Source organism: Acinetobacter sp. DMC2 (assembly GCF_056314305.1).
In genome coordinates this window covers 151,355-266,697 of record NZ_JBQUYP010000004.1, presented here as the reverse complement: position 1 = coordinate 266,697, position 115,343 = coordinate 151,355, and the positions used below count along the sequence as shown (strand labels likewise).

At 40.2% G+C, this 115,343-nt stretch carries 96 protein-coding genes, 4 tRNA genes and 1 riboswitch (1 of these 101 cut by a window edge); of the genes, 54 read left to right on the top strand and 46 right to left on the bottom strand.

What is annotated here, in order from left to right; all coding sequences use genetic code 11:
- The 4 genes from ACT53H_RS10330 to ACT53H_RS10315 all read left to right on the top strand — a co-directional run.
- Nucleotides 1-1,848: the 3' portion of an ATP-binding cassette domain-containing protein gene (locus ACT53H_RS10330; protein ID WP_476009190.1), read on the top strand. It extends 63 nt beyond the left edge of the window; 1,848 of the gene's 1,911 nt are visible here — the last part of the coding sequence; its start codon lies off the left edge, out of view; its stop codon occupies nucleotides 1,846-1,848.
- A 221-nt stretch (nucleotides 1,849-2,069) separates the two neighbouring features.
- Nucleotides 2,070-2,702 carry a LysE family translocator gene (locus ACT53H_RS10325; protein WP_174758232.1) on the top strand — a complete coding sequence of 211 codons (633 nt, stop codon included), beginning with the start codon at nucleotides 2,070-2,072 and terminating at the stop codon, nucleotides 2,700-2,702.
- Nucleotides 2,703-2,818: 116 nt separating this feature from the next.
- Nucleotides 2,819-3,754 (top strand): LpxL/LpxP family acyltransferase, encoded by a 936-nt coding sequence (locus tag ACT53H_RS10320; protein ID WP_013199017.1) that lies wholly within the window; start codon nucleotides 2,819-2,821, stop codon nucleotides 3,752-3,754.
- 264 nt (nucleotides 3,755-4,018) lie between these two features.
- Nucleotides 4,019-5,119, top strand: coding sequence for a glycosyltransferase family 4 protein (locus ACT53H_RS10315; RefSeq protein ID WP_174740032.1), 1,101 nt, complete (start codon nucleotides 4,019-4,021; stop codon nucleotides 5,117-5,119).
- A gap of 57 nt (nucleotides 5,120-5,176) precedes the next feature.
- Here the strand turns inward: ACT53H_RS10315 and gltP are convergent, their stop codons facing one another.
- Complete coding sequence (gene gltP / locus ACT53H_RS10310) at nucleotides 5,177-6,463, bottom strand: glutamate/aspartate:proton symporter GltP (RefSeq protein ID WP_004794835.1); 1,287 nt, start codon at nucleotides 6,461-6,463, stop codon at nucleotides 5,177-5,179.
- A 698-nt stretch (nucleotides 6,464-7,161) separates the two neighbouring features.
- Entirely contained in the window at nucleotides 7,162-8,271 is a 1,110-nt protein-coding gene (locus ACT53H_RS10305; protein WP_174742362.1) for an endonuclease/exonuclease/phosphatase family protein, read from the bottom strand.
- Nucleotides 8,272-8,457: 186 nt separating this feature from the next.
- Between ACT53H_RS10305 and asd the strand changes: the two genes are divergently transcribed.
- The 5 genes from asd to truA all read left to right on the top strand — a co-directional run bounded on the left by asd (nucleotide 8,458) and on the right by truA (nucleotide 14,265).
- Complete coding sequence (asd, locus tag ACT53H_RS10300) at nucleotides 8,458-9,576, top strand: aspartate-semialdehyde dehydrogenase (protein ID WP_004794839.1); 1,119 nt, start codon at nucleotides 8,458-8,460, stop codon at nucleotides 9,574-9,576.
- A 148-nt stretch (nucleotides 9,577-9,724) separates the two neighbouring features.
- Entirely contained in the window at nucleotides 9,725-11,074 is a 1,350-nt protein-coding gene (locus tag ACT53H_RS10295; protein WP_174740741.1) for a type IV pilus assembly protein FimV, read from the top strand.
- Between the two features lie 59 nt (nucleotides 11,075-11,133).
- Nucleotides 11,134-12,426 (top strand): hypothetical protein, encoded by a 1,293-nt coding sequence (locus ACT53H_RS10290; protein ID WP_217487362.1) that lies wholly within the window; start codon nucleotides 11,134-11,136, stop codon nucleotides 12,424-12,426.
- Nucleotides 12,427-12,481: 55 nt separating this feature from the next.
- Nucleotides 12,482-13,453, top strand: a complete 972-nt coding sequence (locus ACT53H_RS10285; RefSeq protein ID WP_004794846.1) for an asparaginase — start codon at nucleotides 12,482-12,484, stop codon at nucleotides 13,451-13,453.
- A gap of 14 nt (nucleotides 13,454-13,467) precedes the next feature.
- A complete protein-coding gene (gene truA, locus ACT53H_RS10280) occupies nucleotides 13,468-14,265 on the top strand; it encodes a tRNA pseudouridine(38-40) synthase TruA (protein ID WP_004794850.1) in 798 nt (265 codons plus the stop codon).
- Nucleotides 14,266-14,557: 292 nt separating this feature from the next.
- Here the strand turns inward: truA and ACT53H_RS10275 are convergent, their stop codons facing one another.
- Nucleotides 14,558-15,568 carry an AraC family transcriptional regulator gene (locus ACT53H_RS10275; RefSeq protein ID WP_174728988.1) on the bottom strand — a complete coding sequence of 337 codons (1,011 nt, stop codon included), beginning with the start codon at nucleotides 15,566-15,568 and terminating at the stop codon, nucleotides 14,558-14,560.
- Nucleotides 15,569-15,831: 263 nt separating this feature from the next.
- Here ACT53H_RS10275 and infA point away from each other — a divergent pair, with 263 nt between their 5' ends.
- A complete protein-coding gene (gene infA / locus ACT53H_RS10270) occupies nucleotides 15,832-16,053 on the top strand; it encodes a translation initiation factor IF-1 (RefSeq protein WP_001284370.1) in 222 nt (73 codons plus the stop codon).
- Between the two features lie 51 nt (nucleotides 16,054-16,104).
- Here the strand turns inward: infA and ACT53H_RS10265 are convergent, their stop codons facing one another.
- Entirely contained in the window at nucleotides 16,105-16,476 is a 372-nt protein-coding gene (locus ACT53H_RS10265) for a lysozyme inhibitor LprI family protein (protein WP_004794852.1), read from the bottom strand.
- A 175-nt stretch (nucleotides 16,477-16,651) separates the two neighbouring features.
- Between ACT53H_RS10265 and ACT53H_RS10260 the strand changes: the two genes are divergently transcribed.
- Nucleotides 16,652-17,059: a hypothetical protein gene (locus ACT53H_RS10260; RefSeq protein WP_004794854.1), complete on the top strand. Its 408-nt coding sequence runs from the start codon at nucleotides 16,652-16,654 to the stop codon at nucleotides 17,057-17,059.
- 52 nt (nucleotides 17,060-17,111) lie between these two features.
- Here ACT53H_RS10260 and leuB read toward each other — a convergent pair whose 3' ends face one another.
- The 4 genes from leuB to leuC all read right to left on the bottom strand — a co-directional run bounded on the left by leuB (nucleotide 17,112) and on the right by leuC (nucleotide 21,010).
- Entirely contained in the window at nucleotides 17,112-18,191 is a 1,080-nt protein-coding gene (gene leuB, locus ACT53H_RS10255) for a 3-isopropylmalate dehydrogenase (RefSeq protein ID WP_174759676.1), read from the bottom strand.
- A 37-nt stretch (nucleotides 18,192-18,228) separates the two neighbouring features.
- Nucleotides 18,229-18,813, bottom strand: a complete 585-nt coding sequence (locus tag ACT53H_RS10250) for a hypothetical protein (protein ID WP_004794858.1) — start codon at nucleotides 18,811-18,813, stop codon at nucleotides 18,229-18,231.
- Nucleotides 18,814-18,925: 112 nt separating this feature from the next.
- Nucleotides 18,926-19,573: a 3-isopropylmalate dehydratase small subunit gene (leuD, locus tag ACT53H_RS10245; protein WP_476009189.1), complete on the bottom strand. Its 648-nt coding sequence runs from the start codon at nucleotides 19,571-19,573 to the stop codon at nucleotides 18,926-18,928.
- Nucleotides 19,574-19,591: 18 nt separating this feature from the next.
- Nucleotides 19,592-21,010 (bottom strand): 3-isopropylmalate dehydratase large subunit, encoded by a 1,419-nt coding sequence (gene leuC / locus ACT53H_RS10240; protein WP_004794861.1) that lies wholly within the window; start codon nucleotides 21,008-21,010, stop codon nucleotides 19,592-19,594.
- A gap of 236 nt (nucleotides 21,011-21,246) precedes the next feature.
- Here leuC and ACT53H_RS10235 point away from each other — a divergent pair, with 236 nt between their 5' ends.
- On the top strand, nucleotides 21,247-21,501 hold the full coding sequence (locus ACT53H_RS10235) for a DUF2061 domain-containing protein (protein WP_171500743.1): 255 nt from the start codon (nucleotides 21,247-21,249) through the stop codon (nucleotides 21,499-21,501).
- A gap of 115 nt (nucleotides 21,502-21,616) precedes the next feature.
- Entirely contained in the window at nucleotides 21,617-22,477 is an 861-nt protein-coding gene (locus ACT53H_RS10230) for a LysR family transcriptional regulator (protein WP_005302044.1), read from the top strand.
- A gap of 4 nt (nucleotides 22,478-22,481) precedes the next feature.
- On the opposite strand, the gene ACT53H_RS10225 is transcribed toward ACT53H_RS10230, so the two are convergent.
- Nucleotides 22,482-23,132, bottom strand: coding sequence for an HAD family hydrolase (locus ACT53H_RS10225; protein WP_476009188.1), 651 nt, complete (start codon nucleotides 23,130-23,132; stop codon nucleotides 22,482-22,484).
- Nucleotides 23,133-23,314: 182 nt separating this feature from the next.
- Here ACT53H_RS10225 and ACT53H_RS10220 point away from each other — a divergent pair, with 182 nt between their 5' ends.
- The 3 genes from ACT53H_RS10220 (at nucleotide 23,315) to katG (ending at nucleotide 28,853) form a co-directional block, all read left to right on the top strand.
- Entirely contained in the window at nucleotides 23,315-23,800 is a 486-nt protein-coding gene (locus ACT53H_RS10220) for an RNA pyrophosphohydrolase (protein WP_004794866.1), read from the top strand.
- Between the two features lie 85 nt (nucleotides 23,801-23,885).
- Nucleotides 23,886-26,180: a phosphoenolpyruvate--protein phosphotransferase gene (ptsP, locus tag ACT53H_RS10215; protein WP_107880677.1), complete on the top strand. Its 2,295-nt coding sequence runs from the start codon at nucleotides 23,886-23,888 to the stop codon at nucleotides 26,178-26,180.
- 516 nt (nucleotides 26,181-26,696) lie between these two features.
- Complete coding sequence (katG, locus tag ACT53H_RS10210; protein ID WP_476009187.1) at nucleotides 26,697-28,853, top strand: catalase/peroxidase HPI; 2,157 nt, start codon at nucleotides 26,697-26,699, stop codon at nucleotides 28,851-28,853.
- Nucleotides 28,854-28,924: 71 nt separating this feature from the next.
- On the opposite strand, the gene ACT53H_RS10205 is transcribed toward katG, so the two are convergent.
- Entirely contained in the window at nucleotides 28,925-29,977 is a 1,053-nt protein-coding gene (locus ACT53H_RS10205) for an MBL fold metallo-hydrolase (RefSeq protein ID WP_005302032.1), read from the bottom strand.
- A 656-nt stretch (nucleotides 29,978-30,633) separates the two neighbouring features.
- Between ACT53H_RS10205 and hcaR the strand changes: the two genes are divergently transcribed.
- A complete protein-coding gene (gene hcaR / locus ACT53H_RS10200) occupies nucleotides 30,634-31,539 on the top strand; it encodes a DNA-binding transcriptional regulator HcaR (protein WP_004794873.1) in 906 nt (301 codons plus the stop codon).
- A 265-nt stretch (nucleotides 31,540-31,804) separates the two neighbouring features.
- Nucleotides 31,805-32,482 (top strand): DUF1345 domain-containing protein, encoded by a 678-nt coding sequence (locus tag ACT53H_RS10195; RefSeq protein ID WP_004794875.1) that lies wholly within the window; start codon nucleotides 31,805-31,807, stop codon nucleotides 32,480-32,482.
- Between the two features lie 57 nt (nucleotides 32,483-32,539).
- Here the strand turns inward: ACT53H_RS10195 and ACT53H_RS10190 are convergent, their stop codons facing one another.
- The 4 genes from ACT53H_RS10190 to ACT53H_RS10175 form a co-directional block, all read right to left on the bottom strand.
- Entirely contained in the window at nucleotides 32,540-33,145 is a 606-nt protein-coding gene (locus ACT53H_RS10190) for a glutathione S-transferase family protein (protein ID WP_174758343.1), read from the bottom strand.
- A gap of 49 nt (nucleotides 33,146-33,194) precedes the next feature.
- A complete protein-coding gene (locus ACT53H_RS10185; RefSeq protein ID WP_174738713.1) occupies nucleotides 33,195-33,887 on the bottom strand; it encodes a helix-turn-helix transcriptional regulator in 693 nt (230 codons plus the stop codon).
- A gap of 70 nt (nucleotides 33,888-33,957) precedes the next feature.
- Entirely contained in the window at nucleotides 33,958-34,632 is a 675-nt protein-coding gene (locus ACT53H_RS10180) for an HAD-IA family hydrolase (RefSeq protein WP_151964043.1), read from the bottom strand.
- Nucleotides 34,629-35,561: an RluA family pseudouridine synthase gene (locus ACT53H_RS10175; protein ID WP_004794885.1), complete on the bottom strand. Its 933-nt coding sequence runs from the start codon at nucleotides 35,559-35,561 to the stop codon at nucleotides 34,629-34,631. Before ACT53H_RS10175 ends, ACT53H_RS10180 begins: the two co-directional genes overlap by 4 nt.
- 721 nt (nucleotides 35,562-36,282) lie before the next feature.
- Between ACT53H_RS10175 and ACT53H_RS10170 the strand changes: the two genes are divergently transcribed.
- From ACT53H_RS10170 to ACT53H_RS10155, 4 genes are all read left to right on the top strand, one after another.
- A complete protein-coding gene (locus ACT53H_RS10170) occupies nucleotides 36,283-39,624 on the top strand; it encodes an Rne/Rng family ribonuclease (RefSeq protein ID WP_476009186.1) in 3,342 nt (1,113 codons plus the stop codon).
- A gap of 191 nt (nucleotides 39,625-39,815) precedes the next feature.
- Nucleotides 39,816-41,657, top strand: coding sequence for a long-chain-acyl-CoA synthetase (locus tag ACT53H_RS10165; protein WP_476009185.1), 1,842 nt, complete (start codon nucleotides 39,816-39,818; stop codon nucleotides 41,655-41,657).
- 120 nt (nucleotides 41,658-41,777) lie between these two features.
- Nucleotides 41,778-41,853 (top strand) — tRNA-Lys (locus ACT53H_RS10160).
- Between the two features lie 22 nt (nucleotides 41,854-41,875).
- Nucleotides 41,876-41,951, top strand: a tRNA-Lys gene (locus tag ACT53H_RS10155).
- A gap of 63 nt (nucleotides 41,952-42,014) precedes the next feature.
- On the opposite strand, the gene ACT53H_RS10150 is transcribed toward ACT53H_RS10155, so the two are convergent.
- The gene (locus ACT53H_RS10150; protein ID WP_476009184.1) at nucleotides 42,015-42,911 is read right to left on the bottom strand and encodes a LysR family transcriptional regulator; all 897 of its coding nucleotides are present in this window, start codon (nucleotides 42,909-42,911) and stop codon (nucleotides 42,015-42,017) included.
- A 112-nt stretch (nucleotides 42,912-43,023) separates the two neighbouring features.
- On the opposite strand from ACT53H_RS10150, the gene ACT53H_RS10145 reads away from it, so the two are divergent.
- Nucleotides 43,024-43,779 carry an SDR family oxidoreductase gene (locus ACT53H_RS10145; RefSeq protein ID WP_312820908.1) on the top strand — a complete coding sequence of 252 codons (756 nt, stop codon included), beginning with the start codon at nucleotides 43,024-43,026 and terminating at the stop codon, nucleotides 43,777-43,779.
- Between the two features lie 45 nt (nucleotides 43,780-43,824).
- On the opposite strand, the gene hemW is transcribed toward ACT53H_RS10145, so the two are convergent.
- Nucleotides 43,825-44,979 carry a radical SAM family heme chaperone HemW gene (hemW, locus tag ACT53H_RS10140; protein ID WP_476009183.1) on the bottom strand — a complete coding sequence of 385 codons (1,155 nt, stop codon included), beginning with the start codon at nucleotides 44,977-44,979 and terminating at the stop codon, nucleotides 43,825-43,827.
- A gap of 116 nt (nucleotides 44,980-45,095) precedes the next feature.
- Between hemW and ACT53H_RS10135 the strand changes: the two genes are divergently transcribed.
- Nucleotides 45,096-45,557 carry a DMT family transporter gene (locus ACT53H_RS10135; protein ID WP_005301993.1) on the top strand — a complete coding sequence of 154 codons (462 nt, stop codon included), beginning with the start codon at nucleotides 45,096-45,098 and terminating at the stop codon, nucleotides 45,555-45,557.
- Nucleotides 45,558-45,589: 32 nt separating this feature from the next.
- Nucleotides 45,590-46,936, top strand: coding sequence for a multidrug efflux MATE transporter AbeM (gene abeM / locus ACT53H_RS10130; protein WP_476009182.1), 1,347 nt, complete (start codon nucleotides 45,590-45,592; stop codon nucleotides 46,934-46,936).
- 34 nt (nucleotides 46,937-46,970) lie between these two features.
- Here the strand turns inward: abeM and ACT53H_RS10125 are convergent, their stop codons facing one another.
- Both ACT53H_RS10125 and ACT53H_RS10120 read right to left on the bottom strand, forming a co-directional pair.
- Nucleotides 46,971-48,221, bottom strand: a complete 1,251-nt coding sequence (locus ACT53H_RS10125; protein WP_476009181.1) for an acyl-CoA dehydrogenase family protein — start codon at nucleotides 48,219-48,221, stop codon at nucleotides 46,971-46,973.
- A 32-nt stretch (nucleotides 48,222-48,253) separates the two neighbouring features.
- Nucleotides 48,254-49,501, bottom strand: a complete 1,248-nt coding sequence (locus ACT53H_RS10120; RefSeq protein WP_476009180.1) for an SfnB family sulfur acquisition oxidoreductase — start codon at nucleotides 49,499-49,501, stop codon at nucleotides 48,254-48,256.
- Between the two features lie 256 nt (nucleotides 49,502-49,757).
- On the opposite strand from ACT53H_RS10120, the gene ACT53H_RS10115 reads away from it, so the two are divergent.
- The 3 genes from ACT53H_RS10115 (at nucleotide 49,758) to ACT53H_RS10105 (ending at nucleotide 51,999) form a co-directional block, all read left to right on the top strand.
- Complete coding sequence (locus tag ACT53H_RS10115; RefSeq protein ID WP_476009179.1) at nucleotides 49,758-51,056, top strand: ABC1 kinase family protein; 1,299 nt, start codon at nucleotides 49,758-49,760, stop codon at nucleotides 51,054-51,056.
- A gap of 101 nt (nucleotides 51,057-51,157) precedes the next feature.
- The gene (locus ACT53H_RS10110; protein ID WP_005301976.1) at nucleotides 51,158-51,412 is read left to right on the top strand and encodes a type B 50S ribosomal protein L31; all 255 of its coding nucleotides are present in this window, start codon (nucleotides 51,158-51,160) and stop codon (nucleotides 51,410-51,412) included.
- Nucleotides 51,413-51,663: 251 nt separating this feature from the next.
- Nucleotides 51,664-51,999 carry a HopJ type III effector protein gene (locus ACT53H_RS10105; RefSeq protein ID WP_476009178.1) on the top strand — a complete coding sequence of 112 codons (336 nt, stop codon included), beginning with the start codon at nucleotides 51,664-51,666 and terminating at the stop codon, nucleotides 51,997-51,999.
- A gap of 464 nt (nucleotides 52,000-52,463) precedes the next feature.
- Here the strand turns inward: ACT53H_RS10105 and crcB are convergent, their stop codons facing one another.
- The 4 genes from crcB to ACT53H_RS10085 form a co-directional block, all read right to left on the bottom strand.
- Nucleotides 52,464-52,844 carry a fluoride efflux transporter CrcB gene (crcB, locus tag ACT53H_RS10100; RefSeq protein WP_440202977.1) on the bottom strand — a complete coding sequence of 127 codons (381 nt, stop codon included), beginning with the start codon at nucleotides 52,842-52,844 and terminating at the stop codon, nucleotides 52,464-52,466.
- 126 nt (nucleotides 52,845-52,970) lie between these two features.
- A riboswitch (Fluoride riboswitch) is annotated at nucleotides 52,971-53,037 on the bottom strand.
- A gap of 45 nt (nucleotides 53,038-53,082) precedes the next feature.
- On the bottom strand, nucleotides 53,083-53,493 hold the full coding sequence (locus ACT53H_RS10095; protein ID WP_476009177.1) for a GFA family protein: 411 nt from the start codon (nucleotides 53,491-53,493) through the stop codon (nucleotides 53,083-53,085).
- A 77-nt stretch (nucleotides 53,494-53,570) separates the two neighbouring features.
- On the bottom strand, nucleotides 53,571-54,776 hold the full coding sequence (locus ACT53H_RS10090) for a TIGR03862 family flavoprotein (RefSeq protein WP_476009176.1): 1,206 nt from the start codon (nucleotides 54,774-54,776) through the stop codon (nucleotides 53,571-53,573).
- Entirely contained in the window at nucleotides 54,766-55,404 is a 639-nt protein-coding gene (locus tag ACT53H_RS10085; RefSeq protein ID WP_476009175.1) for a class I SAM-dependent methyltransferase, read from the bottom strand. The genes ACT53H_RS10090 and ACT53H_RS10085 overlap by 11 nt, the downstream gene beginning before the upstream one ends.
- An 87-nt stretch (nucleotides 55,405-55,491) precedes the next feature.
- Between ACT53H_RS10085 and ACT53H_RS10080 the strand changes: the two genes are divergently transcribed.
- Nucleotides 55,492-55,686, top strand: a complete 195-nt coding sequence (locus ACT53H_RS10080; protein ID WP_107880660.1) for a DNA gyrase inhibitor YacG — start codon at nucleotides 55,492-55,494, stop codon at nucleotides 55,684-55,686.
- Here ACT53H_RS10080 and ACT53H_RS10075 read toward each other — a convergent pair.
- The 5 genes from ACT53H_RS10075 to ACT53H_RS10055 form a co-directional block, all read right to left on the bottom strand.
- Entirely contained in the window at nucleotides 55,683-56,327 is a 645-nt protein-coding gene (locus ACT53H_RS10075; RefSeq protein WP_004794923.1) for an MBL fold metallo-hydrolase, read from the bottom strand. The genes ACT53H_RS10080 and ACT53H_RS10075 overlap by 4 nt on opposite strands.
- Before the next feature lie 23 nt (nucleotides 56,328-56,350).
- On the bottom strand, nucleotides 56,351-57,367 hold the full coding sequence (hemH, locus tag ACT53H_RS10070) for a ferrochelatase (RefSeq protein ID WP_151747384.1): 1,017 nt from the start codon (nucleotides 57,365-57,367) through the stop codon (nucleotides 56,351-56,353).
- Between the two features lie 73 nt (nucleotides 57,368-57,440).
- The gene (locus ACT53H_RS10065) at nucleotides 57,441-58,445 is read right to left on the bottom strand and encodes a DUF4062 domain-containing protein (RefSeq protein WP_107880658.1); all 1,005 of its coding nucleotides are present in this window, start codon (nucleotides 58,443-58,445) and stop codon (nucleotides 57,441-57,443) included.
- Between the two features lie 118 nt (nucleotides 58,446-58,563).
- Nucleotides 58,564-59,430, bottom strand: a complete 867-nt coding sequence (gene murI / locus ACT53H_RS10060) for a glutamate racemase (RefSeq protein ID WP_191900547.1) — start codon at nucleotides 59,428-59,430, stop codon at nucleotides 58,564-58,566.
- A gap of 46 nt (nucleotides 59,431-59,476) precedes the next feature.
- Nucleotides 59,477-60,088, bottom strand: a complete 612-nt coding sequence (locus tag ACT53H_RS10055; RefSeq protein WP_004794931.1) for a DUF1285 domain-containing protein — start codon at nucleotides 60,086-60,088, stop codon at nucleotides 59,477-59,479.
- Nucleotides 60,089-60,274: 186 nt separating this feature from the next.
- Between ACT53H_RS10055 and ACT53H_RS10050 the strand changes: the two genes are divergently transcribed.
- The gene (locus ACT53H_RS10050; RefSeq protein ID WP_238612058.1) at nucleotides 60,275-61,987 is read left to right on the top strand and encodes an electron transfer flavoprotein-ubiquinone oxidoreductase; all 1,713 of its coding nucleotides are present in this window, start codon (nucleotides 60,275-60,277) and stop codon (nucleotides 61,985-61,987) included.
- 43 nt (nucleotides 61,988-62,030) lie between these two features.
- Here ACT53H_RS10050 and ACT53H_RS10045 read toward each other — a convergent pair whose 3' ends face one another.
- Together ACT53H_RS10045 and tusA are read right to left on the bottom strand one after the other, a co-directional pair.
- Entirely contained in the window at nucleotides 62,031-62,411 is a 381-nt protein-coding gene (locus ACT53H_RS10045) for a hypothetical protein (RefSeq protein ID WP_312820921.1), read from the bottom strand.
- A gap of 132 nt (nucleotides 62,412-62,543) precedes the next feature.
- A complete protein-coding gene (gene tusA, locus ACT53H_RS10040; RefSeq protein WP_002053527.1) occupies nucleotides 62,544-62,801 on the bottom strand; it encodes a sulfurtransferase TusA in 258 nt (85 codons plus the stop codon).
- Nucleotides 62,802-62,986: 185 nt separating this feature from the next.
- Here tusA and ACT53H_RS10035 point away from each other — a divergent pair, with 185 nt between their 5' ends.
- The gene (locus ACT53H_RS10035; protein ID WP_009393056.1) at nucleotides 62,987-63,826 is read left to right on the top strand and encodes an HlyC/CorC family transporter; all 840 of its coding nucleotides are present in this window, start codon (nucleotides 62,987-62,989) and stop codon (nucleotides 63,824-63,826) included.
- Entirely contained in the window at nucleotides 63,823-65,382 is a 1,560-nt protein-coding gene (lnt, locus tag ACT53H_RS10030; protein ID WP_353156480.1) for an apolipoprotein N-acyltransferase, read from the top strand. Before ACT53H_RS10035 ends, lnt begins: the two co-directional genes overlap by 4 nt.
- 1 nt (nucleotide 65,383) lies before the next feature.
- On the opposite strand, the gene ACT53H_RS10025 is transcribed toward lnt, so the two are convergent.
- From ACT53H_RS10025 to gspF, 4 genes are all read right to left on the bottom strand, one after another.
- Complete coding sequence (locus tag ACT53H_RS10025) at nucleotides 65,384-65,722, bottom strand: tRNA-binding protein (protein WP_174732444.1); 339 nt, start codon at nucleotides 65,720-65,722, stop codon at nucleotides 65,384-65,386.
- Between the two features lie 145 nt (nucleotides 65,723-65,867).
- Complete coding sequence (locus ACT53H_RS10020) at nucleotides 65,868-66,212, bottom strand: hypothetical protein (RefSeq protein WP_238612054.1); 345 nt, start codon at nucleotides 66,210-66,212, stop codon at nucleotides 65,868-65,870.
- A 269-nt stretch (nucleotides 66,213-66,481) separates the two neighbouring features.
- A complete protein-coding gene (gspG, locus tag ACT53H_RS10015; RefSeq protein WP_476009174.1) occupies nucleotides 66,482-67,066 on the bottom strand; it encodes a type II secretion system major pseudopilin GspG in 585 nt (194 codons plus the stop codon).
- A 23-nt stretch (nucleotides 67,067-67,089) separates the two neighbouring features.
- On the bottom strand, nucleotides 67,090-68,295 hold the full coding sequence (gspF, locus tag ACT53H_RS10010) for a type II secretion system inner membrane protein GspF (protein WP_005301929.1): 1,206 nt from the start codon (nucleotides 68,293-68,295) through the stop codon (nucleotides 67,090-67,092).
- Nucleotides 68,296-68,443: 148 nt separating this feature from the next.
- On the opposite strand from gspF, the gene ACT53H_RS10005 reads away from it, so the two are divergent.
- The 6 genes from ACT53H_RS10005 (at nucleotide 68,444) to ACT53H_RS09980 (ending at nucleotide 75,825) form a co-directional block, all read left to right on the top strand.
- A complete protein-coding gene (locus ACT53H_RS10005; protein WP_476009173.1) occupies nucleotides 68,444-70,672 on the top strand; it encodes a primosomal protein N' in 2,229 nt (742 codons plus the stop codon).
- A 76-nt stretch (nucleotides 70,673-70,748) separates the two neighbouring features.
- Nucleotides 70,749-72,593 carry a monovalent cation:proton antiporter-2 (CPA2) family protein gene (locus ACT53H_RS10000; protein WP_262771555.1) on the top strand — a complete coding sequence of 615 codons (1,845 nt, stop codon included), beginning with the start codon at nucleotides 70,749-70,751 and terminating at the stop codon, nucleotides 72,591-72,593.
- Between the two features lie 162 nt (nucleotides 72,594-72,755).
- Nucleotides 72,756-73,631: an Hsp33 family molecular chaperone HslO gene (gene hslO, locus ACT53H_RS09995; protein WP_005301920.1), complete on the top strand. Its 876-nt coding sequence runs from the start codon at nucleotides 72,756-72,758 to the stop codon at nucleotides 73,629-73,631.
- Nucleotides 73,632-73,769: 138 nt separating this feature from the next.
- On the top strand, nucleotides 73,770-74,381 hold the full coding sequence (locus tag ACT53H_RS09990) for a LysE family translocator (protein WP_004794957.1): 612 nt from the start codon (nucleotides 73,770-73,772) through the stop codon (nucleotides 74,379-74,381).
- Nucleotides 74,382-74,527: 146 nt separating this feature from the next.
- Nucleotides 74,528-75,484: a DnaJ C-terminal domain-containing protein gene (locus ACT53H_RS09985; RefSeq protein WP_174740764.1), complete on the top strand. Its 957-nt coding sequence runs from the start codon at nucleotides 74,528-74,530 to the stop codon at nucleotides 75,482-75,484.
- A gap of 11 nt (nucleotides 75,485-75,495) precedes the next feature.
- A complete protein-coding gene (locus ACT53H_RS09980) occupies nucleotides 75,496-75,825 on the top strand; it encodes a chaperone modulator CbpM (protein ID WP_016139411.1) in 330 nt (109 codons plus the stop codon).
- A 229-nt stretch (nucleotides 75,826-76,054) separates the two neighbouring features.
- Here ACT53H_RS09980 and ACT53H_RS09975 read toward each other — a convergent pair whose 3' ends face one another.
- From ACT53H_RS09975 to rpsO, 3 genes are all read right to left on the bottom strand, one after another.
- Nucleotides 76,055-77,266, bottom strand: coding sequence for a magnesium transporter CorA family protein (locus ACT53H_RS09975; RefSeq protein WP_353156497.1), 1,212 nt, complete (start codon nucleotides 77,264-77,266; stop codon nucleotides 76,055-76,057).
- Nucleotides 77,267-77,351: 85 nt separating this feature from the next.
- Nucleotides 77,352-79,439 carry a polyribonucleotide nucleotidyltransferase gene (gene pnp / locus ACT53H_RS09970; protein ID WP_171056879.1) on the bottom strand — a complete coding sequence of 696 codons (2,088 nt, stop codon included), beginning with the start codon at nucleotides 79,437-79,439 and terminating at the stop codon, nucleotides 77,352-77,354.
- A gap of 258 nt (nucleotides 79,440-79,697) precedes the next feature.
- On the bottom strand, nucleotides 79,698-79,967 hold the full coding sequence (gene rpsO, locus ACT53H_RS09965; RefSeq protein WP_002114951.1) for a 30S ribosomal protein S15: 270 nt from the start codon (nucleotides 79,965-79,967) through the stop codon (nucleotides 79,698-79,700).
- Nucleotides 79,968-80,177: 210 nt separating this feature from the next.
- On the opposite strand from rpsO, the gene ACT53H_RS09960 reads away from it, so the two are divergent.
- Nucleotides 80,178-81,476 carry a serine hydrolase domain-containing protein gene (locus ACT53H_RS09960; RefSeq protein ID WP_476009172.1) on the top strand — a complete coding sequence of 433 codons (1,299 nt, stop codon included), beginning with the start codon at nucleotides 80,178-80,180 and terminating at the stop codon, nucleotides 81,474-81,476.
- Nucleotides 81,477-82,176: 700 nt separating this feature from the next.
- Here ACT53H_RS09960 and recD read toward each other — a convergent pair.
- The 3 genes from recD to ACT53H_RS09945 all read right to left on the bottom strand — a co-directional run bounded on the left by recD (nucleotide 82,177) and on the right by ACT53H_RS09945 (nucleotide 91,374).
- The gene (gene recD / locus ACT53H_RS09955; protein ID WP_476009171.1) at nucleotides 82,177-83,928 is read right to left on the bottom strand and encodes an exodeoxyribonuclease V subunit alpha; all 1,752 of its coding nucleotides are present in this window, start codon (nucleotides 83,926-83,928) and stop codon (nucleotides 82,177-82,179) included.
- Nucleotides 83,929-84,036: 108 nt separating this feature from the next.
- Nucleotides 84,037-87,735: a UvrD-helicase domain-containing protein gene (locus tag ACT53H_RS09950; RefSeq protein ID WP_174738701.1), complete on the bottom strand. Its 3,699-nt coding sequence runs from the start codon at nucleotides 87,733-87,735 to the stop codon at nucleotides 84,037-84,039.
- A gap of 3 nt (nucleotides 87,736-87,738) precedes the next feature.
- Complete coding sequence (locus ACT53H_RS09945) at nucleotides 87,739-91,374, bottom strand: exodeoxyribonuclease V subunit gamma (RefSeq protein ID WP_476009170.1); 3,636 nt, start codon at nucleotides 91,372-91,374, stop codon at nucleotides 87,739-87,741.
- Nucleotides 91,375-91,542: 168 nt separating this feature from the next.
- Between ACT53H_RS09945 and ACT53H_RS09940 the strand changes: the two genes are divergently transcribed.
- Nucleotides 91,543-92,049 (top strand): hypothetical protein, encoded by a 507-nt coding sequence (locus ACT53H_RS09940; protein ID WP_034596465.1) that lies wholly within the window; start codon nucleotides 91,543-91,545, stop codon nucleotides 92,047-92,049.
- 22 nt (nucleotides 92,050-92,071) lie between these two features.
- On the opposite strand, the gene pap is transcribed toward ACT53H_RS09940, so the two are convergent.
- On the bottom strand, nucleotides 92,072-93,490 hold the full coding sequence (gene pap, locus ACT53H_RS09935) for a polyphosphate:AMP phosphotransferase (protein WP_174727019.1): 1,419 nt from the start codon (nucleotides 93,488-93,490) through the stop codon (nucleotides 92,072-92,074).
- 209 nt (nucleotides 93,491-93,699) lie between these two features.
- Between pap and ACT53H_RS09930 the strand changes: the two genes are divergently transcribed.
- From ACT53H_RS09930 to ACT53H_RS09865, 14 genes are all read left to right on the top strand, one after another.
- On the top strand, nucleotides 93,700-94,407 hold the full coding sequence (locus ACT53H_RS09930; protein ID WP_174738703.1) for a DUF8198 family protein: 708 nt from the start codon (nucleotides 93,700-93,702) through the stop codon (nucleotides 94,405-94,407).
- 147 nt (nucleotides 94,408-94,554) lie between these two features.
- Nucleotides 94,555-95,502 carry a bifunctional demethylmenaquinone methyltransferase/2-methoxy-6-polyprenyl-1,4-benzoquinol methylase UbiE gene (gene ubiE / locus ACT53H_RS09925; RefSeq protein WP_135925484.1) on the top strand — a complete coding sequence of 316 codons (948 nt, stop codon included), beginning with the start codon at nucleotides 94,555-94,557 and terminating at the stop codon, nucleotides 95,500-95,502.
- Nucleotides 95,503-95,513: 11 nt separating this feature from the next.
- Nucleotides 95,514-96,182: a ubiquinone biosynthesis accessory factor UbiJ gene (locus ACT53H_RS09920; protein WP_151988898.1), complete on the top strand. Its 669-nt coding sequence runs from the start codon at nucleotides 95,514-95,516 to the stop codon at nucleotides 96,180-96,182.
- 12 nt (nucleotides 96,183-96,194) lie between these two features.
- Nucleotides 96,195-97,814: an ABC1 kinase family protein gene (locus tag ACT53H_RS09915; protein ID WP_004794982.1), complete on the top strand. Its 1,620-nt coding sequence runs from the start codon at nucleotides 96,195-96,197 to the stop codon at nucleotides 97,812-97,814.
- Between the two features lie 124 nt (nucleotides 97,815-97,938).
- The gene (locus ACT53H_RS09910; RefSeq protein ID WP_174738704.1) at nucleotides 97,939-99,252 is read left to right on the top strand and encodes an FAD-dependent oxidoreductase; all 1,314 of its coding nucleotides are present in this window, start codon (nucleotides 97,939-97,941) and stop codon (nucleotides 99,250-99,252) included.
- 154 nt (nucleotides 99,253-99,406) lie between these two features.
- Nucleotides 99,407-100,180 carry a bifunctional phosphoribosyl-AMP cyclohydrolase/phosphoribosyl-ATP diphosphatase HisIE gene (gene hisIE, locus ACT53H_RS09905; protein ID WP_174738705.1) on the top strand — a complete coding sequence of 258 codons (774 nt, stop codon included), beginning with the start codon at nucleotides 99,407-99,409 and terminating at the stop codon, nucleotides 100,178-100,180.
- 9 nt (nucleotides 100,181-100,189) lie between these two features.
- Entirely contained in the window at nucleotides 100,190-101,692 is a 1,503-nt protein-coding gene (locus ACT53H_RS09900; RefSeq protein ID WP_004794991.1) for a UvrD-helicase domain-containing protein, read from the top strand.
- A 23-nt stretch (nucleotides 101,693-101,715) separates the two neighbouring features.
- A complete protein-coding gene (locus ACT53H_RS09895) occupies nucleotides 101,716-103,107 on the top strand; it encodes an AAA family ATPase (RefSeq protein WP_174738706.1) in 1,392 nt (463 codons plus the stop codon).
- 317 nt (nucleotides 103,108-103,424) lie between these two features.
- Nucleotides 103,425-106,277, top strand: coding sequence for a monovalent cation/H+ antiporter subunit A (locus ACT53H_RS09890; RefSeq protein ID WP_476009169.1), 2,853 nt, complete (start codon nucleotides 103,425-103,427; stop codon nucleotides 106,275-106,277).
- A complete protein-coding gene (locus ACT53H_RS09885; protein WP_003654595.1) occupies nucleotides 106,274-106,642 on the top strand; it encodes a Na+/H+ antiporter subunit C in 369 nt (122 codons plus the stop codon). The genes ACT53H_RS09890 and ACT53H_RS09885 overlap by 4 nt, the downstream gene beginning before the upstream one ends.
- On the top strand, nucleotides 106,642-108,453 hold the full coding sequence (locus ACT53H_RS09880) for a monovalent cation/H+ antiporter subunit D (protein WP_238612043.1): 1,812 nt from the start codon (nucleotides 106,642-106,644) through the stop codon (nucleotides 108,451-108,453). The genes ACT53H_RS09885 and ACT53H_RS09880 overlap by 1 nt, the downstream gene beginning before the upstream one ends.
- Before the next feature lie 2 nt (nucleotides 108,454-108,455).
- Complete coding sequence (locus ACT53H_RS09875) at nucleotides 108,456-108,983, top strand: Na+/H+ antiporter subunit E (protein ID WP_004794999.1); 528 nt, start codon at nucleotides 108,456-108,458, stop codon at nucleotides 108,981-108,983.
- Nucleotides 108,980-109,255 (top strand): monovalent cation/H+ antiporter subunit F, encoded by a 276-nt coding sequence (locus ACT53H_RS09870; protein WP_004795001.1) that lies wholly within the window; start codon nucleotides 108,980-108,982, stop codon nucleotides 109,253-109,255. Before ACT53H_RS09875 ends, ACT53H_RS09870 begins: the two co-directional genes overlap by 4 nt.
- Nucleotides 109,256-109,267: 12 nt before the next feature.
- On the top strand, nucleotides 109,268-109,672 hold the full coding sequence (locus ACT53H_RS09865) for a Na+/H+ antiporter subunit G (RefSeq protein WP_004795003.1): 405 nt from the start codon (nucleotides 109,268-109,270) through the stop codon (nucleotides 109,670-109,672).
- A gap of 54 nt (nucleotides 109,673-109,726) precedes the next feature.
- Here the strand turns inward: ACT53H_RS09865 and ACT53H_RS09860 are convergent, their stop codons facing one another.
- The 6 genes from ACT53H_RS09860 to ACT53H_RS09835 all read right to left on the bottom strand — a co-directional run bounded on the left by ACT53H_RS09860 (nucleotide 109,727) and on the right by ACT53H_RS09835 (nucleotide 115,343).
- A complete protein-coding gene (locus tag ACT53H_RS09860; RefSeq protein ID WP_004795004.1) occupies nucleotides 109,727-110,128 on the bottom strand; it encodes a ribosome-binding factor A in 402 nt (133 codons plus the stop codon).
- Nucleotides 110,128-112,827 carry a translation initiation factor IF-2 gene (gene infB / locus ACT53H_RS09855; RefSeq protein ID WP_004795007.1) on the bottom strand — a complete coding sequence of 900 codons (2,700 nt, stop codon included), beginning with the start codon at nucleotides 112,825-112,827 and terminating at the stop codon, nucleotides 110,128-110,130. Before infB ends, ACT53H_RS09860 begins: the two co-directional genes overlap by 1 nt.
- A 10-nt stretch (nucleotides 112,828-112,837) precedes the next feature.
- Nucleotides 112,838-114,322 carry a transcription termination factor NusA gene (nusA, locus tag ACT53H_RS09850; RefSeq protein WP_003654584.1) on the bottom strand — a complete coding sequence of 495 codons (1,485 nt, stop codon included), beginning with the start codon at nucleotides 114,320-114,322 and terminating at the stop codon, nucleotides 112,838-112,840.
- 36 nt (nucleotides 114,323-114,358) lie between these two features.
- Nucleotides 114,359-114,886, bottom strand: a complete 528-nt coding sequence (gene rimP / locus ACT53H_RS09845; RefSeq protein WP_004795010.1) for a ribosome maturation factor RimP — start codon at nucleotides 114,884-114,886, stop codon at nucleotides 114,359-114,361.
- 215 nt (nucleotides 114,887-115,101) lie between these two features.
- Nucleotides 115,102-115,178: transfer RNA gene (locus tag ACT53H_RS09840), tRNA-Met, on the bottom strand.
- Nucleotides 115,179-115,266: 88 nt separating this feature from the next.
- A tRNA-Met gene (locus tag ACT53H_RS09835) sits at nucleotides 115,267-115,343 on the bottom strand.

Here is a 115,343-nt window from a genome sequence, read left to right as displayed (position 1 = left end):
GCGAACTTTAATCTAGAACGTGGCGAACGAGTCTGTTTAATTGGGCGTAATGGTGAAGGTAAGTCTACTTTACTTAAACTGATCGAGGGAAGCCTATTACCAGATTCTGGTGAAGTTTCCATTCAAAATGGTCTAACTGTTTCAATGTTAGCCCAAGACGTTCCAATGGACTCTGGCAAAGTAGCGGACATTGTGGCAGATGGTGCAGGAGAAGCTTCTGAAGTACTCAGAGCTTATCATGAAGCGACCGACGCTTGCATGTTAGGAGATATGGAAGCCTGTGATCGCATGGGTAACCTTCAGCATAAGCTAGACCAACTAGATGGTTGGGCATTAGAAAATAAGGTAAATGCTCTTTTAAGTAAAATGGGGCTTGATCCAAATGCAGACTTAGCGGACCTGTCAGGTGGACGTAAACGCCGTGTTTTATTGGCTCGAGCTCTTTTGACACAACCAGATGTATTACTTCTAGACGAACCAACGAACCATTTAGATGTTGAAAGTATTGAATGGTTAGAAAAGTTTTTACTGGATCAAAATAATTTAACGCTTCTATTTATTTCGCATGACCGTTCTTTTGTAGATAGTATTGCAACTCGAATTGTGGAACTCGATCGCGGTATTTTACGCGGTTACGAGGGTAATTATTCTCGCTATTTAGAGCTAAAAGCTCAGCAAATGGAAGCAGAAGAAAAACAGAATGCTTTATTTGATAAAAAGTTAGCTGAAGAAGAGGCTTGGATTCGCCAAGGTATTAAAGCACGTCGTACGCGTAATGAAGGCCGTGTTCGCGCCTTGAAAGCTTTACGTGAAGAATCAAAAGCACGCCGCTCACAACAAGGCAAAGTGAGTATGGCAACTCAAGACGCAAATCGTTCAGGTAAATTAGTATTTGATATTGAACATTTAAGCGTTGCTTACGACGATAATTTACTGATCAAAGATTTCTCTACCCTTGTTATGCGTGGCGATCGTATTGGTTTGGTAGGTGATAACGGCGTTGGTAAAACGACGTTGATTAAAGCCATTTTAGGTGAAATCGAACATGGCGGTTCAGTTAAAACAGGTACGCAGTTAGAAGTTGCCTATTTTGACCAATTACGTAATGCCTTAGACCTTGAAAAAACAGTCATGGCAAACGTTTCAGAAGGCTCTGACTTTGTTGATGTGAATGGCAACCGTCGCCATATTTACAGCTACCTTCAAGACTTCTTATTTTCACCTGAACGTGCTCGTACTCCGGTAAAAGCACTTTCTGGTGGTGAACGAAATCGAATCTTACTCGCTAAACTGCTACTTAAACCATCGAATTTAATTGTAATGGATGAGCCAACCAATGACTTGGATATGGTGACTCTTGAGCTTCTAGAAGAAATGCTGTCTGATTACAAAGGCACATTGCTACTCATTAGCCATGACCGTGCATTTATGGATAACGTAGTAACATCTACGTGGGTATTTGATGGTAAAGGCAATATTGCAGAGTACATCGGTGGCTACCAAGACTATTTGCAGCAACGTCCAGATGACAAAGTAGTCGATCAGAAATCTGATGTTAAAAAAGCTCAGGCAAAAGCTGAAGCGGAAAAAGCTGCTGCCCAAAGTACCATTAAAAAGGTCAAACTGAGTTATAAAGATCAGCGTGAACTTGAACAATTACCCGCTGAAATTGAAAACTTAGAAAAGGAACAAGCAGAACTTTCTGACAAACTTGCAGATGGTTCATGGTTTGTTAAAGATGCAGATGCTGCGACCCAAGCAAGCCAACGCCTAGCAGAAATTGAAGAATTACTGCTTGAAAAATTGGAACGTTGGGACGTGCTTGAACAAATGAGCAAAGGAAACTAATTAGTTTTACTTTCCTAAAAAGAACTTTAAAAAGAGCCTTCTTAAATTAAGCAGGCTCTTTTTTATATTGTGAATATAAGCTTTTAAAAACTTAAAGCTTATAAATCACATTCCTATAATGGATTATATCTTCGCTATTTTTAGTATTTTTAAATAGCCTTGGGCTTGAATATAAGAATTATGTTATATCTAACAGCATAATAATATTGGAGTGTTTTAGCATGCTGGAGCTTTCTCAAATTTTGGCATTTGGACTAATTTGTTTAGCGATGGTCCTCACTCCTGGTCCGAATATGATTTACCTTATTTCCCGTTCAATTTGCCAAGGGAAAACCGCTGGATTTATTTCTTTAGGTGGTGTAGCGGTAGGCTTTATCTTTTATATGCTTTGCGCTTCTTTCGGGATTACAGCATTAATTGTAGCCGTTCCTTACGCTTACGACACTATTCGTATTGCTGGTGCAATTTATTTACTCTGGCTTGCATGGAAAGCCCTACGTCCAAATGCCGCTCCGATTTTTAATGTAAAAGATTTATCAGTAGATTCCCCTGCTAAACTCTTTTTAATGGGTTTCGCGACCAATCTGCTTAATCCTAAAATTGCGATTATGTATTTATCTTTACTGCCACAGTTTATTCACCCCCAACAAGGCAGTATTTTGTGGCAATCAATTCAACTCGGTACGATTCAAATTTTTGTCAGCGTTTCAGTAAATGCGCTTATTGTACTTTCTGCGGGTAGCATTGCTCTTTTTCTACAACAAAAACCTCTTTGGGCAAATGTACAACGTTGGCTGATGGGAACTGTACTGGCAGGACTCGCTGTTAAAATTCTTTTAGAAAATCGCCGATAACTTAAGCTTCTTATTTCCTCTCTTCTTAACACTCAATTGAACAGTGTATTACGACGATAAATTCAGTTCGTGATACACTTTTGCCTGTTTTAACTTTTTGAACTCTTTATATCGTTATGAGCCAAAAGCAGCCTTATACGCCCGGTGAATTTCAATGGTCCTTTTTATTGCCTAAATATTGGGGTGTTTGGATTGCTATTGTCTTTTTAATGCTTTTGGCTATTTTACCTTGGGCCATACAATGGCGTCTGGCACATGGCGTAGCTCATCTGGCTTGGAAATATCTAAAATCACGCCGTAAAACCACTATTCGTAATTTAGAAGTCTGCTTTCCTGAATGGTCTGCCGATAAGGTTCAACAACAAGCTCAACAAGTTTTCGTCGATATGATGCTTGGGGTATTTGAAACCTTAAATGCATGGTACAGCCCACGCTGGTTTAAAAACCGAGTCACGATTGAAGGTTTAGAGCACATTACTAATGCCCAAGCTCAAGGCAAAGGTGTTTTATTACTGGGAACTCATAGTACGCTTCTTGATGCAGGTGGTTATGTGTGTGCTCAATATTTTGAACCAGATGTTGTCTATCGACCTCAAAATAACCCATTGCTCGATATGCTCATTTATCGTTGCCGTGGCACGATTTATAAAGCACAAATCGACCATGATGATATGCGTGGTTTAATTCGTCACCTTAAAGATGGCGATGCAATTTGGTATAGCCCCGACCAAGACTTTGGACTTAAACAAGGTGTTATGGCACCGTTTTTCGGCGTACCTGCTGCCACAGTAACTGCACACCGCCGCTTATTAAAAATCTCAAAAGCAGTCGCCGTGCCTTTATACTTCTATCGCCATGGGGATATTAAGAACCCGAAATATCATGTTCTGATTGAACCTGCGGTTGACAATATGCCAAGTGAAGACGAAGTCGATGATGCAACACGTGTGAATAAGATTATTGAAAATCAGCTTCGTATCGCACCAACTCAATATATGTGGTTCCACCGCCGCTTTAAAACACGTCCTGAGGGATATGAGGAAATTTATTAAGATAAGACTTTAATAATTTTAGATTAGTAATAGGCACAGCCTCGATTTATAGTGATATTCAAATAATTTCGAATAGGCAGACCTTACTTTTTAGGGATAAAAAGTAAGCAAAAATCCTTTGTTCCGCTGATGTTACATCCTTGTAACACAGCGCAACAGCGACATCCATGTCGCTATCACGATAGTAAACTCTGGATAATGATTTAGTTTGAGATGATGTATCTGTGGATGATCCATCTTTATGTACGTATAAGGCAAAAAACAATGAAAGTGATGCAACTTCTCCCTGAACTTAATAGCGGTGGCGTAGAACGCGGCACACTCGAAATTGCACGTGCACTTATTGCCCAAGGCCATCAGTCTTTAGTTGTATCTAACGGCGGGCGTTTGGTCTCACAGCTCGAAGCTGAAGGTTCTACTCATTTAACACTGCCAATTCATAAAAAGTCACTGTCAAGCTTGTGGCAAATCCGCCCATTACGTCAGCTGATTGAACAACATCAACCCGATATTGTTCATGTACGTTCACGTGTACCTGCTTGGCTGACTCATTTTGCTTTAAGAAAAATACCTGCGAATAAACGCCCTCACCTCATTAGCACAGTGCATGGCTTTTATTCAGTCAATCGTTATAGTGCGATTATGACGCAAGCTGAAAAAGTTATAGCGGTTTCTGACAGCGTGGTTAAATACATCACTGACCATTATCAAAACTGCCCTCCCCAAGATATTGTTCGGATTTATCGAGGAATTGACCCAACCGCGTTTCCACACAATTATCAGCCATCAGCACAATGGTTTAATCAAGTTTTTAATGACTTTCCTGAACTCGAAAATAAGTTTTTACTTTGCTTACCTGGCCGTATTACACGTTTAAAAGGTCATGAAAGCTTAATTGAATTGATGCAAAAACTAGGTGAACAATATCCTCAGCTACATGCTGTGGTTGTGGGTGGTGCCGATGCAAAAAAACAAGCTTATTTAAGTGAGTTGCAAAACAGCATTCAAAGCAAAGGACTCGCAGATAAAATTACCTTCGTAGGACATCGCTCAGATATTCGTGAATGGCTCGCTTTTAGCGATATTGTGCTCTCTCTATCCAATCAAGCAGAAACATTTGGTAGAACAGCATTAGAAGCGCTTTCAGTCGGTACGCCAGTCATTGGCTGGAACCGTGGAGGCGTAGCCGAAATTTTATCGAATGTATATAGACAAGGTCTTGTTGAAGTAGGAAATGAAAAGGCTTTACTGGAAACAGTTAGACAGCATATTGAACAGCCTCAAATCGTTGCCCCTGTTACCATGTTTAGCTTGAAAGACATGTGTGATCAGACACTGGCTCTATATGAATCTGTACTGAAATAACTCCATAAAAAACCCGCGATCAACGCGGGTTTTTATTACAACAATAAAAATTCAGCTTTATTTAAGCGATGCTTCATAAGCTGCTGCTTTTTCATAGTCGTATTGTTTTTCCCATTTACTAATCACAAGTACTGCAAGTGCATTACCTACAACGTTCAACGCGGTACGTGCCATATCCATGATACGGTCAACACCAGCAATAAATGCCAAGCCTTCTACAGGTATACCAACACTACCTAATGTTGCTAATAGCACAACAAACGATACGCCAGGAACACCCGCAATACCTTTAGAAGTAATCATTAAAGTTACAACTAAAATGACCTGTTGGCTAATTGACATTTCAATACCGTAAAGCTGCGCAATAAAGATTGCCGCGATACTCTGGTAAAGCGTAGAACCATCAAGGTTAAATGAATAACCAGTTGGGATTACAAAACTAGAAATTGCTTTAGGCGCGCCATAAGCTTCCATCTTTTGCATAATACGCGGTAAAACTGTTTCAGAGCTTGCAGTTGAATATGCCAAAATTAATTCGTCTTTCAAAATCTTAAACAAAGTAAAGATGTTGATGCTGAACATTTTTGCAGTTAAACCAAGTACCACCAAAGCAAAGAATAAGATCGCGCCATATACCAACACAACTAACTTGCCTAAAGGAATAAGCGAAGCGAAACCGAAGTTTGCGACAGTTACTGCAATCAAACCAAATACACCCACTGGCGCATATTTCATGATGATGTGTGTTACACGGAACATTGTTTCCGATACAGCATGAAATACGTTTAATAATGGATCTTTAGTTGTTGCTGGTAATGAAGACAAACCAATACCAAATAACACAGCAAAGAAAATCACAGGTAACATTTCGCCATGCGCCATCGAACTAATAATGTTCGTTGGGATAAGCGATAATATTGTCTGCATGATGCCATGAGACTGTGACTGAACTTCTTCAGTTGTATGCTTATATTGAGAGATATCAGTTTGAACCAGTTGAGACATATCAATGCCTGAACCTGGATGGAAGATATTCGCTGCAACTAAACCCACCAAAATAGCAATAGTGGTAATAATTTCAAAATAGAGAATGGTTTTAAAACCAAGTCGACCTAAACTTTTCGTACTGCCAACACCTGCAATACCTAAAATTAAGGTAGAGAAAACGATTGGAATAACAATCATTTTAATCAGGCTAATGAAGATCTTACCAAGTGGCGTAAGAACATTAGTTACAATACTGTCTTTGATTTCAGGCTGATTATGTAAAACAGCCCCGACAACTATCCCTAGGATTAAAGCAATTAAAATTTGCCAAGCAAGGCTAAATTTAAAATTCTTCATAAGACAATCCTTATGCACCGCAAAGTATCAAATATGAGAGGGAGAAGACCACTAACTAAGAGTGAAACCTCAATATGTACAGTAATTTCCAAACAGAAATTTAAATGCACAAACAAATCACAACTCGCCGATCTGACGAGATAAACAACAATGCCTGTTGACGATCCAACATGTCAACGATCGGCACATTCTATTGAGATTTGTTAATTAAACAAGTCCAATTTATATCTAAATAGATTAACGCTCATATTTGCTCATCAATAACCTATAAAAACAAAAACTTAATGAAAAAAAAATTTGTATCTCTTTTCACTAAAAATTGCTCAAATATAGATGAGAACGTATGGGCGCTTAGCTATAATTAGATAGGTTTTAAAATTAAAACTAGCTTAAAAATATTTCTTTTTTACGATAAATTAAATAAGGTATGTATAAAATATTAACCCGAGTTCTGCGTCCTGCAAAACTCGGGTAAATGAGGTTGTGCTTTCAGGTTAATCGTTATTTTTATCGTTTCCGTTCCAACATCTAATCCGTGATGCTATTTCCATATCAGCTTTGTGTATCCTTACGTGGGATCGTCCATTCCCGTTTCCGTGTGCCGATGAATGTAGAATAAGGTTTTTATCATCCCCTGCCTATTCGCCCTAGACTCAAATCTTTGTACGATATTGCTTACATCAATTTTTATATTCTTTTTATTTATAAGGCTGTGCAATTTTATCAGTCACCATTTTCTCTTCTTTTTCAGCCTTGGCAATCCCTTCTTGTATGGCGCTTTGAGCCTCTTCTTCATCAGTTTGAGTTTGTTCTAATTCCTCTTGAATATGTTCAAATATTCGGCCAGTCTGCAAAACAACATATACAGGAAAATGATCAGATCCAATATGTGGTAAACGCTGCATTTTGACTAAACCAAAATCGGTACTATGAAAAATATGATCTAAAGACCAACGCAGCAATGGGTAATCTGCATGAAACGTATTAATGAAATGTCGTCCAACTCGTGGGTCAAGTAGCCCACTAATCCGCTGGAACAATCGCGTAGTACGTGACCACGCTACATCGTTTAAATCGCCCATCACAATACAGCTTTCATCTAAGTCTTTAATCTGGTCGCCAACAATTAAAAGCTCTGCATCACGTAAAGTCGAATCTTTCGCCTCAGTTGGACTCGGTGGCTTCGGATGCAAACAATAGAGTTGAACTGGCATGCCAGATGGTAAAGTCACAGTAGTATGAATAGAGGGAATTTCATCACTTAAAATAAATTTAACCTCAGTATTCGATAGAGGTAATCGACTATATAAATGCATGCCGTATAAATTATCTAAAGGCACGGGAACACGATAAGGATAATCTTCTTCAATTTCTTTTAAAGCATTTTCCCAAGTCTTATCACTTTCCAATGTAAGTAACAAATCTGGTTTTAATGTCCTGATCTGTTCAAGCAATAAATGATATTTATCATTTGGAGTTAGAACATTCGATACAATTAAGGAAATTTGCTTTTGCTGATCTAACTGGGATGATTTGACCTGTTTAACCTGCTTTTTCCAGAGCAAGGTATAAGGCAAAACCATTTTTAGTTGGTAGGCGATGGCCGCCATAAGCACAGCAAGCACTATTTCACGCCCTAGAGTCCATTCAGTCGGCCAAAACAGCATACCAACAAAGGCTAATAGACCAACAAATAGAATCTGCAAACGAGGAAAATCGGCGCCACGAAACCACCACTCATCACGAGGAATAAGTGACCAGAAACTTAACCAAATCACCAGACCAGCTAAAACTTCGATATAAATCATTGAATTTTCTCTTTTAAGATGATTTGGTTTTTAATATTTTGTCATCTTTATCAATTTTGTATGTAACATAAACAAGATATTCTACTCAATAAACATGGTGTTTTGTTTCTGTAACGCTTGCAGTTGTGGACACTTTTGATACACTCAACTCCCCCTATTAATTTTAACGCACCGAGGCAAAATGACATGAAAGTAGGTCTGGTCGGTTGGCGCGGGATGGTCGGTTCCGTCCTTATGCAACGTATGGTTGAAGAGAATGATTTTGCTCATATTGAGCCATTTTATTTCTCTACCAGTAATGCAGGTGGTGAAGCTCCTTCATTTGGTGGTAAGACTGCCCCAGCACTTATGGAAGCTACAGACATTAATAGTCTGAAGCAAATGGATGTCATTATTACCTGTCAAGGTGGTGACTATACGTCTGAAGTTTTCCCACAGTTAAAAGCGACTGGTTGGGATGGCTACTGGATTGATGCAGCCTCTACTTTACGTATGTCAGATGATGCGATCATCGTTCTTGACCCAGTAAACCTTAACGTTATTAAAGACGGCTTGGTTAACGGCACCAAAACTTTCGTAGGTGGTAACTGTACAGTATCTCTTATGTTGATGGGTGTAGGTTCACTTTTCCAAAACAATTTGGTGGAGTGGATGACTGCTATGACTTATCAAGCAGCATCAGGCGCTGGCGCACAAAACATGCGTGAGCTCATTACTGGTATGGGCTACTTATATAACAATACCAAAACATTGTTAGATGATCCTAAATCTGCAATTTTGGATATTGATCGTCAAGTTGCTGAGTTACAACGTGGTGAAGGTTTCCCATCTGCTAACTTTGGCGTGCCACTAGCTGGATCGTTGATTCCTTACATTGATAAACAGCTCGAAAGCGGTCAGTCAAAAGAAGAGTGGAAAGGTCAGGTTGAAACCAACAAGATCTTGGGTAATTCACAAATTGTTCCGATCGATGGCCACTGTGTGCGTATTGGCGCAATGCGTTGTCACTCTCAAGCATTGACAATCAAGTTGAAAAAAGATGTACCGCTTGATGAAATTGAAGACATGATTCGTACTTCAAACCAATGGGCGAAAGTTGTACCAAACACTCGTGAAGCGTCTATGACTGACCTTACACCTGTTGCTGTAACTGGTACACTAACTGTACCTGTTGGCCGTTTGCGCAAACTTAATATGGGTAAAGAATATTTAGGCGCATTCACAGTAGGTGATCAGTTACTTTGGGGTGCTGCTGAACCTTTACGTCGCATGTTACGTATCTTAGTAGAATACAAGAGCTCATAATTTGGTCTGAATTATTCAGTCAAAACGAAAAGCCGATCACATTAGATCGGCTTTTTCGTAACTGGTTTGTAAAAATTTTACAATTTATTTACATTTCATTATTGTATAATTTTGAACGACTTTACGACTTATTAGGTCATGGATTGAGATGACTGTTTATAACAAATTAAAAATTGCCATTTTCACCATTATGTCTTCGCCTTCTCTTTATGCGATTACATTAGACCCTATACAAATTCAGTCTGCGCCCGGGGATTTGTTATATGCAGAAATGAATTTCCAACAAGCTGACCCCAACTCTACCTTACAAGTGAGTTTAGCGACTCCTGAAGATTTAAGCGCTTTGGGTGTAACTCATCAGCCTCCGGGAAATCTTAATTTTTATACACGCCAAAATGGTCAAGGTTCTGGGGTTATTGTGATTACCTCATCCCGACCTGTTAATGATCCTGAGCTCAATATTGTTGTAAAAATCAGTGAAGGTTCTGCAACGCGTTTACAGCATATTAAAACTGTAATTAAACCTTCTCTGATAAAAAAGTCTGAAAATAACGAAAGTACTTTATCTCCTCAATTTGTTGTTAATGAGAAGGATATTGCTTTAAATCTGCCAGAAAGCACCCAATATGCTTCATCAACTTCCGTCCCAACGACGACAAACTCTAATAGTGAACAAAATCTTAATATCAGCTCTGGCACTGCCCCTACGGTAAATACAAATTCATCTGCGCCAATTAGTGAAAACTCTTCGGCTCAGACAGCTCAACAAGTTGTGACAAGCACTGCGCACGATCAGGCACAAACCCAACCTACTATCACTAAGTCAAATGCCCATACTTCGCCAAAAGCAATAGTTAAAAGTTTAGCAGGACAAAAGAAATCGATTCCATCAAAAAAGCTCAGTCAAAATACTGCGAAGAAACAAACCTTAAGCCCACCTAAAGCACCAGTAACTTCAGGTAAATATGTAGTACAACAGAATGAGTCTTTATGGAGCATTGCTAATCGTATTGCAGCGAAAACCAAACAGCCTGTTGCAAAAGTCATGCGTGATATCCAACAACAAAACCAGCATGCTTTTATTCAAGGTGATGTAAACCGTTTACGTCAGGGAATTTCTCTAAAACTTACCCACACGCCTGTCACTAAAACTCAGCAAAATAAATCAAAAACAGAAATAACGCATACTGCAAAATCATCTTCTGGCCAAGCTAAATACCGATTGCAACAAGCAGAAATGAGCATCGTGGCTGAAAACAGTCAAAATTCTACACATGGAAGTGCTAAAAAGAGCACACAACAAAGTCAAAACAATACTGAGTTAGCAGTAAAAGTTATGACAAAAAGAGAAAAAACCGTTACATTACAAAGAAATGTAACCAAACTAAATCAAACTTTACGTTTAAAAGACCAACGTATTCAACTTTTAAATGCACGTTTGGCAGAGTTACAACAGCAGTTAAAAGTACAGCAACAAACTCACAAGCAAAAACATTAAGTTAAAACCAGAGTTAGCTCGCTTTATATTGCAGATATTTATTTTTTAAGGGGAAAGTAATGTTATATGTGATTCCGTTCATCATATTACTCGTGGTCGCTGTTATTTTAAAAAAGCGCGAGAATAGCCAGAAACAAGAGGCCACTTCCCCTAAAACGGTAAACAAAAAAACCAATAAAAAAGTGAGCTCTAAATCGAGTAAAAGCTCGCGTGAAAAAAGCAAAGTAAATGTAGTAGAAGACACTCTTCCACCTATTCCACAAAGTACTCCTGTTCCAGAAGCTGTACGTCAAACAATTCAGCAGCTCATTCAAGAAAAGCAATATTCAGCTGCTGAAGCTCAAGTCAACCAGGCGTTAAAAAAAGACAATACTCAGCATGCGCTTTATTTATTGTTACTTGAAGTTCATATTGCACAAAAAGATGAGTTTGCTATAACACAACTAATTAGCCATATTCGTAGTTTGGCACTGAATGAAATAGCGACTCAAGCAGAAACTAGACAAAAAGAATATGAGTCATCAAGACAACCTGATGCTATCGATTTTCCTCAAGCTCAAACATACCAAGAACCAAAAAATACACCAGACACTACAGCTCAGTTTGACCAGTTAACAACAAGTTCTTCTGAAGCTTCTTTTGATGATTTGCAGAAAGACTATACACATTTAAAACAAGAACCTGCTGTTGAAGTTGCACCTTTAGAATTTAACTTTTCATTCGAAAAAACTGCTGCTACAGAAAATACCAGCCAACCAGAACATGAACCAGAAGTATCAACATCTCAGCAAGTACCGGAAGTATCGTCATCTCAAGAAACAAATGAGCTAGCTGATTTAGAATTTTCTTTTGACTTGGCACCTCTGCATGAAACTGAGGAAAAAACTCAAGCACTAGAGGTAAAAGCAGATCAAGAGAATAGCGTCAATGCTTTAGATTTTAACCTTGACTTAAATCCTTCAAGTTCAGAGACAAAATGTGTTGAACAAGCTCCATCACTAGATGAACTTACACTCGTAGAACAAGCGCCATTAGAAGCAACTTCAATCGTGCCTCTTGAGTTTTCGTTAGATGAGCCAGCGTTAGTTACAACACCAGAGATTGAAAATCAAAACCATATAGATGTAGTCAATGAAGAGGCGACTCAAACTCAAATAGAGGATCCACTTCTAGACGCATTTCCAGAATTAAAACAGTTAGATGAAAATGAGCTCGACTTACAACTTGCAGAACAGTACATCAAGTTAGGTGCTTACCCAGCAGCACACGCCTTGTTGGCAAGTAATGAGCAAAAATTCAACACAGAGCAACAACAACGCGCGAAAAATCTACTAAATCGCATAGCTTCTTAAAGCCGATCGTTTTACCATAAGCAGTCAAAGATGACTGCTTTTGTGCCTGAAAAAGATGAAAAAAATTGCCTTATTTTATATGGGTGGTACTTTTGGCTGTGTAGGTGAACCTTTAGCGCCTATGCCATATGACCAATTCTTGCCTCAACTTGAAAAAGTTATACCACCCCACTTAACAGTTGACTGTTTTGCTGCCCCAAATATTGTAGATAGCAGCGCTTGTACAGCGCCTGATTGGCTACGTCTTATTCAACGTATACAACAGCTCCAACTCGAAGGTTATCAACACTTCGTCGTTATTCATGGTACAGATACTCTTAGTTATGCTGCTGCAACCCTAGCTCGCTTTTTAGGCCAAAGCTGTCATATTGTGATTACTGGTAGCCAATACCCGTTACTCAATGTTCAAGGTGATAATACTCGTGAATTTACTGATGCAATTGAGAACTTATATCTTGCATTAGAACAAGTGATTGCCCTACCTGTAGGTGCGTATCTTGCATTCCATCATCAAGTATTCCATGCACAAACTGCATTAAAAACGCATACGACTGAACTCGATGCATTTTCAGGTTTAAGTAGTGAAGTTGAGTTTACACCTCAGCAAAATGAATTGATCGTACAAGATGCTCAAATTGAAAAAGCGGCTTCATTCCAAATTTTAAACTGGATGATGCAACCGATTGCAACACAGCACTTAGTGCAGCAGTTAAAAAACTTACTACCAGCCCCACCTCAATTTTTAGTATTACAAGGTTTTGGTACGGGAAACATAGCAGTTAATCAAGAGTTACTAGCAACCTTAGATGAACTGTATGCTCATGGTTGTGTTCCAATTCTTACAACTCAGGTGACGTTTGGTGGTATTGATCAACGTTATGCGATTAGTGCTTGGGCCAAAACAGCAAAAATTGTCATTAGTGATGCACATAGTCACGCAGATCTCTATGCAAAAGCACTTCAAATCTATTTAAAATACCCAACCCCAGAACAATGGTTCAGCCATTGGAACGAAAATTTGCATTAAATAGAGGTAAAGCCATGCAACGTTATGCAGTCGGTATTGAATTTAGCGGAGTTCAATATCGAGGTTGGCAAACACAACAGCCAGGCGTTGCCAGCGTACAAGAAACTATTGAACGTGTGCTTAGCAAAGTCGCAAATGAACCTATAGCACTCCATGGTGCTGGTCGTACCGATGCAGGAGTACATGCGACAAATATGGTGGCACACTTCGACACTCATGCCATTCGTCCAGAGACGGGGTGGTTAAGAGGGGCAAACAGCCAGCTGCCTAAAGATATTTCCATTCAGTGGATTAAGCTGATGGATGAAAGTTTTCATGCCCGTTTTAAAGCAACTGCTCGACGTTACCGCTACATTATATATAACACACCTCATCGCCCTGCACTCCTGCATAAACAGGTTACTCACGTTTACCAAAAGTTAGATGTGAAAAAGATGATTGAAGCGGCAAGTAAATTTGAAGGCACTCATAACTTTGAAAGCTTCCGTGCAGCAGCGTGCCAATCAAATCAGCCTGTTCGACATGTAAAACATTGCCGTTTGTTTGAACATGGACGCTATTTGGTTTTAGATATTGAAGCAGATGGTTTTTTACACCATATGGTTCGCAACATTGTTGGATGCTTACTCGAAATTGGTCAAGGTATGTATGAAATTGATCATATCGATACAATGTTTGCTGCACAGGATCGTAAGGCGGCAGGTGTAACAGCCCCACCCGACGGTCTTTATTTTATTCAGTGTAATTATCCTGAGCAGTTTGATCTGCCACAGCCACCGCTTGGACCACATTGGCTCAACTTACCAGAGTAAGACAGTGAATCTCAGCATCCAAATTAAGCACTAAATAAGATACTCGACAAAGTCATGCGCAACCTGAACAAGGTTAAAGTGTACTTTAACCGCAGTGCAAGACAAACGAAGTGCGTAGTTCGATAAATTTTTAATCTTGTGACATGGTAAGAATTATTACTCTTTACCGTGTCACAAGCTTTTGCTCTTGCAGAGCTTACGCTCTTCATCCCGAAAGAAAAGTAACTCTAGCTGAAGACCAATCCAGCTATGAAAGCCTCAATGGCACGACTCCGTCATGACATAGAATAAATTAACGATGCTGTTTACGTTTCCGATATTCAACTGGTGTCTCATTTGTCCAACGCTTAAATGCGCGGTAGAACGTACTCGGTTCAGAGAAACCAGTTAAATACACAATACGCTCAACACTCTCGCTGGTATTTGCTAAAAGTTTTTTAGCTAATCGACAACGATAATCTGACAAGATTTGCTGAAAACTAGTATTGGCTTCGCTTAGCTGAGTACGTAAGCGACGTGGAGTAATATTCAACTGAGCTGCAACCGTTTCTAAGGTTGTTTCTCCACTTTCCAACGTTGAACCAATTGCGCGACGAACTTCACCCACTAAATCATAACGAGCCAATTCCTGTAATTTTTCAATTGCGAGCTGCTCATGCAACTGCAATAACTCAGGCTCTGCTTGCCAAAGCTGAAAATCTAGAATAGCTGGATCAAAATATAAACGTGTCTCTTTCTGACCTAAACTGACTGGGCAGCCATACACTCGGAAATATTCATCCTCCGAGGCACCTTCGCTAAAATTAAAATCGATGAAGATAGGATGAAATTGCCCTTCGGTAATAAACTTAAAAAATCTAAGGATGCCCGAAATTGCACATTCAGAGAAGTGACGATTGACAAGATTATCAGCACCAATTTGCTCACCATTGGTTAAATAACAACGCCCTTCCTCAACGACTAGTTTTGCATCAAAAGCATCACTAATAAGTCGCTGATAAGCCAAGGCCCGTTTTAGACCTTCACCAAAAGTTTCACTACTAATAAATAGATGTTCAATGACCTGACCACGGTACAAAGGCAAATGTTCGCCTAAATGCAGACCGATGTCTGGATCTTTACTGACGTCCTGAGCGGCAGTCCAAAAGGCGTACTGTGCACTTAACGGTGTACGTGCATTTGTATCAACCTGATTTAAAGCAACTCCCGCTTTGGTTAATATTTCTTCTGTTGGCAAACCCGCACGACGAATCGCTTGATAGCCAAAGCGTAATACAACTGATGCATCTGTTAGCTGACCCACGCAGTGCCCTTCCATGTAGATACTTCATTGATATTTAGGGCTGTTGACCTTTACGCAATTAACAGTCCCTAATAACTATGATTTTAGATTAGCGTTGATTGACCAAACTGACAACAGAATTACTCTTCTTTTGTGAAAAAAATTACATCTTTTTTTATTAGTCATACTTTAACCAGATGCTTTAGCAAAAGGATGTCTATCTTGTTTTTTTTAAATAAATTGACTATAATTTGCGCCTTTCCAATTTGATCATCAGGTAGGCTATGGCCAATAAAGAGGAACTCATTGAGTTCGAAGGCGTTGTCACCGAAACGCTTCCTAATACGATGTTCCGTGTACGTCTTGAAAACGGTCACGAAGTTATTGCACACATTTCTGGTAAAATGCGTAAACACTATATTCGTATTCTTACTGGCGACAGTGTAAAAGTCGAAATGACTCCATATGACCTCACTAAAGGTCGTATTACGTACCGTGCTCGCTAATTAGTGAATGCAAAAAAGCCACTTTATGATGTGGCTTTTTTATTGCGTTGTTTATTCACTTAAGCGACTGGTTTTACATCCTACCGTTTGGCATTCACGCAGTCTTTCTTGCAGCCAATGGTTTCTTTCTTGCGTTGTCTGCAAACGACATTGCACGTCTACGCTATTCCTATTTGAATCTGTACAATCTGCATCACGTTGACGTATCCACGCGAGCTGAGATTTTTTAAGAATATTTTTCTGGGCCGTATTTAATTTTACGCGCAATGCTTGATAGTTCTTATTCAGATCTGCATCAGCACTCGCATAAATTTTATTTGTACAGTAAATATCATCGTAAGTATTTCGGGCACTATCGCAGTTATCTGCATAGACCGCAGTCATTCCAAAGCTGCATAAAAAAGCAAAAACTATTTTTCTCATACTTTTCTTCCTTAAGTTTTCTATGAAATTCTTATTAATAACGATTTGTATGTAATGATAAATCGCAAGACAAATTCACCTTCTATTTATCATAATCTTCCTTTTTTACTTTACAAGTATTCAAATCCAACCTATTGTTCTTTAATAATAAATATAATTTTTTATTGAGATAAAAATGAATACAGCTACCCGATGCCAAATTGGCCTACTTTGTTTAATCATAATGAATGTAAGCGGTTGTACTAGCCATCCACGCCAATCTATAGATTTACAAGAATATTTAAAGGGCTTTCTAGGCAAATCTTCTGCAACTATTCGACAAGATATCAATCTACGAAGTCTTGGTTTTCAAGTCGCAAATACTCCACAGAAAACATCCAATCAACTCATCTATACGATTTTACGTCCATTAAATATTCCAATTCCGATGGTGACTAATGTCGACATGAGAGGTAATTCTGTCGCTATACAATCAGGTAATTTGGGCGGGAATTCTTACGATTTAAATTTCAACTGCAAAGTTATTTTTCAGCTGAAGAATGATATTGCCGAGTCTATTCAATATGAAGGTAAAGCCTGCTAAAACATAGGCACAAAAAAACGCAGCGTTGAGCTGCGTTTTTTATAAGAAGCTTTTAAGCAAGAGCAGCGACAACTGCCTCACCCATTTCAGCTGTACCAACTTTTGTCATGCCTTCAGACATAATATCTGCTGTACGGAAACCTTGATCAAGTACTTGTCCTACAGCATCTTCAATTGCTTTTGCAGCAGCTTCTTCACGGAAGGTATAACGAAGCATCATTGCAACAGAAAGAATCGTTGCTAATGGGTTTGCCACATTTTGACCTGCGATGTCAGGCGCCGAACCATGACAAGGTTCATACATACCTTTACCATTTTCATCTAACGATGCAGAAGGCAACATACCGATTGAGCCTGTAAGCATTGCTGCTTCATCAGACAAGATATCGCCAAACAAGTTACCCGTTACGATGACGTCAAACTGTTTAGGCGCACGTACAAGTTGCATTGCAGCATTGTCGACATACATATGTGAAAGCTGAATGTTTGAATAACTTGCTTGCTGCAAATCAGTAACTGTTTGCTTCCAAAGTTCTGTAACTTCTAAAACGTTGGCTTTATCGACCGAACAAACTTTACCGCCACGTAAACCTGCAAGTTCAAAAGCAACTTTTGCAATGCGCTTAATTTCGCTTTCAGAATAAACGTCTGTGTTATAGCCTTGTTTTTCGCCGTTTTCGAGTTCACGAATACCACGTGGCTGACCGAAATAGATACCGCCAGTTAATTCACGAACAATTAAAATATCTAAGCCAGCAACAATTTCAGGTTTTAAGCTAGAAGCGTCTGCTAATTGCGGATATAAAATCGCTGGGCGCAAATTAGCGAACAAGTTGAGTTCACTACGAATTTTTAAAAGACCACGTTCAGGACGAATAGAGCGCTCAATAGTGTCCCATTTTGGTCCGCCTACCGCACCTAATAAGATTGCATCAGCTTTTTTTGCTTGTTCACTCGTTACAGCTGGATACGGTTCACCATGTGCATCAATTGCTGCACCGCCTAGTAAACCATGTTCCCAAGTTAACGATAAATTAAATTTTTCATTTACTGTATTTAATACTTTTTCTGCCGCCCCAACAATTTCAGGGCCAATACCATCACCAGCTAAAATTAAAATCTGTTTAGACATGAACTTTTTCCATTTTCAAAGACGAGCAGCGTTATAACTACCGCGGGGTTAGTTTTTTCTGTTCGACAAATTCACCTAGCCCTGTTGTCACATTAAATGGTCGACAGAAACGGCGAATAACACGCTCATCTTGTTCCAAGTCAACACATAAAGGATCTGGTACAGAAACATTCAGCAAACTACCCGAACGGTTGGTTTTGTCTCGGTACATTTTAAATGTATAGCGATGGTTGGCATTAAACTGGTGAATAACATGGATTGTTTCGGCCCGATCTGGAGAAATCGGATAGAAACGGATCACCACTTCATATTGTTTAGCGGGTACAGATAAATATAAACTGTTGGTTTGACCAAGCACTGAACCGTGCAATCTTACAATTCCTTGATGAATTGCCTGATTACTAATTCGTCGTGTTTGCGCATCCACTACAGTAATATCATTTAGTCGTTCAAATTCACAACTCTTCGCACCCGAACAATATATTGCTGCATTCTGCCCCAAATTTTCTTGTTCAGCCTGCTTAATACGGACAGTATCCACTACATTGTACGTGCTCTGACAAGCACTGAGTGTTATTGCGCACAGGCTCAACAAAAAGCTATGAGTAACGTTCCTCTTCATTGTTCAAGCCCAATCCTCATCTAGTGCATAATTTTAAGGTGTTTTTATGCTTTAGCATGTTAGCAAGAGTTTGAACGCTACGCCATGGCTATGTTTAAAATGCACCAAAAGGTTAATTTAACTCTTGGAACACCCAAGGACGAACTTGTTTAGTTTTTTCTTCATAAGTGCGAATTGCGTCGGAATTTTGAAGAGTTAAACCGATATCATCCAAGCCATTTAATAAGCAATGCTTACGAAATGGATCAACTTCAAATTTAAAAGCTTCACCTGTTGGCGTACGTACTTCCTGAGCAGCTAAATCAATTGTTAATTGATATCCTTCATTTGCCGCACATTCTTTAAATAATTGATCAACAATTTCTTCTGATAAAATGACAGGTAACATGCCATTTTTAAAACAGTTATTAAAGAAAATATCAGCAAAACTTGGTGCAATAACGGTACGGAAACCGTATTCATTTAATGCCCAAGGGGCATGCTCACGGCTTGAACCACAACCAAAGTTAGTACGAGCAATTAAAACATTTGCGCCTTGATACCGTGGCTGGTTCAAAACGAAATCCGGATTTTTTGGACGTACCGAGTTATCTTGTCCCGGATAACCTTCATCTAAATAACGAAGTTCATCAAATAAGTTATCGCCAAAACCAGTACGTTTGATTGATTTCAAAAACTGTTTTGGAATAATTAAATCTGTATCAACATTGGCACGATCTAATGGTGCAACGATACCTTGTTCAACTGTATAAGCTTTCATGGTTTGCTCCAGACCGAATTAAAATGAACGAACATCAACAAAGTGACCTGCGATTGCAGCCGCTGCCGCCATTGCCGGACTCACCAAATGAGTACGACCACCATTGCCTTGACGACCTTCAAAGTTACGGTTAGACGTCGATGCACAGTGTTCACCTGGTTGTAATTTATCTGCATTCATTGCTAAACACATTGAACAACCTGGTTCACGCCATTCAAAACCAGCTTCCAAGAAGATTTTATCCAAGCCTTCTTTTTCTGCCTGTTGTTTCACTAAACCAGACCCCGGAACAATCATAGCTTGCTTAATGCTAGAGGCTACTTTACGGCCCTTAACCACCTCAGCTGCAGCACGAATATCTTCAATACGAGAATTCGTACAAGAACCGATAAAGACACGATCAAGTTGAATATCAGCTAATGCTTGTCCTGCATTTAAACCCATATATTGATAAGCACGTGTCCAGTCATTACGCTGAACATCATCTTTCGCTTGTTCTAAAGTTGGTACAGCTTCAGTGACCGGAATAACCATCTCAGGTGAAGTTCCCCAAGACACTTGTGGCTCGATCTCTGCACCATTTAATTCAACGACTGCATCAAACACTGCATCTTCATCTGAATGCAAAGTGTCCCAGTAAGCAACAGCTTGTTCCCATTGCTCACCTTTTGGTGCGTAGCTACGGCCTTTCACGTATTCAACTGTTTTGTCATCAACTGCAACCATACCAACACGAGCACCAGCTTCAATCGCCATGTTACATACCGTCATACGCCCTTCAATTGACATATCACGGAAAACCTGGCCACCAAACTCAATTGCATAGCCTGTACCACCAGCAGTACCAATTTTAGCAATGATTGCCAACACAACATCTTTTGGTGTTACGCCTTTGCCTAATACGCCATCTACACGCACTAACATGTTTTTAGATTTTTTCTGGATCAAACATTGTGTTGCTAACACATGTTCAACTTCAGATGTTCCAATACCATGCGCCAAGCAACCGAAAGCACCGTGAGTAGCTGTATGTGAATCACCACATACGACAGTCATGCCCGGTAAAGTTAAGCCCTGTTCAGGTCCAACGACATGCACAATACCTTGACGGATATCATTAATGCTGAATTCAACAATATTAAAGGCTTTACAGTTGTCATCTAAGGTTTGAACTTGAATACGAGACGTATCATCTTCAATACCTGCGATACCTTGGTCACGTTCTTTTTTAGAAGTTGGAACGTTATGGTCCGGTGTAGCAACGTTTGCACTTAAACGCCATGGTTGACGACCTGCAAGTTGCAAACCTTCAAATGCTTGTGGACTAGTCACTTCATGCAATAAATGACGGTCAATATAAAGTAAACATGAGCCATCATCACGCTGTGAAACAACGTGGTCATCCCACAATTTGTCATATAAAGTTTTGCCTGCCATGTCGTCTTGCTCCATTGGACTGGGTAATTCTAATCTTTCTTCGATTATAGCCAGAGTTTCACATAAATCTAATTTATCATTTTTATAAATTAGAAAACTTTTTGGAATCAATTTTAATTTCTAAAAACAACCCCAAATTTAATAAATCGTTTTTGTTAATGATTATCATTTGCATAATCAATTTTTAATCTTATACTCTCATCTCTATACTAAAAATATCAAAGTGGCTAAAGAGAATGATCATGGCTAATATCCAAAAATTCGTTATAAATAATCAACGTACCTTAAAGAAAACCTTCAGCTATTACATTATGCATATTAGTGTAGCAATGATAGTTGCATACTTTGTAACAGGTAATATCTGGATGGCTTTAACCTTAAGTATGCTTGAACCAACTGTACAAGCATTTGCTTTTTTCTTTCATGAAAAAGTTTGGGCAGCTAAAGATCGCCGCGTATCAGCCTTAGTCGAAAAAGAAACAACGGCTTAGGCTAAGATTAGTGCGGTAATTCACAACTTTCTCACTCGTTTTGCTGCAAGCATGATACGATTTTGGCTCGGCAACTTTAGCCCCTCGATTTTTCTATTCCAAGTTGAGTTGTATTATGAATCTTGCAGCCTTTGAAGCTTTTGTAAAAGTTATGGAAACAGGGTCTATCTCTGTGGCAGCAGATCAATTATTTATTACTCAACCTGCTGTTACCAAACGAATTCACAGTTTAGAAGAATATTTTGGTGTAAAACTATTTGAGTCCGCAGGCCGAGGTGTACAAGCAACTCATGCTGCACATTCGTTACTACCTAAAGTTAAAAACTGGTTAAATGAGTTGGGTGATATCCACCATACACTTAGCCATGAACAAACTCAGGTACAAGGCCGCTTAAAAGTCGGTACGAGTCACCATATTGGCTTGCATCATTTACCATCTCCACTTAAACACTTTGTTCAACAATTTCCGCAGGTTACTTTAGACGTGCATTTTGTTGATTCAGAGCAAGCTCATGAACAAGTACTTGCTGGTGATTTAGAGTTAGCATTTTTAACACTTCCTCCTTCAGGTGATGAGCGTCTTAACTACATTACAATCTGGAATGATCCTTTAGTTTTTGTTGCTGCCCCTTTTCATCCATTAGCACAAAAGAAGAATCTCACCTTACAAGATTTAATTGAATATCCAAGCTTATTACCCGCTGCACAAACTTACACTGCCCAAATCACTTTAGCCGAATTTGAGAAACAAGGGCTAAAACCAAAAATCACCATGAGTAATAACCCTCTTGAGTCTATTCGCATGTTGGTGTCGATTGGTCTAGGTTGGTCAGTACTACCAAAAACTTTGCTGAATCAAGATATGCAACAACTTGATTTAGATGTAGAAATGAATCGCCAATTAGGTATGGTGTGGCATCCTGCACGTACTCAATCTAGAGCTATGCAGGAACTGATTAAAATGATGCAGGAGTAGTCAATTAAATCGACCAGTCCTGAATATCCCAATTATTTTCTTGAGCCAATTTTTCAAGGCGATCATCAGGATTTACTGCAATTGCATGCGTTGCATATTCAAGTAAAAAACGGTCATTAATTGAATCGGAATACGCCCAAGACTCAGATACGCTACGACCTTCCAACCAATCATCTAGACGTGCAAGTTTGCCTTTTTGATAACACGCTAAACCAGCAACTTTACCTGTATATTTTCCGTCAGCCACTTCAGCATTGGTTGCCAAAATTTCTGTAATTCCAAATTCACGAAAAATTGGCGCAGTAATAAAATCACTTGTTGCCGTAATACCCACAATCGTATGACCTAAATCTTGATGTTTTTTGATTGCATCAAAACCTTTTGGACGCATTTGCGGACGAATCACTTTTTGCATGAACAACTGGTGAAGTTCAGTTAAATAATTATTGTCGTGCTTTGTTAAAAATCCAAAGACAAATTCATTATAAGCATAGGGGTCAAGTTGCCCTGCTTTGTAATCTTCATAAAATTTATCATTCATCTGACGATGATGAACCGGATCAACCAAACCTTCATTGACTAAAAATTCACCCCACGAGTGGTCTGAATCGGTATTTAACAAGGTATGGTCTAAATCAAACAACGCCAGTTTCATGAAAATTCTCGTTTAAACTGAAATTTAAGAAAAAAAATGTAAATCTATCTCCGCTAGTCGATAGAAATTCGTTAAGATCGTAGCAATTTAAACATTTTACTTTGATCTTTTCGAGCTGGACATAAAAAAGTGTTTGTCCCCGCGATTAAAGTCAACGATATAGACAATATTTAGGTAGCCAAATGATCGACTCAGAAGGTTTCCGACCGAATGTCGGGATCATTTTGGCAAACGATGATGGACAGGTTTTATGGGCAAAGCGCATTGGTCACAATGCTTGGCAATTTCCACAAGGAGGCATTCAGTTTGGAGAAACTCCTGAACAGGCACTTTTTCGAGAACTGAGAGAAGAAATCGGCTTATTGCCCGAACATGTCCAGATTATTGCGCAAACCAAAGGATGGCTGCGTTATCGTTTGCCACATCGGTACATTCGGTCAGACTCTGACCCCGTATGTATCGGACAGAAACAAAAATGGTTTTTACTGAAATTAACTGCGCATGCAAAAAATATTCAGTTAAACCTCTCCGACCCACCCGAATTCGATGAATGGCAGTGGGTGAGCTATTGGTATCCCCTTGGACAAGTGGTGAACTTCAAGCGTGATGTTTATCGTAAAGCCATGGTGGAGTTGTGTACACAGTTGCCGATGCAACAATTACCCTAAAAATCATTTATCTAGCAAATGATTTTTATTAAAAGTGCTGTTATAAATACATTCATAGTCTAAAAAAATACTGGAGTATACATCCATGTCAAACATGCAACTCGACACTTTACGGCGCATTGTCCAAGAGGTTAATGCGTCCGTCAGTTTGCATGAATCGTTAGACATCATGGTCAATCAGGTTGCTGAAGCCATGAAAGTGGATGTTTGCTCTATTTATTTACTCGATGAACGCAACCAGCGCTATGTTTTGATGGCCTCTAAAGGCTTAAATCCAGAATCTGTGGGCCATGTTTCACTGCAACTCGGTGAAGGCTTGGTCGGTCTGGTCGGGCAACGTGAAGAGATTGTTAACCTTGACAACGCACCAAAACATGAGCGTTTCTTGTATTTGCCGGAAACAGGCGAAGAAATTTATAACTCATTCCTTGGCGTACCTGTCATGTATCGCCGTAAGGTTATGGGCGTTTTGGTTGTACAAAACAAACTTCCTCAAGATTTTAGCGAAGCAGCCGAGTCATTTTTAGTCACTCTGTGTGCTCAGCTTTCTGGGGTTATTGCACACGCTCACGCAGTTGGAAATATTGACGTATTTCGTAAACCAAGTAATGGCCCTGCCTATAAAACCTTTCAAGGTGCTTCAGGTGCAGGCGGTGTTGCTTTAGGTCGCGCTATTATTTTATATCCACCTGCCGATTTAGCCTCAGTACCTGACCGTGAAGCAGAAGATATTAGTCATGAACTTCGACTTCTAGATCAAGCCATTTCATCAGTTCGTTCAGAGATTCGTTCTTTAGATGAAAAAATGCATGATTCATTAATGGCAGAAGAACGCGCTTTATTTAGTGTTTTCTTAAGAATGCTCGATGAGAATGCATTGCCAGCCGAAATTAAAGAACTTATTCGTGACGGGCATTGGGCACAAGGTGCAGTACGCCGTGTGATTGAAAAACATACTGCCCTATTTGCACAAATGGAAGATGACTATCTTCGTGAGCGAGTTTCCGATCTTAAAGATTTAGGCCGACGTATTTTAGCTTCGTTGCAAGAAGAAGATTCTAGCCACCGTGAACTGAGCCCAGACAGTATTTTAATTGGTGAAGAAATTAGTACTGCGGCACTCGTAGAGCTGCCAGTAGACAATATTGCAGCAATTGTGACATCAGAAGGTGCAGCCAATTCACATATGGTGATTGTGGCTCGTGCATTAGGTATTCCAACCGTAGTTGGTGTAACCGAACTGCCTGTTAATACACTTGATGATGCAGAAATGATCGTGGATGCCTATCAGGGCCGTGTTTTTGTTAATCCGCCACGTCGTTTACGCCAACGTTATAAAGAAATTCAAAAAGAAGATGAACAGATCGCAAAAGATCTCAAACAATATGAGACCAAAGAAGCGATTACGCCAGATGGTGTATCTGTTCAGCTTTATGTGAATACGGGTCTCATGATTGATGTCGTCCGCGGAGTACAACGCGGCGCGCAAGGTGTGGGTCTATACCGAAGCGAAATTCCATTCATGTTGCGGGAACGTTTCCCAGGTGAAGAAGAACAACGTGCAATTTATCGTCAACAGTTGAGCCACTTTGCCAACAAACCTGTGGTGATGCGAACTCTCGATATTGGTGCCGATAAAGACTTACCGTATTTCAGTATCGAAGAAGAAAACTCGGCATTAGGCTGGCGTGGTATTCGTTTCACGCTTGATCATCCTGAGATTTTCTCGTCGCAAATTCGCGCCATGCTCAAAGCCAGTATTGGTTTAAATAATTTGCATATTTTATTGCCAATGGTGACCACAGTAAGTGAAGTCGAAGAAGTGCTTTATTTACTTGAGCGTGACTGGATTGCGGTGCAAGAAGAAGAGCAAGTTAAAATTACCAAACCTAAAATTGGAATTATGGTTGAGGTGCCAAGCGTATTGCTACAAATTGATGAGTTTGCTGAACTCGTCGATTTCTTCTCAGTCGGTTCAAACGACTTAACCCAATATTTACTCGCGGTTGATCGTAATAATCCACATGTGGCAAACGTTTACTCGCATTTCCACCCATCTATTTTACGTGCGCTAACCCGCTTAGTTAAAGAATGCCATGACCACAAAAAACCAATCAGTATTTGTGGTGAAATGGCAGGTGATCCATTATCGGCAATTTTACTCATGGCGATGGGCTTTAACACCCTTTCGATGAGTTCGAGTAACATTTTACGAGTACGAAAAGCAATTTGTCATGTACCTATGACAGACGCACAAAAATTACTTGATGATGTTATGAAAATGAATAATCCGCTCATTGTAAAAAGCTGGCTTGAGTACTATTTTAAAACTCACGGCCTAGCCGACATGGTCAAATCAAATCGAATCGTAAATGTTTAATATTAAAAAAAAAAAGGAGAGCGATGCTCTCCTTTTTTCAAATAACTTAATAAAACTAAATGTAAAAATTTCTTTTCACTCTCGCTGATACCCTGCTTTTTAAACCAAACTTCAATCGGTTTTTTAAATCAATATTGACAATTTAATCCATTTGAAAAATAAAACCTCTACTTCTACTATATTTAAAGAGCGTTATTAAAAGATCTTAAGTTGTTCAGCAATTCAAGAGGTAATTCTATGCATCGTTATTTACAGGTTTCATCTTATTTTTCCTTTTGTTTTTTAACCTCCATACAGTAAATTGGAGGAATAACAACTAAAGGAATCTGATGCATTATTAAATAAAAAATAATGAGCCAACATCTTAGTGAAAAGAATTTTTAAACGGTTTCTCTCACCATGTGTTCACTCATTTCCTTATTTAATAAACATGAGTTTTTAAACCAGAAGTCCAGGAAAATGAGCCCTACTACTTTATCAAGAGCTCAATAATTATTACCCAGAGAGAATATAACCATGTCAGACGAATCAAAATGCCCTTTTTCAGGCCATACATCAAAACCAGAGGTAACGGTCGGTGGTGGCACGCCTAGTTTACACTGGTGGCCAAAACAACTACGCGTCGACCTACTCAATCAACATTCAGAACGTTCTAATCCACTCGGTAAAGATTTTAATTATCGTCAAGAGTTTAAAAAACTCGACTACTACACCCTCAAAGCTGATATCAAAAATGTATTAACCGATTCTCAAGATTGGTGGCCAGCCGATTGGGGAAATTACACAGGTTTATTTATTCGTTTAGCATGGCATGCTGCCGGTACTTATCGTATGGGCGATGGCCGTGGTGGTGCTGGTCGCGGACAGCAACGTTTTGCGCCATTAAATAGTTGGCCTGACAATGCAAGTTTAGATAAAGCACGCCGCTTGCTATGGCCAGTTAAACAAAAATACGGTCAAAAAATATCGTGGGCAGATTTATTTATTCTTGCCGGTAACATTGCGCTTGAGTCTTCTGGCTTCCGTACCTTTGGTTTTGGTGCAGGTCGTGAAGACGTTTGGGAACCAGACAACGATGTAAACTGGGGTGATGAAAAAGAATGGTTAGCTCATCGAAACTCTGAAGCATTGGAAGGCAGTAATCTCGCTGCAACCGAAATGGGTCTAATTTATGTAAATCCTGAAGGTCCACAAGCCAGTGGTGATCCAAAATCGGCTGCACCGTTTATTCGTGCGACTTTCGGCAACATGGCAATGGATGACGAAGAAATTGTTGCATTAATTGCAGGTGGCCATACTTTAGGTAAAACCCACGGGGCTGCCTCTGCTGACCATGTTCAGGCTGATCCTGAAGGCGCCCCAATTGAACAGATGGGCTTTGGCTGGTCAAATAGCTTTGGTACAGGTGTTGGTAAAGACGCGATCACTTCTGGCTTAGAAGTCATTTGGTCACAAACGCCAACACAATGGAGCAATTACTTCTTTGAAAACCTATTCAAATACGAGTGGGTACAAGAACGTTCACCTGCTGGTGCAATTCAATGGGTAGCAGCCGATGCCGAAGCGATCATCCCAGATCCATTCGATCCATCAATTAAACGTAAGCCAACAATGCTGACTACAGATTTGACCTTACGTTTTGATCCTGAGTTTGAAAAAATCTCTCGTCGCTTCCTTAACGATCCACAAGCTTTCGCCAATGCTTTTGCCCGTGCATGGTTCAAATTAACTCACCGCGATATGGGACCAAAAGCACGTTATCTAGGTCCTGAAGTTCCAGCTGAAGATTTAATTTGGCAAGATCCATTACCTGTTGCTAGCGCTACACCATCGGCTGCCAGCATTGCTGATGCAAAAGCAAAAATTGTTGCACTAGGACTATCTGCTGGTGAGTTGGTTTCTCTTGGTTGGGCTTCAGCGTCAACTTTCCGTGGTGGAGACAAGCGTGGTGGAGCAAACGGCGCACGTATTGCTTTATCTCCGCAACGTGATTGGGAAGTCAACCAAAAAGCTGTTGAAACTTTAACTAAAATTGAAGAAATCAAAGCCTCAACTCAATTGTCATTGGCTGATCTCATTGTGCTAGCAGGTAACGTTGGTGTAGAGCAAGCTGCTCAAGCCGCAGGTTTCAACATTAGCGTTCCATTTGCCTCTGGTCGTGTTGATGCATTACAAAGTCAAACTGATGTCGAATCTTTCCAATTGCTCCGCGGCCTTGCCGATGGTTTTAGAAACTGGAAAAAAGAGGGCGTCAATGCAGCAACTGAGGCATTATTAATTGATAAAGCACAGCAACTGACTTTGACTGCACCTGAGTTAACCGCATTGATTGGTGGTTTACGTGTTCTAGGCACTAACTGGGATGGTTCGCAACACGGCGTATTCACTCAGCAGGTTGGTGTACTCAGCACAGACTTCTTCACGAACTTACTCGACATGTCTACTGTATGGGCACCTGTTGATTCAACAAGCGAAGTATTTGAAGGTAAAGACCGTAAAACAGGCACTGTAAAATTTACTGCAACACGTAATGATTTAGTATTCGGTTCAAACTCAATCTTGCGTGCATTAGTAGAAGTTTATGCTCAAGCAGATGGTAAAGAAAAATTTGTTCAAGACTTTGTAGCGGCATGGACTAAAGTCATGAATCTTGATCGTTTTGACTTAGCTTAATTTAAGTCAGAATCATAAAAGCCAGTTCACATTGAACTGGCTTTTTTAATTAAATATAAAATGATGGACTTTTATACAGTCAATTTATGCCCTTCTCGAATGCAATAAAAAGGATTCGCAAGTTTCGATGAAGCTTTAATTGCTTGAGCTAGCGCATGTTCAGGGTCTTCTCGGTCTTCGTCGGTCAACTGAAAAGTTCGATAATGAATCGCAACAGAACGATGAGCTTGCAAATCTAAATGTGCATGCACAGCATCTTGAGGGTTCATATGAACATAACTCATTAACTTGCGAGGTTCATAAGCTCCGATCGGAAGCAAAGCAACACGTGGTGCGCCATAACGAGCATGAATTTGCTTAAAATGCCCCGCATAACCCGTATCACCAGCAAAGAAACAATGCCCTGTTTTCGCTACAACCGAAAAGCCACCCCAGAGTGCTTTATTCTGGTCACGTAGGCCACGACCAGAGCCATGCTGTGCAGGTGTATAGATTATTCTTAGTTCGTGATAGGGAATTTCTTGCCACCAATCCATCTCAATCACATGAAACTCTTTGGGTAGGTAAAAACCATTCCCGAGTCCAGTATAAATCGGCATTGCAAATTTTTTATGTAGCCATTCAAGCGTAGCCAAATCCATATGATCATAATGATTATGGCTGAGTAGAACGCCATGAATCGTCGGCAATTGTTCTAATGCGAAACCTGCTGGACACACACGGCGAGGTCCACGCCCCTGTGAAGGGCTTGCATAATCACACCATACGGGATCGGTAATAAAGTTATAAGGCCCAATCTGAATCAATACCGTTGCATGCCCAACAAACCAAACTTGCCAATCATCTAAATCCGCCTGAGGACGATTTTGAGGCAATGCCACAGCCGTATTTACACGGGTATCATATTCATTTTGAATATCAACTTTCCATGTAAAAGACTCACGTGTAACTAACCAACGTAATAGCTCTTTTGAGCCTCTAGCCGGCGATTTAGGCTGTTGGTTATAAAAACGTGTATCAGATTCACGCCCTGACTCGGGATGATAAAAAGGAGGTTTTATCCATGTATGCGTCCAACAGGACTGAGTCGGCAATTGATATGTTAATGTCGGCTTGTCTTTCATGGGCTTTTCTATGTTTTAGCATCGGCAGAATGGATGTGTTCAGGTTTCTATCTTAACAATTAAAACAAATTAAGCTATGGCACTTACACTTATTTATCATATAAATATCCCTTTTATTGTGGTCACAGCCAACATAAGTTGAATTAGATTGCCATAAAAAATACATAGATGTGTTGGGTTTATGCTTCGATAATTACCATTCTTATTAAGAGTAGTTGTATAACATAACAATCATTAGTCACGTGAAATTGTCAGAGAGCTACTCGGTTTTGCCGTCAAAGGACTTACTTTTCCAATTTAAAATGTTTTGACAGCTTACAGAACAAAATATTTAGTAACACTTAAAGCCGATTCATTCAGACAAAATTATATTTTATAATATTATTTTATATTTCTTCATTTTTGCATATTATGAGAATCACCTATACTAATATTTAAAACATTTAAATATTTCTTTGATTAAGTAAAAATAATGTATTTAAACCACCCTAATTAATATATTTTATGAATTACTTGAACTTAGATTTATATATTAAATGTTTAATGAAAATTAAAATTCCATTTATTTTATAAATACCTAAACCACCTTCACGCTATATCCCTTTATGCTTTATACTTCACATAAATCATAGTAAGACATTTTTTGGATTAGTCTTATGGAACTACGCCATCTCCGATATTTCATTACCGTTGCTGAAGAATTAAATTTTAGTAAAGCCGCCCTTAAACTTTTTACCGCACAACCCTCCCTTAGCCAACAGATTAAAGATTTAGAAGAAGATGTTGGTGTACGACTTTTAAATCGCACTAAACGTAAAGTTGAATTAACCGAAGAAGGTGAAGTCTTTTTAGAACATGCTCGCCTGACCCTTGCTCAAGCTGAAAAAGCGGTTGCTCTGGCACGACAGGTTTCTAAGGCTAAACAGCAGCTGCTCCGTATCGGTTTTGTTCCCATTGCAGAAATGAAGATTTTTCCTTACGTTCTTCCTAATCTGCGATTACAACACCCCGATCTCATCATTGAACTATCTAATCTAAACAATACTGAACAACTTAAATCCTTAAAAAAAGGTGAGTTAGACATTACCTTTACTCGAGAAAATACAGATAGTGATGAGATCCAAAGCCAATTTGTTTTGACTGAACCCTTGATTTTTTTACTTCCTAAAAATCATCCACTTACTCAATACGAACGAATTCCTGTTCATGCATTACAAGGCGTTGACTTTATTATTCCTGCTGCCGAGCAGTCACAAACATTACATAACACGATTTTAGACTTTGCCAAAACCCACAATATCGACCTCAATATTGTTCAAAAAGCAGATAGCATGTTGTTTAATATTAACTCTCTTGGCTCTGGATTAGGTTGTACAATTTTACCTGCTTACGTCGCACCTTTAGGCATCAAAAATACAGTAGTCCGTCCCCTTGATGTCGAGTTACCGACATTGGATTTATTCGTCAATTATCGTAGAAATTCACAGTCTTTAGGGGTTCAAAAATTTATTGATCAACTCACTAAAGTATTTCATCTGGATAAGAACTTAACTCACACCTAATCAGAAAAGCTATATTTTATTTTAAGCCTATGATTAATAAAGACACCTTTATAAAAGGTATAACTAAATAATATTTTTATTTATTTTATACTTTTTATAAACAGTTTAGCCTGCGCTTTTGTTCTATTTTATCTACTCGGTAAAAGTAAATATCTCTTAAATACAATTTAAAATCTTGGAATAAAATCCACATAAAACTAGATATTATTTTTACCATTTAATAAAAAATAATATATTTACCATTTGGTAAAAGGAGATTAGGAAAATGGTTTCAGTATTTCAACATCTTGGACGTAGTGTACTAAACCGCCCTCATTTCTTTATTGCTTTATTTATAGGATTTATCACAGCGAGTATTCTCACATGGTTCACCTCATGGAAATGGTCAACTATTTTATTAGTCAGCTGGAATACTTCGATTAGTATATATTTACTACATGTTTGGCAGCTCATGAAAAGTGCTGATCATTCTCAAATGCAGCAGCAAGCCAAAAAACAAGATGAAAGCAAATGGGTCATTATGCTGATTGTTCTATTGGCTTTAACCATGTGCCTAGTTGCTATTTTAATACAGCTCTCACAGCTTCCTTCTGATCATTCTGCAAAGTTAGGTCATGTGGCTTTAGCTTTACTCACCATTGTTTCTGCATGGCTTTTTATGCATACCGTTTTTGCCCTACATTATGCCCATGATTTTTATATGGCTTTATCTAGAAATGAAGAAAATGGTGGTCTAGATTTTCCGGGAACAAAACAGCCCACTTATCCTGATTTTCTATATTTTAGTTATATTATTGGCACCTCTGCCCAAACTGCCGACGTTTCGATTACCACCAAACACATGCGTCTTTTAAACTTATTTCACGCGGTGTTGTCTTTTGGGTTTAATACCACCATTTTAGCGATCTGTATTAACGTTGCTGCTGGCTTTCTTACTAACTAAAACTTGTATTTAGGAAATAAAAAAGTCACCCAATGGATGACTCTAAACAGCAGAGGTTTACAACAATGAGCCCATCGTGCTTTGTTTTAAGCCTTCACGTTGTTTGATGGTTTCAACATAGCGCGTAATGGCAGGATGAGATTCAATCGCTCCCATTTTCAATTGCCATAACAGCATTGCTCCAACGCTTACATCTGCGGCGGTAAACTGTTCGCCACACACGTACGGATTTGCTTCACTAAGCCCTTGTACTAAAGCTTGGTAGGCATCGTTGTAATCACCATAACCCACAAACATTTTTTGCTCAGGAGATACATCTATTCCGAGAGCTTTATCAACACCAGCAGCTTCCCATGGGCCGGCCATCACAAATAACCAGCGATAGTACAAACCACGTTTAGGATCATCTAGTGCAGGAGCTAAACCTTTATCGAAAAATTTATCAGCAAGATAAGCACAGATTGCTCCTAGCTCATAAATCACGACATCACCATCTACCAATACTGGTACTTTTCCAAAAGGGTTAATTCTTAGATATTCCGGTGTTTTCATTTCAGTCTTGTATTCGACTTCAATACGTTCACACTCAACGCCTAATTCGACTAAAAGCCAGTCGACCACAACACCACGTGATTCTTTGTTAGTATAAAGTTTAAGGCTCATTTTTATGGCTCCTTGTTTATCGTGGAACCTAGTCTACAAAACCTCTTTGTCAGTTTTTGTCAGTAGTCTTCGACTCTTGTGCCCACCACTGCTCAAATAGTTTTTGCTTAAATGATGGATATAATTCTTGGCTTAAACTCAGCTGTTGAATACGATCAAGTCTAAAATGTCTAAAATCCTGCCGAAGTTCACACCATGCAGCCAACACAATTTTGTCGTTAAAATATCCCAAAGCAAAAGGCCACAAGGTTCGAACACTACTTCGTTGCTGCTCATCATGATAATGCAGCAAAATTTTGACTTGCTGCCGAATGGCTAAACGCACCAGCTCGACTCGATTTTCATCTACAGGCAACCACGTGTTAAACGCTCTTAAAGTCGTTTGCTGTAATAAATATTGCCGATGCTCGGGCAAAACAGAATTCAATTTAGCTAATACAGATGTAGATGCCGATTGTAACGATTGATCTGGCACACTCTTCAACCAATGCAATGCCAAAAAAATAGCTTCGACTTCATTTTCATTGAGTGTCATTGGTGGCAGTACAATATCTTCTTTAAGCTGAAAACCTATACCTGCCGATGCCTCAATTGCCACACCCTGCTCACGTAAGCTATCGATATCGCGATAGACACTTCGGACACTAATTCCCATACGATCAGCGAGAACTTGTGCAGTGATTGGATAACGGGCTTCACGAAGTTGTTGTAAAAGATTTAATAGACGAATAGAACGACTCATTTTTCTCTTCTTATTGTTATTAGACATACAATAAGAGGGAATAAATTCCCCCTTCTTATATTATTCTAAATTATGCAACATCTACCGTAGATAACTTTGCATACTCTCTTAAAAAGTTGTGCAGCTCAGGTACATCTTTAGCAATCGTTAAAGGCTGGAACTGTTGTAGAACTTCGCTCGAATGCACACCATAGCCCACACCAATTCGTGGCATGTTTAACCGCTGAGCCATCTCAAGGTCATAGCTACTATCACCAATCATTACCGCACGCTCAACACTCACTCCAGTGACTGTTAAGATTTCTTGCAACATGAGTGGATCTGGTTTCGATCGAGTTTCATTGGCTGCTCGAGTCACATCAAAAAGATGAGTACTCTGTGTTTTTGCAATTACACGATCTAGCCCACGACGGTTTTTACCCGTTGCGACTGCAAGTTTTAAACCTTGCGCTTTTAAGTCATGTAGTAGCTCAGCAATACCATCGAACCATGCATCATTTGTAGAGTTTGCAATATAGTGATCGCCATATGCTTTTAAAATTGAATCATGTAACTCAGGTGCTTCTGGAAATAGGGTTTGCATAACTTCCGGCAAACCTAAACCAATAATGCTTTTTGCTGCTTCATCGGTTAAAGGCAATTCATGCTGCTCTGCGGCATGTTGCAAACTAGCAACAATCTGCCCAACAGAGTTATATAAAGTCCCATCCCAGTCGAAAATAACTAATTCGGTTTTTAGACTCATTTTGCCACTCTCAAAGCCTTTAATAACTGGGTCATGTCTTCTGGTAAAGGTGCTTCAATCGGCGGATAACCTGGAATATCTAAACGCATCGCATGTAAACATAGACGACGTGCTTCAGGGCCAGTGTACTCAGTCGTGTGTCCATATTTATCATCACCAATCAATGGGTGTCCAATGCTTAAACCATGCACACGGATCTGATGAGTACGGCCAGATAAAGGTGATGCATGAACCAGAGTCGCATTTTTAAAACGCTCTGCTACAACCCATTCAGTTTTACTTGGTTTACCATCTTTAGTCACACGTACACGACGCTCGCCATTTGCCAGCTCATATCTCAATAAAGGTGCATCAATCAGCTGTTTATCTAAGCTCACTTGACCTTTAACAATCGCTGCATAGGTTTTACGAATTTTGTGCTCACGCAACATATCTTGTAGTTGTTTTAATGTGCTACGTTTTTTACTAATCATGACCAGACCAGAAGTATCACGGTCAATACGATGAATAAGTTCTAAGTATTTTTTGCCCGTCGCTGCACGTAGTGCCTCAATCAAACCGTACGCCATACCACTACCACCATGGACAGCAATACCTGAAGGCTTATTAACAACTAACAAACCTTCATCTTCATAGACCACACGGCTTAATAGGCCTTGTGCCACACTGTCACTGACAGGAGCGGCTGTTTCATCTTTTTGTTCGTAACGAATTGGAGCAACACGAATCTGATCGCCAATCTCAAGTTTAGTCTCAGCTTTAACACGTTTTTTATTTACTCGAACCTGACTTTCACGAATCAAACGATAAATACGACTTTTAGGTACACCTTTTAAACGCGAGAACAGGAAATTATCAATTCGCTGTCCTGCTTGATGTTCATCCACCTCAAACCAAGTGACACTTTGCCATTGCTGTGTAGAATTCATACTAATATTTAAACCTGAAATTTTGCTAAATTTGATTAATAAATGACCGTTTAGCTTAGTTTTTTCACAAGAAATCTAAGCTTAGCCCATAGGCAGATGCTGCAAGGTTTGATATAGTCAGCGCACGGATACCGCCGTAAGTGAACATCTAATAGGGAATTTCCCTGATTGAAACCTCAATCAAAATGATGCTTTCACCATCAGCTCGGATAGGTCCTAAAGAATTATGCCGACGCCGAAGGCTTATTATATCGGCAAAATGACAAACTGTTGCGTTTAATTCAGTTTGTTCAAAAAAATATGTTACCAACTCTAGTTGGTTATGGAACGTAAACTGATACACATCAGACAAATCGCTCCTTAATGTTGCCTTCAGGCTAAAGCGTTGATGCATTGGAACTGCCGAAAGCACCGATACGATGAACATTCCGTATCAAACTTCCAAAAAGAAGTCACTTCGCGCTCAATGACAGTGAAAGTCATTAACCAATGTACCGCTCACCCGCCAGTGAAGCACTAAGGAAGTCCGATTTAAAGGTTGAAGCAGTATTGCCTACATCACAGACGAGAATCGAAGTTAAGGCTAAATGTAGCCGGTAACAGATGACTCAGACCACAAATATTTTGAGATCTGGGAAATGATCCGTCATGTTCGATGTTCGTTCAGAACCTTTAAGTTTGTGCGATATGTTTGTGTGGGTCACTATTAGGTGTCACACCCATGAAACGTATGTTGATTAATGCAACTCACGCAGAAGAAGTCCGCGTTGCACTTATCACTGGTAATCGTCTTTACGATTTTGATTTAGAAAATCGTACCCGAGAACAGAAAAAATCCAATATCTATAAAGGCCATGTAACCCGCGTAGAACCTTCTTTAGAAGCTGTGTTTGTTGAATATGGCGCAGGCCGTCAAGGCTTCTTGTCTATGCGCGAAATTGCAAATAGTTATTTCCAAGCAGACCCGCGACAAACTTCAAACATTCGTGAACTCATCACTGAAGGTACTGAATTACTTGTTCAGGTTGAAAAAGAAGAACGTGGTAACAAAGGCGCAGCCCTTTCTACATTCATCTCACTCGCAGGACGTTATTTGGTTCTTATGCCAAACAACCCGAAAGGCGGTGGTATTAGCCGTCAAATTTCAGGTTCTGTACGTGAAGAATTAAAAGAAATTTTAGCTTCTTTAAATTTACCTCGCGGCATGAGTGTTATTGTGCGTACCGCAGGTATTGGTCGTACTCAAGAAGAATTACAGTTAGATTTACAGCATTTGCTTGACCTCTGGGCACAAATCCAAAGCACTGCAAGTTCTGGTCCGTCTCCAATGCTTGTTCATCAAGAAGCTGGCGTAGTTACTCGTGCTATCCGCGATTACTTACGTGATGACGTTGCAGAAATTTTAATTGATAGCGAACAAGCTTATAACGAAGCGTATAACTTTGTTAAAGCAGTTATGCCACGTCAATTAGACAAACTTAAAACTTATACTTTAAACGAGCCGTTGTTTGCTCATTTTGGTATTGAAAGCCAAATTCAAACTGCTTACGAGCGTGAAGTAAAACTTCCTTCTGGTGGTTCAATCGTAATTGACCAGACTGAAGCTTTAGTTTCAATCGACATTAACTCTGCGAAATCGACTCGTGGACATGACGTTGAAGAAACTGCGCTTAATACAAACCTAGAAGCAGCAGAAGAAATTGCTCGCCAACTTCGTCTTCGTGACATTGGCGGTTTGGTTGTTATCGACTTCATCGATATGACTAAAGAACGCAACCAACGCATGGTTGAAGCAAAACTTCGTGAAGCAACACAAAGCGACCGTGCACGTATCCAGTTTGGCCAACTCTCTCGTTTTGGCTTAATGGAAATGAGCCGTCAACGCTTACGCCCATCACTTGAAGAAGCAACTGGATATGTGTGCCCACGCTGTCATGGCACGGGTATGGTGCGTGACTTACGTTCACTTTCGCTTTCAATTATGCGTAAAGTAGAAGAAATTGCTCTTCGTGAACGTCATGGTGAAGTACAAGTAGAAGTTCCTGTTGAAATTGCAGCGTTCTTACTCAATGAAAAACGCCATAGCCTTGTTTATTTAGAACAAACTTCTGGTGTTCGTGTGACTGTTTTACCTCACCCGCACTTAGAAACACCTCACTATGAAATTCAGTACAATCCAGATGGATTTGCACCATCTAGCTATGAACGTACTGAAGCAACTCGCTCAAGTGAAAAAGAGTTAGGTTATGAATCTTCTGAATGGCATTTAGAAGAAGCTGATCATGGCCATGCTCCTGCTGCAAATAATGCGGCTGGTCAAAAGAAAGTAAATCAAGCAGCTCAACCTGCTGTTGCTCAGGCAAGCGTTCAAAAAGCAGCGAGCCCTCTTGCATGGTTAGAGAACCTTTTTGTTCAAAAACAAGCTAAAACTATTGATCAATCTCGTTCAGCACAAAATGCTGCTGCGACAATTGAACAAATGGTCAATACTGGCGCTGTAAGCCGTGGCCAGTTTGGACAAGTTGCAGTACCGCCAGTTGCTGAAACTGTTACGGCTCCATCTAATAATGCTTACATTTCACAGTCTCCTGCTAAACAGGAAGTTCGTGAAAATGTTGAAAAAGACGATAAAGTACAACAACGTCCAAACAACAAAAAACGTAAGCACAAAGAGCAACGTGAACAACATCATCATGCTCAAGAGCCACAACAACAGCAACAACCACAACAGGTTCATGAAGAAGTTGTACAGTTATCACGTCAAGAACAACGTGAGTTAAAACGTCAACAAAAACGTCAGCACCCAGATCAGTCACATCAACAACATCAAAATGATGGACAACAAACTGAAAATGCCGTGCCGCGTCGTGACCGTAATAATCAACAACGTCCGAACCGTCCAAATCGCCACCGCGATCCAAGTGTATTGAATGAAAATCAAAATGCACCGGCGGCACCAGTAGTTGTTGATGAGAAACAAATTAAGGTTGATTTGATTGATGCTCCAAAGCATGAAGTCATGAATACAGCCTTAGTGATCAATGTTGATCAGGCACAAAGCGAAATTATTGCTTTGACTCCAGAGCAACCTATTGAACGCACTGAAACAGCACCTGTTGTTGAAGTCGCTCAAGAGTCAGCTCCAGCACCTGTTGCAGTTGTAGAAGAAGCAGTCACTGTTAAAGCAGAAGAAACGACGACTCCTCCTGCAGAAAACAAAACTCAACCGCAAATTCAACGTGCAAGCAATGACCCTCGTATGCGTCGTCGTGAACAACGCAACGCGAAACGTGCTAAAGCTGCGGTACCATCTATTGCCCCATCGCAAATTCCAACGTTGGCGCAATATACGATTGGTAGCTTGATTCGTCATGTTTATGGTGAAGACTGCACAGTATTGATTGAACAGTTTGGTTTAGTTCCAACATTCAATCGTGCATTGCAGAAGTTTGCTGAACAGTACGCTAGTACGCTAGCAACAGAAGTCGTGTCTGATGCAGAAGACAAAAAGCCTGTTACTCGTGATGCAGAGCTTCCAAGCAACAAGCCATCACAAGAAGCAGAGCCTGCGCCTGTACTTGCATTAACACCACAAAAAGAGCAAACACCACGTGTTGCTAATGATCCACGTGAGCGTCGTCGTTTAGCGAAACTTGCTGCTGAACAAGCTTTTGAGCAAGTTAAACAACAACACGCCGCACCAGAAGAAGCTGCACCTGTAGCTCCAGCTGTTGAAGAAACGGTTGTTGCTCCTGCTGCTGAAACACAAGCACCTGTTGAGTCAAAACAACAACCGCTTGAGCTTGATCAAGTGGCTGAAGTAGCTCAAAGTGAAACAAGCGTAGAAGAAACACCAGCGACAACTGTAGTTGAAGCTCCGGTTGTTAAACAACCTAAAGCATCTGCAAGAGCAAAAGCTGCCGCAGAACAGGCTGTAGCACCAACGGAAGCTACTACAGAAGTTGAATCAGACGATTCTAAGGCAGATCAGGACAAACCAAGTCGTCCTCCTCGTCGCCCTCGTGGTCGTCCACCAAAGAAAGCAAATCCTGTAGCTGAGTAAATCATTTGCTCAATTGCAGCTAATTTAAACAAACCTAGCCATTTCGATGACTAGGTTTTTTTTGTTATTTTTAACCAATTAGGTTGATTGCACTAGAAGAAAAGTTTTAAAAGCATGGTGAACCATGAAAAACACTGTACTTTTGCCAACGCAACCTTTTTTGGATTGATCGAAAAATAAATAGGATTGATATGAGCCAGACAACACAGACCGATATCATTACGCTTGGTGATGTTGCAACAAGACTTCCTAGCTTCATCCCCAAAGTACCCCATATCCTGAATGGTCTTAAACAGGCTTACTTAAGAACAGCAAATACACCAACGGGATTAGGTGTAGCCTTTGAAAAAGCTGTTAAGCGAAATCCGCAAGGCATTGCTTTATTATTTGAAGATCAAAGTTATTCATATGAAGCTTTAAACGAATGGGCTAACCAGATTTCTCACTATTATCTATCTCTTGGCGCACAAAAAGGTGACGTGATTGCGATAATGGTTGAGAACCGTTCTGAACTTATTGCCACGATTGTAGGTTTAGCTAAAATTGGGGTAACAATTGCGCTTGTTAATACCTCTCAAGTAGGTAAGGTCCTCGCTCATAGTATCAATCTTGTAAAACCAATCGCCGTAATTGCAGGTGAAGAAGTTAGAGCTGTAATTGATGAAATTCGTCAGGATCTAAATGTTCCTAAAGACCGTTTTCATTGGTTTGCAGATCAGGCTACACGCCAAGATGCGGGTACAGCACCTCAAGGTTATGCCAATCTTGCAATAGAAATTGATCAATTTCCAAAATTTAACCCATCGACTACGCAATCTGTTCATGGAAATGATGGCCTGTTTTATATTTATACTTCGGGCACTACAGGCTTACCAAAGGCTGTTATTTTCAAACACAGTCGCTGGACACTTGCCTATGGTACCTATGGGCACATTTTAAACCTTGGCCCAGATGATGTGATGTATGTCACTTTACCGCTTTACCATGCAACTGGTGTCGTAGTTTGCTGGTGTGGTGTGATTGCGGGAAGTTCGACCCTTGCAATTCGACGTAAATATTCAACCAGTGCATTCTGGAAAGATGTTCAGAAATTTAATGCCTCTGCAATTGGCTATGTAGGAGAGCTTTGCCGTTACTTAATGGATGCCCCTCCTACAGAAATTGACCGTGTCCACCGCGTAACCAAAATGATCGGTAATGGCATGCGTCCAAACATCTGGGATAAGTTCAAACAACGTTTTGGTGTGCAAGAAGTTCTTGAGCTTTATGCATCAAGTGAAGGCAATGTCGGGTTTAGTAATATTTTTAACTTTGACAACACAGTAGGTTTCTCTCCTACACCATATGCCATTATTGAGTTTGATAAAGAGAAAAATGAACCTGTACGCGATAAAAAGGGTTGGTGTAAAAAAGTTAAAGCAGGTGAAATTGGTTTGCTAGTAGGGAAAATTACTAGTCGCTCACCTTTTGATGGTTATACAGATCCAGAAAAGAATAAATCTGTGATTATGAAAGATGTCTTTAAAAAAGGTGACTCATATTTCAACACAGGTGACCTTGTACGTAATATTGGTTTCCGTCATGCTCAGTTTGTTGACCGCTTAGGCGATACCTTCCGCTGGAAAGGCGAAAATGTATCTACTACTGAAGTTGAGAACATGGTTTGTGAATATGACAAGATCGCTGAAGCGGTGGTTTATGGGGTAGAAATTCCAAATACCAATGGTCGTGCTGGTATGGCAGCAATCACACTTGCTGATGGCGCTGAGTTAAATGAGTCTGATTTAACCGAAATGGTCACTATATTTAAAAAATGCCTCCCTGCTTATGCAGTACCCGTATTCTTACGAGTGCAAGCCAAAGTTGAAACAACAGGTACTTTTAAATATCAAAAGAATAAATTGAAGGAAGATTCGTTTAATCCAAGCAAAACTTCTGAACGTTTACTCGCTTTATTACCTGGTACAAACAGTTATTGTGATGTCACAACTGAAATTTTTGACAACATTCAGGCATATAAATACCGTTTTTAGTTCATTTTTTAGCTAAACAAGAGGAAATCGTGCTTTTTATAAGCAATCATGCAAATGTTTTTGATTTACCTCTTGTGTTAGTTGAATAACTTGCTAAAATACGCGACATCAAAACGATACGGGTCGTTAGCTCAGTTGGTAGAGCAGCGGACTTTTAATCCGTTGGTCCCGCGTTCGAGTCGCGGACGACCCACCACTTATCTGTTTTGAACCTATTTGGGTCGTTAGCTCAGTTGGTAGAGCAGCGGACTTTTAATCCGTTGGTCCCGCGTTCGAGTCGCGGACGACCCACCAAATTCTAAAAAGCCTCTCACTGCGAGAGGCTTTTTTTATTGTTATCTTATTTGAGTTTCATGACTAAAAGATGACAATGCATTTCTTATATAAAATGTCTTTAACCCAATTCATAAAGATTTCTAAACGTTTAGGAATATAACTTCTGTTGGGATACAAAATATTGAGTGGCAAAGATTGAGCCGTATGTGTACTTAGCACTTCAACCAGAGTTCCTTGCTCTATTTTATCCTGAACATCGTAGTATGGAAGTTGAATAATCCCTAATCCAGCACAAGCTGCTGCAACATAGGCTTCTGTATTATTTACACTTAAAGCACTATCGATCATTACTGTTCCATTTTGATATAAAAATATACCCTGTTTTTCTCCTACGGCTCCTGCGTAGTTAATGAGTTTGTGCTGAGATAGATCTTCTAATTGTTCAGGAATACCGTACTGTTCCAAATAATGAGGACTTGCACAGTTCACCATAATCAAGTTGCCAACAAACTTCGCGATCAAACTACTATTTTCTAGCTGCCCCACCCGAACAACACAATCGATTCCCTTCTCGATCAAGTCAGTGATGTCATCTGAGCTATTTAGTTGTAAATGAATGTCTGGATAGCGGCTATAAAAATCGGGAAGTTCAGGAATAATCACTTGGTGTACGATTCGGCTGGGCATTGAAATTTTTAACGTGCCACGATAATGCTGCTTTTGTGTCTGTATGAGTTGTTCGAGCTGTTCATAGTCAAATAATAAATTTTGACATTCAGGCAATATTCTTTGTCCATCTTGAGTGAGGCTTACTTTGCGCGTAGTTCGGTGAAATAACCGAACACCATAGTGAGTTTCTAATTGTTGAATGGCACTCGTCACTGTAGAGCGAGGTAAATCAAGTTGATTTGCTACTTCACTAAAGCTTTGTCGTTTAGCGACTTCTGAAAAAATAAAAAATTGCTGCAACCGATCCATTTAATTGTTCGTATTTTCTGAATAGTTAAACCAAACTAGCATAATTGATCAAAAATTACCGCCAATCTAGACTAAAAACACATTAAAACAAGTCATCATAGGAACAATCATCATGGCAACTCATACTCTTAAAGATAAAGTTGTACTGATTACGGGCGGTGCAAAAAACTTAGGCGGACTGATTAGCCGTAAATTTGCAGAACAAGGTGCAAAAATTGCAATTCACTACAATAGTGCTGAAACTCAAGCAGATGCAGAACAGACGCTCGCAGATGTAACAGCATTCGGTGTAGACGCTGTTTTAATTCAAGCAGACCTAACGGATATTGATAATATCGAAAAACTCTTCTTAGATACTAAGCAGCATTTTGGCGGAATTGATATTGCGATTAATACAGTTGGGAAGGTTTTAAAGAAATCGTTTTTAGACACCACAGAACAAGAGTTTGATAGCATGAGCGATATCAACTCAAAAATTGCCTATTTCTTTATTCAATCTGCTGGACGTCATTTAAATAACGGCGGAAAGATCTGCTCAATCGTGACTTCTCTTCTTGCAGCTTACACTGGGCTCTATTCAACCTATGAGGGTTTAAAAGCTCCTGTTGAACACTATACCCGTGCTGCATCAAAAGAATTTGGTGATCGTCAGATTTCTGTTACTGCTGTTGCTCCAGGGCCTATGGATACACCATTCTTTTATGGGCAGGAATCTGCCGAGGCAGTGGCTTACCACAAATCAGCTTCAGCTTTAGGTGGGCTTACCAAAATTGAAGATATCGAACCTCTAGTTCGATTTTTAGTGACCGATGGTTGGTGGATTACAGGTCAAACAATTTTTGCAAATGGTGGCTACACCACTCGCTAAAATCAAAAAAGCCGCATTTGATAATGCGGCTTTGACTTTGCTTTATTATAGAAACTCTTCTAGTACCGAGTTTAAGAAAATATGCCCCTGCTCTGTACAAGCCAAACGAGAACTATCCTCTACCAGTAGCTTTCTAGCTCGCAGCGAAGTGAGTACCTCATTTAAATGATCTAAGCTTAAGCCTGTACGCTGTTCATATAACTCAGCGTTTACACCATCATTTAAACGTAAAGCATTCATCATAAATTCAAAAGGTAGCTCTTCTGCCTCAATCTTTTTCATTTGCAAATGTTCAGCAGGAACCTTAGCTAAATAGTCTTTTGGCAAACGAGTTTTTTGGAAACGATACACACCATCTGGTCGTGTTACTTTGCCATGTGCACCTGCCCCAATTGCAAGATAATCACCAAACTCCCAATAATTCAAATTATGTGCTGAAGGCAGCTCTTTACGCCATGCTGAAACTTCATAATTTATAAAACCATTTGCCTTAAGATATGCCTCACCCTGCTCTTGAATATCTTCAAGCATTTCATCTTGCGGTAAAACGGGTTGAGTACGGAAGAAAACGGTATTCGGTTCAATGGTAAGTTGATACCAACTAATATGAGTGGCACCACTTTCTACAGCAAGCTTGAGATCATAGAGTGCCTGCTCTAGCGTTTGCTCAGGCAAACCATGCATTAAGTCTACATTTACTCGTTTAAAACCAGCCTGCTTTGCTTGTTGAATCGCTTCAATTGCATTGTTTGCAGAATGAATACGACCAAGTTTTTGCAAATGATCAGTATCAAAGCTCTGGACACCAATAGACAAACGATTAATGCCAGCCTCTAAATACCCTGCAAACGGATCATGCTCTACCGTTCCCGGATTTGCCTCTAAGGTAATCTCACAGCCATCTTCAAATTTAAGCAATGACTTAAGTTCTGCAAACAACCATACATAACCCTGTGCCGAAATCAGTGAAGGGGTTCCACCACCAATAAACATACTATGGATCGGACGTCCCTGCGCCATCTCTAGTTGAGTTTCAAAGTCGGCGACCAATGCTTTTAAATAGGTTTGCTCAAGTTCTGACGAAAGTGCTCCGTCTGGTACTGCATGCGAGTTAAAGTCACAATATGGACATTTACGCACGCACCACGGCATATGGATATATAAAGATAGAGGAATAGAAGCAGGGTTTAATACGGCCAAGGAGCAGGTCCAATTTACACAATATTTCTATTTTAACATGACTGCATCAATGGGCTTATGAAAACATACCTTAATTGCTTTAGACTAAATTTAAACATTCTTAAATACTGATAAAAATGATGAAATTCTCTAGTCAACTTTTCCTGATCTTACCCTTAGCTATGGGAATCGGTGTTGCCATGGCTTTTCAGACCGCAATTAATGCTCAACTGCGCGAGCAGCTACACTCACCCTTACAAGCAGCTTTATTATCATTTTTTATAGGTACTATTGTTTTAGCCATTATGGTTTTCTTTCAAAGTGCCGAGAAGCCCTCTTTAAGTGAAATATCAAATATTCCATGGCTTCTTTGGACTGGAGGATTCCTTGGGGTTTATGCAATCAGCATGAGCATTTATACTGCTCCTAAACTTGGTTTTTTAACCTTTACAGGGCTAGTCGTTTTTGGGCAAATCGTTATTTCTATGTTACTTGATCATTTTGGCTGGTTAGGTACAGAAAAAACACCTGTTACATGGCAACGGTTTCTTGGTGGAATCATCATCTTTGTTGGTGTGGTACTTACTTTGCAACGTTAGCTTCATTTTTATATTTAAAAAGAGTACCTTTTGTGTCGAATGTCACATCTTTTCGGTCTGAACTAAAACAACTCTTCCACTTAATGCTACCGATTTTAATTACCCAGTTTGCTCAAGCAGGATTTGGGTTAATTGACACTATTATGGCTGGGCATTTATCTGCAACCGATTTAGCAGCAATTGCTGTAGGGGTCGGTTTATGGGTTCCAATCATGCTCCTGTTCAGCGGCATTATGATTGCAACAACACCTTTGGTCGCTGAAGCAAAAGGCGCAAGAAATACAGAACAAATTCCTATCATTGTTCGTCAGTCATTGTGGGTTGCTGTCATTTTAGGTGTACTGGCAATGCTCATTTTGCAGCTTATGCCATTTTTCTTGCATGTGTTCGGCGTACCAGAGAGCTTACGACCTAAAGCAAGTTTATTCTTGCATGCTATTGGCTTGGGTATGCCAGCAGTGACCATGTATGCAGCTCTACGCGGTTATTCGGAGGCATTAGGCCATCCACGCCCTGTCACAGCTATTAGCCTATTAGCTTTAGTTGTATTGGTCCCCCTTAACATGATCTTTATGCATGGATTAGGGCCAATACCTGCATTAGGTAGCGCTGGCTGTGGTTTTGCAACGTCCATTTTACAGTGGCTCATGTTAATTACATTAGCAGGCTATATTTATAAAGCTTCGGCTTATCAAAACACGTCTATTTTTTGCCGATTTGATAAAATTAACCTGACTTGGGTTAAAAGAATTTTACAGCTTGGTCTACCAATCGGTTTAGCCGTGTTCTTTGAAGTGAGTATTTTTAGTACAGGGGCATTGGTGCTTAGTCCACTGGGTGAAGTGTTTATTGCAGCGCATCAAGTCGCAATTTCAGTTACTTCCGTACTGTTTATGATTCCACTTTCACTTGCGATTGCCTTAACCATTCGCGTGGGAACGTATTATGGTGAGAAGAACTGGGCTTCAATGTACCAAGTTCAAAAGATTGGTCTCAGCACAGCCATATTTTTTGCCTTATTGACTATGTCCTTTATTGCCTTAGGTCGTGAACAAATTGTCTCTGTTTATACTCAAGACATAGACGTGGTTCCTGTTGCGATGTATTTACTCTGGTTTGCAATGGGCTATCAGTTGATGGATGCATTACAAGTCAGTGCCGCAGGTTGTTTAAGAGGTATGCAAGATACTCAAGCACCGATGTGGATTACGCTTATGGCGTATTGGGTGATTGCTTTCCCTATTGGGCTTTATTTAGCACGTTATACCCATTGGGGTGTAGCTGGTGTGTGGCTGGGTTTAATTATTGGTTTAAGTATTGCTTGTGTTTTATTACTTTCAAGGCTTTATTTAAATACCAAACGTTTAAGCAAAACCTAATAAAAAAGCCGATTATTCATCGGCTTTTTTTATTTTATGCAGACTTGGCCCGCGGGCTTGCTCCAATTTGCCAGACAAAAGGTAAATCGGTACGGTTTACTTCCCAATCTCCAATCACCTTTTCTTTATAGATGAGTGGATTATGCGAAGATACCGTGCGTGCGTTACGCCAGAAACGGTCGAGTTGTTTAGCCTGACTACTTGCTGATGCACCTAAAGCATTAAATAATTGGCTGGTTAAATCCAGTACCAAATTAGAAATCACCACCTGCCCTTGGGCTGACTCAAGCTCTGCATCTACATTAAACTGATGCTCTTTTACTTCTAAGTCGCTAAAGTGGCTTTCATAAGCCTTTTGTAATGCTTCCGCCGTTTTAATTGTAATTGCTAGGCTTGCATAGGCTTGAGCAGAGGCTTTACCCACCACCTGTAAAACTTGTGGGTCATGACGAACAAGATCACCATTACCATGACTAAAAATACGCTTTCGCTCTCGTATTTCTTGGCTAAAAGTTTCGACTGCGGCATGCGCAATCCCTGTTAGAGTTGCAAGGTGGACAACCTGATAAAAAGCAGTTTGATATTTAAAGCGCTGGTCAAATGGAATAAGGTGTGAAGCAGATAAATGAACCTGATGTACTTTTAAAGTGCCACTGCCCGTTGTCTTTTGACCAAAGCCATCCCAATCATCAATTACGCTCACACCTGATTCATGACGATAAATAGCAGCAATTACATGACGGTCATTCACTTCATCGTAGGCAAATAAATCGATCCAGTCAGCAAAAATACTTCCTGTCGAATAGTACTTTTCACCATTCACCACCAAGTTACCCGAAGCATCTTTGCTTACTCGGGTAACGACATCACCAATCTGTACATTTCCAACTTCGGTCCATGCGTTTCCAACTAAATCACCTTGTACAAAACGCTGAAACCAGACTTCCTGCGAATGCTCTTTATGAGCAACTAAACGGTCTTCAACAAAAGCAAAGTGTCCACGCAACGCTTGCACAATATTCGAGTCTGCTTGGGCTAGCTCTGCTAAAAGCTGGAAAAGTTGCGGCAATGACACCCCATCTCCACCATATTTAACAGGTACCCGTACTGCACCTAACTTGAGTTCTTTTACCCACTGAATCGGTTCAAAAGGCAAGATTCGTTCTTTTTCCCGTTGAATTGCACCTTGGGCAATTTTTTCAAAAACTGGACGAAATCTACTTGCTACCTTTTCATAATCGGCGCCTACTGATAGCTCTTCTAATTCAATTTGCGTAATTGTCATCTTTATTCTCCTAATCTTATTTTTTCTTCACTTTAGCTCCATGCATGACGAGGTGGATGGATGCCATTGAGGTAGTAATTACCGACAATGTGATATTTCCAACGCACGGGATCATGCAAGGTGTGAGTGCGAGCATTACGCCAATGTCGGTCCAGATTAAGTTCTGACAAGGTCGATCTTGTTCCAGACAGCTCAAAAAGCTTATTCGCTGCTAAAATCGCAATTTCTGTGGTTAAGACTTTTGCTTCTGCAACTAGTAATGTCGCTTGATTTACATGTTCTTCTGTCGTGTCGGCAATCGCTTGATCAATCGCATCTCCTGCCAAATCTAATACTGCCTCTGCTGCACGAAGTTTTATTTTTAAATCACCAATGTTTGCAATCGTATAGGGATCATCACTCGCTTTTTCCAAACCTGAATCAACCCATGCACGGCTATGATTTTTGACATAGTGAATTGTTTCTTCAATTGCACCACGTGCAATACCAGCATCAACAGCAGCTTGAATAAATTGTGAAATTGCACCTGCCGGTGTAGGACGTTCGAAAGCCTGATAAATCGGAATTAGATATTCTTCACGTACTGGAACTTGATTAAGTTCAACGGTCCCACTGGCTGTGGTTCTTTGCCCGAAACCAGACCAGTCATTAATAATATTCACCCCAGAAGTTTCCCGAGGAACTAGCGCCGCATAAGGCTGCCCTTGTTCATTTACAGCGACAATTGGAACCCAATGTGCCAGCAATGCGCCTGTTGCAAAAAACTTCTTGCCATTAATTTCATAACCGTGCTCGGTCTTTTTTAATGTGGTAGTGAGGTCAGCCACCGTTTTGCTATGTTTTTCCGAAAATGCATTGCCAAAACGAATCCCTCTCAACACTAAGTTAAAGAAGAACTGTTGTTGTTCTGGGCCTGCATCAAGACGTAAATGTTCAATAAAAGCCAAGTGATTTTGGGGAAGCTGTGCAAGAGATGGATCAACACTCGCAATTGTTTTGATGACCTCAGCCAAAGTTCGATATTTGACTTGTGCACCACCAAATTGCTTGGGAACCGTAATGGCCCATAAGCCGCTTTGTGAGAACTGTTGAATTTCATTTAGGGGTAAACGGCGCTCCTTGTCTCGATCAGATGCTTCGTGTGCGAACTCTTGCGCAAGTTGTTTGGCAACCTCAATTGCTTCTTCATCAGAATGAATAATATGCGCATCTTTTGACTGCTCAAACACAGATAAAGGAACCGCCTGAGACCGCCCATGGGCTGAACTTAAACTTGTCATAACTTTTGTTATCTCTATTTTTATTTAACCTGCCATTCACATTAGCACCAAAAAAACAGACACTTTATAGATATTAAAGCTTTGTTTATGAAATGGATTTTCACAAGCTTTTCATATTTTTTACTATAAAAATAACATTTTGTTTTTCGAAAATTTTCTTACATGAGATAAACAATTTCATATAGGCTTTTTAAGCTTAGTCACCTATGATCAAAACTAGGCAATATTATGTTGTAGTCAATGAGGTATCGAAGATATGGCAAAGAATGCAAGTTCACCCGGCAAACGATTTATGAAACTTGCAGGAATGACCGCGAGCATTGCAACGAAAACCGTTTCTAACTCGATTCGAAACTTGACCGCAGATGAAGAGCAAAAGCTGGCTTCAAAAACCAAGTTATTTCAGGATATTGGTTTGCAAATTGCCGACACCTTAGGCGAAATGAAAGGTGCCGTCATGAAAGTCGGCCAAATTGCATCTCAATATAAAGATATTTTCCCACCCGAAGTCGCCAAAGCAATTTCAAAGTTACAACGCCAAGCCCCAGCCATGCCTTTTGCTGCCATTCAGCAACAAGTTGAACGTGAGCTTGGAAAACCGCTCAATGTTGCCTTTAAATCTTTTGACCAAGAACCTTTTGCAGCTGCTTCAATTGGCCAAGTTCACAAAGCTACCCTACCTAGTGGTGAACAAGTTGTAGTGAAAGTGCAATATCCGGGTGTTGATGAAGCCTGTGAAAGTGACTTAAAACAAGTGCGTTTAGCCCTTCGTTTAATGGGCGTACTTAAAATTGATAAAAAGCTACAAGATCAGCTTTTTACAGAAATTCAAGATAGTCTTTCAGCAGAACTTAACTATGAAATCGAGGCTCAAAACCTTGAAGTTTTTAAAACATTTCATAGCCAGTTAGATGACAAAATTATCATCCCGACTGTTTATAAAGATTACTCTTCAAGACGAATTTTGACTTTAAGCCTTGAACAAGGTGATAGCATTGAAACTGCTAGTTCTTGGCCTATTGAAGTTCGAAACACAATTGGCCGTCGTTTGATTCGTGCTTTAGGTCAGGAAATATTCTTTTTAAAACGTTTTCACTGTGACCCTCACCCGGGTAACTTTGCCTTCCGCCAAGACGGCAGTGTCATTATTTATGACTACGGCAGTGTTAAAACACTTTCCAATGAAATCGTTCAGCACTTTAAGCGTTTAGTAAATGCAGCTCGTCATGAAAATATCGATTTGATTGAAACTGAGTTACTTGAACTACATTCATTAGCTGAAAAAGGCAAATTCCCGAGTGAACTTTATAAACTCTGGATTGAAGTGTTATTACGTCCGCTTACCACCACTTATGATTTTGCCGAGAACTCATCACATCATGATGGCATGTTGCTTGTGAAAAAATCTTTGAAGTACTGGGATGTCTTTAAGCCTTCACCAGATACGTTAATGGTCAACAGAACCATTTCAGGACACTACTGGAACCTGATTCACTTAAAAGTACATGACAATCTGAACGGTCTATTTGAAGAGCTTGTCCCACCTTCTAACTAACTTAATTTACTGATCAATGTAGCCTTGTAGGGGTTACATTGACTTTTTAATTGTTATGTTATAACATTTTTTTAATCAAAAATAATTTAGGACAATCTCTCATGCGTAAAGATATTCATCCTGCTTATCAACAAGTGTTATTTCATGACACCAATGCAGACGTGTACTTCTTAATTGGTAGTACTCTTCAGTCTAAACAAACCAAAGAATATCAAGGAAAAGTCTATCCTTATGTAACCCTTGATATTTCAAGTGCATCTCACCCTTTCTACACAGGTGAAGTACGTCAAGCAAGTAACGAAGGCCGTGTTGCAACCTTCAATAAACGCTTCGCTCGCTTTAATCGTAAGAGTTAATCTTACGTTAAGATTTGACTAATACACTTAAATCATTGGAAGCCTAAGACTATCTCCTCCACTTAGGCTTCTTTTTTTATGTGTATTTTTTCGATCTTTTTATGTTGTGTATAAAAGAGAACTTATCCACAACTTGTATAAAAACTCTTCTTATTTTTCCCACAACCCATCATTTTTTTGCATTCGCCGAGCTTTCAAAGTTGCTATTCGATGCTATGCTTAAACCCTCATTTGATAGGAAATTTAAGATAATGGCACAAGAGTTACTCGCCCAATTACAAGCAGGCACAGCAAAATTTTTAGACGTTTTAGCTCATATTGAAGCACGTTACCAACATACTCCAACGGCTTTTCAAAATGGCGCACAGCATAATGCTGCGACTGAAAATCAAGGCAGTGCAAAAGTTTTCTCTTTTGCCAAGTTACAAGGTTTAGACCAAGCACAAACTTTAAGTTTATTTGCAGAGCACTACGCATCTGTATTGGCTACACCTGAGGGCACTGACCATCAAAATATTCGTCAGTTTATGCAAAATGGTTGGGATGGTGTGAAGTTTGAAGGTCAGGCTTTGGCTGAAAAAGCTTAATCATTTTTTAGCACAGCCTCAAATTATGAGATTTTCTAAAGCCTGTTAATAGGCAATGCCTCACTTTTGAGGGCAAAAGTGACAAAACCCTTTGTTCCGCTGATGCTACATCCATGTAGCACAGCGAAACGACGGCATCCATGCCGTCTGTCACGATAGTAAATGCCTTATTTTTCTTAATTATTTTATTAGCCCCTTACATTTGATACGCGATAACGTCATTCGCAGCCTGCGTGGTTTCTATAAAAGATAGTTTTTACAACGCTTAAGATAAATGCTTACAGTGAACAGGTTCTGCGAATGACAGATGCCTTTGGTTACTTTGGGCAAAACCAAAGTAACTTAATTAGCTGCTCCCATTAGATAATTCAACGGTAAGACTCCGTCGTGAAAATCCTACCCAACATTCAACTTCGATGAGCTCTCACAACTTAAAATCATACTCAATTCTTAAATATAAAAACTCAATGCCCCGTTACCCAATAATAAGTCGCCAACCCCAAACACGTAAAAATTAACGATCCAATTAAATGAATGGAAATTCCCAACATCGCCATTCCCAATTTGCCACTTTGTAATAAAGTCACAATCTCAATCGAGAACGTTGAAAACGTAGTTAAAGCACCACAAAAACCCGTAATCACAAAAAGCTTATAGTTCGGGCTTAAATCACTTTGAGCAAAATAGGCAATCGCAAAACCAATAATAAAACCACCAACCAAATTAACAGTGACAGTACCGAGTGGAATTTGCGGGTAAATCGGGTTAAGTTTTAAACCTAAGAACCAACGTAACCACGCCCCTAGAACTGAGCCTAAAGCAATTGAAAGTAGAGAATAATACATATGACCACCCCTTTAGATAGACGCTAAAAGAGCAAAAAATAATGAAGAGAAATATGACATGGTGTACTCCAAAAATAAGCAGAGTACGCAATAACCTACGTACCCAGCGATATATAAATACATGAGGGTAACGTAGGCATCATTAGCCAATACGGCGGTTTTTCAGGGGAGGAATGCCATCTCCCCGTTTTTAGTATATTAGATCATCTTTAATTTGATTTAAACATACTTTGTAAAATCATGGACGTTCATCGTATTGCGGTAAATCGTCACAAATGCTTTCCCACTCTGCTTTTGAAGCAGCAAAAATATGCATTGTCGGCTTTTGGTCTAATGGTGTATCCAGTGTCCCAATTCTTACACGATACAGTTCAGGCTGAGCATCACGCGAACTAATCAAAGGTGAACCACATCCGCTACAGAACCAGCGGTATACACCTTCCACAGCGAATTTTTTGACTAAGTTTTCACCTTGGGTAATTTTAAAATCTGTACTTTTAACAGGAGCATTCGTGGCAAATGCTGTTCCATTGGATTTTCGGCAACGTTGACAATGGCATTGAATGATATCCCCGATATCGCCTTTAATTTCATAGCGAATACCTTGGCACAAACAACTTCCTTGATAAACTGGTGATGCTTGAGACATGTTCTCGTAAATCCTATTATTATTGATCGCTCAAAAATAACACTTTTCACATATCAAACATAGCACCAAATTCGCTGTTATTTTTCTAAGAATAAATGCACGCCTTCACCAGCCGCTCGCCCTGTAGCAAAGCATGCTGTAAGTAAATATCCACCTGTAGGAGCATCCCAATCCAGCATTTCACCACAACAAAACACACCTGAGATTTGTTTAAGGTTCAAGTTCTCAGTTAATGCTTTTTGCTTAATACCACCAGCACAACTAATCGCCTCTTCAATAGGCCTAAAGCCATCTAACTTGATTTGAAGTGCTTTAATTTGCTGAGCCATAGTCTCTGGTTGGCTCCATAACGCTTTATCAACGACTTCTCTAATTAAGTTAATTTTGGCCGTGTCTAAGCCTGCTTTACGCCAGATATTGGTGAGCGATTGTTTTTTACTGGCCTGCAATTTTTTAATTAACTGTGACAACTCTACATCAGGCAATAAATCCAAAAATAGATTTAAGCTTTTCCCTTGTCTTTGTTGTTCTCGTAAAGCTCGTCCAAGTTTATAAATAACACCACTTTCTAACCCATAGTGAGTAATTACAATATCACCATGGGTAATCTGGCTAGGCTCAACCCACGCATTGATACGCTTTAAAGGTTCACCAAAACAGCTTTCCATAAAAGCTGACCAAGCGTGCAATACCCCGGCATTACTTGGCTGGAAAGGCTCAATATCAGATTGATCCACCCATTGCTGCCATGCACCATCACTACCTAATTGAGACCACGACACCGCACCACAAGCCAATATAACTGCATCGTATTGCTGGGTAAAAGTCTCGCTGCTTTGATTATTTTGGTTTTCTAAAGTCACTGTTGTACTTTGTAAATTAATACAACGATGACGATAAAAGAATTTAACTTGTTGTTCTGCTAAACGTTTTAGCCAAGCACGCAGTAAAGGAGCAGCTTTCATTTCGACAGGGAAAATGCGACCTGAGGTGCCCACATAAGACTCAATTCCTAGACTTTTCATCCAGTTTTGAATCCACAGTGCATCCCATTTTTCAACCCACGGTTTGAGCCATTCTGCATGGTCATAACGGTCAATGAACTGTGCTAAAGGTTCGGCATGCGAGATGTTTAACCCAGTTTTACCTGCCATCAGAAACTTACGTGCGGCTGAAGGTTTTTGTTCATAGACATCAATATTATAAGCGTATTGGCTAAGCACCTCAGCAGCCATAAGACCTGCTGGGCCTGCCCCAATAATGGCAACCCGCTTATTCGACATGTGTTTGCCCTTGCAGCGGTGCAAACTCATCAAATCGAGTTTTATAACCTTCAGGCTTGGTCATAATGAGCTGCTGACAAAGCTCGCCACGCTCTAAATATTTAATTTCAAAATGAGTACGTGCAGAGGTTTGCGCAATTTTTTCTTTTTGGTAAGGCAGCTTCCACACATTTAATAACTGTTGTTCAGCTTCTTCAATATATTCAGGAATATTACTTGCCAAATTAATGGTTCCGCCTGTTTTCAGACGTGATAACAGGAACTCAAAAAATGGCATGTTCAACCAGCGTTGTGCTGGATTATGCGGTTCTGGGTTCGGATAAAGAATAAAGAAATGTTCAACTTGGGCAGGGTGTAAAGCATGTACCACCCAAGGTAAAGCATCTGCATGTACAGGTACCAGATTATCTCTTGGTTCCAAACCATGCTGCTTTTGCATTGCCAAGAATTTTTCTCGGGTTCGTTCAATTGCATACAACGTGTGCTGTGGCTGTTGCCCACTAAAAAGCAAAGCATGTTTGCCCTTGCCCGCTCCAATTTCTACACAAATCGGGGTATTTTGAATTGGGGTAAAATCACGAGGCGCTTGCATACGTTGTGCTTGAAATTGACGAATCGGCATAATCACATCAAACTAAATAAAAATCGGCATAAGTCTAACAAGTCACCTGACTTTTGCCTAATCTATTTCTCTTCACTTTGAGGATATCGCTTTATGCCACGTACAATTCCCTGCCCACGTTGTGGTGAACCAAGTGTTTGGGAAGGCAATGAATTTCGTCCATTTTGTTCTGAACGTTGTAAATTAATTGATTTAGGCGCTTGGGCAAATGATGAATATAGACTGCCTACCCAAGATGCTCCTCAGCAAAACAAGGGTAGTCAAAATGAAGATGATTATGAAGATTAACCTGCTTTACCCGCGACAAACGGGTTAAATTGCTTTTCATAGCCAATGGTACTCATTGGACCATGTCCAGAAATAAACTGAGTATCATCTGGCAAACTAAAACACTCACGTTTAATCGATTCAATTAACTGCTCATGGTTACCACGTGGGAAGTCTGTGCGCCCAATCGAACCTTTAAACAGAACATCGCCTGTCCAAAGTAAGCCATGGTTTTTATTATAGAAAACCACATGCCCTGGTGTATGCCCTGGTGCAAAGCGTACTTCAAATTCATCTTCACCCAATTTTAGTACTTCACCACCTTCAAGCCATTGATCGACTTTGACAGGTTGTGGAATCGGAAAGCCATAACGTGCTGATACTTCCTGAATCATGTCTAGCCAGAACTGATCTTCTTTGTGTGGACCAATTACAGGAACGCTCCATTCTTTGGCAAGCTCGCCTACCGCTCCCGCATGATCTAAATGCCCATGAGTTAGCCACAGAGCCTTCACTTTTAAACCTAAGGCTTCTACTTCTTTTTTCAAAACAGCAGCATCGCCACCTGCATCAATCAAAACTGCTTCTTTCGTTTCACTGTCCCAAACAAGGGAACAATTTTGAGCAAATGCAGTAACGGGAACAATTTTGACTTGCAGCATAAGAACCTCTGGCTAAAACGCAATTAACGGTGGGCTAAGGTATGGGTAAGGGCATCAAGATTAGCCTGAACTAAACCTGCAAGCAAATCAATATGAGCCTGATCGCTATTTAAAGCTGGAATATAAGCATAGTTACCACCACCTGCTTCTTGAAATAACTCAGCGTTTTGAATAGCTAATTCTTCAAGTGTTTCTAAACAATCGGCAGAAAAAGCTGGGCTTAAAACTTGAACTGACTTAACGCCCTGTTTTGCCCAATCTTGTAAAAGCTGGTCAGTATAAGGCTTCACCCATTCTTGTTTTCCAAAACGTGATTGGAAACTAATTGCCCATTCATCCTCTTTTAAATGTAAGGCTTCAGCAACTAACTTTGCTGTAATACGACAACGATCTGCATAAGGGTCGCCTTTATCTGCATAAGGCTGTGGAATCCCGTGAAATGACATCAACAGTTTTTCAGGTTTACCATGCTGCTCTTGGTAGGCTAAAACGCTTTCTGCCAATGCTTGAATAAACATAGGATGCTGATAATAGTCTTTAATGATGGTTAGACCCGGCAAGTTCCGCTGAGCTGGAATCCACTTGGCAAATGCATCATATAACGGCGCTGTAGACGTTGCAGAATATTGAGGAAATAAAGGCAATAAAATGACATGTTCTTGTGGGTTAGCCGCCAATTTTTCTAAAACTTTATCAATACCCGGATTACCGTAAGTCATTGCGGGTAAAACCGTTAAATCAAACTGTTTATTTTCTTGTTCTAAATAAGCCTGCACACGTTTGGTTTGTTCAAACACAATTTCGCGCATTGGCGAGTCTGCTGACCATACCGAAGCATAGGCATGCGCTACTCTTTTCGGGCGAAAAGGTAAAACAAACAGATTTAAAATAAGCCACCAAATGAATTTCGGTATTTCAATCACACGTGAATCAGATAAAAACTGTTTTAAAAAACGGCGCACCGCAGGCACAGTCGCCTCATCTGGTGTGCCTAAATTCGCTAAAATGACAGTAACTTTCGGTTTTTGTTCAAACGACATGTGTAAATGCCTTTCAGTTCATCTTATGACACTAATGTAACAGTTTTCAGTGTCATATATAAATTGAATCGCTCTAAGCTTTTAATCGAACGCCTCGATGGTTCCATTTATAACTAAGCAATATCTTTTGGGCTTTAGTGGTTAGTTTCCAAAGGTCATATGATTGCTCAGTTTGTGTTGGGACAATCCAGCCTTGTGATTGCATTTGATTTTTAATTCGAAACAGTGCCTTATGATTAATCTGTGCGCAAGCCACCGCATGCGCACGAGGTAATTCCTGACGAGCATCTTCTAAGCCTGCCTGATTTAAATATTCATTCAGACAAATTCCAAAATTCTCTTCTGGCACCGCTGTTTCAAAGCGCTTTGCCAGCACGCTCAATAACTGAGACCATGTCATTTGTCTCTGTCGTTTAAGCTCTTTAAAGTTGCCATCCTGAAATGCTTGAATCTGATATTCAAATGCAAAAATATCTTGCGGTGCAACTTCCTTTAACTGAGTTGATGGCTCGGTTACTCGCTGTTCTAACTGCAAAATTTTACTTCTTAATAGTCTAATTTCGTCTTCTAACTGCTGAGCTTGATGAGCAGGAACCCAACCTTGTCCCATATGTTGCTCAACCATTAAAGGTATATTTAAACGGACAGCCAACTCCAATTCACGTGGAGTTTTAAAGTAAAAAATATGCTTTGCTTCGTGTAATAACTTTTTTCTAAATGCGAGAAATTTATCTTTAAGTTGTGGATGTGTTTCTTGTAAATCTATTTCGCGACTTTCAGGTTGTTCATGCATGAACACAATAATAGGTTTAGCCTGACTTAACGCATATTCATATTCTAAAGACAGATAACTCACACCAGAAATCGATTGTTCTCCATACTGACTTCCTAAAAGTAAGATTACATAATCACATTCATCAATTTGTCGACGTGCAAGTGTAGTTGTTAAAGGCGTTCGATGTTCTAGCCCCCAAGCAAAGAAACCCATCCCCACCAAGGTTTGAGACAAAACCATTCGCTCTGGCTGCATATCGCGGCCAGACGTTGAAATAAAAATCTGATAGCGTGTATCGAGCATAACAATACCCTTATCGCCTCATGATCTGTATGTGACTTAAAATCAGCCAAGATCATGAACCGCCCCAAATAAAATAATAAATATAAAAAAACACTATTTTCTAAATGATGCTAAAAGATCAGTTCAGATTATGAAGTGTCCAAGTTAACTCTTGTGGAATCATATGTTGTAAAACAGGTTGCAGTGCATCAGCATTATTTCCGCTGACGTAACATTCAATACGTGCAACATTCTGACCTATTTGGTCACATAATAACGCATTTTTTATTAAAATACGGGCTGTTTGTCGGGCAACTGCGAATCCCGAATCAACCAATGTGAATTGGTTATCAAAAAGATGATGAATTGCTTCATTTAAGAAAGGATAATGCGTACAACCGAGCACTAAATAGTCTGCACCTTGCTCAGCGGCAGGCTGTAAAACCGCTTTTAATGCCGTTAAACATGCCTCTCCCATTTGTTGTCCTGCTTCTACACAAGGAACAAGTTCAAGGCTGGTTAAGGTCATCACTTTAACACCCGCCGGAACAGCAAACTTCTCGACAACATCTTTAATGAGTTGCCCACGAAAAGTAGCAGGTGTCGCCAACACAGCAACCACTTTAGAACGTGTCTGTAATACGGCAGGTTTTAATGCTGGAACTAACCCTACGATTGGAAAGTGTTCACCATAATGCTCACGTAAATGGTCAAGACTAAATGCGGAAGCTGTATTACAGGCAACCACCGCAATTTTACAACCTTGGCGGTATAACCAATCAACTGCGCGAGCTGTGAGCTCTCTAATTTCTTCATCAGAACGTGGGCCATAAGGAACGTAGGCTGTGTCGGCATAATACACAATGCGTTCATTCGGCAAATATCTAGCTATTTCTGCTGCAACAGACATTCCCCCAATTCCCGAATCAAAAATACCAATTGGGGCATCTGCTGATGCTTTAGGCATAGGTTCTAGATCGGTAAATAGAGGTTGTATGGCGGTCATAGCTGTACTGAAGTGTCAGAAAATTTCACTTCCTAAAGCTTAAACCTCAAGTGCCTAATTGCAAGAGCAAATTACCACTTTTTAACTCTAAAACGGTTTCACCATTCTCTTTTTCGATGAGTGTTCCATAGTTCACTAAGTGATAAAAAGACTGGCGTTGAATAAGCGCATTAATACCAAATCGGACATGCACATAAGGACGTAACTCCCCTGCATATTCACGCATAAAAATTGGATGTTCAGCATCAACTAAAATCACATCTTGATTGGTCGTGGTCAGTTGTAAAAATTGATCACCTGAAATTTCAACTTGATCGACCTGATTGACTAATAAAGGTTCATCTTCAACCTCAATTTCAATTTGTTCTACGGGGGTTTTCAGGTAGAATTTCCCTTCTTCTTTCCATAGGACTTTGGTAAATAGATCTAATAGGGCTTGGCGCTTAATTAATTGACCTTCGTGCCACCATTCTCCATTGGCTTTAACCGTCAAATCCATTTTGCCGCAATGCTTTGGATGCCACTGCTCTAAAGGTGGAATTGACCTTTTGTGACTTTGCTGTACACCTTTTAAGTATTGTGCAATGTTCATTAAGTTTTTATCATCAGATAACGGTATTTTTCCCATATCCGATGGGGAATTATTTTGATTTACCATAGTTTATGCCTTGCTGACGAAAAAATATGACGACTCAGCCAATTGGCTAGATCATGGTTTAAAACTATACTAGCCAAAACGATAAAAGGCACAATAGCATATTTGCGCCTATGGATTAAAACACTCACGGCAGCACCGAATTTCTGAATATGACGGTTGCCACCTTTAAGTATTGAGGAGTCCTACATGGAACACATCGAACGTGAATCGATGGAGTTTGACGTTGTCATCGTAGGTGCAGGACCTGCCGGTCTGTCTGCTGCGATTAAGATCCGTCAATTAGCGATTGAAAAAAACTTACCCGATCTTTCTGTTTGTGTAGTTGAAAAAGGCTCTGAAGTAGGTGCGCATATCTTGTCTGGTGCTGTGCTTGAGCCACGTGCCATCAATGAACTTTTCCCGAACTGGAAAGAAGAAGGCGCGCCTCTTAACGTACCAGTAACTGAAGACAAAACTTTCTTCTTACTTTCAGACACCACTTCTAAAGAAGTACCTCACTGGATGGTTCCTAAAACCATGCACAATGACGGTAACTATGTTATCTCATTAGGTAACGTGGTTCGCTGGTTAGGTCAAAAAGCTGAAGAACTAGAAGTTTCTATCTTCCCTGGCTTTGCTGCATCTGAAGTGCTTTATCATGAAGACGGTACTGTAAAAGGTATTCAAACGGGTGACATGGGTATTGGTAAAGATGGCGAACCAACGCATAACTTTACTCCGGGCTATGAGCTTCACGCTAAATACACCCTCTTTGCTGAAGGTTGCCGTGGTCACTTAGGCAAACGCCTCATTGCTAAATACAACCTCGATAAAAATGTTGATCCACAGCACTACGGTATCGGGATTAAAGAGCTTTGGGAAATTGACCCAGCAAAACATAAGCCAGGCTTAGTCATGCACGGCGCTGGCTGGCCATTGGCTGAAACAGCTTCTTCTGGTGGCTGGTGGTTATACCACGCTGAAAACAACCAAGTGACTTTGGGTATGATCGTGGACTTGTCGTACGAAAACCCACACATGTATCCATTCATGGAAATGCAACGCTGGAAAACACACCCACTCATTAAACAATATTTAGAAGGTGGTAAGCGTATTTCTTACGGTGCACGTGCTGTAGTGAAAGGCGGTTTCAACTCATTGCCTAAATTGACTTTCCCGGGCGGCTGCTTGATTGGTGATGATGCAGGTTTCTTAAACTTTGCAAAAATCAAAGGCTCACACACTGCCATGAAATCAGGCATGTTATGTGGTGAAGCTGTATTTGAAGCGATTGCTGCTGGTGTAGAAAAAGGCGGTGACCTTGCCATTGCGCGCGTTACTGAAGGCGAAGATTTATTCACTAAAGAATTAACTTCATACACTGACAAATTCAACAACAGCTGGTTAAAAGAAGAGCTTTATAACTCTCGTAACTTTGGCCCAGCAATGCATAAATTTGGTCAATGGATGGGTGGTGCATTTAACTTTATCGACCAAAACGTCTTTAAAGTGCCATTCACTTTACATGACTTGAAGCAAGACTTCGCTGCATTGAAAACTGTTGATGCAACCAGCTTTAAGCCAAACTATCCAAAACCGGATGGCAAGCTTACATTTGACCGTTTATCTTCTGTGTTTATCTCAAACACTGTACATGAAGAAAACCAGCCAGCTCACTTGAAGCTTACTGATCCTTCAATTCCAGTGAACGTAAACTTACCGAAATGGGATGAGCCTGCACAGCGCTACTGTCCTGCTGGTGTTTACGAAATTATGGAAGATAATGATGGCTCTAAACGCTTCCAGATTAACGCAGCAAACTGTGTTCACTGTAAGACTTGTGATATTAAAGACCCATCTCAAAACATCACATGGGTAACGCCAGAAGGCGGCGGCGGTCCGAACTACCCTAATATGTAATAAAAAAGCCCCGATTATTCGGGGCTTTTTTATTGGGATTCGCTTATTGAAAAGGCGGTATTTTTGCTACGTTTAAATTGAAGTTCTTTTTATAGAAAATAAATGAGCCTAATAAAAACAGACCAAGAAAACCAAAGTTTCGTGCTAAATCGAAATACCAAACTGATTTCCCAAACAATAAATCAAGAATTAACATGAACCCCATGAATCTTGTATGCAAAATCAGACTCATCTTTATTTTTGGTTTGGGAGCAAAATATGTATTTCTATAGCCCAACAGAATTGAGCCAACAATAATAACAGTAACTAAAATAATGGTAGCAACAGTTTCAGATAACCAAGGGGTTTTTAGATTTAATAAACCAGCAATAGAGAAAAACCAAAGAAAAATAAATAAGCTTCGTTTTACAAAATATTCATTCATTTTTATACGACATTTATATACTTAATTTTATAAATTATATAACGATTCTTATTTGTAAAAAATTATCATTTCAAATTAAATGTGAATTATTAATGGCTTCTAATCGTCTTTATTAGAAGCCTTATTATTCTATTACCCTTTCTTCACCAAATAATGAAATTCTTTATGACCATTTTCATCTAAGCGTTCTTCTTGCAACAACAACTCATGGCCTAAATGCATACAAAATTTAGGAATATCCCACGAGGTCGAATTATCTGTTGCGAAGACTTCAACCACATCCCCAGATTTAGATTTGCGGATGGCTTGATGCAACATCATGACAGGTTCCGGACAACGTAAACCACGCGTATTGAGTTGTACAGTAGGTGAAATGGGTTGCTCTGACATAACAAACTCGAACAAATAGAATTTTCACATTTTAGCATAAACAAATTACTGAGCTGTTAACTGTAACTGGCTTTTACATAACAATATGCGTTTTGTCTTTTAGCTTGTTTTATAGATGCATAAGCATCTTTTCTTCGGTATGATTCAAAGTATTCATTTGATAGATTGAGTCTTTAGGAAAGATCATGCAAGAGGAACCAGGTCCGTCGTGGGGAATGCGCGGCTTACGAAAATGGTTAGGTACAGCACCAGAAACCCGTGATGAATTATTAAAATTAGTCCAAAATTCACGCCGCTTTTTAGAACCAGATACTGTTGCCATGCTTGAAGGCGTTCTTGACCTTCCAGCTACAAAAATTCGTGAAGTCATGACACCACGAACAGCAATGATCAGTTTGCAAGAAGATGATCAGTTACTTGATATTCTTGATGTACTGGTTGAGTCTGCTCACTCACGCTTTCCAGTCTTCTCTTCTGATCAACCTGATAATGTTGTCGGGATTTTGCTCGCAAAAGATTTGTTGCCGTTTCTAACCGAACCGAATACCAAAGTTGATATTCGAGTTCTTATGCGTCAACCCTTATTTGTTCCAGAAAGTGCACGTTCCGATCAGGTACTACGCATGCTGAAACATACTCAGACTCACATTGCTATTGTGATTGATGAATATGGTTCAACAGCGGGTCTTGTGACGCTTGAAGATATTCTTGAAGAGATCGTTGGCGAAATCGAAGACGAACATGACACTGCTGATGAAGATGCTCAGTACATTGTTCCAGACAATGACCATACCGTAGCAAATGCATGGATGGTGCAAGCACTTACACCAATCGAACATTTTAATACTGTTTTAGATGCTGATTTTTCTGACGATGAAGTAGAAACTGTCGGCGGTTTATTGCTTCAAGAGATTGGTCTGGTAAGTGATTTACAAGGTCAAACTGTTGAGCTTGGAAATTGGTTATTTACAATCGTTGAAGCAGATGCACGCACTATTCATCTGATTCGAGCTGTACGTCAATGAGAGCATACTTTGAAAAGCTGTTAGATTCATCGCAACAACAAAAACAGCTTCCTCTAATTTTTCCTTTACTCATTGCTTTATTTTCAGGTGCCGTGTTCAGTTTTTCACTGGCACCTTATTATTGGTGGTGGTTGGCAATTTTATCTCCAGCCCTACTCTATGCATCACTACATAAACGTTCGGCTAAACAAGCATTTGCTATTGGTTGGAGCTATGGCTTCGGCTTATGGTTTGTGGGGGCTTTTTGGCTCTACACTTCCATCCATGTATATGGCGACACCAATGCTGTTCTAAGCGTGGGTATGATTGCTGTTATGGCCCTTGTGATGGGTTTATTTACCGCACTTCAGACTTGGGTTTACCGACGTTTCTTCCCTGAAACACCCCTGACTTTTGCACCACTCTGGATTGTTTTTGAGTGGGCAAAAACTTGGGTATTTACAGGTTTCCCATGGCTGTTTGTAGGTTACGCTTTTACTGAACGTTTACTCGATGGTTACGCACCTCTCTTCGGTATTTATGCAATTTCCTTCGTTGTCATTGTATTAGCATGTGCTTTAGTTGAAGTTCTGCGCAAGCGTATTTTCTGGGTTATCCCATCTGCCCTATTGGTTTTAGGCGCATGGGGAGCATCATATATACAGTTTGTAAAACCTAAAGCTGCCAAACCGCTTAGTGTTTCGCTCATTCAAGGCAACATTCCACAAGATTTAAAATGGCTGACTGAATATCAAGTTAGAACATTAGAAATTTACGCTGGTCTGACTCAATCTGAATGGGGCCGTGACTTAATTGTATGGCCTGAATCATCAATTCCACTCTTCCAAACTGATATTGAACCGTTTTTGGATGCAATGGATGCCCAAGCTAAAAAAAACCACACTGCATGGGTAACCGGAATTCCCTACTGGGATGTTACCAAATCTCATGAAGTTGGTAGCCCGCTGTATTACAACAGTATTATGGCTTCTGGTAGCGACTCAAGCGGTCTCTATAAAAAGCAGCGTCTTGTGCCGTTTGGTGAATATATTCCACTGTCAGGTTTACTCTCATGGGTATTACCAGCCATGCAAAATGATATTAGCATGAGCGGTTTTTCACGTGGGGAGAGTAACCAGAAACCCCTCATGATCAAAGGACATGCGCTTGCTGCTGCGATTTGTTATGAAGTGGCTTATCCGAACCTTACCCGACATAATGCAGAAGACAGCGACTTCTTGGTTACTGTATCTAATGACGCTTGGTTTACGGGTACTGCTGGGCCGTGGCAACATTTACAGATGGTGCAGATGCGTGCTAAAGAAAATGGACGCTGGTTTATTCGTGCAACCAACACAGGTGTAACAGCTTTTATTGATCAAAATGGCCATATCACTGAACAAGCTCCGCTCGATAAAGAGTTTGTCTTGAGAGGTGATTTACCTGCCATGCAAGGTCAAACCCTTTATAACCGTTTAGGTGATTATCCAGTGTTAGGATTTGCAGTATTACTGCTGATTTTAGGTTGGGTGTATCGTCCACGTAAAGTTGACGTTTCTTTTAAATCACGTCGCTAAATTATAATAGCTTTGTACCCAGAGGAACTTCAAACTCTGGGATACAAAGTGCGACATCCCCATCTGCGTTATGAAACCCTGTCACCAAGCATTCTGACTGAATAGGCCCTATTTGTTTTTTAGGGAAATTCACCACAGCAACAACTAATTTACCTATCAAATCTTGTGGCTGATAGAGCTTGGTAATCTGTGCACTTGATTTACGTACACCCAATTCTTCACCAAAATCTACCTGCAAAATATAGGCAGGTTTACGTGCCTTTTCAAAAACTTCAGCTTGAATAATTTTACCAACGCGAAGCTCTACTTTTAAAAAATCATTCCACTCGATTTGTTCCATTTACTTTTTCTCATGTTCTTAAATATCTGATTTGAAGCATATAATATGTACAAATAAAGAAACACCCTCTTTTTATTTCCAGTTAAAAAATAAAACGTAGATGTTGAGTCTACGTTTTATTTAAAAATTTGGTTTTAAAATATCATTAAAAAGCGATAGATAGTTCCAAAGATAAATAAGCAACTAAGCTTGATAAAAAGGCCATTGGGACATAACGATAAGCTTTAAACAGTAATTGCTCATATTGAGTAGATATTTGTTTAGCTTGCCAGACACTCGCTTTTAATGCGGTAAAGAAGCTCACCATCAACCATGCACTCACAATACTTAACGCAAAAAAGCCAATCATAATTTGGCTACTTCCCTCTGTACTCAGCCATAGCTTTAATGAAAATTCAGCAAGCGGCAATAAACCCAAAATCAATAGGACAGACTTGAGCATTACCCAATGAAACTGAGTCAGTTCATCTAATATGAGAAATGCTTTCATTTAATCTCTCCTTTTTAATTGAATAAAGTGCTTTTTATTTATTATGCAAAGCTTTCATTTAAATATATAGCTTATTTTTCTCTACATTTTAACTTTCTTGTAACTATTAAATATGGGAATAATTCTTATTATAAATCTCAAATATCATTATTAATTTTAATTTATATTTTTCAAATATTTATTATATTTTTCTGATTGAGAGAGATTATCAATTCGAATTTATCGGCTTATCTTTTTAACTAAATTGATAATCTCTATTATATTTTCAATTAAGGCTGATAATAAATATCCGCATCATTACCCTCACCACCATCTTTGCCATCTGCGCCAAATGAATACAAATCAAAAGCGCGACCATCTGCCCCAGGAATGACATATTGAATATCGTTTTTCCAACTGTCTTTAGGATAACCACCTTTTACATAGCCACCCGGCATCCAGTTTTTCGCTGTTGCAGGTTGATTAACTAAAGCATCTAGTCCGCCTTCTTGCATGGTTGGGAAATGTCCGTTATCAAGCTTGTACTGATCTAAAGCACCAGCCACACCTTTTAATGTAATTTGGGTGGTATCAATTTTAGCTTTTTCACTACGCCCCATGACATTTGGTACGATTAACGCTGCTAACACGCCTAAAATTACAATCACGACCATCACTTCAATGAGGGTAAATCCTGAGGCACGTTTCATTCGAGCACCGCTCGAACGTGCCGCAAGTCCGAAAGCTGTGCTTGAGGAGCAAACATCTGATTGAGAGTTATGCTCGGAATGGCACGTTGGCTCAAACTGATTTGAAACCGCAGATTCACTATGTTGTTCCATCGCTATTTCGCTTTGAATATTTTTTACTTTCATCATTATCTCTAATATCAAAGTTATTAAATCATATTGTTCATATTTACGATTGGCAGCATAACCGCGATTACAATAACCAGTACAATGCTTGCCATTAGAACCAGCATAAGTGGTTCAAGTAATGCCAGTAAGGTTGAAATAAATGTTGTAACCTCACGATCTTGCATGGTCGATGCACGTTCTAGCATGCGGTCCAGTTCACCTGATGCCTCACCACTTCGAATCATTTGTACCATCATTGGGGGGAAATAACCACTACGCTCAAGCTGTGTACCCAAGTTACCACCTTCGGTAACACGCTCAGCTGCATGGGCAATTGAATCGCGTATGACCCAATTACTGGTCACTGCTGCACCAATCTTTAAGGCATCAACCAAAGGTACGCCTGAACGAGTCAAAATAGATAAAGTACTGGCAAATCGTGCAGAATTAATACCACGTGACAGTTTACCGAATAATGGCAATTTGAGTGTTAATCGATCAAAAGCATAATGCCCAGCGGTCGTTTTTAAAAATCTTACGAATGCGACAATTCCCACAACTGCAAAAATAATAATAAACACCCAAGCATGTCGAATAAAATCACTGGCTTTCATTAAAGCAACTGTAATCCACGGCAAGGCATCTTTACTTTGGTCGAACGTTTTTACAATCTCTGGCACAACATAAGTCATTAAGCCCATCACAATACCAAAAGACATCAGCATTAAAATGATTGGGTAAATCATGGCACCCTGAACTTTCTTTTGCATGGCAAAACGGTTTTCGGTGTAATCCGAGAGCTGATCTAAAATCAGATCTAAATGCCCAGAACGCTCACCTGCTGCGACCGTTGCAATATAGAGGTCTGGAAACCGTCCAGATTGCTGCATGCCTTGTGCGAGTGAATGCCCCTCTAAAACGCGAGAACGGACAGATAATAAAAGGTTTTGCACATGCGGTTTTTCACTTTGCCTGCTGACCGCACGTAAAGCTTCTTCTAGAGGAATGGCCGCTGCAACCAAAACAGAAAGTTGTCTGGTCATGAGTGCCAAATCATAAGCACTGAACTTTTTTTGGAATAACCCCTGACTCTGATGTTTATCTTTTTGTTCAACAGGATCGACACTAATGGGAGTCCATGCTTTATCGCGTAATTGTTGGCGAATTTGGCGCGCTGAGTCTCCCTCAAGCACTCCTTTTTGCTGCTTCCCTGAAGCATCAATGGCAGTAAATTGATATGCAGGCATGGTAATGTTCTAATTTTCCAAAAATAATAGTCGCTGCTGTTGCATCTATGCTACGCAATCATTCATATTCGTTCTATAGCCTGTGTAGAATACCCAACTCCTCTTCACGACGCTATGCCGTTTTTTAAAATTGACGAAATGAGCCTCTATGACCATAACGCCAAAGCCTGATTCAGTTGTTTATCGTGTGCGTGTAGCCGTACCTGTGCATCTGTACGACACTTTTGACTATACACTCACCCAAGCACAATATGAACGGGCTCACGTAGGCTCACGCGTCGCTATTTCATTTGGACGCCAAAACCTGATTGGCATCATTACAGAAAAAGTGAACCCAAATGAATCATTTACAGGTACCTTTCAGCTTAAAGCCATTTCTGAACTTTTAGATGAAGAACCAATTTTAGATGAACAAGTTTTAAGTTTATTGACATGGTCCGCACAATATTACCAATTTCCAATTGGTGAGGTCATGCAAACCGCCCTACCCGCGTTATTGCGTCAGGGCAAACCGATGGATGTTTTGTTTCATCTTTGGAAAATCACACCCTGCGATAATGTTGAAGCACTTCTTAAACGCTCGGTAAAGCAACAAGATGCTTATCAGATTTTAAAATTACACCCTGCTGGAACTACAGAAAATATTCTCAATTTAAGTGGTGTAGAAACAGCCACTCTTAAAGCGCTTCAAAAGAAAGGGCTAATAGATTGCACACTTGAACCGCACGACTTTAGCCCCGCACCTGTTCAATTGGCGCAAATGCCACTCACACTCAATGAAGACCAAAAGAAGGCAACCCAGCACGTCATAAACGCGCAGCATCAGTACCAAGCCTTCTTGTTAGATGGTTTAACTGGAAGTGGTAAAACTGAAGTTTATCTGCACATCATGCACGAAGTGCTAAAGCAAGGTAAGCAAGTTTTGGTTTTGGTCCCTGAAATTGGTTTAACCCCTCAAACCATTTCTCGGTTTAAGTCTCGTTTTAACTGTGATATTGCTCTATTGCACTCTGGCTTAAATGACTCTAAACGTTTACAAGCATGGCAACAGGCACAAACTGGTAAAGCCTCTATTATTTTAGGGACACGCTCTGCCATCTATACGCCACTGCCACGTTTGGGCCTCATTATTTTAGATGAAGAGCATGACTTGTCTTATAAACAGCAAGAAGGCTTCCGTTACCATGCACGTGATGTCGCACTGTACCGCGGTCACTTGCAAAGCTGCCCTGTTATTTTAGGTTCAGCAACACCAAGTATTGATAGTTATTATTTGGTCGAGACTGGCAAATTAACTACACTGCAACTCAACAAACGTGCTGGACATGCACTTTTGCCTAAAATGCATTTGATAGACCTTAAAATTGTCAAAAAACAGCATGGAATTAGCCAGCCCCTTATTGAACAAATCAAACATACATTAGCTAGAAAAGAACAGGTTTTAATCTTTTTAAACCGTCGTGGCTATGCACCTGTACTGGTTTGTGAAAGCTGTGGATGGCAAGCAAATTGCCCGCATTGCGACGCGCATTTTACTTTGCACACTCAGCCTTATTCTTATTTACATTGTCACCACTGTGGGACCATTCATCGCTTGCCAGATCATTGCCCTGAATGTCAGCAAAAAAGCTTAAAAACTTTAGGTGCAGGAACCGCTAAGGTTGAAGAGCACTTACAAGAACTATTTCCAGATCATGATGTCATTCGGGTCGATCGTGACAGTACCAGTCGCGTCGGTAGTTGGCAAAAAATCTATGATCGTATTCATCAAAACAAACCAACAATTTTACTCGGTACTCAAATGTTGGCAAAGGGCCACCATTTTCCGCATGTCACATTAGTTGCCATTTTAGATATTGATGCAGGTTTACTCAGTGTAGACATCCGTGCACCAGAGCGTACGGCGCAGTTGATTGTACAAGTCGCTGGTCGTGCAGGTCGTGGTGAACACAAAGGCCATGTTTATTTACAAACCTTAAGACCTGACCATCCATTACTCACCACGCTCATCGAAAAAGATTATCGCGCGGTTGCCAAACAAACGCTGGCTGAACGTAAAGTAGCTTTGCTGCCGCCTTATCGCTATGCAGTACTAATACGTGCAGAATCTAAAGATCGTGACTATACCTTACAATTTTTAAATGAAGCTGCCGAGCAACTTCGTCACGTGGCTGGTGAGATTGTTGATATTTGGGGACCTATTCCAGCGCCGATGGAACGTAAAGCGGGACGCTACCGTGCCCACATGGTAATTTTATCTGCCGACCGTGCTCGCCTACATTTTTACTTAAGACAATGGTGGTCTCAATTGGTTCATGCACCAAGACAGCATCAACTCAGGCTATCAATTGATGTCGATCCGCAAGAATTTAATTAGATGATTTGAATATCATGGTGTGAAGAAGCCTTTTTGGCTTTACACTTAAAAGAGACTAATACATTCGAGGCAATGAATGTCATTCCTACTGCAAGCAACAATCTTTCTTGGAGCTTCTCTGATTTTAGTCCCTCTTGGCAAACGCCTAGGGATAGCAACAGTTTTAGGTTATTTATTTACAGGAATACTTCTAGGTCCTAGTGTTTTAAATATTGCACATGACCCTGAAGCAATTATGGAACTTGCCGAATTCGGTGTCATTTTATTGATGTTCCTGATTGGTTTAGAACTAAGACCACAGCGGTTGTGGGAAATGCGTGACTCTATTTTTGTAATGGGAAGTCTGCAAGTCCTCATTAGCGGTGGCGTACTTATGCTGATCATACTATTACTCTTTAAGCAGCAGCTTTCTGTTAGCTTTGTCATTGGTTTTGCCCTTGCACTGTCTTCTACCGCTTTTGTATTACAGCTTCTGACTGAAAAGCAGCAACTCAACACGACTTATGGTCAGCAGTCTTTTTCGATTTTGCTCTTTCAAGATATAGCGGCGATTCCCTTACTTGCCATCATTCCATTATTGGCAGGAACAGAATCAACCCATCATGGGATTGCTTATTTTGCGGCGATTATTGCAACCTTTACTGGATTGTTTTTGTTTAGTCGCTATGTGATGCGTCCATTCTTCCGCTTTGTTGCCAAAAGTGGCGCGACTGAACTTATTACAGCAGTAGGATTATTTATTATTCTTGCTGTTGTCTTGCTTATGGATACTTTAGGAATTAGCACGACGTTAGGCGCGTTCCTCACAGGTGTATTATTAGCAGATTCAGAATTTCGTCACGAAGTTGAAGCGAGTATTGCACCATTTAAAGGTTTACTACTTGGCTTATTCTTTATGACCGTGGGTATGACTACTCAACTGTCATTACTGATTGAAATGCCTTTACTTATTATTGGTGGAGCAATCGGCTTATTGCTCATCAAAACACTGATATTGACTGCCATTGCCCGCTATAAAAAATACAGCTGGAACAATAGTTTGCTTTTGGGTACTTGCTTGGCACAAGGCGGAGAATTTGCTTTTGTAATTTTGAGCCTTGCGAAAAGTGAGAAGATTTTAACTCAAGCTCTATTAGAGCCAGTGACCCTTATTGTGACGTTGTCGATGGTACTTACCCCAGTGATTTACTGGATTATGGCAACCAAGGTCATTCCTCTGTTTAATAAGGAACGCCCACCTGAGTACGATGAAATTCCTCAGCAGGATAACCCGATTATCATTGCTGGTTTTGGCCGATTTGGACAAATTATCGCGCGTATTGCCCGTCTGCAACATTTAGGCTTTACCGCAATCGATAATAATCTTCATCAAGTGGACTTTGTTCGTCGATACGGCGGTAAGCTTTATTATGGCGATGTGACCCAGCCAGATTTATTGCGTTCGGCGGGTATTGAAAAAGCCAAAGTATTTATTTTAGCGATTGATGATGTTGAAGATTCAATGAATGTCGCTCGCCATCTTAGATTAAATTATCCAAACTTAAAGCTGTTGGCTCGTGCTCGTGACCGCCACCATGTACATCTTTTAAGAGATTTAGGCGTTGAATACATTTGGCGTGAGACGTATTTATCTTCATTAGGAATGGCTTATCGCGCCTTACGAGAACTCGGTATCTCAGATGAACAAGCTTATAACAATATCGAAATCTTTCGGGATTATGATGAGAAATTGCTCATACAGCAGCAAAGTATTTATACTGATGAACAGAAGATCTTTGAAACTCATCGTAATGCTTTAGCCGAACTTGAGCACTTGTTTGAAAGTGATGCGCAGCAACAAGCCACTTCAAAACATGATGTGAATTTAAAGCGTCATTTACAGCCAAATCGCATCGACATTACAAGAGATCATCTCGAATAACTTGAGATTTCGAAAAATGGCTATATTAAGGACTTATTCACATTGCCTAAATAATTGGACAATGGGCACAAAGCTGCCCCTGTCCAGCTTGCGGCTTCGCTGCATTTCCTAAGCTTGATTACAACGAAATAGTTATACTTGCTTAGGGCCCTGGAGAATATTATGTCTGATTTACGCCAACGCTTTTATATTGAGAACTTTCCGGTTCGTGGGGAAGTAGTTCATCTAGAAGAGGCACTACAAACTATCTTAGCTCAACGTGACTATATGCCTGCGGTTAAAATTCTGCTAGGTGAAATGTTGAGTGCGACTGCATTACTTGCAAGTACACTAAAAATCAAAGGCCGTATCAGCTTGCAAATCCAGGCTAGCGGCACTTTCAAGTGGGCAATGGCTGAATGTAATCATTTGGGTGAAGTACGTGCTTTAGCTGATTATGAAACAGACCCACGTTTCATTGAAGCAACAGACAGTAGTACAGTTCTTGGCGCTTTAGTTAATCCAGTTTTATTTATTAATATTGAACCTGAATTTGGCGAGCGTTATCAAGGGATTGTTCCTCTTGATCAAAAGACTTTAGCTGGCTGTTTAATGCAGTATTACGATTTGTCTGCACAAATTCCAACTCGCATTGTGTTAGCAAGTACAACTAAACGCTCTGGTGGTTTACTGATTCAGCTTTTACCACGTCATGATGAAGAAGAGCAAAACTTGGTCGATGAAGATTTATGGCCACGCTTGACAATGTTGACCGAAACATTAAAGGCCGAAGAGCTGACCAATTTAGATGCAAACGAAATTTTATATCGTTTATATAACGAAGAAGAAGTTCGTTTACCAGAAATTGAAGCACTAAAATTTGGCTGTACATGTTCAAAAGAACGCTGTGCAAATGCGCTGATTCAAATTGGTGTAGACGCTGTTCATGAAACCTTAGAAGAACAGAACCCTATTCGTATGGATTGTCAGTTCTGTAATACTCAATACACCTTTACTGCTGAAGAAGCTTTAGCATTATTTGGTGAACATTTAAGTTAATTATTAAAATTTATAAAAAGGCGGATATACCGCCTTTTTTATTTACCTTTATTTTTTGATGATAATTTTCAACATGTTAATTTAAATAGGATAAGATAAGGCTACTTTATAGCCTAATAAATAAGATGCCTAAATACCATGAATTATTTTGATTATTTTCTCTTTATTTTTAGCGTAGTTATTATGATTGCGACCCCTGGCCCCGTCATGATTTTAGTTGCAAGCGCTGGACTTAAAGGAGGCTATAAAAAAGCACTTGAAACCATTTTTGGTACAAATCTAGCATCCCTTGTCTTAATTTTTATTTCAGTACTCGTTTTAAAGGGGGTACTGAGCGTTAACGATAGTTATCTCAATATCATTCGTATTTTAGGCTGCCTATATATTGGTTATTTGGGTTTTAGTATTCTCAAAGAAGTCATTCAAGCACCTCACCCAGAAGCAATACAAACAGTTTCAGCACAAAATGGCGGCTTTAAAAAAGGCTTTCTCGTCGGTATTTCAAACCCTAAAGATATTATTTTTTTCTCGGCTTTCTTTCCGCAATTTGTGTCTATTACCCCCCAATTAAATTTAAGTCTAACCATACTAACCCTGACATGGATTGTTTTAGACTTCCTCACTTTATCTTTGGTTTATATATTCTTCCGTCGCCTATCTAACAGTCATTTATACCCAAAAATATTAGGCCTATGCGGTTTATTACTTTTACTTATTGCCCTTTACGGCTTATATCAAAGTTTTATCTAAATCATGAAAGGTATGGGCCTCATTTGCCTATATCTTTTTCTATTAATTTCATTTGGGAATAGAACAACTCTTATACAATCTAGCTTATTGAAAACTCTAAAAATCGTTTCATAATGAAATAAACAACTCCATCGTGATAAAACATTATGGCAAAAAATTATTATGAAGAATTAGGGGTTACACGCAAAGCCTCTGCTGATGAAATTAAAAAAGCTTATCGGAAACTAGCCCGTAAATATCATCCTGACATCAGCAAAGAAAAAGATGCTGAAGAAAAGATGCAGGCGATTAATGTTGCCTACGACACGTTAAGCAATGCAGAAAAAAAAGCTGAATATGACCAGATGTTAGATCACCCTCAAGGTTTTAATAACTTTGGTCAGGGTGCTGCACAAGGTGGTTTTGATGGAGCACAGTTTTATCGCCAAGGCTTTACAGGCGGTGAGCAAGCAGACTTTAGTGGTTTTGAAGATTTATTTGGTCGCTTTGGTGCGGGCTTTGGTGGTGGGCAACAGCAACACCAAAGACAGCAGCGTAGTTATCGCGGTGAAGACCAACATGCCAGCATAGAGGTTGATCTTGATATTGCCTATCATGGATCAACGCAACAAATTACCCTGCAAATCCCGACCATGAATGCTTATGGTGAGCCTGAAGTTCAACGCAAAACCTTGCAGGTAAAAATACCAAAAGGTATGAAAGAAGGTCAGCAAATCCGCTTAAGTGGACAAGGACAAAGTGGTATTAATGGCGGTGCCAACGGCGATCTTTATATTGAAATTCAGTATAAAGATACAGACCGCGTTCATGTTGAAGGTAGCGATGTATATTTGACTGTAGATGTAGCGCCGTGGGAAGCTGCCTTAGGTCAAGGTATTGAAGTAAAAACACCTGCTGGACCTTTAAACGTCAATTTACCTCACAACGCAAAACAAGGACAGCAACTACGTTTAAAAGACAAAGGGATACCAAATAAAACGCCAGGGCATCTGTATTTAATTTTAAATATTGTATTCCCACCAGCACATTCTGAAAAAGAAAAAGAAGCGTATCAGCAATTGGCAGAAGCCTTTGCTTCATTCGAACCTCGTTCATCTCATTAGGGAGCAAGATCATGACAACCATTCATTATCGCGAAATTGTATATGACGGCCATACCTTTAGTGCGGAGGTCGTTGATGAACAATCTACATTTGACCTACAACAATTTGCTCAAGCTTGTGGTCAAAGCCCTGACTGGATTATTCAGTTAATTGAATATGACATTTTATCTGTCGACAATACGCCTGAAGCACATCAGTTTATGGGCGAAGATGTCGCACGTGCACGTAAAGCGTATCGTCTGCAACGTGACTTTGACGCAAGTTTGGCAGCAGTTGCGGTGATGTTAGATTTGATTGATGAAGTACAACAACTTAGAAAACAGTTGAAGCATTTTCATTAAGACTTTTTTCTCAATAACTTTTTCAAAAAGGCATGAGCTAACGTGATGGGCGGCATGGATGCCGCCTTTTGGACTGCGGTAACATGGATGTACCGTCAGTCCAATAAAGGGGTTTTGTTACTTTTGCCCAGTCAAAAGTAAGGATATGCCTATACAAAAAACATCTAATTCATCCTTAAATTTGAGGCAGTACTAACCACTCAAATTTACTGATTTTTGAAAATTCCTATTACTTTAACCGAGTAATCTTCTCTAATTCCTTCACAGTCTGTTTAATCGGCTCATATTCCAAAAACCAAAACAAATTCATCCGATCTTGACGATGCTGTTGAGCCAGTAAATCAATCACACTTTTTTCACCACGCCCAACCAAGTGCTGCCGATAAAAATAGTACAAAAGCAAAATCGTACTCAGTAGCATGACCCCTAACATAATCCAGAAACCAACTGGTGATTTAAGACCAGGAATAAACTCAAAATTCATTCCATAAATGCCCGTTAAAAGGGTGAGCGGCGCAAAAACTGCCGTGATAATTGCTAGAATCCGCATGTTTTCATTGGTTTGGTTTGCAATAGCAGAAAAATGCAAATCAATGGCCGACTGAATTGCGCTACGTAACCGTAAAGTATGTTTCTGAATACGTTCCACATGACTCATTAAATCATTTAAACGAACCAGTAAAATATCTTGTGAATTGCGGATATGTCCACCAACCACATGATGGTAATTTTCTACAATTTCATCTCGAAATTCTTGAAGGGTTTCGATTTGTTCTTCACATAAATTTTCGACCTGTTGAAAGGCCATATTTTCATGGAATAACTGGTGCCATTGTTTAAAACGACGATTACCCTGTAATAGTTGTTGCTGCCAATGCTCGACTCTTCTCGTCAATGGTGAACGGATATCAAGATAACCATCAACCATACTATTTAACAAGCGTAACGATAAATCGACAGGTGAATTCGGTAATTTACGGGTTTTGTTTTGTTCTTCTAAAGTTTTACATAAAATATTTTCGAGACGTTGAATATAGCTTTCAATCGACTTATTGCCCTGCTCACGCACGCTAATCAGTACATCAGGCGTCAAGATAAAACTGATGGGTGTCGTCGCTAATCCAAAAACACTATCTTGGGATTCAGCATGTTTAATTTCATCATCAGGTGTAACCAGCTTTTTAAAAATGAGCAGGTCATATTCTTCAAGGGTGTCAAATGCGCAGGGATGTTCAATATTGGCAATATCCCGCATATGAAACTCATTAATCACTACACCTGAAAGCTGATGAATCCTTTGTTGCCATTCTTCGTTATGATTCACCACATCCGTTCTGACACTATCAATCCAGAAAAACTCCAGAACATGTTCACTATGCTGTTCTCGGCTTAAAAAGACATAGCCGTCAGCTTGATGGCGATAAAAATAATAAACCTGCATACCACAACGATCTGTTTTTATATTACTTGCATCATGCCATAAAAAAAGTCCGCATCAAGCGGACTTTTTCATTTCACTAGAACAATTATGCTTGTTCAATGTCTTTCATAGTCAATTTAATACGACCACGATTATCAACATCAGCAACTTGTACTTTCACTTCCTGACCTTCTTTAAGAACGTCAGTTACGTTCGCAATACGTTCATTTGAAATTTGCGAAATGTGAAGAAGACCATCAGTACCCGGCATGATATTTACAAACGCACCGAATTCTACAATACGGATTACTTTACCGTCATAGATCTTACCTGGTTCAACTTCAGCAGTAAGTGCTTGAATTTTTGCAATCGCAGCACGAGCAGCAGCTTTAGTTTCACCAAATACGCGAACTGTACCGTTATCTTCAATATCAATTGCAGCTTTAGTTTCTTCAGTAATGGCACGAATCGTTGCACCACCTTTACCAATAACATCACGGATCTTGTCTGGATTGATGTTAATCACTTCAAACGTCGGTGCATGAGCACTGATTTCAGCACGAGCACGTGAAATCACTTTATTCATTTCATTAAGGATGTGCATACGACCAGCAAATGCTTGGTTTAATGCAACTTCCATAATTTCTTCAGTAATACCTTCAATCTTGATGTCCATTTGAAGTGCAGTAATACCGTTTGCAGAACCTGCTACTTTAAAGTCCATATCACCTAAGTGATCTTCGTCACCCAAGATGTCAGAAAGTACTGCAAAACGCTCACCTTCTTTCACTAAGCCCATTGCGATACCAGCAACTGGTGCTTTAAGTGGAACACCTGCATCCATAAGTGATAATGATGCACCACATACAGAAGCCATTGAAGATGAACCGTTAGATTCAGTAATGTCAGATACGATACGGATTACGTACGGGAAGCGGTCAGCAGCAGGAAGAACAGCTTGAACACCACGACGTGCTAAACGACCATGACCGATTTCACGACGCTTAGGGCCAGACTCACGACCAGTTTCACCTACAGAGTATGCAGGGAAGTTGTAGTGCAACATGAAGTTGTCAGTTTTAGTACCTGACAATGTATCAACCATTAATGCATCACGAGTATTACCCAAAGTTGTTGTTACCAACGCTTGAGTTTCACCACGTGTAAATAATGCAGAACCGTGAGCGCGGTCTAATACGCCAACTTGAACGTCGATACCACGAACAGTTTTAGTATCACGGCCATCAATACGTGGTTTACCTGACAAGATGTTGTCACGTACTGTACGGTATTTAAGGTCTTCAAATAATTCATTTACTTCGTCAGCAATACCAGTTTCGTCATTTTCAGGAACGAACTGAGCTACAGCTTCTGCATAAAGTGCATCAAGTGCTGCATAACGGTCTTGTTTAACCGCAATTGTATATGCTTCAGAAATTTTAGCTTCGAAAGCTGCTTTTAATTGCTCAAGAAGTGCTTCGTTTTTGCTTGGAGCAACCCAAGTTGATTCAACTGCACCAGCAGCAGCAGCAAATTCTTTAATTGCTTGAATCGCGATTTGCATTTCGTCATGACCGAAAAGCACAGCACCAAGCATTTGGTCTTCTGAAAGCTCTTTAGCTTCAGATTCAACCATTAATACAGCAGATTCTGTACCAGCAACAACAAGGTCAAGATCACTTTCTTTCAACTGTTCAAAGTTCGGGTTAAGAACATATTCACCGTTGATTAAACCAACACGTGCGCCACCGATTGGACCACGGAAAGGAGTACCAGCAATAGATAATGCTGCTGATGTACCAAGCATTGCTGCAATATCAGCATCCATAGTTTTGTCAGAAGAAACAACTGTTGCTGTTACTTGGATTTCGTTGAAGTAACCTTCTGGGAACAATGGACGAATTGGACGGTCAATAAGACGTGAAATTAAAGTTTCAGCTTCAGAAGCACGGCCTTCACGCTTACCGTAACCACCAGGGATACGACCAGCTGCATATTGTTTTTCTTGATAGTTAACTGTTAACGGGAAGAAGTCTTGACCCGCTTTTGCTTTAGGTTGAGCAACAACTGCAACTAAAACAGTTACGCCACCCATTGTAATTAAAACTGTGTTTGCTTGACGTGCAACGCGACCCGTTTCTAAAACGACTTGATGTTGACCGAATTGGAATTCTTTACGAACGATATTAAACATTGACATGTATTGTATTTTCCTAATTTTATTCTAGTGAGACCCCTAAGGTTTGGCATTCAGACTACAACTATTGGTAGATAAATGACAAAGCTTAGAAGCCATCACACTAGGCCAAAAATTTTAAATAATATTAAACGCAAAGAAGGAGCGCACAAGCGCCCCTTCTAAACATCACTTAACCTAAAATTAAGTGAAACTCTCTTTTCAGCGATAAAGCATTGCGACATGCGAAATAGCGAAAACAAAGTGAAAATCGAATTAACGACGTAAACCTAAAGCACCGATCAAAGCAGTGTAACGACCGTGGTCTTTACCATTTAAGTAGTCGAGCAATTTACGACGTTGGTTAACCATACGAATCAAACCACGACGGCTGTGATGGTCGTGTTTGTGAGCTTTAAAGTGACCTTGTAAATCATTGATTTGAGCAGTCAATAAAGCTACTTGTACTTCTGGTGAACCAGTGTCATTTTCAGCGCGAGCAAATTTAGCAATGATCTCTGCGCGGTCTGCATTAGTTAAAGCCATTCGATTTCTCCGAGATGCTTAAAAAAGTAAACGATATGAATCAGTTGAGGCAACTGACTGCCGTGCATCACTACAGCAAGTTGCCTATTTTAAGGTATCTATAGGTGGATTGCAAAATAGTTTTCAGTAACTTGTCATTTTAGACACTGACACGAGCATGCTAACCCTGCACACTAGCTTTGAATAAAAAGAAAGAAGCGCGAGGGACGTGTGAAAATTTTTTCAACCAACACTTGTCCAGTACCGGACAATATTGAGCAAGTTATTCGTCGTCAAGATGAAGTTGCTGCTGAACAGGGTGGAATGACTGAGCGCCAGGTTCAAAAAATCTGGAACAGTATAGAAGCACTATATAAAACCGGAAATTATCCACTCATTACCTTCTGCTTACGTAGACAAGGTAAAATTTTGCTGAACAGAAGCATTGGATATGCTCAAGGGAACTCTCCGGCAGGATTACAACAGAATGCTCTGATTGCGACTCCAGATACACCCGTTTGTCTGTTTTCAGCATCGAAGATGATCACGGCCATGCTGATTCATCTACTAGATGAAAAGGGCGAAATCAATTTACTTGATCCTGTGAGCTACTATATTCCGGAATACGGCGTAAATGGTAAGCGCCGTGCAACACTCTTTCATTTATTAGCACATCGTGGCGGCATCCCCTATATTGATGGCGATGTCACGCCCGAACTTCTATTTGATAAAGATGAAATTTTAAAACGTTTATATGCTGCCAAGCCTGTGTCTCCTGCTGGGAACCATCTTGCCTATCATGCGGTTACGGCGGGTTATATTTTAGGAGAAGTTATTGAACGTGTGACTGGGCAAGATTTACGTGAGTTTGTGCATCAAACTATTGAAAAGCCAATGGGAATGCCTTATTTCAATTATGGCTTAAAACCAGAATACCGCTCAAAGGTGGCCTTAAACTGTGCAACGGGTCTACACCCTCGGCTTGGTACCGATCATTATCTGAACCATGTGTTAGGTGGAGGGTTACAACTTGCAGTTGATGTGACTAACGATAGTCGTTTCATGGACACAATTTGCCCAGCCGGCAACATTTATACCAGTGCAGAACAAGCTGGACGTTTCTTTGAAATGCTTTTAAGTGGCGGAAGCTACGGCGGTCAGCAAATATTTAGTGAGAAAACGATTTTCAGGGCAACACTGCCGACCACAGGCGTTAACATTGACCGTACTTTACTCATTCCAATGCGTTATGCCTTAGGTCCAATGTTAGGTAGTAATCCTGTAGGCCTTTTTGGTCCAATGACGGGACAAGCTTTTGGTCATTTAGGGTTCTCCAACATTTTATGTTGGGCCGACCCTGAAAGAGATATTAGTGTTTCTTTATTAACAACGGGCAAATCGGTCGTGGGAACTCACCTACCTGCTTTAGCCAACGTGCTTTATCAGATTTCAACACAATGTCCACGCATTCCTAGAGATCAGCGCCGATCTTTGTTTGGCAGCGACGCTCATGAAACGAACTTAGTGTAAATCAAATAAAAAACCCAAGCATTTCTGCTTGGGTTTTTTGCGCTGTAGTTTTTGTTTATCGTGTTATTTCTATTTTTATTATCGTTGGTGAGATGCTAGTCACATCCTTCTTGTTGTTTTAACTGACTTCCGTTGTTTTGTTTCTATTTCCTTATGTGATGTATTGTGACATATCCAATTATGAAGAAAAGTAGTATTTTTCTTATCATCATGTAAGCAAAAACGTACAGGTCTGTCTAATATTTAATAAATAACGGTTTTTGCCCCATTATCGTACAGTTCTGTATAACATTTAACTTAACAATTCACAGGAAAAATGGGTGTTTAAAAATCATATTACAGATAAATATATTGATATTATTGATATAAATTTTTAAAAGAAATTACACTCAATATTGGCTTAAATCCGAACTTTTCTGATAATTTTTAGAAGTAAATAAAATTGAGAATATAAAAAAGCCCTGTAGTCTCTCCCAAAACTACAAGGCTTAGCGGCTGTAAGTTTCCTCTTTATACACCTACATCATTGTAAGTTCGCAGTCTCTCGACTTAAGCTATTATTATTGTGCGATTTTGCCCGACATTCCTTGCCAAGCTCGTTGTGCGTTTATAATCTCAAAAACGTGGGGTGTACTCTAGCAGCAAATATCTCGAATCTATGTAAGCTTTTTCTTACAAGGGTGAAAATATTAAGTTTGACTTAACGAACTAACCGATTAACTTTCTGAACTAAACCACTTTTTCGTGTCGTACGAACTGTAAAGGACTGTAGTAAAGCTTCGGGATGAACCAAAAGACTCACTACTTTTTTAGCACGTGTAATCGCAGTGTAAATAAGCTCTTGGCTTAATAAATTCTTTGCAGCCTGATCCAGAACAACAGCAGTGTGTGTAAATTCAGACCCTTGCGATTTATGAATCGTTAAAGCGAATGCACTTTGAATACTTTTAGGTAATCGATTTGCAGCGACCCATTTATTCAAACTTGGAAAATATACTTCAAACTGCTGAGGTTGAGTTCTATGTTCAAAACACAGACCAATGTCACCATTTGAAATACCGAGCTGATAGTCGTTATAAGTCATCATTACCGGACGGCCAACATACCATCCTCCTGCTGTCACTATTGAAAGTTGTTGCTGTATCCAACGCTGCGCATATTGATTTAACTGTTGCAACCCAAATGGACCATGACGAACAGCCGTTAAAATACGATAGTCATCAAATGCTTTTACTACGTTTTGGATCTGTTCAATCGAGCGCTCTTCTTTTAAATAATTTTTTAGGCTTTTTACATATCCTTGGAAACCGAGCATGAGCTTCTGATAATAAATTTCGACTTCTGCATGATTCCCTTCTGGCAAATACTCAAGCTGAACCACATCGGGCATATCAACGTCTAAAGGAATTGAACGCAACTCTGAAACCTGAACAATATCAATTTCAAACCGCTGTAAAACCTGCTCATGATTGATCTGACTGGTTTGCATTTGAATAAAACGTGCCACCTGCCCAATCAACGCCCCTTCAGCAAAACGACGACTGGTTTGTAATTGTACCCTGTTGTCAGCGAGTGCCTGTATTTGTTGCAAGTCAGCAAGAACCGCTCCGACGTCGACGGAAGCAAGTTGATTTGCATCTCCTAATAAAATAATTCGACAAGACTCTGGCACTGCTTCAAATAGAAGAGTAGCTAGATTTAAATCCAGCATGGAAGCCTCATCCACAACAATCACGTCATAAGGAAGTGGTTGTTTTTGATTAAACCGTGGTGTTTGGCTATGTCCCATCCCCAATAATCGGTGAATTGTTTGCGTTCCCTGATTCCTTAGTTCTTCGTTCACTAATCCAGACTCAAGTAATTTAGGGTCATTAAACGAGTTCTGTAAGGCTTCTTGCATTCGCTGTGCCGCTTTACCTGTTGGAGCAGCCATCGCCACACGAATATTTGGAATTGCTTGGCTAAGCACAGCAATAATACGTGCAAGCGTATAGGTCTTACCCGTACCTGGCCCACCGGTAATAATACTCAGGCTCTGCCGAGCAACCATTTGTAAAGCCGCCTGTTGATGAGGGTCTGTGAGTAGGTCTAAGTGGTCATCACAAGATACAGGTTGAATTAATTGTTGCTTTAATCGACAAATTTGTTCTGCAAGTCGTTGCTCTAGGTGCCAATATCGGTATAATGCCAACCCCTGCTCATCATAGACGCATGGGGCAACATTTAAGGTTGCTTGATCGGCAGATATAGCAAGCTGACCAAGTGCTGCAATTTGCTCAGAACTGACATCGATACAGCTATCGCCTTGCAAGCTCGCTTCAATAAGCTGCTGCAAGTAAGAAGTGGCTTCTGACACTTGCGATTGCTCAGTAAATGGAGCCTGATTTAAGAAGTTACTCCACGTTGTTAACCAGCTTAAATCGGCCTGTTCAGAGCTATTTAGATTGTCCACACACTTATCCACCTAGTTTTCCACACGCTTGTCCACATGGTTATAGACAGGCTTATCCACATGCCAAATATTTGTTAATATTAAAATTACATACTTTATCAGCATTTTTCATGCAATTTTATCCTCAGCAAAATACCCTAAAATGGCATCAAGACGCAGAATAAACTCAATGCTAGGCTGCCAGTAATAATAGCCCTGCTCAGCTTCACCATTCATGCCACGTAAATAAAGATAAGTTGCCCCACCTAAGTGTTGCTCAATTTGGTAATCCTGCATTTTGACTTGCAAATAGCGATGTAATGCAACGAGATATAAACCAGCCTGTAGCCAATAACTTGCTAAAGACATGCTTTGAGCAATGCTATCACTACGATAATCTGCAAGATCATCACCTAAGTAATTACTTTTATAATCGGCAATGTGGTAACGCTGTCCATCAAAATAAACCAAATCGATAGAACCATTGAGGTAACGCGCTGAACGTGCTTCAAGTAATTCAGGCATATTCAAACCATACTCAGCGAAAAGCTGCTGAATACGTGTCATCGCTAGAACCCGATCTGACAATGCCAAATAAAAAGGAAACTCTGACAAATACTGCTCTTGTTGAAGCTGATTTAGTTGGAAACCTTGATAAAGTGGCGTTTGCAAAATGTCTTTCAGCCACTCTGCAACTGACTGGTAAAGCAGATTTTCGGCATCGTCCTGTTCAGGGAAGCACTCGTTATATTTATTAAGTAAATCTTGCCAAAGACTACTATAGTCATTTTTAAAACGACGACGTATTTCACTTACCCAGTCATCTGAACATTGAAAATCGATATGCTCAAAGATTTCATGTAAGAAATTACCGGCAAGCGTTCCTCGCGGAAAGTTACTCTTGATCCAGTCAATCGGCTGAGCACTGATTGCTTCAGCAGTGTTGATTAAGTCCAACTCATCTTCTGCTAACACAGCATCATTGCTCTGACTGGCCAATAAATCTGTGCCCGCCTTATGTTTTAAATGCTGTGCCAAGTAACTGAAACTGGTTTTCCCTCTCGAATAAAAACGTTGTTCAGGAAACCGTTGTGCTTGTATTTCAACAATACTTGTTTGTTTGGCTAAATGAATTGCCTGTGGAATCTGCTCCAAAACCATTTCATCCGTACAGCAACGGTGTTGAAAAGGCTCAGTCCTATTTTTCCAAAACGCGAGGCCTGATACTGATTTACCATCCACATCTTGTAAAAGTGCATAGACGCGGTGGCTTGCTCGCGTTAAAGCGACATACCAAAGACGATTCTGTTCAGCAAGCGCTCGTTCTTCGTGTTGCTTAAGTTCAACTTCATTCAAATAAGTCTTATCAGCAATCGCAACTACACGTTGAGTCAAGGTCTGACTTGAGTCTGGTTGGACTACATCTTGGGTCGAAAAATTCAGAGTTTTGTTATTTTCTCGAAAGGGCTTGTCTGCACCTAATAAAAATACAATCTTAAATTCCAGTCCTTTTGACTGGTGAATTGTCATGAGCTGAACGCCAGCCTCACTCGACAATTTACGTTCTAACTCCCAATCACGATCAAGAGGAGAACCCAACTGTTTGAGGTACCAATGATAGAGGTTTTGCGCGCCTGAGTATTTCTCACTATGCTGACTCAAAATTTCAGTCAAATGACGCAAGTTCACCACAACCCGTTCATTATCTTTACTTTGGGCAGCGACCAAATTTTGCCATATATCAAATTGGATGAGACATTGCTGCCATGCCACTAAAAAACCTTGAGCGGACCACAACTCTCTAATAGTGTCAAAACCAGTCATAAACTGGCTTAACCCTTCGGCTGTCTGCTCAAGTTGCAAGAGTTGTTTTAAATCCATGGCAAATAGACGGCTAATTAACGCTCGTTTTACTTTTGCCTCATCGTAAGGATGAAGTATGGCGGTCAGCAAAGCCCCCACGTCTTGAGCAATCGAGCAATCGAAAACACTTCGTTTTGATGGCCTGTTAACACGAATTCCTAAACGTTCTAGCTCAAATTGAACTTTATCCAGCCCATCATGATTACGAGACAATACCGCAATATCATCTTCGTTTAAGGTTTGAGTCTGAGCATCTTTTTGAAAATATAGTTGTCCAGCATGTGACTGGTTAAGTAGATCTCGAATCTTCCATGCAACTTGCTGAGCCTCTGTTTCTTTATCTTTGAGCATTAACCAGCGTAAAGGGTGAGGATTATGATTGTTCTGCTCAATTAATACAGGATGAGGCCGAGTTCCTGCTCGAATTGGGTCATATTGAACTTCCTCACCAAAGTCGATTTGCCTTTGAAATAAGGCATCGACCACTTCAACCAGATCAGCAACAGAACGATGGTTATGAATTAACTTATATTCACGACCATGTTTGGCTTGAATATCTTTATAGGCATTTAAGAAGGTGAGCATATCCCCACCGCGGAAACCGTAAATCGCCTGTTTACGGTCGCCCACCATAATCATGCAGCCTTTTTGGTAGCGCTCTGAATGACGCCAAATGCTCGCCAGCATATCGTCTTGATCTTGGTTAGTGTCCTGAAATTCATCGACCAAAATTAAGGGATAACGCGCCTGAACAAATACAGCAAAACGTTGACCCTGCTCACCTTTTAAAGCTTCAGAAAGTGTACGAATTTGCTGAGAAAAAGTAGTTTCACCTTTATTTTGTAAAACCTGTGGTAGACGTTTTTTCACCTCTACACATAAATAAGCTTTTAAATAAATATGAAGCTGGTCGAACTGCTCGGCGTAGTTTTTCAGCACACCAAACAGCTTCTGAATTTGCTGAATACAGGGATGCTGATAGAAACCCTCTGAGATTTCAGCAGGACATTTCTTAAAAACTTTTTGATCGGCAAGTTGGCCTAAAAACTTAAAAACAAGTTCTCGTTGTGCGGCTAATGACCCGTCAAAAACTAAAATAATGTCACTTTGCTTTAGAACTTGTAGTAGCTGCGGTAAACATTCACTAAATAGTTTATTAAATGCCCCATTTCTAAATACTGTCCCGCTCACATGTTTATAGTGCTCGCCATCAAGCAAGTAATATGCTTCTAAAAGGCTAATATCAATTTCTGTCGCTAATTGTTTGAGCTGCGCAAGTTCTTCAAATTGAATGGTTGGTTTTTCGGGAAGTTTAAAATGAGCCGAACTAAAATTAAGTGAGTCTTCGACCAGTTTAACAAAACTATCAACACTCTTAAGCTCACCTGCTAGATATAAAGCATCAATCACGGTTTGAGGTTGAGACTGTATCCATTCACGCAAAACATCATGAATCAGTTGTCGGCTATAGGTTTTGGCATCATCAGTAATTTGAGCGCGTTCAATTTTGCCACTCTCAAAGGCAAACTCACGTAATAGTTTTTGGCTAAAACTATCGAGTGTTCCGACAAATAACTCGTCTAATTGATCGATGACCAATTTTAAACGTTCACACGCATAGGCAATACGCGTCGCAAAACTTTTTAAAATATGTTGGAGTAATAAATCAGGCTCTTGCTCCGCCTGCGTAATTAATTCGTGTTCTGTAAAACTACGCTTGGTCTCTAAGTAACGATACGTTTCGACCAAACGGGCGCGAATACGACTTTTTAACTCAGCAGCGGCAGCACGGGTAAATGTGGTCGCAATGACTTGTCTAGGCAAATGCTTTTCAAGAAAGATACGGACCATCAAACTTGATAAGGTATAGGTTTTTCCTGTACCTGCCGAAGCTTCAATTAAGTGTAAGCCACTAAATTCAATATCAATAATAGGTTGATAAGACACCTGTACTCTTGAGTTCATGCCTTACTCCGAATGTTGAAATTGAAAAACTGGATGATACAGATCATACGCAAACTCATCACAAGCATGTTGAAGCAAAGCTTGCGCATCTTGTTCTTGCAAAATAAAGCTCCAGTCTTGATGCAACTTGCAAGCTTCATTTTGAGTCATATCCATTGTGGTAAATGACCCTGTTTCATTCCAGTATTTTAACAGCTCAGCATAGCTCTTCTCATCCAGTTTTGCTTTTTCTGTCTGATTTGTTGTTTCCCACTGATATGCTTTAGCTTTTTCTAGCGGCTTTAACAATAAGGCTGCTGGTAGAACCAAAGGTTGTTGCTGTGCATGGCGCCAGATTTTAAACCATGGCTGTAAATATTGCCGAGCTTGCTCAGAACTTATGCCACTACAAATTACGGTTTGATCGCTAAAAACCACAATACGGCGTTTTTCAGCCCCTGCACTTCCCTCATTTAAGTAAGCTAACCAAAGTAGATATTCTAACCAGACTTTAGCGCGTCTTTTTGCCCGAGCACTTGAAGGCTCCATACTCACCCAATCCCGAGTTTCAGACTTCGGAACTGTAATATTCATATGAAGCTGTTTAGCAATTCGCCAAATACGCTGAGTCGTTGGTGTTACTGCTGGTGCATAATGGTGAAGACGTTCAAGTAAACATTCTTGCTCAAACACACCTTGTTGCCATGCGCTATATTTGACTTTGCCTACAGGTAACTGATCACTTAATACTTCAGGTTGTGCTTGCTGTTCAGATTGCTGTAAAAAATATCGAATTGTATAGCGCCCTAAACCATCTAATAATAAAGGTTCATTTTGGTCGAGCACTCCGACACTTCCTAAGTTTTCTACCCCTAAAGTTTTCAAATATAACCGTGCAGGGAATGTCACATCTTGTATCCACTGCTGGCTTTCTAAAACCAGGATGTCAGGTATTTGTAGCGGATAGGTCGTGTTCGCCCAAGGCTGACGGTTTCCTGAGACTTGCTGAATTTGTGTAGCGACCTTAAACCAGTGATCTTGATAACGAATAACACGTTTCTCTACAGTAAATCCTTTCGGGTCAAAAGGTTGTAAATCATGAAAGTGATAGAGTTGTTTTAACTGTGAAGGAATCTCAATCCCTTCAACAACTATATTTTCAGGTGCATCATTTTCAGCTTTCACAATTAAAGCAAGATGCTCACGAAACTCTTGAAGAATACTGGAAGGTTCGCGCACTTCGCCATCGTTCACATCAAAGCCGTTATAAAACAGCCATAAATTTTCTTGGGCTAATAATAAAGCATCTAAAAAAGCACCTTGATCATCTTCAAGTCGAGAGCGATCACCTAACTGTTGGCGCAGTGCATCCATTAAATCAAATGGAACATGGGTATCACGGTTTGGAAATTGCCCTGCATCAAGATTTAACATAACCTTTAAGCGATAAGGTAACGGTCGAATATGTCCAATTTGAGCGAAGGTAATCTGCCCTGTCGGTTCAGCTTGTGCACTTTGACTTTCTAAAGTCCGTTGAATTTCTTCAATAATATAAGGCAGAGGCAAGGTAATTTTGCGCAAAGTTCCTGTTTCTGTCTCGGCGTAATAACTTGCGAGTGTCAACATTCGTTCTTGTTTTTTAACAATTTCCCGCACAGCCTTTAAAGCTGCAACACCGACCTGCTCAAATTCAACAATATCTTTGCCTAGCACTTGAAGCCAATATTCAACCGTATAGACTTTCCCTTGTTCATGTAGAGTTAACCAATCACGGCGCTCATTCAAATCTTGATAAATTTGAATGAGTGTACCAATCAACTCAAAATCACCCGGTTGAACTTTGGCATAACTCAACACCTGATTAAATGTCGCATGCACAGGCACGGCAATACCAAGAGCCAATCGCTCTAAGGCAAATTTAAAGCTATATCGGTAATCATCATCACCGTCACACAGACTTCGCTTGAGATGCTCTGCATCAAGCCCTCGTTTAAAGCCTGCATCGGCGAGTAAATTTAAAATTCGCTCAACCTGAACATATTCAAGTTCATAACGTTGCTGGGTCGCATGTAAGCTTAACCAGTCAGCAAAATCATCAAAGCTAAAACGCCCCTGCATCAGTTGAATACGTCCAATCACGGCACGCCATGCATTAAGTGCATCGAGTGATGCAACACCTGCGATTTTCACAGGCAAATGCACACCCTGTTCAGTAGCAGTAGCGGGAAATACACTTCGAATTAGAGGCTCAATATCAGCCAAATTAGGAACTAAAACTAAAATATCGTTTGGACGGCGCGGTTGCTCATGTGGTTTAGCCAGCCAACCAATCAATTGCTCTTTTAATACTTCAAGTTGACGTAAAGTCGAATGACAAACATGAATCTGAATAGAGTCATCATCGGAAGCAAGCTCATATTGCTTAGCTTGCGGCTCCACTAAATGCAAAATATCTGACTGAACTTTACCGAGTAAACTTTTTGGGAAATCATCCACAAAAGCATCAACCCACTTACCTTCTTCGCCCGTAGACAAATTCGATAATAGTGAAAAGTGGTCGCGGGCTTGCTTACCCAATCTGGTTAAAAGCGGATGTCTGGACTCACGCGCTTCAGCATTAAAGTTGAGTGTAAATTTATTAAAGAAATCACTAATTTCAGCATCTGTTGCCTTCGGGTTTTTCGCAATAAAACGCTCTTTTACCCCTAAATCATAACGCTGTTTCCACAGTGGATCGACACTATCAGCCCAATATTCTTGTGAAGGGTTATAGTGCAAAATCAATACATCAATATATTGACCTAAACGGCGCAAGAACTGTAACTGGCTGGGTGGTAAATCTAATAACGTAAAGATCACCACTTGATTAGGTAATCTTGAAATAGCGCGCTTACTACGGTCCGGATGATCTAATTCTTGCCAAAACAACTCATCGATTTGCTGCATCTGCAAAAAGTCATCATGAAAATGTTGTTGCCATAACCAACGCTGCCAACGTTCTAGCTCTTGCGTTTGATGCAATGCAAAAGCAGTCACTTCTTCATCTTTTTGTACAATATATTTTTCAATATCTAGTGATCGGCCCTGCCCCCAAGCAGACAACCAGTTTTCCGGACAGGTGCAACTATTTTCACAACCACGCTGGCACTGTCCCCGATAAATCATATAGTTGCTAAATAGATCGGCAACCTGCTCAGCGACCCAGTACAACATTTTTTGTTTTTTTAATTGTTTATCTATGCCTTGTTCGAGTCGATCTGCGCTGTCATAAATACGCTGAACAATAGAATGTAATGGATGCGACGGGTCGATGCTCATCGTGTCAGGTTGAATAAATTCGTGCAAAGCCTGATGCACCCGCCATTTAAAAATCAAACGCGGGATGTTCGCTTTACGGACCCGCTCTTTATGTGCAGTTAAAACTTGCTGATAGGCAAACCATTGGAAACCTCGTACCCGTTGGTGAAACTGGTAATTGGCACTCATGCCTTGCTGTTCTGCAAGTTTTTGTATCAACCACTGCTCGACCGCAGGACTTGGAACAATAAAATGCTGGGTTTTCAAAACCTGTAATGGATACGTTGAAGCTTGAGATGTAGACGCCAATACACCTTGTAACAACACATCAATACGTTGACTTTGAATAACGTGAATCCCCATTTATTTCATATCCTGCTTGCATAATTTATGCACAAAATCATAAACATTCATTACTATACAACTGAATCTGACTATGTCACGTTGGTTTAAACACAGCATAATCTAACTTTAAGTGTCACTTACACTTGGTTTTGAAGAAGCATCAAGAAACTGATACAGGTAAACATGATGAAAATTGATAATATTCCTGACTATATTGATCCTAGCCTAAATCTGGAACAAATTCGCGATGAGTGTCATGACCTCATCAAAAAAAGAGCTTACATGTCAGCTGGGGCGGCAATTGTACCGATTCCATTTTTTGACGTGGTGGTAGATTTAGGAATTTTGTCGCACCTCATTCCAGATATCAATTCCCGTTTTGGTTTAGCACCTGAACACGTAAGTGTCTATGACCCAAAAACTAAAACAATTCACTGGGATGAGCTACGTAAACGCGGTTTTGAATTTTCAGGCTTTGTAGTGGCACGCACTACCGTTAAAAAAACATTTAATGGCTTTTTTGGCAAAATCGTAACGAAACAAGTCACTAAATTTATACCGCTAGGCGGACAAATTGTAGCAGCTAGTTTAGGCTATTTCATGATGAAAAAAATAGCAGAAACACATCTTACTGACAGTTACAATCTTGCAAAACGTATTCAGCAAAAAAGCCGCACCACCATTGTAAATTAATCTATGCCTTATGGCTGAGAGCTTAATCTGCTCTCAGCTGTTTTAAAACCGCCTTTAATACTTCTAGACGTGCTGTATATTTATCATCAGTTGCAACAATATACCAAGGTGCGTAGTCAGTACTGGTTCGCTCAAACATATCTGCTGCGGCTTTTAAATAATCGTCCCACTTATCACGATTACGCCAATCTTCTGCGGTAATTTTAAAACGTTTATGCGGTGTTTCTTCTCTTGCCTTAAAACGCTGCTCTTGCTCATCTTTACTAATCGCAAGCCAAATTTTTACCACAATGGTTTGGCTATCAAATAAATCTTTTTCAAAGCGGTTAATTTCGTCATAGGCACGCTGCCATTCTAAAGGTGAAGCAAATCCTTCAACACGCTCAACAAGTACACGCCCATACCATGTCCGGTCAAAGATCGTGATTTTCTCGGCTTCATTAATGCGGTTCCAAAAGCGCCATAAGTAAGGATGTCGTGCTTCAAAGCGTTCAGGTGCTCCAATACAGTGAATATCATATTCACGCGGGTCTAGGTTTTTAACAATTCGCTTAATTGCACCCCCTTTACCGGCAGCATCCATTCCCTCAAAAGCAATGACGACATTGCGTTTATCGAAACGCATGGCATCAGCAATTTTTTTGCTTAATTTATCGAGCTCTTTTTTATAGTCAGCTTTTTCAAGTGGTTCATTAGAAGGTTTTAATAAACTCTCTGGAATTTTTGCCTGAGGCCATTTCCCCTTTACTTCAGTTTCATGATCAGGGAGTTGGCGCATATGTTGTAAAAGGTATTGAGCAAAAAATTGATCACGTTGTTTTTCATCTTCCCCATCAATAATGTACCAATCATCGGTAAAGCGACGGCGTAACTTTTGCAAAGTGTCGTATTGTTTTTTATTGCGCCAGTCTAGACCATGGAGCTTATGCCAGTGTTGCTCTGACGGGTCAATTTTGTCTAAACGTTTTTGTAGTGATTTCCATGAAAGATCGAACCAGACTTTAACGACATCGACATAGTTATTTTTTAAATCTTGCTCAAATGCCCGCATATTTTCAACATAAGCATCAAAGCGTGCTTCATCTAAAGGTTCAGACACATGTGTTGCTGTAACGAGCAAATCGCTATACCAATTACCAAACATCACCACAATTTGACCTTCGGTAGGAATAAACTCCGAATAAGATTGCCAAAATGCTTCTGTATCTGTCAGCACACGTGGCGCGTCTGCTTTGACTCGTAAATATCTAGGGTCTAACCACTCACGGAGCTGCTTAACTGCCTCCCCTTTACCTGCCAGCTCAATACCACTCATTAAAATCAGCGTGCTTTTCGCATTGGGTTTTCCCCGACTTTCTTTTAACGCATATTGTGCTTCAATCAAGTCAACTGAAAGCAGTTCTTCATCTCGAATTTCAAATTTTGGTTGTTGTTCACTCATAGTCCACGGCTCTAATATTTTATTGTTTAATTTCGATGATCTTTAACTTATGCGGTTAAATGATGAATTGCTATACAAATTATGTCATTGCGACAAAAATCTGTCTAAGAATTGACGCATGAATCATTTTTTTTACATCTACTCGCCATAGTACAAGGTTACAATGCCTCTTATGATTTTTTACAAATAGCCCAATATTAGAGCCTTAAATGTCTAAACTCGCTGCTTTTGATGAACTTTTACAACAATATAAAACATTTAATTATCACGATAATCCAGTGCTTGCCCAACGTTTGCAAGATGTACAAACATGGCTAAAAGAGCGGATGAAAGATACGCATCACGACTTTTTTAATCTGCCTGAACATAAACTCATGTCAGAGTATTTTTTAAATCGCTTATATGGTGGTCCAGAGTTTAATGCTCTTGCAGCTCAAATTGAACGCTTATTGAAATATGCTCATAAAGCCGAAAAAGTATTGCCTGAAAATGCAATTAAAACTGGCACTAAATCAGTAAGTTTAGCTGTGCTTGCAACTCAACTTGATGAACAAGTGGCTATGCAGCTTCTTGAGGACTATCCGGCAGATACAGTACTCACTGATGAGATTATGCGTTTAACCTTAATCAAGCTTGATCAGGCAGAAGCTCGTTATCAGCAGCTTGCTCTTCTTGATGATTTAGGCGCAGCTCTCGATAAATACATGCGCTCATTTATGATGTTTACAGCTTTTAAAATGTGTAAAGGCATTGCCCAAAAATATCACTTTGAATTGATGTATGATTTTATCCAAGATGGTTTTAGCGCGATGAAACCGTTAAAATCAGCTGAGAACTTTATCAAGACTTTTACTGAAAAAGAACGCCAAATTATTGAAAATGTACATTCAGGGCATCCGAATCCGTTTAGAGTGTGATAAGGTCGGCACAGAGAAAAAATCAACCTTACGAAGTTGAGATTTTATTCATTATATTTGCATGATGATGCCTGTAAAAATAGACAAAATCTGTCATCATGCAGAACTTATTCCGTTTCACTTGAGTTTGAGTCTAGGAGAGACAATATGTCTAACGAAAACCAAAAGCCAACATCTCCAACTGAGCAGGCACAAAGTTCAGACAAAGTTAGCCCATTCCTAAGCTCACCTTTACCGCAAGGTACACCTCAAGGGCAACAACAAACTTTACAGCAAACGCTAACAGATACACCTGTCAGCGGTTCTGTACCAAAATATAATTTACCACGTGGTGCTGGCAATACTGGCAACGTTGGTGAAACCACCCACTTCGGTTATTCAACTGTTAGAACTGAAGATAAAGCTCAAAAAGTTGCAGAAGTATTCCACTCGGTTGCAAGCAAATATGACTTGATGAATGACTTAATGTCATTTGGTATTCACCGCCTATGGAAACGCTTCGCAATTAACATGTCTGGCGTACGCCGTGGTCAACACGTGTTAGATATTGCTGGTGGTACAGGCGATTTAGCGAAAGTATTCAGCCGTGAAGTTGGTCCTCAAGGTCATGTCGTTCTTTCAGACATTAACGAATCTATGCTGAATGTCGGTCGCGACCGCCTAATTGACGCAGGCTGTACCAATGTTGATTTTGTACTTGCCAATGCAGAAACTTTAGAACCTTTTGCAGATAACAGCTTTGACTTACTCACCATTAGCTTTGGTTTACGCAACGTAACAGATAAAGATGCAGCGCTTGCATCTATGTTCCGTGTATTGAAGCCAGGTGGTCGTTTACTTATTCTTGAGTTTTCTAAGCCTGTATTTGAGCCATTCTCAAAACTTTATGACCTCTATTCATTCACTGCTTTACCGATTATGGGTAAATTGGTTGCGAATGACTCAGAAAGTTATAAATATTTGGCTGAATCAATTCGTATGCATCCAGACCAACGCACCTTAAAAGGTATGATGGAAAATGCTGGCTTCCAGAACTGTGACTATCACAACCTTACTGCTGGTATCGTTGCCGTTCACCGTGGCTTCAAACTGTAAGGGATAAAGATATGTGGTCGATTCTGGCACTCGGTGCAGTCGAACGTATCATTCATCATCTGATCGATCTGGATGCGGTTACACGCATTCAGCTTAATCAGTTACAGGGCAAAATGCTGCGTGTTGTGATTGATAGCCCTCAGCTTTCTGTCGATGTATTCTTTGACCAAGAAAAAGTACGTCTTGAACCTACTGCAACAGGGCACAGTGAAAAGCCTTCTATTTTTGAACAACGCCCTTTTGATGCGCAATTCAAAATTTCTGAAGCAACAGCAACTTTGCATGTTAAAGATGTCGTCGAACTGATTAAATTATTGGTCAGCGATCCAGATCAGATTGGCAATATCCCATTGCAAGGTGACTACCATCTGCTACAGGATATTCAAAAGATTATGCAGCAAGCTGAACCAGATTTAGCTGCGCACTTATCAAGATGGGTCGGTCCTCAACTCGCCCACGAAATTGGCAAGATTCAACTTGCACCAAAACATTTAAAACGCTCTCTTCAAAGTCATCTATTTTTTGCAGAAGACGCATTAAAAGAAGACAGCGGTCTATTTGCCCCTCGTTGGGAAATGGATGATTTAACTCAAGCAACTCGCAAGCTTAATCAAGACATTGACCGTCTAGAAGCAAGATTGCAGCAACTCAACATACAACTACAACCCTCTCAAGACTAGGTAAGACCGTATATGATTCCGCACGTTTCACGTTTACTCGAACTTTGGCGTATTGCAGCGCACTATAGACTCGATACGTTGTTCCCTGCGGATGAATTACCAGTTAAAGCTCAACGTGCATTAAGTGTTATTAAAATGCACCCAGCTGCATGGTCTAGTCGCGAACGTAAAAATCCTTTAAAGCTCAAAGAAGCTTTGGAAGAGATGGGGCCGCTTGCAATTAAGCTTGGACAATTACTGTCAACTCGACGTGATTTGATTCCACCTGAAATACTCGCTCAATTGGTCTTACTTCAAGACCAGGTAAAACCTTTTGATAGCAATGTTGCCAAACAACGTATTCAAGAATCATTAAAAGCTGACGTAAATACCTTGTTTGCAAGATTTGATGATCAGCCATTAGCAGCTGCTTCAATTGCACAAGTTCATACTGCTGCTTTGCACGATGGTCGAGAAGTTGTTGTTAAGGTGACTCGCCCTGACATTCGCAACCAAATTTTACAAGACTTTGAGATTTTAGCATGGTTAGGCAACACACTAGAAAGTCGCCTTGAAGCTGCTCGTGCCTTACATCTCTCTGAAATTATTCAAGACTACCGCCAGATTATCTTAAATGAGCTGGACTTAAGTATTGAAGCAGATAACACCCGTCGTATGCGCCATTATTTTACTGGCTCAACCATGATGTATGTGCCTGAAGTCTATATGGACACCAAAGATGTCATGGTAGCAGAGCGCATTACAGGTGTTCCTATTTCAGATACGGCAACCTTTGACCGTCTAGGCATGGACCGCGCACAACTTGCAGAAAAAGGTTTAACCATTTTCTTCACACAAGTATTCCGCGATAACTTTTTCCATGCCGACATGCACCCCGGCAATGTCTTTGTAGAAACAATTAACCCAAGCAATCCACGCTTTATTGCGCTCGACTGTGCAATTATGGGTGAGTTATCTAAGCATGACCAAATGACGATTGCCCGCATGTTGCTTGCTGTAATGAACAGCAACTTTATGCAGCTCATTCAAATTGTGCATCAAGCTGGTTGGATTCCACCGGGTACAGATCAAGATGCGCTATCGCGTGAAATGCGTCGTACCGTTGGCCCAATGGTGTCTAAACCAATGGATCAACTTGATTTTGCTGGTATCTTGATTCAAGTGATGGATATTGCCCGTCGATTCCATTTAGAGATTCCACCACAACTCATGTTGTTGCTAAAAACTTTAGTGCATGTCGAGGGTCTAGGGACCGATCTTTACCCGCAGCTCGACATCTGGAAATTGGCAAAACCAATTTTGACTGAATGGGTCAAAGCCAACATGAACCCAGTCAAAAATATAAAAGAGTTAGGACAGCAATTACCTGACTTGCTTTTAGGTGCTCAAGATTTCCCAAGCTTAATTGTTGATAGTTTAAATGGTTTAAAAAATCAGTCTGCTTGGCAAGACCGTCAGTTACGCGAAATGCAGCAACTTCGTTTACAAATGGAACATCAACAACGCCGCAGTTGGATGTTCGGTAGTAGCATGCTGATTTTACTCACCATCGCGATTATTAGTCCTTGGTTTGTTTCTATTATTTTAATTGTGCTAAGCAGTTTATTAGCGCTTTGGCGTATATTGAAATAAGTTTTAAATCCCTTGCCCGCGCAAGGGATTTTTTATGTGAAAACTTTTAATTTTCAAAAAAATTATAGATCAGCTATTCGTTGATTGTTAAATTGAATCTATAAATGCATCAAAAGAACAAACAATGAAAACACCTCATTTTGCGATTATCGGTGCCGGTACCGCAGGTTTAGCCACTGCGATTTTGCTCGCGCGTGAAGGTAATAACGTTACTATTTTTGAACAAGTTGATGAGTTATCTCCAGTAGGTGCAGGCTTATTACTACAACCTGCAGGCTTAGCAGTATTTGAACATTTAGGGGTGCTCGATAAGGCTCTAACATTCGGAGCAAAAGTAACAGGCTTAGAAGGACAACTTCCCAACAAGCGTCTTTTAGTCAACAGCCATTATCATGAAGCATCTACAAATCTCTATGGTTTAGGTATACACCGAGCCACTTTATGTCATGGACTTACCCAAAAACTTAGTGAATATTCGAGCCAAATTACTTGGCGTATGAACCATTCTGTTGAGAGTTTTGAAGAACATAATGATGAAGTTCGGCTATTCGGAAATCATCAAAATCAAAAGTTTGATGCTCGTTTTGATGCCGTCCTTATTGCCAATGGTGCTCGTAGCAAATTACGCCCCAAAGCATGGGTAAAAGTTGACCAAGCCTATCCTTGGGGTGCGGCGTGGAGTATCGTGCCTGAATGCCAAGTCCTCGATTCTGAAATTCTGCATCAATTTTATGATCGCTCAAATATTATGATGGGAATTCTTCCTACAGGAGCGATTCCAACAGAACCTCAACAGCGCCTTTCAAGTATCTTCTGGAGCTTGCCTACTCCGCAATTACAAAGCTTTCTGCAAGATGAACAAGCTAAACAAACTTGGTTAAAGCAAGTCTCTGAGCGTTGGCCCACAGTTGCAGAATGGCTAAAAGAGATTTTATATAACAGTCAAACTCAACCTAAATGGCTATCTGCAAACTACCGTGATGTCGTCATGACTCAATTTGGTCAAGGTAGAATTGGTGTGATTGGAGATGCCGCTCACGCGATGAGTCCGCAGTTAGGTCAAGGAGCTAATATGGCATTATTGGATGCTTGGGCTTTTTCTCAATCATTGCAACAAGCTCAAAAGAACCAAAATATTGATTGGTCCCTACTCTGGCAGCATTATCACCAGCTTCGCCATTCATCTACACAGTTTTATCAATTTCTCAGTCGTTTACTAACACCACTTTATCAATCTGACCATTGGTGGGCGGGAGGTCTAAGAGATCTTGTTTTCCCTTGGATGTATCAAATCCCCTATTTTCGAAAGGAAATGGCAATCACAATTTCAGGTTTAAAGACTGGTCCATTTCAGCAAATTGATTATGATCAAGTCGCTCAAACGCCTAAAGAAAACAGTGCGTTTCATTTAAAAAGTGAATCTCTATCTGACTTTTAAAAGTAATCGTATTCAACCTACTCATTACGCTGACAAAGACAAAAATGACAAAGAATTTTTCCTAAAACTGACGTTGATGCCGTACACTATACAAGCTATTTTTTAGCATCTTATTGAAATCAATTTATAGTTCCTATTTCTTTGGTGATTCCTCATGAATAACACGCAATGGCTCGATGAAGTAAAATTTAACGAACAAGGTCTTATCCCTGCCATTGCTCAACATCATCAAACCGGACGTATTTTGATGGTGGCGTGGATGAACCGTGAATCACTTGCGCTCACAGCAGAAAAAAATCAAGCTGTTTACTTCTCTCGCTCTCGCCAAAAACTTTGGCACAAGGGTGAAGAATCAGGCCATTTTCAAACAGTTTATGAAATTCGTCTGGACTGCGATGCTGACGTGATTGTGCTACAAATTGAACAACACGGTGGTATTGCATGCCATACGGGTCGTGAGTCTTGTTTCTATCGTAAACTCACACCACAGGGCTGGGAAATTGTCGATGCACAATTAAAAGACCCTACCGCAATTTATGGTGACAAAGCTAAAACTGAAAGCCACGATCATGCTCACACCACTGAACAAGTTGATGTACTTGCTCACTTAGGTCAATTGATGCAAGAGCGTAAGCAAGCTGAAGCAGATACTTCATATGTTGCAAGCCTCTACAAAAAAGGCATCAATAAAATCTTAGAAAAAGTGGGTGAAGAAAGTGTAGAAGCAATTATTGCGGCTAAAGATTTTGCCGCACAAGATTCAGAAGCTCACTTAAACGATCTCGTTTATGAAACAGCAGATTTGTGGTTCCATACTATTGTGATGTTGGGTTATTTCGATCTTAATCCACAACTTATTATTGACGAATTAGCTCGTCGTCAGGGTTTATCTGGTTTAGTTGAAAAAGCTAACCGCAACAAGGTTTAAAATCACTCAGTGTCGAATATTGAAAAACCTAAAGCCACCTATGAACAAGCAATTGCCATAGATAATGCACGCCTTGGGCAATCATTTAAAGTGATTGCCTATGCTGGCACAGGTAAAACCACCACTTTACAAATGATTAGTGATGCCATGCCTGAACGGCGTGGTATGTATCTAGCATTTAACAAAGCTATTGCTGGTGAAGCACAAAACAAATTCCATCGTAATGTAGACTGCCGTACTTTTCACTCGCTTGCTTTTCGTAGTGTACCGCGTGGTGTAACTGATAAATTACGTCTACCACGACTAAGCCCAAGTTTTATTGCTAAAGAATATCGACTAGAACCTATTACGCTGCGACGTATGATGGGTGGACGTTACGAAAAATATGTCTTGATGCCAAGTCGCCTAGCGAGTCTTGTAGCAAATGCAGTGAGCTATTTCTGTTCAACAAGCTCTCAATATCCGGCACCTCGACATATTCAGGCGCCCAACTGGTTGCATCCAGACGATATTATCGAATTACAGAATCACCTTTACCCTGCTGTGGAACGACGTTGGTTAGAGTCGATTGACCAAAACCATCAAGCAGGTATTGGACATGATATTTATCTCAAACTTTGGGCATTGTCTGAGCCAAACATTCCTACTGACTACGTCTTGTTTGATGAAGCACAAGATGCTGACCCACTAATGCTAGGCATTTTGCTTCGCCAAAAAAATACTCAAGTTATTTATGTAGGTGATGCACATCAACAAATCTACGCTTGGCGTGGTGCAATTAATGCCATGCAACAATTGCCCTTGCCAGAATCTCGGTTAACCACTTCTTTTCGTTTTGGCGAAACGATTGCCGATGTAGCTAATGCACTGCTTGGCGGTTTAAATGAAACTGTTCCCTTGCTTGGTAATCCAAACCAAAAATCAAGTGTAGTGAATAAACCGCATACCAAAATGCGTGATGCGATTTTATGCCGTACCAATGCGCGTGCAATGGAACTTTTACTGGCAGGCTTAGTTCACGGCGATAAGGTGAGTTTGCAGGCGGATCATCAAAAACTAAACCGTTTTGTAGACGCCGCAAGCCTATTAAAACAAGGCAAACGAGTTACTGATGTTCCTGAATTAGCATGGTTTAACTCATGGCACGATGTTCATGAATACTGTGAAACCAATGAAGGAAGTGACATTAAACCATTGGTTAAACTGGTGGATGATCACGGCACCGACCCACTAAAAAAAGCACTTGCAAAGATTACTCCACTTGAGCAAGCTGATTATGTCATCTCTACAGCTCATAAAGCGAAAGGGCTAGAATGGAATCGCGTTCATATTGAAGATGACTATCAATTTAAAATTAATGGCTTAGAACACAAGATTAGTGATGAAGAGTTAAGATTACTTTACGTTGCCTGTACTCGTGCTAAAGTAAGTCTAAATATCCATCATCTTTATGATCTGATACAACAATTAAAAGTAAGGGCGCCTTTAAGTCTTCGAAAGTCGGTTGGTTGAAGCGCTCATAATTAGGTGAGCCTATGCAACTTGAATCTATCCAATTTAAACATATTGCTCTGTTTCACGATCTTAAAATACAGTTTCAATATGAAAAACAGCTGATTACCTTAATTTTAGGTGAACAAGCAACGGGTAAAAGTATGTTGCTCAAACATACTTACCATGCTCTAACTTGGTTCCCTGCCCGTTTTAAAGATTTACGTAGTCCTGGTATTGTTATGCCTGACCAAGACATTACTCAATCGCGTCTACAGTCAAAAATCGAAGTGACCCTTCAAGTTCCAGCAGAAATTGGCTCTTTACCAGAAAGTACTTCGGCACAAGAGGTAGATTCTTCACTGTGTAGCTGGAAGCTTTTTAAAACCCTAAATTCAAGTGGCATTGGAATCAGCCAAGTTGAAACTCAGCAACTTGACCAGACTATGGCCCTTTATCAACAAGTCATCAAAAAAGATCCATTACAAGGGTTACCCTTAATCGCTTACTACCCAGCCGAGCGATTTGTAAATGATATTAATCTGCTCAATAAAAATTTACCTGGCATCACTCAAGCCATTTCAGCCTATGATATTAGTCCAGTTCCGTTCACAACCTTCACGCGTTTTTTTGAATGGTTACGTGAAATTAGCGATATCGAAAATGCTCAAGCTGCACATCTCGTACAACGCATTAAATCTAAGCAATTAGATCCAGAAGATCAGATAGAACTATTAAATGAGCTTCAAAAAGAGTTATCTGGGCAGCCTAAACAGCTCACCACACCTAACCTCTACGCTCTTAAAAATGCATTAAATATCGTTTTGCCAGAGCTCAAGGACTTATATTTGCAATATCAGCCTAGGCTTCAACTTATGGCTGACTATGATGGCCAAACCCTACCTTTTCAGCAACTTTCCAACACCACAAAAACATGGATTGCTTTAGTAGGCGATATTGCCCGCAGGCTCTGTTTACTCAATCCGTTAAGCCTAAACCCTTGCCTTGAAGGTGAAGGAGTTTTATTAATTGATCAAATTGACGCGCAACTCGATGCACTCCATTGTGCAGAAATTTTAAACAAACTCCATCAAGCATTTCCGCGCTTACAAATTATTGCAACGGGAAGTCGTGAAGAGTTACTAGAACATGCCTCGGCCTATCAATGTTTAAAATTAGAGCACGGTAAAATTAGTCATCTTGATTTAAATACCACCAAACAACAGCTTGAACACATCTATACATTGCTCCAAAGAAGTGAGTCATTAGTTCCACCTATAGAAGCACAGCTTCCAAGCTTAATAGACCCTACTCCCTCTCCAGCACAGGTTGATGTTTTATTTCAGCAAATTCAGGGTTTAAATGAACAACAGAAAAATGAATTGCTACGAATGATTCATGCAGGAGACACACCAGAAGAAAGCCCTTCTGTTTAAATTTTATGCCACTTTTAGCTCTATTTTTATAATAAAAAGCGCTCCTGCAAAATATACCGCTTCATTAAAATTTTTAGGCATTAAAAATCACTAGATGTTGTTACTACATGTAATAACATCAGATTTTTAATGCTTTTTTAGTGTACAATAAATTTCATTTTGCGTTTTTATTCTTCAAGTTGCGCAATACAACTTGTTTCTCGCTTTATTTTCTAATTTGGTTGGGTTTTCAGAATAACAAAGCCTTGGAACTCTCTTTGAATTCCTATCTATTCTGAAATTAAAAATTCACCTTTAGGTTTCGGCCTAAATCACATATGGATACGAGTGTGCTACCGATAATTATCTTATTACCGTTAATATTAGGCACCACCCTTGTTTCATTGCTTCAACGGTTCTCGCGTGGAGTAACGGCTTTAGGGGCAATTGGAGTCAGTTTAACCAGTTTTGGTTTATTACTGACTCAAGCTAAAACTGTGCTTGGTGGTGCAAGCATTCAACAAAGCTGGGATTGGCTACCTCAATTGGGGATTAATCTTAGCTTCAGGCTCGATGCTCTTGGTTTACTATTCTCTTTACTTATTACCGGTATCGGTACCCTCATTTACATATACGCCTATTACTATCTTGGCCCTAAAAATTCTTTAAGCAAACTCTATGCTTTGCTCATGCTGTTTATGGCAGCAATGCTGGGTATTTCGCTCTCTAATAATCTTATTATTTTATTAGTCTTTTGGGAGCTCACCAGTATTTCATCTTTCTTGTTAGTGGGTTACTGGAGTCATTATGAAGCTGCTCAACGTGGCTCTCGAATGGCACTTACCATCACAGGAATGGGCGGTTTGGCGTTGTTGGGTGGATTTGTTTTATTAGGACAAATCACCGGAACCTATGAAATTAGTGACATCATGGGCATGAAAGACACCATTCAAGCCCATGCTCTATTTATTCCAATGCTATTGCTTATTTTGCTTGGTGCATTTACGAAGAGTGCTCAGTTTCCATTTCATTTTTGGTTACCCAATGCAATGGCTGCGCCAACTCCGGTGTCTGCTTACCTACACTCTGCAACCATGGTAAAAGCAGGTATTTTCCTGCTCGCACGTTTACTGCCAATTTTTGTAGGCGCCGCGCTTTATCACAATATTGTTACCTTCGTTGGCCTATTTACGCTCTGTATGGCAGCATGTTTTGCCATTTTCAAAGAAGACTTAAAAGGGCTATTAGCCTATTCAACAATTAGCCATTTAGGTCTTATTGTCTGTTTACTTGGTATCGGTTCACCTTTAGCAGTTGCTGCCGCTATTTTTCATATTATTAACCATGCAACATTTAAAGCTGCACTCTTTATGATTGCAGGGATCATTGACCATGAAACAGGTACACGTGATCTTCGAAAACTCAGTGGTATTTGGCAATTACTTCCTTTTACTGCCACATTAACCATGATCACCGCCGCCTCTATGGCAGGTGTACCACTCACCAATGGCTTTATTTCTAAAGAGATGTTCTTTACCGAGCTATTAGCAAATCTTTCAGGTTCAGCAGTTATCTTTGCCAGCATCATTGCAACACTTGCTGGTATTTTTGCAGTGAGTTATTCAATTCGTTTAGCACACGGCGTGTTTTTTGACGGTCCAATTGGTAAGCAAGTGCCAAATAAAAATGCACATGAACCGCCTATGGGCATGCGCGCACCAGCCCTTCTTCTTGCTGTGCTATGTATCCTAGTTGGCGTTTTACCTTCTTTGTTGGTAGAACCACTGGTAAATAGCGTAACCAGAGCAAGCTTGATGCAACCAGAATTTGCAGGAACTCATCTTGCGATCTGGCACGGTTTCAATGCTCCTCTTGTGATGAGTATTATTGCTTTAGTCGGTGGCTCACTGTTCTATTTTGCTTTGGCAAAAGATGGCATGATTCGTAAAATTGACCTTGACCCACATCTTGGCAGATTGCAAGGCCGCATTTTATTTGATTTATTTTTAAAACACCTGTTGCTCACCAGCCGAAAAATTAAACAAAAAACTGAAAACGGCTCATTGCAAAGTTACTTGTTCTTGATCATTGCTTTTAGCGTCATCATGGTAACTATGCCGCTACTTAATCAAGGGCTCACTACAGGCACACGTGAACTTACTCATGCCCCATGGATTGCTATCGTTCTCTGGCTAACCCTGTTCTCAGGTTGCTGGATGATGTTGTGGTTCCATCATGAACGTATTAAAGCAGTCCTTATTAGCGGTGCAATTGGTCTAGTGGTAACAATGGTATTTGTCACCATGTCAGCTCCAGATTTGGCACTAACTCAAATTACCGTGGATGTTGTAACCACTGTTCTTTTACTAATGAGTTTATCTTTACTTCCACAGCTAACGCCATATGAATCTCTTCGTTCTAGACGCTTAAGAGATGCTGCTTTAGCGATTATTGGAGGTTTAGGGATAGGCTGGATTGCATGGCTGATTTTAACCCGTGATCATAATTCGATTTCATGGTTCTTTGCGCAGCAGTCTTTACCACTTGGCGGCGGCTCAAATATTGTAAATGTCATTTTGGTTGACTTCCGTGGCTTCGATACATTCGGTGAAATTACTGTATTAGGCATTGCTGCTATTGGTGCGCTATGTCTTATGGATGGTATGCGTGTCCATGGTACAACCATGACCCAAGGCCTCACCTACCGTTTTAATCCATCTCCGCTTATGTTCCGTATTACAGCCTCTTGGGTATTACCGTTAGCACTTGTCGTAAGTGTTTATATTTTTATGCGTGGCCATAATTATCCGGGCGGTGGCTTCATTGCAGGTCTAATCACCTCAATGGCGTTAATCATTCAATATATTGCGCTCGGTCAAGACCAAACAGAACAATTACTTAAAGCAAAATCAGGCCGTCTTTACGAAGTCTGGATTGGTTCAGGTTTAACGATTGCTGGGCTTACTGGTGTAGCTGCATGGTTCTGGTTACGCCCATTCCTGACTAGTGCGCACGTATATGTTGAATTACCAATTTTAGGAAAACTACATCTGGCTTCAGCTGCGAGTTTTGACTTAGGGGTTTATATCACCGTTGTTGGTGCAACGATGTTACTTATCTCGGTATTAGGAGACTCTCGCCACTCAAGCATGGCTGGTCCTGTAGTACCACATCGGGAGGAATCATCATGATCAGTTTAGAATTCTTATTGGCTTCTGCAATTGGTTTACTTGTTGCCACAGGTATTTATCTGATTTTACGTGCTCGTACCTTCCCTGTTGTGCTTGGGTTAGCTGTAATTGGCTATGCTGTAAACCTATTTTTATTTGCTATGGGCCGATTACAAATTAGCTCACCCGCAATTTTAACTGAAACAACAAAAATAACCGATCCACTTCCTCAAGCGCTAGTGTTAACAGCCATTGTGATCGGTTTTGCAACCACCGCTTTTATTGTACAACTGGCACTGCGTAGCCGTTATGAATCAGGTAGTGATCATGTTGATGCTAAAGAAGACATCTCTCCGACATACGACCCACGCGAGGATGAGCCGTAATGTTTGATTTTTTATCTTTCTGGCAAGAACATGCGCCTATTTTTAGCATTCTCATCCCGGCATTTACTGCTTTTATATTATTACTACTTGGCAACCCGGGAGCAGGTGCTTTAAAAGATGACTGGCGACAACCATGGCGTCGTGGCATTAGTCTTGTTTCTGCAATTGCTGGATTAATTACCGCAATTATATATTTAAGCTTTGCCAGCACTGGACAGATTACCATTTACCAGTTGAGCGAATGGTCAGCGCCATTTGGTATTGTGCTTGTGTTAGATCGCCTTTCTGCTTTTATGCTGGTGCTGACTTACGCATTAGCAGTACCAGTTCTATGGTATGCAAGCGACAATTGGGATACCCGTGGTCGCTATTTCCATGCCATGGTGCATTTCTTATTAATGGGTATCTGCGGAGCATTTTTAACAGGCGATTTATTTAACCTTTTTGTCTTTTTTGAAATCTTGTTGATGGCTTCGTATGTTTTGCTTTTACATGGGCAAGGCAAACCACGTTTTCAGCTTGGCGTTCACTATGTCATTATTAACCTTTTAGCCTCTGCCCTCTTCTTAATTGGGCTTGGTATGATTTATGGCAGTGTGGGTAGCCTCAACATGGCGGATGTATCACGTCTTATACCAACACTTGAAGCAGATCAACACAAATTAGCAGTCGCTGGTTCCTTACTTCTTTTTGTTGTTTTCGGCATTAAAGCAGCAATGCTCCCTGTCGGTTTTTGGCTGCCAAAAACCTATGCCGTTGCAAGTACGCCTGTAGCTGCAATTTTCACCATTATGACCAAAGTCGGGATCTATTCTATTTTACGTGTAAATGGAACAGTATTTGACGATGCGCTTAGCCAAGAAATCTTAAAAAGCTGGTTATTGCCTATTGGCTTAATTACTTCACTCTATGGTGTGATTGCAGCAATTGGAGCAGATCGTTTACGTCGCTTTGTCGGCTTTATGGTACTTTCTTCAATTGGTACCTTGCTCACCGCAATTGCCATGTCTAATACGCAGGCATGGTCTGGTGCTTTATATTACTTAGTGCACAGTACCTTAATCGGTGCAGCTTTTTATCTATTTTGTGGATGGATCACTTCACAACGTGGAGATTTCAAAGATCATTTAAAAGTTGCCCCAAGAATCAAACAAGAAAAAGCGGCTATGGTGACTTATTTCTTGATTGCCATGATGCTTGCTGGGTTACCGCCTTTTAGTGGTTTTCTTGGAAAAGTATTCATTTTACAAGCGACAGTTGAAGCTAGCTATCAAGGCTGGATTATTGGTGTTGTGCTTGTTGTGAGCTTATTAAGTATTATTGCACTCACACGTGTTGGTTTTATCTTATTCTGGCGTGCATCTCCTCCAGAAGAAGATCCAATCCATCCAGCTTATATTCTTTATCGTGCTTTGCCGGAACGCGCACCACCACGTAACGATCAAGTCATTTATCTATTACTGGCTGGTTTAATCGCTTATGTTGTCTTTGCTGCACCAATTCAGCATTACACATTAAGCACCGCACAACAGATTCAAGACCATGCACTTTACCAACGCACTATTCTTAAAGTAGATAAAAATGGGGAAGTTATCAGCGTACAGCCATTTGATCCCGCCTATCTGCCAGAAACTAAATATGGGGGAGAAGTTGAAGATCATAATGCTTATCTTATTCCCGATATTATTTCGAAAGATATGTTCAATGGTGAACATATTTCTGAATATAAACAACGACAAATTCAGCAACAGGACAAACTGCAAACACCTTCCATTGTTGATGAAAGTCAATTGAAACCTATGGAGCCATAACAATGCAGTTATCTCATTTGCTTGAACGTTGGTTTCCACATCCATTTGTTTCGGTTCTGATCATTTTATTTTGGTTGATGCTGGCGCATAGTCTTGATGCGAGTGATCTTTTGACTGCAATGCTTTTGGGCTTAATCATCCCTCGTTTAGTCAAACCATTTATTACCCGTACACCGCATATTCACTGGAAACCTGCGGTTAAACTATGTTTTGTGGTTCTTTGGGATATTATTATTTCTAACTTTAAGGTCGCAAAACTTGTTTTAGGGCCTACTAAAAAATTACACCCTAAATGGTATCGTGTACCTTTAGAGACAGAACATGAGCAGGTCAATACCTTACTAGCGATGATCATTACCACAACACCAGGTACGGTTTCTGCGGGTATTGATCAGGAACGTGGCGATATTCTGGTTCATGCTTTGAGCACAGATAATACCGAATCTGATATTCAAGACATCAAACAACGTTATGAAATTCCACTTATGGAAATTTTTGATGTGAAAAGTAAAACGGAGGCAAGTGCATGACGATCCTACCTTATGCTCTAGGTATTAGCTCAATTGCCATTACAATCTCTATGCTACTTTGTCTCTTCAGATTGGTCATAGGTCCATCAATTGTAGATCGGCTTTTAGCACTCGATACTCTCTTCTTAAATGCAACTTGTCTCATTGTTGTTTTAGGCATTTATTGGATGACGACCTCTTTATTTGAAGGAGCCCTACTGGTTGCGATGCTAGGTTTCGTATCTACGGCAGCCTTAGCACGTTACTTCACAACTGGTCACGTAATCGATTAAGGAGAGATCAAAATGCAGTTCGTAATGGAAGTTATTGTTTCAGTCTTTCTGGTTTTTGGTGCTTTCTTTATGTTAGTCGGCTCGATTGGCATGGTGCGCTTACCTGACTTATTCATGCGCTTACATGCACCCACAAAATCGAGTACATTAGGATTAGGCAGCTTTTTGATTGCGTCTATGATCTTTTTTGCTTTTCAAGGCCGCTTTGGTTTTGCCGAGCTACTGATCACACTTTTAGCTTTTATTACCGCACCAGTTTCAGCAAATTTAATTGCTCAAGCTGCGCTACATTTACGTTTGCGCTCATTGAGTGGAGAAGTTCCTGAGTCAATTGAACGCCCCTTGCCGTGGGACCGTTATAAAATTGGACAGCGTTTCTCGCAAAATAAACCGCCTATGGACCCTCCTAAAGACTAGGAAAAAGCCCACCAATAAAAAAGCCACCCGAAGGTGGCTTTTTTATTTTTTATATTACTGTTCGTCGTCTGAATCGCGTTTCGGCAAATCATTTACCGCTTTTTCGATCAGACCAAACATATAGTTACCATAAGCATTCGTCTTGTCATAATGGAAACGCAATCTTGGCGTAATACGTGTCTTGATACGACGGCTCAATTCATGACGCAAGAAACCAGAAGCTTTATTTAATACCTCTAAAGTTTCTTTATTCGCTGCTTCACTTTGCTCATCGCCAAGCTCACGCCCCATTACGGTGACATAAACTTCAGCATAACCCATGTCTGCACTGACTTTCACCGCAGAGATGGTCACTAAACCACCTAAGCGAGGATCTTTAAGCTCTTGACGAATCAGCTCAGACAACTCGCGTTGAACTGAATCCGCCATGCGCTTTAAGCGTTGGCTACCCGCCATTAAAGACTCCGTTTAATCAATTGAACATCATAGACTTCAATTTTATCTTTCACTTTGATGTCTTTATAACCTTTCACCGCAAGACCACATTCCATACCGGCACGAACTTCTTCAACCACTTCTTTATAGCGACGAAGAGATTCAAGCTCACCTTGGAACACAACCACGTCATCACGTAATACGCGAATCGGTTTATTACGATGCAATACACCTTCAAGTACCATACAGCCTGCTGCTGCACCAAACTTACTTGAGTGGAATACTTCACGTACTTCAGCAACACCCAAGATAGTTTCACGATGTTCAGGAGCAAGTTTACCGCTCATGGCATCTTTCACATCATCAATTAATTCATAGATGATGCTGTAGTAACGAATATCGATACCGTCTTGGTCACTTCTCTGACGAGCAGTCGTATCAGCACGAACGTTAAAACCTAACAATACAGCTTCTGAAGATTCAGCAAGAATCACATCAGACTCAGTAATCGCGCCAACACCCGAACTAATTACACGAACTTTTACTTCATCAGTAGATAATTCATGTAAAGCTGCATTTAATGCTTCTAAAGTACCACGTACGTCTGTTCTTAAAACAACGTTCACTGTAGGAACATCTTTTTTGCCCATTGACGACATGATATTTTCAAGACGCATTGCGCTTTGACGATCAATACGTTTTTGACGTTCACGGTCAGCACGAGCATCAGCAACTTCACGCGCTTTCTTCTCGTCATTTACAACAAGAACTTCATCACCTGCCATTGGAGCATCTGGAAGACCCAGAATTTCTACTGGAATAGATGGTCCTGCTGATTTAATCGGCTTACCATTTTCATCAGACATTGCACGGACACGACCATATGACGAACCTGCAAGAACAAGGTCACCAATGTTTAATGTACCGTTTTGAACAAGAATAGAAGTTACTGCACCACGGCCTTTATCAACACGCGCTTCAATAACAACACCTTGTGCAGCACCTTGTGCAGATGCTTTTAATTCCATCAATTCTGATTGAATAAGAATTAAATCAAGGAGTTCATCAATACCTTGTCCACTGTGTGCAGAAACCTTAGCAATCGGAACATCACCACCCCATTCTTCTGGAACGATTTGTTTCGTTGTTAATTCATTTAACACACGGTCTGGATCAGCAGATTCTTTATCCATTTTGTTGATTGCAACAATAATTGGAGTACCTGCTGCACGCGCATGGTCAATTGCTTCAGCAGTTTGTGGCATTACGCCGTCATCTGCCGCAACAACCAATACAACGATATCCGTTGCTTTAGCACCACGTGCACGCATTGAAGTAAATGCAGCATGTCCCGGTGTATCAAGGAATGTAATAATTCCTTTGTCTGTCTCAACGTGATATGCACCAATATGCTGGGTAATACCACCTGCTTCACCTGCCGCCACTTTCGAACGACGGATACGGTCAAGTAATGATGTTTTACCATGGTCAACGTGACCCATAATGGTAACAACTGGCGGACGAGTTGTTTGCTCACCACGTGCTTCTTCAGCCGCTTCAAGCAAGTTATCTTCCGCTTGTGTATCAGAAACTAAAACAGGGTTATGACCCATTTCTTCAACAACAAGTGCTGCTGTATCTTGGTCAATAGCTTGTTCCTGATTAACCAACTCACCCATTTTCATAAGTGTTTTGATAACTTCACGTACTTTAATCGCCATTTTTTGAGCAAGATCGGCAACAACAATGCTTGAACCAATTTCTACATCATAAACTTGCTTTTTAACTGGTTTTTCAAATCCATGCTTATTCGCTTGACTTGATTTTAAACCACGTTTGTTATGGTTAACAAAGCTTTGCTCTTCTTGACCACGACGACCACCCTTTTTACCCGCACGAGGGTTAGTGGTTGCGCCACCGCGTTTAATTTCACGGTCTTCTTGCTTGAATGAATCTTCATAAGCTTGGCCTACAAGACCTGAAGCAAGTGGAGAATCATCAATCACACGAATTGTGGTAGTAGCTTCGTCACTTGAATACTTAGACGCCATTTTGCGCATTTGTTCAAGTGTACGTTGCTGAGCTTCTTCAGCCGCTTTACGACGCGCAGCTTCTTCAGTTGCTTTCAACTGAGCTGTTTGTGCTTCACGCGCTTTCTTTTGCTCTAATGTTTCTGCTGGTTTTGGTGCAGGTTTTACTGTACCACCACCACGTTTTTTCACTACTACAGCAGCTTTAGGAGCTGTCTGAGCAGCGCTATCTTGTTGATGAGCAGCACGCATCGCATCTAAAGTTGCTTTTGCTTTTTGCTCTGTTTGAAGACGCGCGTTTTGCTGTGCAGTGTCACGCGTTTGCTGTTCTACACGTGCTTTAGCTTCAGCTTCTGCACGTGCTTTAGCTTCAGCTGCAATTTGTTCAGGGTTTGGTTTAGCAAAAACCTGTTTTTTACGTACTTCTACGTTAATTGTTTTTGCTTTACCTGAAGTACTTGCAACTTTAGCGGTACTGGTTGTTTTACGTTTCAACGCAATTTTTCCTGTGTTACCACTTTCCTGACCATGCACTTTTTTCAAATGATTGACTAAAGTATCCTGTTGTTCAGTGGTAATAATGTCGTCTGCTGTACGTTGAGGCAAACCTGCTTCACGAGCCTGTTCTAGGAGCTTCTCAACAGGACGTTCTACACTGAGAGCTAACTCTTTAATCGACTTGTCCGTCATATTTCATCTCCTAGTTAAACCATGATTCGCGAGCTTTCATGATCAATTGACCTGCTTTTTCATGATCAAGTCCTTCAATATCAGAGATATCGTCAGTAGCCTGATCTGCCAAATCATCGACAGTAATAATACCGCGAGCGGCAAGCGAGTAAGCGATCTCAGAAGTCATGCCTTCCATAGTGAGAAGGTCTGCGCTCGGTTCTTGAATATTTTCTTGCTGTTTCAAAGCATCAGTAAGTGCTGCTTCTTTTGCACGACTTTGCAATAACTCAACCAATTCAGCATCAAGCTCAATTTCGTCAAAAGTTTCAGCTGGAACATAAGCAATCTCTTCTAAAGAGGTAAAGCCCATTTCCACCAATGCCATTGCTAAATCTTCTTCAATATCGAGACGTGATACAAACATATCAAGATATTGCTGAGCTTCATTTTGCTGACGAGCACGATACTCTTCTTCAAGCATCATGTCGAGTTTGTAGCCAGTTAAATCAGAAGCCAAGCGAACATTTTGGCCTTGTGAGCCAATTGCACGAGCCAATTGATCGCTGGTTGCAAAAATAATATCGGCACTTCTTGCATCTTCATCAAGCACGATGCCTGAAACATCAGCTGGTTCTAATGCACTTGCAATGTACTGAGCTGGATCATCAGACCAGACCACTACATCAATACGTTCACCGTTTAACTCTTGCTGTACTGCTTGAATACGCGTACCACGCATACCAATACATGCACCTACAGGGTCAATACGATGGTCATTTGTTTTCACTGCAATTTTAGCACGAACGCCCGGTTGACGTGCCGCTGCTTTAATTTCAATAATTTCTTCAGAAATTTCAGGAATTTCTTTTTTCATTAAAGCAATTAACATTTCAGGCTTAGCGCGTGATAACAACAACTGAGCGCCACGACCTTCACGGTTCACATTGTATAAAATAGCGTTCATACGTTGTTTCGGACGAAGAATTTCTTTTGGAATCATTTCTTCGCGCGCAAGGTAAGCTTCAGCGTTGTCGCCTAAATCAATAATAAAGCCATCTTTGGTTTGTTTTTTCACTTCACCGTAAATTAACTCACCAACTTTAGACTCGTATGCATCAGCAACTAAAGCACGCTCAGCTTCACGAATTTTTTGTACGATAACTTGTTTTGCAATTTGTGCAGCGATACGACCAAACTCAATAGATTCTACTTCGAGTTCACGAACATCACCAATTGACCATTTAGATGGGTCAAGGTCAGAAATCGCATCTTGGCAAGCTGGCATTTCATGATCTTCATCTGCCACAACAGTCCATTGACGGAATGTACTGTAATCACCAGTTTTACGATCAATTTCTACACGAAGCTGAGCTTCTTCAGCATGCGTACCTTCGTAAAATCTTTTCTTCGTTGCAGCAACTAGAGCTTGTTCTAAAGCCTCGAAGATCGCTTCACGACTAACACCTTTTTCATTACTAACCGTTTCAACAACGGTAAGAATTTCGCGGCCCATAAGTCACCTACCGATTTCTTATAAAATTTAATAAATTTAATCTTGATAGATCAAGTTTGCTTTATCGATATTGTTGCTGTCGATCTCAAGCACGTGCTTCCCATCAACTTCAACCTGAATTTCTTCATTTTCAAGGTCTACTGCGATAAGCTTTGCTTGAAATTTACGACGGTTTTCTACTGCTGCAATCAAACGCAAAGCAATTTGTTGTCCGATGTAGCCTTGTAACTGTTCTAGTTGAAAAAATGGACGATCCCAACCTGGTGAAGAAACTTCTAATGAATACTCACCCGAAATTGGATCATGAACATCCAGCATTGCGCCAACTTGTTGTGTTACACGCACACAATCTTGTACACCAATACCACGGCCTAGTTCTACTTCACCATCTTCATTAAGTACTGGCTCAGCATCTTCTTCACTTACCGCTTTATCGATATAAATACGCAATAATGAACGTTTACCTTGTGGGAGAAACTCGATTCCCCAAAGGTCGACACCACATGCTTGTACTGCAGGAACAATTAAGTCATGCAATGCTTGGGATTTATTTGATAATTTCATTTACTCTCGTCATTCTCGTGCGATTCAATCGGTTGTTTTAACCGACACAGACCTACTATAGTGAAGCATGACTATTTGACCAATTGATGTCGAAACTACACGATAGCGATACGATAACCAATAAAAAAGGGCGTTAATCGCCCCTATGTAGCACAGAAAACAATAGTCCACTGTGCAAAAAGGCCCACTTGTCTGTGAGCCTCTCTTAAGAAACTTGGTAGCGGGAGCTGGATTTGAACCAACGACCTTCGGGTTATGAGCCCGACGAGCTACCAGACTGCTCCATCCCGCATCAACGTGCAAAAATTATATACAAATATCAAATAAAGTCAATGTAAACTTTCTAGATACTGTCTGATTAAGTTGCACCTTAATCAATTTGGTAGCGGGAGCTGGATTTGAACCAACGACCTTCGGGTTATGAGCCCGACGAGCTACCAGACTGCTCCATCCCGCA

Coding starts and splice junctions, on each gene's coding strand:
- ACT53H_RS10325 (WP_174758232.1), top strand. CDS start 2,070: ATGCTGGAGCTTTCTCAAATTTTGGCATTTGGACTAATTTGTTTAGCG.
- ACT53H_RS10320 (WP_013199017.1), top strand. CDS start 2,819: ATGAGCCAAAAGCAGCCTTATACGCCCGGTGAATTTCAATGGTCCTTT.
- ACT53H_RS10315 (WP_174740032.1), top strand. CDS start 4,019: ATGAAAGTGATGCAACTTCTCCCTGAACTTAATAGCGGTGGCGTAGAA.
- gltP (WP_004794835.1), bottom strand. CDS start 6,463: ATGAAGAATTTTAAATTTAGCCTTGCTTGGCAAATTTTAATTGCTTTA.
- ACT53H_RS10305 (WP_174742362.1), bottom strand. CDS start 8,271: ATGATTTATATCGAAGTTTTAGCTGGTCTGGTGATTTGGTTAAGTTTC.
- asd (WP_004794839.1), top strand. CDS start 8,458: ATGAAAGTAGGTCTGGTCGGTTGGCGCGGGATGGTCGGTTCCGTCCTT.
- ACT53H_RS10295 (WP_174740741.1), top strand. CDS start 9,725: ATGACTGTTTATAACAAATTAAAAATTGCCATTTTCACCATTATGTCT.
- ACT53H_RS10290 (WP_217487362.1), top strand. CDS start 11,134: ATGTTATATGTGATTCCGTTCATCATATTACTCGTGGTCGCTGTTATT.
- ACT53H_RS10285 (WP_004794846.1), top strand. CDS start 12,482: ATGAAAAAAATTGCCTTATTTTATATGGGTGGTACTTTTGGCTGTGTA.
- truA (WP_004794850.1), top strand. CDS start 13,468: ATGCAACGTTATGCAGTCGGTATTGAATTTAGCGGAGTTCAATATCGA.
- infA (WP_001284370.1), top strand. CDS start 15,832: ATGGCCAATAAAGAGGAACTCATTGAGTTCGAAGGCGTTGTCACCGAA.
- ACT53H_RS10265 (WP_004794852.1), bottom strand. CDS start 16,476: ATGAGAAAAATAGTTTTTGCTTTTTTATGCAGCTTTGGAATGACTGCG.
- ACT53H_RS10260 (WP_004794854.1), top strand. CDS start 16,652: ATGAATACAGCTACCCGATGCCAAATTGGCCTACTTTGTTTAATCATA.
- leuB (WP_174759676.1), bottom strand. CDS start 18,191: ATGTCTAAACAGATTTTAATTTTAGCTGGTGATGGTATTGGCCCTGAA.
- ACT53H_RS10250 (WP_004794858.1), bottom strand. CDS start 18,813: ATGAAGAGGAACGTTACTCATAGCTTTTTGTTGAGCCTGTGCGCAATA.
- leuD (WP_476009189.1), bottom strand. CDS start 19,573: ATGAAAGCTTATACAGTTGAACAAGGTATCGTTGCACCATTAGATCGT.
- leuC (WP_004794861.1), bottom strand. CDS start 21,010: ATGGCAGGCAAAACTTTATATGACAAATTGTGGGATGACCACGTTGTT.
- ACT53H_RS10235 (WP_171500743.1), top strand. CDS start 21,247: ATGATCATGGCTAATATCCAAAAATTCGTTATAAATAATCAACGTACC.
- ACT53H_RS10230 (WP_005302044.1), top strand. CDS start 21,617: ATGAATCTTGCAGCCTTTGAAGCTTTTGTAAAAGTTATGGAAACAGGG.
- ACT53H_RS10225 (WP_476009188.1), bottom strand. CDS start 23,132: ATGAAACTGGCGTTGTTTGATTTAGACCATACCTTGTTAAATACCGAT.
- ACT53H_RS10220 (WP_004794866.1), top strand. CDS start 23,315: ATGATCGACTCAGAAGGTTTCCGACCGAATGTCGGGATCATTTTGGCA.
- ptsP (WP_107880677.1), top strand. CDS start 23,886: ATGTCAAACATGCAACTCGACACTTTACGGCGCATTGTCCAAGAGGTT.
- katG (WP_476009187.1), top strand. CDS start 26,697: ATGTCAGACGAATCAAAATGCCCTTTTTCAGGCCATACATCAAAACCA.
- ACT53H_RS10205 (WP_005302032.1), bottom strand. CDS start 29,977: ATGAAAGACAAGCCGACATTAACATATCAATTGCCGACTCAGTCCTGT.
- hcaR (WP_004794873.1), top strand. CDS start 30,634: ATGGAACTACGCCATCTCCGATATTTCATTACCGTTGCTGAAGAATTA.
- ACT53H_RS10195 (WP_004794875.1), top strand. CDS start 31,805: ATGGTTTCAGTATTTCAACATCTTGGACGTAGTGTACTAAACCGCCCT.
- ACT53H_RS10190 (WP_174758343.1), bottom strand. CDS start 33,145: ATGAGCCTTAAACTTTATACTAACAAAGAATCACGTGGTGTTGTGGTC.
- ACT53H_RS10185 (WP_174738713.1), bottom strand. CDS start 33,887: ATGAGTCGTTCTATTCGTCTATTAAATCTTTTACAACAACTTCGTGAA.
- ACT53H_RS10180 (WP_151964043.1), bottom strand. CDS start 34,632: ATGAGTCTAAAAACCGAATTAGTTATTTTCGACTGGGATGGGACTTTA.
- ACT53H_RS10175 (WP_004794885.1), bottom strand. CDS start 35,561: ATGAATTCTACACAGCAATGGCAAAGTGTCACTTGGTTTGAGGTGGAT.
- ACT53H_RS10170 (WP_476009186.1), top strand. CDS start 36,283: ATGAAACGTATGTTGATTAATGCAACTCACGCAGAAGAAGTCCGCGTT.
- ACT53H_RS10165 (WP_476009185.1), top strand. CDS start 39,816: ATGAGCCAGACAACACAGACCGATATCATTACGCTTGGTGATGTTGCA.
- ACT53H_RS10150 (WP_476009184.1), bottom strand. CDS start 42,911: ATGGATCGGTTGCAGCAATTTTTTATTTTTTCAGAAGTCGCTAAACGA.
- ACT53H_RS10145 (WP_312820908.1), top strand. CDS start 43,024: ATGGCAACTCATACTCTTAAAGATAAAGTTGTACTGATTACGGGCGGT.
- ACT53H_RS10135 (WP_005301993.1), top strand. CDS start 45,096: ATGATGAAATTCTCTAGTCAACTTTTCCTGATCTTACCCTTAGCTATG.
- ACT53H_RS10125 (WP_476009181.1), bottom strand. CDS start 48,221: ATGACAATTACGCAAATTGAATTAGAAGAGCTATCAGTAGGCGCCGAT.
- ACT53H_RS10120 (WP_476009180.1), bottom strand. CDS start 49,501: ATGACAAGTTTAAGTTCAGCCCATGGGCGGTCTCAGGCGGTTCCTTTA.
- ACT53H_RS10115 (WP_476009179.1), top strand. CDS start 49,758: ATGGCAAAGAATGCAAGTTCACCCGGCAAACGATTTATGAAACTTGCA.
- ACT53H_RS10110 (WP_005301976.1), top strand. CDS start 51,158: ATGCGTAAAGATATTCATCCTGCTTATCAACAAGTGTTATTTCATGAC.
- ACT53H_RS10105 (WP_476009178.1), top strand. CDS start 51,664: ATGGCACAAGAGTTACTCGCCCAATTACAAGCAGGCACAGCAAAATTT.
- crcB (WP_440202977.1), bottom strand. CDS start 52,844: ATGTATTATTCTCTACTTTCAATTGCTTTAGGCTCAGTTCTAGGGGCG.
- ACT53H_RS10095 (WP_476009177.1), bottom strand. CDS start 53,493: ATGTCTCAAGCATCACCAGTTTATCAAGGAAGTTGTTTGTGCCAAGGT.
- ACT53H_RS10090 (WP_476009176.1), bottom strand. CDS start 54,776: ATGTCGAATAAGCGGGTTGCCATTATTGGGGCAGGCCCAGCAGGTCTT.
- ACT53H_RS10080 (WP_107880660.1), top strand. CDS start 55,492: ATGCCACGTACAATTCCCTGCCCACGTTGTGGTGAACCAAGTGTTTGG.
- ACT53H_RS10075 (WP_004794923.1), bottom strand. CDS start 56,327: ATGCTGCAAGTCAAAATTGTTCCCGTTACTGCATTTGCTCAAAATTGT.
- hemH (WP_151747384.1), bottom strand. CDS start 57,367: ATGTCGTTTGAACAAAAACCGAAAGTTACTGTCATTTTAGCGAATTTA.
- ACT53H_RS10065 (WP_107880658.1), bottom strand. CDS start 58,445: ATGCTCGATACACGCTATCAGATTTTTATTTCAACGTCTGGCCGCGAT.
- murI (WP_191900547.1), bottom strand. CDS start 59,430: ATGACCGCCATACAACCTCTATTTACCGATCTAGAACCTATGCCTAAA.
- ACT53H_RS10055 (WP_004794931.1), bottom strand. CDS start 60,088: ATGGTAAATCAAAATAATTCCCCATCGGATATGGGAAAAATACCGTTA.
- ACT53H_RS10050 (WP_238612058.1), top strand. CDS start 60,275: ATGGAACACATCGAACGTGAATCGATGGAGTTTGACGTTGTCATCGTA.
- ACT53H_RS10045 (WP_312820921.1), bottom strand. CDS start 62,411: ATGAATGAATATTTTGTAAAACGAAGCTTATTTATTTTTCTTTGGTTT.
- tusA (WP_002053527.1), bottom strand. CDS start 62,801: ATGTCAGAGCAACCCATTTCACCTACTGTACAACTCAATACGCGTGGT.
- ACT53H_RS10035 (WP_009393056.1), top strand. CDS start 62,987: ATGCAAGAGGAACCAGGTCCGTCGTGGGGAATGCGCGGCTTACGAAAA.
- lnt (WP_353156480.1), top strand. CDS start 63,823: ATGAGAGCATACTTTGAAAAGCTGTTAGATTCATCGCAACAACAAAAA.
- ACT53H_RS10025 (WP_174732444.1), bottom strand. CDS start 65,722: ATGGAACAAATCGAGTGGAATGATTTTTTAAAAGTAGAGCTTCGCGTT.
- ACT53H_RS10020 (WP_238612054.1), bottom strand. CDS start 66,212: ATGAAAGCATTTCTCATATTAGATGAACTGACTCAGTTTCATTGGGTA.
- gspG (WP_476009174.1), bottom strand. CDS start 67,066: ATGAAAGTAAAAAATATTCAAAGCGAAATAGCGATGGAACAACATAGT.
- gspF (WP_005301929.1), bottom strand. CDS start 68,295: ATGCCTGCATATCAATTTACTGCCATTGATGCTTCAGGGAAGCAGCAA.
- ACT53H_RS10005 (WP_476009173.1), top strand. CDS start 68,444: ATGACCATAACGCCAAAGCCTGATTCAGTTGTTTATCGTGTGCGTGTA.
- ACT53H_RS10000 (WP_262771555.1), top strand. CDS start 70,749: ATGTCATTCCTACTGCAAGCAACAATCTTTCTTGGAGCTTCTCTGATT.
- hslO (WP_005301920.1), top strand. CDS start 72,756: ATGTCTGATTTACGCCAACGCTTTTATATTGAGAACTTTCCGGTTCGT.
- ACT53H_RS09990 (WP_004794957.1), top strand. CDS start 73,770: ATGAATTATTTTGATTATTTTCTCTTTATTTTTAGCGTAGTTATTATG.
- ACT53H_RS09985 (WP_174740764.1), top strand. CDS start 74,528: ATGGCAAAAAATTATTATGAAGAATTAGGGGTTACACGCAAAGCCTCT.
- ACT53H_RS09980 (WP_016139411.1), top strand. CDS start 75,496: ATGACAACCATTCATTATCGCGAAATTGTATATGACGGCCATACCTTT.
- ACT53H_RS09975 (WP_353156497.1), bottom strand. CDS start 77,266: ATGCAGGTTTATTATTTTTATCGCCATCAAGCTGACGGCTATGTCTTT.
- pnp (WP_171056879.1), bottom strand. CDS start 79,439: ATGTTTAATATCGTTCGTAAAGAATTCCAATTCGGTCAACATCAAGTC.
- rpsO (WP_002114951.1), bottom strand. CDS start 79,967: ATGGCTTTAACTAATGCAGACCGCGCAGAGATCATTGCTAAATTTGCT.
- ACT53H_RS09950 (WP_174738701.1), bottom strand. CDS start 87,735: ATGAACTCAAGAGTACAGGTGTCTTATCAACCTATTATTGATATTGAA.
- ACT53H_RS09945 (WP_476009170.1), bottom strand. CDS start 91,374: ATGGGGATTCACGTTATTCAAAGTCAACGTATTGATGTGTTGTTACAA.
- ACT53H_RS09940 (WP_034596465.1), top strand. CDS start 91,543: ATGAAAATTGATAATATTCCTGACTATATTGATCCTAGCCTAAATCTG.
- pap (WP_174727019.1), bottom strand. CDS start 93,490: ATGAGTGAACAACAACCAAAATTTGAAATTCGAGATGAAGAACTGCTT.
- ACT53H_RS09930 (WP_174738703.1), top strand. CDS start 93,700: ATGTCTAAACTCGCTGCTTTTGATGAACTTTTACAACAATATAAAACA.
- ubiE (WP_135925484.1), top strand. CDS start 94,555: ATGTCTAACGAAAACCAAAAGCCAACATCTCCAACTGAGCAGGCACAA.
- ACT53H_RS09920 (WP_151988898.1), top strand. CDS start 95,514: ATGTGGTCGATTCTGGCACTCGGTGCAGTCGAACGTATCATTCATCAT.
- ACT53H_RS09915 (WP_004794982.1), top strand. CDS start 96,195: ATGATTCCGCACGTTTCACGTTTACTCGAACTTTGGCGTATTGCAGCG.
- ACT53H_RS09910 (WP_174738704.1), top strand. CDS start 97,939: ATGAAAACACCTCATTTTGCGATTATCGGTGCCGGTACCGCAGGTTTA.
- hisIE (WP_174738705.1), top strand. CDS start 99,407: ATGAATAACACGCAATGGCTCGATGAAGTAAAATTTAACGAACAAGGT.
- ACT53H_RS09895 (WP_174738706.1), top strand. CDS start 101,716: ATGCAACTTGAATCTATCCAATTTAAACATATTGCTCTGTTTCACGAT.
- ACT53H_RS09890 (WP_476009169.1), top strand. CDS start 103,425: ATGGATACGAGTGTGCTACCGATAATTATCTTATTACCGTTAATATTA.
- ACT53H_RS09885 (WP_003654595.1), top strand. CDS start 106,274: ATGATCAGTTTAGAATTCTTATTGGCTTCTGCAATTGGTTTACTTGTT.
- ACT53H_RS09880 (WP_238612043.1), top strand. CDS start 106,642: ATGTTTGATTTTTTATCTTTCTGGCAAGAACATGCGCCTATTTTTAGC.
- ACT53H_RS09875 (WP_004794999.1), top strand. CDS start 108,456: ATGCAGTTATCTCATTTGCTTGAACGTTGGTTTCCACATCCATTTGTT.
- ACT53H_RS09870 (WP_004795001.1), top strand. CDS start 108,980: ATGACGATCCTACCTTATGCTCTAGGTATTAGCTCAATTGCCATTACA.
- ACT53H_RS09865 (WP_004795003.1), top strand. CDS start 109,268: ATGCAGTTCGTAATGGAAGTTATTGTTTCAGTCTTTCTGGTTTTTGGT.
- ACT53H_RS09860 (WP_004795004.1), bottom strand. CDS start 110,128: ATGGCGGGTAGCCAACGCTTAAAGCGCATGGCGGATTCAGTTCAACGC.
- infB (WP_004795007.1), bottom strand. CDS start 112,827: ATGACGGACAAGTCGATTAAAGAGTTAGCTCTCAGTGTAGAACGTCCT.
- nusA (WP_003654584.1), bottom strand. CDS start 114,322: ATGGGCCGCGAAATTCTTACCGTTGTTGAAACGGTTAGTAATGAAAAA.
- rimP (WP_004795010.1), bottom strand. CDS start 114,886: ATGAAATTATCAAATAAATCCCAAGCATTGCATGACTTAATTGTTCCT.